The sequence below is a fragment of the Limnobacter sp. genome (assembly GCF_046297615.1).
In the GTDB taxonomy this organism is placed as follows: Bacteria; Pseudomonadota; Gammaproteobacteria; order Burkholderiales; family Burkholderiaceae_B; genus Limnobacter.
This window is the reverse complement of record NZ_JBKBHM010000006.1, coordinates 113,634-228,976: the sequence shown is the minus strand read 5'-3', so window position 1 is coordinate 228,976 and position 115,343 is coordinate 113,634. Positions and strand designations below refer to the sequence as shown.

General features: G+C 57.5%; 93 protein-coding genes and 1 tRNA gene (2 of these 94 cut by a window edge). 29 read left to right on the top strand and 65 right to left on the bottom strand.

Translation table 11 applies throughout. The features are described from left to right. The 4 genes in view from hscB to iscX are tightly spaced (at most 17 nt apart) and all read left to right on the top strand, a layout consistent with a single transcriptional unit that may run on beyond the window. On the top strand, positions 1-476 hold the 3' portion of the coding sequence (hscB, locus tag ACK4FF_RS13095; RefSeq protein WP_409710079.1) for a Fe-S protein assembly co-chaperone HscB. Its footprint begins 46 nt before the window's first position; the window shows 476 of its 522 coding nt (coding positions 47-522); the start codon falls outside the window, past its left edge; it ends in the stop codon at positions 474-476. Next, a complete protein-coding gene (gene hscA / locus ACK4FF_RS13090) occupies positions 476-2,353 on the top strand; it encodes a Fe-S protein assembly chaperone HscA (RefSeq protein ID WP_409710076.1) in 1,878 nt (625 codons plus the stop codon). The genes hscB and hscA overlap by 1 nt, the downstream gene beginning before the upstream one ends. Positions 2,354-2,370: 17 nt before the next feature. Further along, positions 2,371-2,709, top strand: coding sequence for an ISC system 2Fe-2S type ferredoxin (fdx, locus tag ACK4FF_RS13085; RefSeq protein ID WP_409710073.1), 339 nt, complete (start codon positions 2,371-2,373; stop codon positions 2,707-2,709). 14 nt (positions 2,710-2,723) lie between these two features. Continuing rightward, on the top strand, positions 2,724-2,918 hold the full coding sequence (iscX, locus tag ACK4FF_RS13080; RefSeq protein ID WP_409710069.1) for a Fe-S cluster assembly protein IscX: 195 nt from the start codon (positions 2,724-2,726) through the stop codon (positions 2,916-2,918). A gap of 16 nt (positions 2,919-2,934) precedes the next feature. Here the strand turns inward: iscX and ACK4FF_RS13075 are convergent, their stop codons facing one another. From ACK4FF_RS13075 to ACK4FF_RS13065, 3 genes are all read right to left on the bottom strand, one after another. Continuing rightward, positions 2,935-3,555: a hypothetical protein gene (locus ACK4FF_RS13075; protein ID WP_409710067.1), complete on the bottom strand. Its 621-nt coding sequence runs from the start codon at positions 3,553-3,555 to the stop codon at positions 2,935-2,937. 83 nt (positions 3,556-3,638) lie between these two features. Then, positions 3,639-4,580: an alpha/beta hydrolase family esterase gene (locus ACK4FF_RS13070; protein ID WP_409710064.1), complete on the bottom strand. Its 942-nt coding sequence runs from the start codon at positions 4,578-4,580 to the stop codon at positions 3,639-3,641. Positions 4,581-4,634: 54 nt separating this feature from the next. After that, a complete protein-coding gene (locus tag ACK4FF_RS13065; protein ID WP_409710061.1) occupies positions 4,635-5,183 on the bottom strand; it encodes a pyridoxamine 5'-phosphate oxidase family protein in 549 nt (182 codons plus the stop codon). Between the two features lie 61 nt (positions 5,184-5,244). Between ACK4FF_RS13065 and ACK4FF_RS13060 the strand changes: the two genes are divergently transcribed. From ACK4FF_RS13060 to ACK4FF_RS13050, 3 genes are read left to right on the top strand one after another with little or no spacing between them, the layout of a single operon-like run. Beyond that, complete coding sequence (locus ACK4FF_RS13060) at positions 5,245-8,634, top strand: DUF2126 domain-containing protein (RefSeq protein ID WP_409710058.1); 3,390 nt, start codon at positions 5,245-5,247, stop codon at positions 8,632-8,634. Between the two features lie 44 nt (positions 8,635-8,678). Further along, complete coding sequence (locus ACK4FF_RS13055; RefSeq protein WP_409710055.1) at positions 8,679-11,243, top strand: circularly permuted type 2 ATP-grasp protein; 2,565 nt, start codon at positions 8,679-8,681, stop codon at positions 11,241-11,243. Positions 11,244-11,245: 2 nt separating this feature from the next. Then, entirely contained in the window at positions 11,246-12,160 is a 915-nt protein-coding gene (locus tag ACK4FF_RS13050; RefSeq protein WP_409710052.1) for a transglutaminase domain-containing protein, read from the top strand. 48 nt (positions 12,161-12,208) lie between these two features. Here ACK4FF_RS13050 and ACK4FF_RS13045 read toward each other — a convergent pair whose 3' ends face one another. The 24 genes from ACK4FF_RS13045 to ACK4FF_RS12930 form a co-directional block, all read right to left on the bottom strand. Then, on the bottom strand, positions 12,209-12,514 hold the full coding sequence (locus ACK4FF_RS13045) for a DUF2818 family protein (RefSeq protein WP_409710050.1): 306 nt from the start codon (positions 12,512-12,514) through the stop codon (positions 12,209-12,211). 14 nt (positions 12,515-12,528) lie between these two features. Then, positions 12,529-13,992 carry an NADH-quinone oxidoreductase subunit NuoN gene (nuoN, locus tag ACK4FF_RS13040; protein WP_409710202.1) on the bottom strand — a complete coding sequence of 488 codons (1,464 nt, stop codon included), beginning with the start codon at positions 13,990-13,992 and terminating at the stop codon, positions 12,529-12,531. Positions 13,993-14,015: 23 nt separating this feature from the next. Next, positions 14,016-15,497, bottom strand: coding sequence for an NADH-quinone oxidoreductase subunit M (locus tag ACK4FF_RS13035; protein WP_409710047.1), 1,482 nt, complete (start codon positions 15,495-15,497; stop codon positions 14,016-14,018). Positions 15,498-15,536: 39 nt separating this feature from the next. Further along, the gene (nuoL, locus tag ACK4FF_RS13030) at positions 15,537-17,522 is read right to left on the bottom strand and encodes an NADH-quinone oxidoreductase subunit L (protein ID WP_409710043.1); all 1,986 of its coding nucleotides are present in this window, start codon (positions 17,520-17,522) and stop codon (positions 15,537-15,539) included. Between the two features lie 6 nt (positions 17,523-17,528). Beyond that, complete coding sequence (nuoK, locus tag ACK4FF_RS13025) at positions 17,529-17,834, bottom strand: NADH-quinone oxidoreductase subunit NuoK (RefSeq protein ID WP_409710040.1); 306 nt, start codon at positions 17,832-17,834, stop codon at positions 17,529-17,531. A gap of 13 nt (positions 17,835-17,847) precedes the next feature. Beyond that, positions 17,848-18,462: an NADH-quinone oxidoreductase subunit J gene (locus ACK4FF_RS13020; protein ID WP_409710037.1), complete on the bottom strand. Its 615-nt coding sequence runs from the start codon at positions 18,460-18,462 to the stop codon at positions 17,848-17,850. Positions 18,463-18,488: 26 nt separating this feature from the next. Continuing rightward, entirely contained in the window at positions 18,489-18,980 is a 492-nt protein-coding gene (gene nuoI / locus ACK4FF_RS13015; RefSeq protein WP_409710034.1) for an NADH-quinone oxidoreductase subunit NuoI, read from the bottom strand. A 12-nt stretch (positions 18,981-18,992) separates the two neighbouring features. Beyond that, positions 18,993-20,048, bottom strand: a complete 1,056-nt coding sequence (gene nuoH, locus ACK4FF_RS13010; RefSeq protein ID WP_409710199.1) for an NADH-quinone oxidoreductase subunit NuoH — start codon at positions 20,046-20,048, stop codon at positions 18,993-18,995. A gap of 14 nt (positions 20,049-20,062) precedes the next feature. Continuing rightward, positions 20,063-22,324 (bottom strand): NADH-quinone oxidoreductase subunit NuoG, encoded by a 2,262-nt coding sequence (gene nuoG / locus ACK4FF_RS13005; protein ID WP_409710031.1) that lies wholly within the window; start codon positions 22,322-22,324, stop codon positions 20,063-20,065. A 20-nt stretch (positions 22,325-22,344) separates the two neighbouring features. Next, a complete protein-coding gene (gene nuoF / locus ACK4FF_RS13000) occupies positions 22,345-23,640 on the bottom strand; it encodes an NADH-quinone oxidoreductase subunit NuoF (protein WP_409710028.1) in 1,296 nt (431 codons plus the stop codon). Then, the gene (gene nuoE / locus ACK4FF_RS12995) at positions 23,637-24,116 is read right to left on the bottom strand and encodes an NADH-quinone oxidoreductase subunit NuoE (RefSeq protein ID WP_409710025.1); all 480 of its coding nucleotides are present in this window, start codon (positions 24,114-24,116) and stop codon (positions 23,637-23,639) included. Before nuoE ends, nuoF begins: the two co-directional genes overlap by 4 nt. A 33-nt stretch (positions 24,117-24,149) precedes the next feature. Beyond that, entirely contained in the window at positions 24,150-25,403 is a 1,254-nt protein-coding gene (locus tag ACK4FF_RS12990; RefSeq protein ID WP_409710022.1) for an NADH-quinone oxidoreductase subunit D, read from the bottom strand. Between the two features lie 2 nt (positions 25,404-25,405). Next, on the bottom strand, positions 25,406-26,005 hold the full coding sequence (locus ACK4FF_RS12985) for an NADH-quinone oxidoreductase subunit C (protein ID WP_409710020.1): 600 nt from the start codon (positions 26,003-26,005) through the stop codon (positions 25,406-25,408). A gap of 10 nt (positions 26,006-26,015) precedes the next feature. Continuing rightward, complete coding sequence (locus tag ACK4FF_RS12980; RefSeq protein ID WP_256765029.1) at positions 26,016-26,492, bottom strand: NuoB/complex I 20 kDa subunit family protein; 477 nt, start codon at positions 26,490-26,492, stop codon at positions 26,016-26,018. Between the two features lie 31 nt (positions 26,493-26,523). Beyond that, positions 26,524-26,883 carry an NADH-quinone oxidoreductase subunit A gene (locus ACK4FF_RS12975; RefSeq protein ID WP_409710017.1) on the bottom strand — a complete coding sequence of 120 codons (360 nt, stop codon included), beginning with the start codon at positions 26,881-26,883 and terminating at the stop codon, positions 26,524-26,526. Between the two features lie 87 nt (positions 26,884-26,970). Then, positions 26,971-27,056 (bottom strand) — tRNA-Leu (locus ACK4FF_RS12970). A 16-nt stretch (positions 27,057-27,072) separates the two neighbouring features. Beyond that, the gene (gene secG, locus ACK4FF_RS12965; protein ID WP_409710014.1) at positions 27,073-27,438 is read right to left on the bottom strand and encodes a preprotein translocase subunit SecG; all 366 of its coding nucleotides are present in this window, start codon (positions 27,436-27,438) and stop codon (positions 27,073-27,075) included. Positions 27,439-27,448: 10 nt separating this feature from the next. Further along, the gene (tpiA, locus tag ACK4FF_RS12960; protein ID WP_409710011.1) at positions 27,449-28,216 is read right to left on the bottom strand and encodes a triose-phosphate isomerase; all 768 of its coding nucleotides are present in this window, start codon (positions 28,214-28,216) and stop codon (positions 27,449-27,451) included. Positions 28,217-28,243: 27 nt separating this feature from the next. Then, positions 28,244-29,221, bottom strand: a complete 978-nt coding sequence (locus ACK4FF_RS12955) for an NAD(P)H-quinone oxidoreductase (RefSeq protein ID WP_409710008.1) — start codon at positions 29,219-29,221, stop codon at positions 28,244-28,246. Positions 29,222-29,240: 19 nt separating this feature from the next. Then, on the bottom strand, positions 29,241-31,379 hold the full coding sequence (pnp, locus tag ACK4FF_RS12950) for a polyribonucleotide nucleotidyltransferase (RefSeq protein WP_409710005.1): 2,139 nt from the start codon (positions 31,377-31,379) through the stop codon (positions 29,241-29,243). 133 nt (positions 31,380-31,512) lie between these two features. Continuing rightward, a complete protein-coding gene (gene rpsO, locus ACK4FF_RS12945; protein WP_409710002.1) occupies positions 31,513-31,782 on the bottom strand; it encodes a 30S ribosomal protein S15 in 270 nt (89 codons plus the stop codon). Positions 31,783-31,930: 148 nt separating this feature from the next. Then, positions 31,931-33,472: a 2-isopropylmalate synthase gene (locus tag ACK4FF_RS12940; RefSeq protein ID WP_409709999.1), complete on the bottom strand. Its 1,542-nt coding sequence runs from the start codon at positions 33,470-33,472 to the stop codon at positions 31,931-31,933. Positions 33,473-33,558: 86 nt separating this feature from the next. Next, positions 33,559-34,377, bottom strand: coding sequence for a CDP-diacylglycerol--serine O-phosphatidyltransferase (gene pssA / locus ACK4FF_RS12935; RefSeq protein WP_409710196.1), 819 nt, complete (start codon positions 34,375-34,377; stop codon positions 33,559-33,561). Between the two features lie 7 nt (positions 34,378-34,384). Beyond that, positions 34,385-35,029 carry a phosphatidylserine decarboxylase gene (locus tag ACK4FF_RS12930; protein ID WP_409709996.1) on the bottom strand — a complete coding sequence of 215 codons (645 nt, stop codon included), beginning with the start codon at positions 35,027-35,029 and terminating at the stop codon, positions 34,385-34,387. 249 nt (positions 35,030-35,278) lie between these two features. On the opposite strand from ACK4FF_RS12930, the gene ACK4FF_RS12925 reads away from it, so the two are divergent. After that, a complete protein-coding gene (locus tag ACK4FF_RS12925) occupies positions 35,279-37,228 on the top strand; it encodes an inositol phosphate phosphatase SopB (protein ID WP_409709993.1) in 1,950 nt (649 codons plus the stop codon). Positions 37,229-37,294: 66 nt separating this feature from the next. Here the strand turns inward: ACK4FF_RS12925 and ilvC are convergent, their stop codons facing one another. The 3 genes from ilvC to ACK4FF_RS12910 are packed head-to-tail and all read right to left on the bottom strand — an operon-like array spanning position 37,295 to position 40,587. Then, positions 37,295-38,311 carry a ketol-acid reductoisomerase gene (gene ilvC, locus ACK4FF_RS12920; protein ID WP_409709990.1) on the bottom strand — a complete coding sequence of 339 codons (1,017 nt, stop codon included), beginning with the start codon at positions 38,309-38,311 and terminating at the stop codon, positions 37,295-37,297. 59 nt (positions 38,312-38,370) lie between these two features. Continuing rightward, complete coding sequence (gene ilvN, locus ACK4FF_RS12915) at positions 38,371-38,862, bottom strand: acetolactate synthase small subunit (protein WP_409709987.1); 492 nt, start codon at positions 38,860-38,862, stop codon at positions 38,371-38,373. A 12-nt stretch (positions 38,863-38,874) separates the two neighbouring features. After that, on the bottom strand, positions 38,875-40,587 hold the full coding sequence (locus ACK4FF_RS12910; RefSeq protein WP_409709984.1) for an acetolactate synthase 3 catalytic subunit: 1,713 nt from the start codon (positions 40,585-40,587) through the stop codon (positions 38,875-38,877). A gap of 39 nt (positions 40,588-40,626) precedes the next feature. Between ACK4FF_RS12910 and ACK4FF_RS12905 the strand changes: the two genes are divergently transcribed. The 5 genes from ACK4FF_RS12905 to ACK4FF_RS12885 all read left to right on the top strand — a co-directional run bounded on the left by ACK4FF_RS12905 (position 40,627) and on the right by ACK4FF_RS12885 (position 42,945). Then, positions 40,627-40,758 (top strand): hypothetical protein, encoded by a 132-nt coding sequence (locus ACK4FF_RS12905; protein WP_409709981.1) that lies wholly within the window; start codon positions 40,627-40,629, stop codon positions 40,756-40,758. A 223-nt stretch (positions 40,759-40,981) separates the two neighbouring features. Next, a complete protein-coding gene (locus ACK4FF_RS12900) occupies positions 40,982-41,542 on the top strand; it encodes an RNA polymerase sigma factor (protein ID WP_409709978.1) in 561 nt (186 codons plus the stop codon). Next, positions 41,539-42,051 carry a DUF3619 family protein gene (locus tag ACK4FF_RS12895; protein WP_409709975.1) on the top strand — a complete coding sequence of 171 codons (513 nt, stop codon included), beginning with the start codon at positions 41,539-41,541 and terminating at the stop codon, positions 42,049-42,051. The genes ACK4FF_RS12900 and ACK4FF_RS12895 overlap by 4 nt, the downstream gene beginning before the upstream one ends. Further along, positions 42,032-42,484: a DUF3106 domain-containing protein gene (locus ACK4FF_RS12890; protein WP_409709972.1), complete on the top strand. Its 453-nt coding sequence runs from the start codon at positions 42,032-42,034 to the stop codon at positions 42,482-42,484. The genes ACK4FF_RS12895 and ACK4FF_RS12890 overlap by 20 nt, the downstream gene beginning before the upstream one ends. Beyond that, positions 42,481-42,945, top strand: a complete 465-nt coding sequence (locus ACK4FF_RS12885; protein ID WP_409709969.1) for an RDD family protein — start codon at positions 42,481-42,483, stop codon at positions 42,943-42,945. Before ACK4FF_RS12890 ends, ACK4FF_RS12885 begins: the two co-directional genes overlap by 4 nt. A gap of 1 nt (position 42,946) precedes the next feature. Here ACK4FF_RS12885 and ACK4FF_RS12880 read toward each other — a convergent pair whose 3' ends face one another. The 6 genes from ACK4FF_RS12880 to ACK4FF_RS12855 form a co-directional block, all read right to left on the bottom strand. After that, entirely contained in the window at positions 42,947-43,930 is a 984-nt protein-coding gene (locus tag ACK4FF_RS12880) for an aminotransferase class I/II-fold pyridoxal phosphate-dependent enzyme (protein WP_409709966.1), read from the bottom strand. Next, positions 43,920-45,386, bottom strand: coding sequence for a SpoVR family protein (locus ACK4FF_RS12875; protein ID WP_409709963.1), 1,467 nt, complete (start codon positions 45,384-45,386; stop codon positions 43,920-43,922). Before ACK4FF_RS12875 ends, ACK4FF_RS12880 begins: the two co-directional genes overlap by 11 nt. A 30-nt stretch (positions 45,387-45,416) precedes the next feature. Next, positions 45,417-46,688 (bottom strand): YeaH/YhbH family protein, encoded by a 1,272-nt coding sequence (locus tag ACK4FF_RS12870; RefSeq protein WP_409709960.1) that lies wholly within the window; start codon positions 46,686-46,688, stop codon positions 45,417-45,419. An 11-nt stretch (positions 46,689-46,699) separates the two neighbouring features. After that, positions 46,700-48,664, bottom strand: a complete 1,965-nt coding sequence (locus tag ACK4FF_RS12865) for a PrkA family serine protein kinase (protein WP_409709957.1) — start codon at positions 48,662-48,664, stop codon at positions 46,700-46,702. A gap of 214 nt (positions 48,665-48,878) precedes the next feature. Continuing rightward, entirely contained in the window at positions 48,879-50,681 is a 1,803-nt protein-coding gene (locus ACK4FF_RS12860; protein WP_409709954.1) for an MFS transporter, read from the bottom strand. Positions 50,682-50,797: 116 nt separating this feature from the next. Beyond that, a complete protein-coding gene (locus tag ACK4FF_RS12855; RefSeq protein ID WP_409709951.1) occupies positions 50,798-53,293 on the bottom strand; it encodes an acyl-CoA dehydrogenase in 2,496 nt (831 codons plus the stop codon). Positions 53,294-53,693: 400 nt separating this feature from the next. On the opposite strand from ACK4FF_RS12855, the gene ACK4FF_RS12850 reads away from it, so the two are divergent. Both ACK4FF_RS12850 and ACK4FF_RS12845 read left to right on the top strand, forming a co-directional pair. Further along, positions 53,694-54,158, top strand: coding sequence for an SRPBCC family protein (locus ACK4FF_RS12850; RefSeq protein ID WP_409709948.1), 465 nt, complete (start codon positions 53,694-53,696; stop codon positions 54,156-54,158). 68 nt (positions 54,159-54,226) lie between these two features. Further along, positions 54,227-55,282 (top strand): saccharopine dehydrogenase family protein, encoded by a 1,056-nt coding sequence (locus ACK4FF_RS12845; RefSeq protein ID WP_409709945.1) that lies wholly within the window; start codon positions 54,227-54,229, stop codon positions 55,280-55,282. A 95-nt stretch (positions 55,283-55,377) separates the two neighbouring features. Here the strand turns inward: ACK4FF_RS12845 and bamE are convergent, their stop codons facing one another. Then, positions 55,378-56,187, bottom strand: a complete 810-nt coding sequence (gene bamE / locus ACK4FF_RS12840) for an outer membrane protein assembly factor BamE (protein ID WP_409709942.1) — start codon at positions 56,185-56,187, stop codon at positions 55,378-55,380. A gap of 176 nt (positions 56,188-56,363) precedes the next feature. Here bamE and ACK4FF_RS12835 point away from each other — a divergent pair, with 176 nt between their 5' ends. After that, positions 56,364-57,506, top strand: coding sequence for an NAD(P)/FAD-dependent oxidoreductase (locus ACK4FF_RS12835; protein WP_409709939.1), 1,143 nt, complete (start codon positions 56,364-56,366; stop codon positions 57,504-57,506). Positions 57,507-57,539: 33 nt separating this feature from the next. Next, the gene (gene ettA, locus ACK4FF_RS12830; protein ID WP_409709936.1) at positions 57,540-59,201 is read left to right on the top strand and encodes an energy-dependent translational throttle protein EttA; all 1,662 of its coding nucleotides are present in this window, start codon (positions 57,540-57,542) and stop codon (positions 59,199-59,201) included. A 66-nt stretch (positions 59,202-59,267) separates the two neighbouring features. Here ettA and yghU read toward each other — a convergent pair whose 3' ends face one another. From yghU to ACK4FF_RS12785, 9 genes are all read right to left on the bottom strand, one after another. After that, entirely contained in the window at positions 59,268-60,119 is an 852-nt protein-coding gene (gene yghU, locus ACK4FF_RS12825; protein ID WP_409709933.1) for a glutathione-dependent disulfide-bond oxidoreductase, read from the bottom strand. A 2-nt stretch (positions 60,120-60,121) separates the two neighbouring features. Beyond that, the gene (locus ACK4FF_RS12820) at positions 60,122-60,547 is read right to left on the bottom strand and encodes a cytochrome c-type biogenesis protein CcmH (RefSeq protein ID WP_409709930.1); all 426 of its coding nucleotides are present in this window, start codon (positions 60,545-60,547) and stop codon (positions 60,122-60,124) included. Next, complete coding sequence (locus ACK4FF_RS12815; protein ID WP_409709927.1) at positions 60,544-61,137, bottom strand: DsbE family thiol:disulfide interchange protein; 594 nt, start codon at positions 61,135-61,137, stop codon at positions 60,544-60,546. The genes ACK4FF_RS12820 and ACK4FF_RS12815 overlap by 4 nt, the downstream gene beginning before the upstream one ends. Further along, positions 61,134-63,146: a heme lyase CcmF/NrfE family subunit gene (locus ACK4FF_RS12810; protein ID WP_409709924.1), complete on the bottom strand. Its 2,013-nt coding sequence runs from the start codon at positions 63,144-63,146 to the stop codon at positions 61,134-61,136. Before ACK4FF_RS12810 ends, ACK4FF_RS12815 begins: the two co-directional genes overlap by 4 nt. After that, positions 63,143-63,550, bottom strand: a complete 408-nt coding sequence (gene ccmE / locus ACK4FF_RS12805) for a cytochrome c maturation protein CcmE (RefSeq protein WP_409709921.1) — start codon at positions 63,548-63,550, stop codon at positions 63,143-63,145. The genes ACK4FF_RS12810 and ccmE overlap by 4 nt, the downstream gene beginning before the upstream one ends. Positions 63,551-63,559: 9 nt before the next feature. Next, positions 63,560-63,748: a hypothetical protein gene (locus ACK4FF_RS12800; RefSeq protein WP_409709919.1), complete on the bottom strand. Its 189-nt coding sequence runs from the start codon at positions 63,746-63,748 to the stop codon at positions 63,560-63,562. After that, complete coding sequence (gene ccmC / locus ACK4FF_RS12795; RefSeq protein ID WP_409709916.1) at positions 63,745-64,461, bottom strand: heme ABC transporter permease CcmC; 717 nt, start codon at positions 64,459-64,461, stop codon at positions 63,745-63,747. The genes ACK4FF_RS12800 and ccmC overlap by 4 nt, the downstream gene beginning before the upstream one ends. Before the next feature lie 5 nt (positions 64,462-64,466). Beyond that, the gene (locus ACK4FF_RS12790; protein WP_409709913.1) at positions 64,467-65,732 is read right to left on the bottom strand and encodes an ATP-binding cassette domain-containing protein; all 1,266 of its coding nucleotides are present in this window, start codon (positions 65,730-65,732) and stop codon (positions 64,467-64,469) included. A gap of 77 nt (positions 65,733-65,809) precedes the next feature. Further along, positions 65,810-67,087, bottom strand: coding sequence for a tetratricopeptide repeat protein (locus tag ACK4FF_RS12785; protein ID WP_409709910.1), 1,278 nt, complete (start codon positions 67,085-67,087; stop codon positions 65,810-65,812). Between the two features lie 134 nt (positions 67,088-67,221). Between ACK4FF_RS12785 and ACK4FF_RS12780 the strand changes: the two genes are divergently transcribed. The 7 genes from ACK4FF_RS12780 to ACK4FF_RS12750 all read left to right on the top strand — a co-directional run bounded on the left by ACK4FF_RS12780 (position 67,222) and on the right by ACK4FF_RS12750 (position 81,613). Then, the gene (locus ACK4FF_RS12780) at positions 67,222-68,037 is read left to right on the top strand and encodes a hypothetical protein (RefSeq protein WP_409709907.1); all 816 of its coding nucleotides are present in this window, start codon (positions 67,222-67,224) and stop codon (positions 68,035-68,037) included. A 3-nt stretch (positions 68,038-68,040) separates the two neighbouring features. Continuing rightward, positions 68,041-69,540 (top strand): hypothetical protein, encoded by a 1,500-nt coding sequence (locus ACK4FF_RS12775; protein ID WP_409709904.1) that lies wholly within the window; start codon positions 68,041-68,043, stop codon positions 69,538-69,540. Between the two features lie 68 nt (positions 69,541-69,608). After that, positions 69,609-71,558 (top strand): heme-binding protein, encoded by a 1,950-nt coding sequence (locus ACK4FF_RS12770; protein WP_409709901.1) that lies wholly within the window; start codon positions 69,609-69,611, stop codon positions 71,556-71,558. A gap of 11 nt (positions 71,559-71,569) precedes the next feature. Then, positions 71,570-73,831: a hypothetical protein gene (locus ACK4FF_RS12765; RefSeq protein ID WP_409709898.1), complete on the top strand. Its 2,262-nt coding sequence runs from the start codon at positions 71,570-71,572 to the stop codon at positions 73,829-73,831. Between the two features lie 88 nt (positions 73,832-73,919). Further along, on the top strand, positions 73,920-77,798 hold the full coding sequence (locus tag ACK4FF_RS12760; protein WP_409709895.1) for a hypothetical protein: 3,879 nt from the start codon (positions 73,920-73,922) through the stop codon (positions 77,796-77,798). A gap of 3 nt (positions 77,799-77,801) precedes the next feature. Then, complete coding sequence (locus tag ACK4FF_RS12755) at positions 77,802-79,139, top strand: multiheme c-type cytochrome (protein WP_409709892.1); 1,338 nt, start codon at positions 77,802-77,804, stop codon at positions 79,137-79,139. Next, complete coding sequence (locus ACK4FF_RS12750) at positions 79,136-81,613, top strand: cyclic nucleotide-binding domain-containing protein (protein ID WP_409709889.1); 2,478 nt, start codon at positions 79,136-79,138, stop codon at positions 81,611-81,613. Before ACK4FF_RS12755 ends, ACK4FF_RS12750 begins: the two co-directional genes overlap by 4 nt. A gap of 27 nt (positions 81,614-81,640) precedes the next feature. Here the strand turns inward: ACK4FF_RS12750 and ACK4FF_RS12745 are convergent, their stop codons facing one another. The 8 genes from ACK4FF_RS12745 to ACK4FF_RS12710 form a co-directional block, all read right to left on the bottom strand. After that, positions 81,641-83,893, bottom strand: coding sequence for a CHASE2 domain-containing protein (locus ACK4FF_RS12745; protein WP_409709886.1), 2,253 nt, complete (start codon positions 83,891-83,893; stop codon positions 81,641-81,643). A gap of 29 nt (positions 83,894-83,922) precedes the next feature. After that, positions 83,923-85,353: a FecR domain-containing protein gene (locus tag ACK4FF_RS12740; protein ID WP_409709883.1), complete on the bottom strand. Its 1,431-nt coding sequence runs from the start codon at positions 85,351-85,353 to the stop codon at positions 83,923-83,925. A 10-nt stretch (positions 85,354-85,363) separates the two neighbouring features. Continuing rightward, complete coding sequence (locus ACK4FF_RS12735; RefSeq protein ID WP_409709880.1) at positions 85,364-90,469, bottom strand: filamentous hemagglutinin N-terminal domain-containing protein; 5,106 nt, start codon at positions 90,467-90,469, stop codon at positions 85,364-85,366. An 11-nt stretch (positions 90,470-90,480) separates the two neighbouring features. Then, positions 90,481-92,103 (bottom strand): ShlB/FhaC/HecB family hemolysin secretion/activation protein, encoded by a 1,623-nt coding sequence (locus ACK4FF_RS12730; protein ID WP_409709877.1) that lies wholly within the window; start codon positions 92,101-92,103, stop codon positions 90,481-90,483. A gap of 15 nt (positions 92,104-92,118) precedes the next feature. Then, positions 92,119-92,898, bottom strand: a complete 780-nt coding sequence (locus tag ACK4FF_RS12725) for a 3',5'-cyclic-nucleotide phosphodiesterase (RefSeq protein ID WP_409709874.1) — start codon at positions 92,896-92,898, stop codon at positions 92,119-92,121. 252 nt (positions 92,899-93,150) lie between these two features. Next, the gene (dnaQ, locus tag ACK4FF_RS12720) at positions 93,151-93,864 is read right to left on the bottom strand and encodes a DNA polymerase III subunit epsilon (RefSeq protein ID WP_409709871.1); all 714 of its coding nucleotides are present in this window, start codon (positions 93,862-93,864) and stop codon (positions 93,151-93,153) included. Positions 93,865-93,887: 23 nt separating this feature from the next. After that, complete coding sequence (rnhA, locus tag ACK4FF_RS12715; protein ID WP_409709868.1) at positions 93,888-94,373, bottom strand: ribonuclease HI; 486 nt, start codon at positions 94,371-94,373, stop codon at positions 93,888-93,890. 10 nt (positions 94,374-94,383) lie between these two features. After that, positions 94,384-95,211 carry a class I SAM-dependent methyltransferase gene (locus ACK4FF_RS12710; protein ID WP_409709865.1) on the bottom strand — a complete coding sequence of 276 codons (828 nt, stop codon included), beginning with the start codon at positions 95,209-95,211 and terminating at the stop codon, positions 94,384-94,386. Between ACK4FF_RS12710 and gloB the strand changes: the two genes are divergently transcribed. Together gloB and ACK4FF_RS12700 are read left to right on the top strand one after the other, a co-directional pair. Continuing rightward, positions 95,202-95,972 carry a hydroxyacylglutathione hydrolase gene (gloB, locus tag ACK4FF_RS12705; RefSeq protein ID WP_409709862.1) on the top strand — a complete coding sequence of 257 codons (771 nt, stop codon included), beginning with the start codon at positions 95,202-95,204 and terminating at the stop codon, positions 95,970-95,972. The genes ACK4FF_RS12710 and gloB overlap by 10 nt on opposite strands. 158 nt (positions 95,973-96,130) lie before the next feature. Continuing rightward, a complete protein-coding gene (locus ACK4FF_RS12700; RefSeq protein ID WP_409709860.1) occupies positions 96,131-97,579 on the top strand; it encodes a transglycosylase SLT domain-containing protein in 1,449 nt (482 codons plus the stop codon). Between the two features lie 14 nt (positions 97,580-97,593). On the opposite strand, the gene ACK4FF_RS12695 is transcribed toward ACK4FF_RS12700, so the two are convergent. The 5 genes from ACK4FF_RS12695 to ACK4FF_RS12675 form a co-directional block, all read right to left on the bottom strand. Further along, entirely contained in the window at positions 97,594-99,423 is a 1,830-nt protein-coding gene (locus tag ACK4FF_RS12695; RefSeq protein WP_409709857.1) for a dipeptide ABC transporter ATP-binding protein, read from the bottom strand. A gap of 3 nt (positions 99,424-99,426) precedes the next feature. After that, a complete protein-coding gene (locus ACK4FF_RS12690; protein WP_409709854.1) occupies positions 99,427-100,824 on the bottom strand; it encodes an ABC transporter permease in 1,398 nt (465 codons plus the stop codon). A gap of 12 nt (positions 100,825-100,836) precedes the next feature. Next, positions 100,837-101,814 (bottom strand): ABC transporter permease, encoded by a 978-nt coding sequence (locus ACK4FF_RS12685; protein WP_409709851.1) that lies wholly within the window; start codon positions 101,812-101,814, stop codon positions 100,837-100,839. After that, on the bottom strand, positions 101,811-104,096 hold the full coding sequence (locus ACK4FF_RS12680; RefSeq protein ID WP_409709847.1) for an ABC transporter substrate-binding protein: 2,286 nt from the start codon (positions 104,094-104,096) through the stop codon (positions 101,811-101,813). The genes ACK4FF_RS12685 and ACK4FF_RS12680 overlap by 4 nt, the downstream gene beginning before the upstream one ends. Positions 104,097-104,174: 78 nt before the next feature. Further along, positions 104,175-104,828, bottom strand: coding sequence for a YcbK family protein (locus tag ACK4FF_RS12675; RefSeq protein ID WP_409709844.1), 654 nt, complete (start codon positions 104,826-104,828; stop codon positions 104,175-104,177). 71 nt (positions 104,829-104,899) lie between these two features. On the opposite strand from ACK4FF_RS12675, the gene gltX reads away from it, so the two are divergent. The 3 genes from gltX to ACK4FF_RS12660 all read left to right on the top strand — a co-directional run bounded on the left by gltX (position 104,900) and on the right by ACK4FF_RS12660 (position 109,725). After that, positions 104,900-106,318 carry a glutamate--tRNA ligase gene (gene gltX / locus ACK4FF_RS12670; protein ID WP_409709841.1) on the top strand — a complete coding sequence of 473 codons (1,419 nt, stop codon included), beginning with the start codon at positions 104,900-104,902 and terminating at the stop codon, positions 106,316-106,318. A 50-nt stretch (positions 106,319-106,368) separates the two neighbouring features. Continuing rightward, positions 106,369-107,583: an O-succinylhomoserine sulfhydrylase gene (locus tag ACK4FF_RS12665; protein WP_409709839.1), complete on the top strand. Its 1,215-nt coding sequence runs from the start codon at positions 106,369-106,371 to the stop codon at positions 107,581-107,583. Positions 107,584-107,724: 141 nt separating this feature from the next. Next, complete coding sequence (locus tag ACK4FF_RS12660; protein WP_409709836.1) at positions 107,725-109,725, top strand: methyl-accepting chemotaxis protein; 2,001 nt, start codon at positions 107,725-107,727, stop codon at positions 109,723-109,725. Positions 109,726-109,732: 7 nt separating this feature from the next. On the opposite strand, the gene ACK4FF_RS12655 is transcribed toward ACK4FF_RS12660, so the two are convergent. From ACK4FF_RS12655 to ACK4FF_RS12630, 6 genes are all read right to left on the bottom strand, one after another. Next, positions 109,733-110,785, bottom strand: a complete 1,053-nt coding sequence (locus ACK4FF_RS12655) for an NAD(P)H-dependent flavin oxidoreductase (RefSeq protein ID WP_409709833.1) — start codon at positions 110,783-110,785, stop codon at positions 109,733-109,735. Between the two features lie 93 nt (positions 110,786-110,878). Next, entirely contained in the window at positions 110,879-111,868 is a 990-nt protein-coding gene (locus ACK4FF_RS12650; RefSeq protein WP_409709830.1) for a TerC family protein, read from the bottom strand. Positions 111,869-111,953: 85 nt separating this feature from the next. Beyond that, on the bottom strand, positions 111,954-112,898 hold the full coding sequence (locus tag ACK4FF_RS12645) for a hypothetical protein (protein ID WP_409709827.1): 945 nt from the start codon (positions 112,896-112,898) through the stop codon (positions 111,954-111,956). Beyond that, positions 112,891-113,628, bottom strand: coding sequence for a phosphonate ABC transporter ATP-binding protein (locus ACK4FF_RS12640; protein ID WP_409709824.1), 738 nt, complete (start codon positions 113,626-113,628; stop codon positions 112,891-112,893). The genes ACK4FF_RS12645 and ACK4FF_RS12640 overlap by 8 nt, the downstream gene beginning before the upstream one ends. Continuing rightward, entirely contained in the window at positions 113,625-114,509 is an 885-nt protein-coding gene (phnE, locus tag ACK4FF_RS12635; RefSeq protein ID WP_409709821.1) for a phosphonate ABC transporter, permease protein PhnE, read from the bottom strand. Before phnE ends, ACK4FF_RS12640 begins: the two co-directional genes overlap by 4 nt. Before the next feature lie 12 nt (positions 114,510-114,521). Then, positions 114,522-115,343, bottom strand: the 3' portion of a protein-coding gene (locus ACK4FF_RS12630; RefSeq protein WP_409709818.1) for a phosphate/phosphite/phosphonate ABC transporter substrate-binding protein. It continues 45 nt past the right edge of the window; 822 of the gene's 867 nt are visible here — the last part of the coding sequence; its start codon lies beyond the right edge, outside the window; its stop codon occupies positions 114,522-114,524.

Genomic DNA, 115,343 nt, shown 5'->3' with positions numbered 1-115,343 from the left:
GTTTTGAGCTGGACAAGGCTGAACTGAGCCAGGCTTATCTGCGGCTGCAAAGCCAAACCCACCCCGACCGCCACGCCAACGGCACTGCCCAGGAAAAACGCCTGGCGGTGCAGTGGGCCACTCGCATCAACGAGGCCTATCGCAGACTGGGCAACCCACTGGAACGTGCTGTCTACTGGTGCGAGCTTCAAGGGCTGGACCCGCGTGGCCAGCAAAGCCGCCTGCCTGCCGCATTGCTGATGCAACAAATGGAATGGCGCGAAGCAGCCGAAGACAGCCACAGCGTTGATGCCTTGGATGCCTTGATGAGCGATGTTCGTGCTGAGCGCCGCAGGCAACTGGCAGCCCTGGCTGTGCACATTGATCAAGAACCCAACCCCCAGAATGCCATGGCCTGCACGCAGGCCCTGATGTTCATCGACAAGTTTTTGCTGGAGCTGGACCGTCGGCTTGAGCAGTTGGAGGATGCCAGCTGATGGCCCTGTTGCAGATTGCCGAACCCGGCATGTCCACCGCCCCACACGAACACCGGCTTGCCGTGGGCATCGACTTGGGCACCACCCACTCGTTGGTGGCCAGCGTGCGCAGCGGCAGTGCCGAATGCCTGCCCGATGCCTCCGGCCGAGCCATACTGCCCTCCGTGGTTCGCTACGGCGAACAGGGCGTTAAAAACATCGGCGAAGATGCCTTGGCCTGTGCAGCGACAGACCCTTTCAACACCGTGTTTTCAGCCAAGCGCCTCATGGGCCGAGGCTACACGGATGTGGCCCACCTGAATTTGCCTTACCGGGTTCAAGCCGCACCCGGAATGGTGAACATCGAAACTGACTTTGGCATCAAAAGCCCGGTTGAGGTGTCTGCGGACATTCTCAGGGCACTGCGCAAACGGGCTGAATCCACCCTGGGTGGCGAACTTGTCGGCGCTGTCATTACCGTGCCGGCCTATTTCGACGAAGCCCAACGCCAAGCCACCAAAGACGCGGCCCAACTGGCTGGCCTGAATGTACTTCGGCTCATCAACGAACCGACTGCCGCTGCGGTGGCCTATGGGCTTGACCAACGCGCGCAAGGCCAGTTTGTAGTGTTCGACCTCGGTGGCGGCACCTTCGATGTGTCCATACTGCGCTTGCAAGCTGGCGTGTTTGAAGTGCTCGCCACGGGCGGTGATTCCGCTTTGGGTGGAGACGACTTTGACCGCGCTTTGGCCGACCACTTCATTGCCACACATGGCTTAAGCTCGCTGACCCCACAACAACGCGGCCGCCTGGTGATGGCCTGCCGGCGGGTGAAAGAGCAGATTTCCAGTGAGCACACCGCGTTTCTCAGTGTCGATTTCAAAAGCGGTGAAACCATCGCTGAAACCGTCACGGCGGAACAATTCGCGCTGATCGCCGAGCCTTTGGTCAAACGAACCATCACCGCCACCCGAAAAACTCTGCGTGATGCAGGCCTGTCCATCGACGACATCGACGGTGTTGTACTGGTTGGCGGCTCTACCCGCATGCCCATCATCCGCAAGGCCGTGGCGGCTTTCTTCGGCAAAGACCCACTCGTCAACCTCAACCCAGACGAAGTGGTGGCCATTGGTGCCGCCATTCAGGCTGACACACTGGCGGGCAACCGCTCGGGCGACGAACTGCTGTTGCTGGATGTCATTCCTTTGTCCTTGGGCCTTGAAACCATGGGTGGGCTGACTGAGCGGGTGATTCAGCGCAACAGCACCATCCCCGTGGCGCGCGCCCAGGAATTCACCACCTTCAAAGACGGACAAACCGCCATGGCCATTCACGTGGTTCAAGGCGAACGTGAACTGGTGAGCGAAAACCGTTCATTGGCCCGCTTTGAATTGCGAGGCATTCCGCCGATGGTGGCTGGTGCTGCACGCATTCGAGTCACCTTCCAGGTGGACGCTGATGGCCTTTTGTCCGTGCATGCCTTGGAAACCACCTCCGGCGTTGCCGCTGAAATCACGGTGAAACCCTCCTATGGTCTGTCCGACGACCAAATCGCCGACATGCTGAAAGCCGGTTTTGACTACGCTGAAAAGGACATGCATGCCCGCCAGTTGCGCGAGCAACAGGTCGAAGCCCTTCGCTTGGTGGAGTCTGTGGAAGCGGCACTGAGCAAAGACTCAGCGTTGCTGAATGCGGACGAACTGCAGGCCATTAAAGCTGCGCTTTTGCAACTGCGGGAATTGGCCAACACCGACCGCCTGCGCGACATTGAGCAGGGCATCAGCGGCTTGTCGCATGCCACCGAAGACTTCGCCGCACGGCGCATGGATGCCGGTATTCGGCAAGCCCTCACCGGAAAAACCATCGACGCGGTCAGCGACACCTTCAACCGCAATTGAACACTCAGGACATCACCATGCCCATCATCAAGGTCCTGCCTCACGAGACTCTTTGTCCGTCTGGCAAAACATTCGAAGTGGCCGAAGGCACACAATTGTGCGAAAGCCTGCTGCAAAACGACATCGCCATTGAGCACGCCTGCGAAATGAGCTGCGCCTGTACCACCTGCCATGTGATTGTGCGTGAAGGCTTCAACAGCCTTGAGGCCAGCGACGATGATGAAGACGACCTGCTGGACATGGCCTGGGGCTTGACCCCTCAAAGCCGCCTGTCCTGCCAGGTCAAAGTGGCCCAGCAGGATTTGCTGGTTGAACTGCCCAAGTACACCATCAACCACGCCCGCGAGAATCACTGAACAGGACACCTGCCATGAAATGGACTGACACGCTGGACATCGCGCTGGCCCTAATCGACCAGCACCCCGACGTCGACCCGCAATACATCCGGTTCACCGACTTGCATGCGTGGGTGATGGCACTGCCCGGCTTCTCGGACGACCCCAGCAAATCGAACGAGAAAATTCTGGAAGCCATCCAGATGACCTGGATCGACGAACAGGATTAACCCCTTCAAAGCCGGTTCAAGCGTCCCACTTGATGGAGGGCAGTTTGCCCGAGTCTGTCCCACGCTGCACGAACGAACCTATGAAAGCGCCCAGCGTCAGCTTGGCGAACTCAATGAATTCGGGTTTGATGAACGACAGGCCGCAGAAAAACAGCGTCAGGGAAACCGTTGCCAAGGGCAGACCGGAAAACCCGATTTTCTGAAAAGTCCCGGTGAACCCGGTCAGGCTGCTGAGAATCACGTATTGCTTGATGGCATCCTGATTGGCATCTCGCACCAGCGGCTCCAGCAATTCACGGTCCTCTGGCGGAATGGCTTTGGCCGTGGCCTTGCCGGCTGCACCCAAAAGCTTCAAGCCCACCAAGGCCATGAACAGCACTGAGAACACCGAGAAGGTTTCCCAAGCGTAATACTGCATGAACCACACGAAGATGCCACCATCACTGGGCGAGGGTGGAATCAAGCGTTCCATGCTGTAACCGCGCCAGAGCAGCGCGAAGGTAATCAGCGGGCTGAGCGCCAGCATGGAATACCCCATCAACGCCATGAAGCGCCGGGCGTTGGACGCGTCATTGGTGCCGGTCTCGTGGGTGCGGGTCAGTTTGTCGTTGTTGTCGGGGTCGATGTTCACAGCCATGTCTCCTGTCACAAGGGGGGTCAACCCGACAGGGTCCACTGCACTGGGCAAAGCAGCAAGTCAAGGCTTAGTTCTGCAACGGGTCAGCGGGTGGGTTGGCGCGCAAAAAAGCGCCAAATTTCCTCAGGGCCATCCACATCGTGGTTTTGCGGCCCCAACACGGTGTCGACCAATCGGCTGAACCGCGCATCCCGATCAAAACTCGGCACGCGGTGCCCACCGCCATTGATGCGAAACAGGCTGACTTCAGCGCCCGGTGGGCAGTTTGACTCAATGAGTGACACAGTGCTGCCGTCAGCGCCATCCCTGTCGGGCTGATGACTCAGCCGTGCATCGCCCAGCCGGCAACCATTTCGGGTGCGCCAAAACTCCACGGCCATGGGCGTGGGTATTACACCCGACACAGCAATCCTTGCCGTTCCGCGGCCCCCGCCATAAGGCACCAAAGGGTCAGCCGTGCCATTCATGAACAACACCGGCACCGGGCGCCCCCAAGCTGGGCAACGCTCCACCATGCCTTGAGTCATGGACATGATCACGCTGGCCACCCCAGCAAAACGCTCCGGATTGGTGCATGCCAGGCTCAACGCCATTGCACCACCATTGGACACGCCTGCGAGGTAAATCCGGCGGGGGTCCGCCACGCCACGTTGAATCAAAAAATCGACGAGAGCCAGCAAAAACCCGCGGTCATCCGTGCCTTGGGGTGGGCCCTGCCCCGCCCGCTCGGCGTCATCGCGCAAGTCAGCCCAAGCCTTGTTCAAGCCGTCGGGAAACACCAGGCCAAACCCTTCGCGTGCAGCAAGCTCGGGCCAGCGGCTTCTGGCCTCCACGTCTTCACCCTGCTGCCGGTTGCCATGAAGCACCACCACCAGCGGAGCTGCCTGCCCCGGCCTCAAATTAACGGTGTTGTAGGTGCGCTTTTGGCCATTCACCGTCAACGACTCCGCCGCAGCAACGTGGCTCAAACCCACCAACAGCAGTAGGCCAGATACTCGAACCACAGCACGCAATACAGGGTTCATCGCCAGTCCTTATTCAATGAATTCGCAATACAAAGGCTACACGCAGCAACGCCCTTAGGGCACCACTGCACCGCTTTGCCAGGCTTGAGTCTCCTCATGCCAAAGCAACCGGGTTCGGGTGTGCCCCTCGCGCCCAAGCTCAAGGCAATCGAGGGTGTGCACGGTCACTTTCAGCACCACGAAGTGCGCACGCGCAATGTTCAAGTCCGTGGCGACAGGTCCATCATGCAAGGCTGTTCCGGGGGCTGACAGGGTGGCATAGTCTTGCCGGGCATACTCGGGAACATTCGCCCAATAGCCATTCAAGACACTGTCATCGGTTTCAAGGTAGGCTGTACCCACAGCCCTCAGTTGAAGTTGGTGGCTGGGGTTCCAAAACAGCAGCGCAACACGGTTGTCATGGGCCAACTCCCGCACCTTGCCACTGCGGGAATCCGTGAAAAACAACAGTTGCCGTTGCTCGGGAAACACCTTGCGCAGAATCACCTGTCGGGACATCGGTCCATCAGCCCCCGTGGTGGACAGGCCAACCACACGCCAAGGGTGTTTTCGGTCCACGCTGGCACGAACCAGCGTGGGCCACAATTCAACGGCATGATTCATGCTTTGCCCTGTGTGAAACGAAGTTTTTGTGTCCACCCTGCTCTGAAATCGGGAAGCGAAAGTGTCCATCCACGTTGCCTTGCGCCATATTACACGGTACGACTACGACCGACTCATCAACCTGGGCCCCCAAGTGGTGCGCCTGCGCCCTGCACCGCATTGCCGAACGCGCATTCTCAGCTACAGCCTGAAGGTGCTGCCGGGCGAGCATTTCATCAACTGGCAACAGGACCCTCAGAGCAATTATCTGGCCCGTTTGGTGTTCCCGGAAAAAACACGCCAATTTGAAGTCGCTGTTGACCTCGTGGCCGAAATGTCCGTGCTGAACCCGTTCGACTTCTTTTTGGAGAAAGAAGCGGAAGAGTTTCCGTTCAGCTACGACTCCGGGCTGGACCAAGAACTGGCGCCCTACCTTGTGCCCTGCGAACTGGGCAAGGCTTTTGACGCGTTCGTCAAGACACTGAAAAAGCCAAAAATGCGCACCATTGATTACTTGGTGTGGCTGAACCAAACCCTGTATGAACGCATCAAATACCTGATCCGACTGGAGCCGGGTGTTCAAACCCCCGATGAAACCCTGATCAAAGGCAGTGGGTCTTGCCGGGACAGCGCATGGCTGATGGTGCAAACCTTGCGGCGCTTGGGCTTGGCGGCCCGGTTTGCCTCCGGTTACCTGATCCAGCTCAAAAGCGATGTCAAAGCCATCGACGGCCCTGACGGCCCCGAGGCCGATTTCACTGACCTGCACGCGTGGTGTGAAGTGTACCTGCCGGGCGCAGGATGGATTGGTCTGGACCCAACCTCAGGCCTCTTGGCCGGGGAAGGCCACATTCCACTGGCCTGTTCACCCGAACCCTCCAGCGCGGCGCCCATCAGCGGTAGCCTCGACGAATGCGAGGTGGAGTTTGGGCACGAGATGAGCGTGCAGCGCATTTACGAATCGCCGCGCACCAGTAAACCTTACAGCCAGGAGCAGTGGCAAGCCATCGAGGCCATGGGCTACGAGGTGGACAAAGCCCTGAACGCACTGGATGTGCGCCTGACCATGGGCGGAGAGCCCACCTTTGTAGCGAACACAGACCGGGGCGCCGCAGAGTGGAATACAGAAGCCCTAGGCCCCACCAAAAGGGCCTATGGCGCTGAGCTTCTGAACCGCATGAGCAAGCATTATGGCGCTGGCGGCTTCTTCCATTTTGGCCAAGGCAAATGGTACCCGGGAGAACAACTGCCACGCTGGGCGCTCAGCCTGTACTGGATGAAGGACGGCACCCCACTGTGGAACGACCTCTCCCTGTTTTCCGATGAAAAAGCACCGGGTGCAACCCCTGAGTCGGCCGCCGCCGTTTTCGCCCAAACGCTGTGCAAAGAGTTGTCGCTGTCCGACGAATTCATTGAGGCTGGCTTTGAGGACACGTGGTATTACCTGTGGCGTGAACGCCGACTCCCGGTGAACGTTGATCCGTTCGACTCGCGTCTGGACGATCCACTGGAACGCAAACGCCTGCGCAAAGTGTTCACTGACGGCTTGAACAAAGTGATTGGCCATTGCCTGCCGCTGGCTCATGATGGGTTGTCGTGGAGAACGGGTCCCTGGTTCCTGCGTGACGAGCGCATGTACCTGATGCCTGGCGACTCGCCCATGGGCTATCGCCTGCCCTTGGACTCACAACCGTGGGTGTCCAAAGAAGACTACCCGTACCTGATTGAAGCTGACCCCTTCGACCCGCGACAAAGCCAGAAGCTGGTGCATCAAGGGCCGAAAACCTCAGGCTCATTGCGTGAGCCTTTGGATGACGGCTTCATGCCCGACTACGAACACCAAGGCAGCCGTGGTCGAGTATTGCCTTTGTCGTCCCGCAAAGGCGATGACAAAGCCAACACATCACTGGTTGACACCACTCGGTCACCCCAGGACAAAGAAAGCGCCCACTGGATTGTGCGCACCGCATTGTGCACCCAGGTTCGCAATGGTCATCTGTATGTATTCATGCCACCACTGGCCCAGCTTGAACAGTATGTGGATTTGTTGTCGGCCATTGAGCGCACTGCCTCGGGGCTGAAACAACCAGTGATTCTGGAAGGTTACGGCCCACCCCGCGACAACCGCCTGACCGTGCTCCAGATGACGCCCGACCCTGGCGTGCTGGAAGTGAACGTGCAGCCCAGCAACAACTGGAGTGAACTGGTCCAGTTGACCACCACCTTGTATGAAGAGGCCCGGCTATCAGGGCTTTCCACCGAAAAATTCATGCTGGATGGACGGCACACAGGCACCGGGGGCGGCAACCATTTTGTGATGGGGGGTGACGGGCCCGCGAACAGCCCCTTCCTGAGGCGACCCGACGTACTGGCCAGCCTGCTGCGTTACTGGCACAACCACCCCGGCCTGAGCTACCTGTTTTCAGGCCTGTTCATCGGCCCAACCAGCCAGGCCCCACGCATTGACGAAGCCCGAACCGACCAAACTCATGAACTTGAGCTGGCACTGACCGAACTGGACAAGCAGATTGCACGCACCGAAGGCAGAACACCGCCTTGGCTCATCGACCGCTTGCTGCGCAACATCCTGATTGATGCCACCGGCAACACACACCGCAGCGAATTCTGCATCGACAAACTCTACAGCCCCGACTCATCCACTGGCCGCCTTGGGCTGCTGGAACTGCGGGCCTTCGAGATGCCGCCCAATGCGCAGATGAGCCTGGCCCAACAACTGCTGCTGCGCACGCTGATCGCCCGGTTCTGGAAAACACCCTACACGGCCAAACTGGTCAAATGGGGCACGCGCCTGCACGACAAATTCATGCTGCCCACCTTCGTGCAGCAAGACCTTACGGACGTGATTGATGACATTCGGGCTGCCGGTTTCGACTTCCAAGCCGACTGGTTTGCACCGCACATGGCCTTCCGATTCCCCAAATTCGGCGACTTTGTCAGCCGTGGCATTGAAGTGGAACTTCATGGGGCACTGGAGCCCTGGCACGTCTTGGGTGAAGAAGGTGCAGCAGGCGGCACAGTCCGGTATGTGGACTCATCCCTTGAACGGCTAGAAATCAAGGTCAACAACTATGTGGACGAGCGCTACATCCTCACCTGCAACGGTGTGAAGGTGCCCCTGCACCCCACCGGCAAAATGGGCGAGTATGTGGCAGGTGTCCGCTACCGCGCCTGGCAGCCACCGAATGCCTTGCACCCCACCATCGGAGTAAATGCGCCACTGGTGTTCGACCTGATCGACTCTTGGAACGGACGAAGCCTGGGCGGTTGCCAGTATCATGTCGCCCACCCCGGCGGCAGGAATTACGACCTATTCCCGGTGAATGCCTTTGAAGCGGAGAGCCGTCGCTTGGCTCGCTTCTTCAGAATGGGGCACAGTCACGGGCCGGTTCGGGTGGCGCATGAATCCGGCAGGGCGGAGTTCCCGCTTACGCTGGATTTGCGCTGGTGTTAAGCCGGTAGAATACGGGGTTACTTCAGTTTTATCCCGTGCAGGACGTGAGCGCCAATCCAGACCAACTCAAGAAGGCCAGCCAGGAACCCTGGCAGGTCGCGATCTTGCAAGGCACCAGCGAGTATTACAGCGAGTTGGCCGGGCAGGGTTTGGTGCGTCCGCTCTGGGACGAATTCGTCTCCAAACTGCCCAAAGGCGAAGCACCAGACCACCTCAACGCCAAATTCTCGGCGCTGGCCAAGCAGATTCGCGACAACGGCATTACTTACAACGTGTATGCCGACCAAGGGCGCGGCTCATCCCGCCCCTGGGCACTCGACCTGCTGCCGCTGATCCTCGACAAAAGCGACTGGGCCACCCTTGAGGCAGGCATCTCACAACGGGCCAAATTGCTGAACCACATGATGGTGGATGTCTACGGTCAGCAAACCCTGTTGGACAAAGGCCTGCTGCCAGCGGACTTGGTGTACGGCCATTCGGGCTACCTGCCGCAAATGCATGGTGTTCGCCCTGCGCAGGATGTTTGGCTGCACATGGTCGCCTTTGACTTGGGCCGAGGCCCTGACGGCCAGTGGTGGGTCATCACCCACCGCATGATGGCCCCCTCCGGCCTGGGCTATGTGCTGGAAAACCGGCTCGGCATCTCGCGCAGCTTTAACCGCGCCTTCCGCGAAATGCAGGTAATGCACCTGGCCGGCTTTTACCGCACCTACATCGACACCCTGCGCAAGCGCTCACCGAAAGGTGAAAACGCACGCATAGCCCTGCTTACACCGGGCCCGTACAACGAAACCTATTTTGAACACACTTACCTCGCGCGCTACCTCGGGATCACCTTGGTTGAAGGCAGCGACTTGGTGGTCAGAAACAATTTGCTGTTCCTGAAAACCGTCAACGGTCTGGAACAGATTGATGGCTTGATTCGGCGAACCGATGACCAATGGCTGGACCCTCTGGAGCTGAGGGAAGACTCCCAACTCGGGGTGCCCGGCTTGCTACAGGCCATTCGCACCGGCGGTGTCATCATGGCCAACATGCCCGGTGCAGGCTGGCTTGAAAGCCCGGCCATTCATGGCTTCGTACCCGGCCTTTGCGAACACTACCTTCAGGAACCTCTGGCCCTGCCCAGCGTGCCCAGTTGGTGGTGTGGCGAAGGCCCTGCGTGGGCGCAAGCCAGCGAACGGCTTGAAAACCTCGTGATCAAATCCACCGGGCCGAACCGGCGTGGTCGCATCATGGATTCGGTGATGGGTTCATCGCTGGACGAAGTCGACAAACGCAACTGGTTGTCCAGAATCAGCCAACGCCCCTCCGAGTACACCCTGCAAGAGCTTATTCCACTGTCGCGTGCGCCCATCTGGACTGCCGACGGGCACCTGGACGAACGCGCCATGATGTTGCGCCTCTTTGCAGTCAGCGACGGCCAAGGCGGTTACACCGTGATGCCCGGAGGCTTGACGCGCATTGCCGGAGACCAAAACGGCATCGTCTCCATGCAAAAAGGAGGCAGCAGCCTGGACACCTGGATCTGCAGCGACAATGCCGTAGACCGCAGCAGCAACCTCAAAGAAAAACTGCAGGCCAAAGACCTTCAGGCCTTGCGCCGCCCGGTGTCCAGCCGCGCCGCCGAACACCTGTTCTGGCTGGGCCGCTACACCGAGCGCGCCAGCTACTCGCTGCGCCTCCTGTTTCATGCCAACAAGCTGCTGAGCGAAGAAGAAATACTGGACCCAACCACCCTTGGCTTCCTTCATGAGTTGTGTGGCAAACAAGGCCTGAGCAGTGAATTTGACCCAGCCCAGCCCTTGAATGCCGAACGCTTCGAAGCCGAACTGCTCAGCGCATTGTGGTCCGGCAACCAAGGCAGTTTCGGCCAGATGAAAGGTTTGCCCCAGCAATTGAACAACCTGGCCATGGTGGCTGGGCATCTGCGCGACAGGCTCTCGAGCACTCACTGGCGCATGCTCAACGACTGCGCCAAAGTGCTCACCCAACTGGACACCAACCGGTCCGTCCGCTACATGCCCACCGAGGCTTTGGAAAAAATTCGCCTCTACCTCACGGCCATGCATGGTGAACAAAGTGACCACATGACACGCGACCACGGCTGGCGCTTCCTGCAGTTCGGGCGGCAGATTGAACGCCTGTGTGGCGCATGCGATTGCCTGCTCTCGATGACCAGTGTCCCTGGCCGAGCGGGCGAGCACGGGCTGGACTTGGCCATTGCCTTGGCCGACAGCACCATCACCTACCGCAGCCGTTACCAGCACCGCTTCGAATGGTTGCCCACGCTGGACCTGTTGATTTTCGACGATGCTGCCCCCTACGCCTTGAACCGCATTCTGTACAAATTGGATATCGTCATTGGCCAGTTGCCGGGCGATGTCAAACCCCTGCATCAAATCTTCGACCGCGTGTTCAATGACGGAACCATGCCCGAAGGGTTGACGCTGGAAAGCCTTCAGCCCCCCTTCCCCGCGGAAACCGGTCGACAACTGCGCACCTGGCTTCAGGAATTGCTGGACACCGCGTACATGCTGTCTGACCTGGTCGGCGCACAGTACTTCCGCTTGGCCGACCAAGCCGATCAAATCATTCAGGGGCGTTGAACATGGCGAACGAAATACGCAAGGTTCTGCACGTCACCGAGTACGACTACGACCTGCCAGCCGAATGTTCTCAGCAGATCTGCATTCTGCAGCCGCAGGAAGGCCCCGCCATGGACGCGGGCCTGCTGCGCAAAGGGCAAAAAGTCATCAAACATGCGTTGAAAATTCGTCCTAACCCCTCCAAGGTGCAAACCAGCACCGATGCCTTTGGCAATGCGGTGCATCACTTCGAGATGAACTACCCGCATGACCATCTTGAAGTGACCAGCGACATGGAAATGGCCATGACGCCCGCCTTGCATCAAGGGCCCTTGGAAGACGTTAAATCACCGGCGTGGGACACCTTGGTGGACAGCCTGCGCTACCGCGCCGGGCAACCCATCACCCGCGAGTTTCAATTCCGTTTTGAAAGCAAACATGTCCCCATTCTGGACAGCCTGCGGGACTACGGCACCTTGGACTTTTGGCCTGGTCGCCCCGTGGTGTTGGCCAGCCACGCCCTGATGCAACGCATCTTCCGGGAATTCAGTTACAAAAGCGGATCAACCACCATTGAAACCACCGTGCAGGAAGTCATGCAAAAACGCCAAGGTGTTTGCCAGGACTTCGCCCACGTCATGCTCGGGGTGTTGAGGTCTTTGGGCTTGGCTGCAAGGTACGTCAGTGGCTATATGCTGACTGAACCACCGCCCGGCCAGCCCAAACTGCTTGGTGCCGATGCAAGCCACGCGTGGGTGTCTGTGTGGTGCGGGCCAGAAGTGGGTTGGGTCGACTATGATCCGACCAACAACCAACTCCCCGACGTGCGTTATGTGACCGTTGCGGTGGGCAGAGACTATGCCGATGTGCCGCCGATACGCGGTGTGGTGCATGGGGGTGGGGAACACCACTTGAAGGTGGGTGTCACCGTATTCTGAATGCCAGAAGGCTGGCGTATTGGACCTGTCGTGGGCCCCTAGGGCTGACTAGGCCGCTTTCGGGCTGCGCCACAAAAAACGGTACACAAACCCGGGAAAGCCCAACACCAGAAACAGGCAAAAGGTCAGCGCGTAAAACTCCCAGCGCTGGGGGTTGATCTGCCCCAGTGTGGCCTCAAGCCCCGTACCCACAAGGCCGGTGAGCAAATACCCAACAAGTACTTCAAGCACACGCACCCAGCCTGATTTCTGAGCGGTCTTGAAGACCCCCATGATTCGGTTGCTGACGAACGGCAAATTCGCCATCGTCAGCATCACCAGAAACAGGATCCAATGCGCGAGAGTTTGTGACACGTCGACCCCGACAATCAGCCCGAGATGGACTGCTTGATAAGCTCAACGCAGTACGCCATCAAGGGTGCGGGCAACAGGCCAAGGCCAATCACCAACAGACCGTTCAAGCCCAAGGCAGCACGCGCAGAACCGGCCATCGCCACTTCAGCCTCGTCAGCCGGTGCTTCAAAGTACATGGCTTTCACAATGCGGATGTAATAAAACGCACCCACCAAGCTGAACATGACGGCATACACTGTCAGCCAAACCTGACCGGTGGCCAGCAAGGCCTTCAGCACAGCCAGCTTGGCTGCAAAGCCCACCATCGGAGGAATACCCGCCAAGGAGAACATCAACAGCAGCATCACCAAAGCCAGCCAGGGGGAACGCTTGTTCAACCCTTTCAAGTCAGCAATCTCTTCGACCTCAATGCCTTTGCGCGACAGCACCATAATCACCCCGAAGGTGCCCAAGGTGGTCAGCACATAAGTCACTGAATAGAACATGGCTGAGGAATAGGCAGCGGTCGCATTGGCATGGTCACCGGCAATCACATCCGACATCATGCCCAAAAGCATGAAGCCCATCTGGGAAATGGTCGAGTACGCCAGCATCCGCTTGAAGTTGGTTTGTGCAATGGCAGTCAGATTGCCGATGGCCAGGGAAGCCACCGCCAACACCATCAACATTTGCTGCCAATCGAACGCTTTGGGGTACAAGCCATCCACCAACAGGCGAATCATCATTGCAAACGCAGCCAGCTTTGGGGCACCACTGATCAGCAATGTCGCGATGGAGGGCGAGCCGTGATACACGTCAGGCACCCACATGTGGAACGGCACCACGCCCAGTTTGAAGGCCAGACCCGCAACAATGAACACCAGACCGAACACAAAAATAATGGACTTCGCACCTGCACCAGCTGCCGCGAAAGCAATGTCGGCATGGTTCAGCGAACCTGTTGCACCGTAGATCATCGACATGCCGTACAGCAGGAAACCTGAAGCCAAAGCGCCCAGCACGAAATACTTCATGGCAGCTTCTGTGGCCCGCACACTGTCACGCTGCATGGCCACCAGGGCGTACAGGCTCAATGACAGCAGCTCAACACCCAGATAAATCAGCAACAGGTTGTTGGCCGAAATCATGATGAACTGCCCAAGCAGGCTGAACATCACCAAAGCGTGCAATTCGCCCTTGAACATGTCGCGGTCACGGGCGTAATCGGCGCCCACCACCAGGGTGAAGGCAATGGCCAATGCCGCAAACCCTTTCAGGGCCAAAGCCATGCCATCAGACACGTACATGTTGTTGAAAGTGGCTTCATTGGCCGCACCCGGCACTTGGGCCAGGCAGTATGCGCCCAAGGCCACACAGAACAACACCACCACGTTGTGCAAGAGGCCCAGAATACGGCCTTTGGTCACGCTGTCCGCGATCAGGAATGCCGAGGCAAACACCGCCAAAGCAATCTCGGGAAGAGCCAGACAAAAATTCATCGATTCCACGGAGGATTCCTCAATTAAAGCTTGGACTGGGCAACATGCTGCAACAAGGCGTCAACCGACACCTGCAACACATCCGTGAATGGCTTGGGGAACAGGCCCATCGCCAGCACAAGAACAGCCATGGCCGCCAACATGCCAAACTCACGGGCATTGACGTCCTGCAGTTCCTTCACATCTTCATTGGCCACATCGCCAAACACCACGCGCTTGTACATCCACAGGGAATACGCAGCGCCAAAAATCAGGGTGGTGGCTGCCAACAGTCCAATCCAGAAATTGAACTTCACAGCCCCCAGAATCACCATGAATTCACCCACGAAACCGCTGGTGGCCGGCAAACCAGAATTCGCCATTGCAAACAGCAAAAACAGCGCAGCAAACTTGGGCATGGTGTTGGCCACACCGCCGTAGGCCGCGATGTCACGGCTGTGTACGCGGTCGTACAGCACGCCAATACACAGGAACATGGCACCCGACACGAAACCGTGAGAAATCATCTGAATGATTGCGCCTTGAATGGCCAGGTCCTGGAACATGAAAAAGCCCAGGGTCACGAAACCCATGTGCGCGATGGATGAATACGCCACCAGTTTCTTCATGTCCTTCTGCACCAAAGCCACCACACCGATGTACACCACAGCAACCAGCGACAGTGTGATCATGAAGCCTGCCAATTCATGGCTTGCATCGGGGGCAATCGGCAATGAGAAACGCAGGAAACCATAAGCACCCAGTTTCAACATAATGGCGGCCAGCACCACAGAACCACCGGTGGGCGCTTCCACGTGGGCATCAGGCAGCCAGGTGTGAACAGGCCACATTGGCACTTTCACCGCGAAGGCCATCAGGAATGCCAGGAAAATCAGCACCTGCTCAGTCATGCTCAGGGGCAGCTTGTGCCAAGCGGCAATTTCAAAGGTGCCCGACTTGGACTGCAGGTAAATCAGGGCCACCAGGGTGAGCAAGGAGCCCAACAGCGTGTACAGGAAAAACTTGAATGCCGCGTAAATGCGATTGGGGCCACCCCACACACCCACGATGATGTACATCGGAATCAGTGTGGCTTCAAAGAACACATAGAACAGCAAGCCGTCGGTGGCGGAGAACACGCCAATCATCAAGCCGGAAAGAATCAGGAATGCGGCCATGTACTGAGCCACTTTTTCTTCAATCACTTCCCAGGCAGCAACCACCACGAACACGGTGATCAACGCGGTCAGGATGACAAACCACATGGACAAGCCATCCACGCCCAGGCCATAACTGGCGCCGAAAGCAGGAATCCAGTCCAGCTTCTCGACGAACTGCAGGTTTGCAGTGCTGGTGTCGAAGCGGAAGTACAGTGGCAGGGTCACCAGAAAACTGACCAAGGCACCGATCAATGAAAACGCACGGACTGTGCCCGGGTTTTTGTCATTGCCGGTGGCCATGATCAGCACACCAAAGGCAATCGGCAACCAGATTGCCAGACTCAGTAGAGGAATGTTGTTAGCCATGGAATTGTTCCAGTCGTCAGAGCCAGCGCCCTACCCTATTTATGATTTCAGAGAAATGAACGCGATGATCATGGCCAATACGCCCAGAATCATTGCAAACGCATAGTGGTAGATGAATCCACTTTGGGCGAATCGCACCACGCCGGACACCAAGCCCACCAAGCGGGCGCTACCGTTCACCACCAAACCGTCGATCAGCGTGCGGTCGCCCACCTTCCAGAAGAACTGGCCCAGGCCACGCGCACCGGAGGCAAACACCACCTCGTTGATCTTGTCCATGTAGTACTTGTTTTCAAGCAGGGTGTGCACCGGCTTAAGCGCCTTGTAGAAGAACGCGGGAATCGCAGGCACCCAGAGGTAACACACCGCCGCGGTTGCAACACCAGCCAGTGCCAGCCAGAAGGCCATGGTGTGCACCGAATGCAGGCCCATGGCTGCAGCGCCGTGGAATTCCTCGGCCAAAGTGGCCATGGCTTCGTGATTGGGCAGAATGGTGATCACGTCTTTGAAGTACCCACCGTACAACATGGGTTCAATGGCGATGTAACCAATCAGCACGGACGGAATTGCCAGCAGCACCAACGGCAGGGTAACCACCCAAGGCGACTCGTGCGGCTGCACTGGGCCATGATGGCCGTGGTCATCGTCATGGCCGTGGTCGTCATGTTGAATGTCGTGGAAACGCTCTTTACCGTGGAACACCAGGAAGTACATGCGGAAGCTGTAGAACGCGGTGATGAACACACCGGCAGTCACCGCAAAAGTGGCAAACCCGGCCGCAGGCAGATTGCTGAAATGCACCGCCTCAATGATGCTGTCCTTGGAATAGAAGCCGGCAAAGAATGGCGTACCAATCAAGGCCAAGGAGCCCAGCAACGAGGTAATCCACGTAATGGGCATGTGTTTCCACAGGCCACCCATGTGGCGGATGTCTTGGTCATGATGCATGCCAATGATCACCGAACCGGCACCAAGGAACAACAGCGCTTTGAAGAAGGCGTGAGTCATCAGGTGGAAGATGGCAACGGGGTAAGCAGACACACCCAAGGCCACTGTCATGTATCCCAATTGAGACAACGTGGAGTACGCCACCACACGCTTGATGTCGTTCTGGATAATGCCCAGGAAACCCATGAACAGCGCAGTGATGGAGCCAATCACCAAAATGAAGTTCAAGGCGATGTCGGACAGTTCGAACAATGGCGACATCCGGCTGACCATGAAAATACCTGCCGTCACCATGGTCGCCGCGTGAATCAGTGCGGAAATGGGTGTAGGGCCTTCCATGGAATCGGGCAGCCACACATGCAGCGGGAACTGGGCCGATTTACCCATGGCACCCACAAACAGACAGATACAGGCCACGGCCAACAAAGGCCAGTCCGTGCCGGGGAAGGTCATCGGGGCCAAGTCGTTGGCCTTGGCAAACACTTCCGTGTAGTTCATGGAACCCGCGTTGGCCATGATCAAACCAATGCCGAGAATGAAACCAAAGTCGCCCACACGGTTCACCAGGAACGCTTTCAGGTTGGCGTAAACCGCTGTGGGCTTTTTGAACCAAAAGCCGATCAGCAGATAGGACACCAAACCCACCGCTTCCCAACCAAAGAACAGTTGCAGGAAGTTGTTGCTCATCACGAGCATCAGCATGGAGAAGGTGAACAGGGAAATATAGGAGAAGAAGCGCTGATAGCCTGGGTCTTCTTCCATGTAACCAATGGTGTAAATGTGCACCATCAGCGACACACTGGTCACCACCAGCAACATGGTGGCCGTCAGGGTATCAATCAGGAAACCCACTTCGAAAACCAGCTTGCCCACCACAGCCCACTGATACAGCGTGCCATTGAAGGTGTTGCCGGCCATTACATCCTGAAACACCAGAATGGAGGCCACCAGAGACACTGCCACACCCAGAATGGTCACGGTGTGCGCACCACGGCGCCCAATTTGCTTGCCAAACAGGCCAGCCAGGATAGAACCCAGCAACGGAGCAAACGGAATGATCAAATACAATGGATTCATTCGTGCTTACCCCTTGAGCTGGTCGAGGTCTTCGACGTTGATCGAGTTCATGTTGCGGAAGAGCACCACCAGAATCGCCAGACCGATGGCAGATTCAGCAGCAGCCACTGTGAGAATGAAGAAAACAAACAACTGACCGGACAAGTCGCCCAGGTAGTGGGAGAACGCCACAAAGTTCATGTTCACGGCCAGCAACATCAGTTCGATGGCCATCAACAGAACAATCAGGTTCTTGCGGTTCAGGAAAATACCAATCACGCTGATCGAGAAAAGGATCGCGCCAAGGACCAGAAAATGAGCCAGAGAAATCATGGTGGATCCTTTCTTATTGGGCAGACTTGGTCTGCTTGCGGTCAACGTCTGCAGGCATGCTGACCAGCTTCACGCGGTCGGCGGCCTTCACACGAACCTGTTCGGACGGGTTCTGGGCTTTGGTGTCCTTGCGCTTGCGCAGGGTCAGTGCAATGGCAGCCACCATGGCCACCAGCAAAATCAAAGCCGCCACTTCGAACGGATACAAGTATTCGGTGTACAGCAGCTTGCCCAGGGCGGCAGAGTTGTTTTCAGCCTGCTTGGGTGCTTCCGCGTTGGGGTCCCAGAAGCCACGCATCAGGATGACGGACATCTGAAACGCAATGAGCGAGCCCACGATGGTGGCCACCGGCAGGTTTTTCCAGAAACCGGCACGCAGCTTGTCCAGGTTCAAGTCCACCATCATCACGACAAAGAGGAACAACACCATCACCGCGCCGACGTACACCAGCACCAATGAAATGGCCAGGAACTCAGCTTCCAGCAGCATCCAGACCGCCGAGGCAGAGAAGAATGCCAGCACCAGATACAGTGCAGCGTGGACAGGGTTGCGGGCTGTGATCACGCGCAATCCCGCAAACACGAGAATGGCTGAAAACACATAAAAGAAACCAGAGATAGCGTTCATAACGAGTCTAGATCGTTGAATTCGATTTATCGGTAAGCAGCATCTGCGTCGCGGTTGGCTGCAATTTCAGCCTCATACCGATCACCCACAGCCAGCAGCATTTCCTTGGTGAAATACAGGTCGCCCCGCTTTTCGCCGTGGTACTCGTGAATGTGAGTCTCTACGATGGAGTCCACAGGACAAGACTCTTCACAAAACCCGCAAAAAATGCATTTGGTCAGGTCGATGTCGTAACGCTTGGTGCGGCGGGTGCCATCTTCACGCTGTTCCGATTCAATGGTGATGGCCATGGCAGGGCAAACGGCTTCGCAGAGTTTGCAAGCGATGCAACGCTCTTCCCCATTGGGGTAGCGGCGCAAGGCGTGCAAGCCACGGAACCGGGGTGACATTGGCGTTTTTTCCACCGGGTACATCAGCGTGATGGGCGTGGTGAAGAAATAGCTCAGGGTCAAGGCCATACCTTTGAGCATTTCACGCAGCAACAAGCTGTTCAGAAAATCTTTGATCATTAGAAACATGGCAGCTCTCGATTATTTCCAGATTGTCCATGGCGTCTGCATCCAGGCAGCCACCACAACCAGCCAAACCAGCGTGAGGGGAATGAATACTTTCCAACCCAGGCGCATGATCTGGTCATAGCGGTAACGCGGGAATGACGCACGGAACCAGATGAACATGGACACGATCAGGAAAGTTTTGATACCCAACCACAACCAGCCTGGAACCCAAGTCAACGGTGCCACTTCCACTGGGGCTGCCCAACCGCCGAAGAACATGATGGCTGCCAAAGCAGAAATCAGGATCATGTTGGCGTATTCAGCCAGGAAGAAGATGGCGAAACTCATGCCGGAATATTCCACCATGTGTCCGGCCACAATCTCGGACTCACCTTCCACCACGTCGAAGGGGTGACGGTTGGTTTCAGCCACACCAGAGATCAGGTAAATCACGAACAGGGGCAGCAGCGGCAACCAGTTCCAGGACAGGAAATTCAGGCCCGCATCGGCAAATTGGCCCCGGGTCTGGCTGAGCACGATGTCGGTCATGTTCAGGCTGCCGGTTACCAACAACACAGTCACCAGCACAAAACCGATGGCCAGCTCATAAGACACCATCTGGGCAGAAGCGCGCATGGCTGCCAGGAAGGCATACTTGGAGTTGGATGCCCAACCCGCCACGATCACGCCGTACACTTCCAACGAGGTGATGGCCATCAGGTACAACAAGCCAGCGTTCACATTGGCCAGCACCACATCGGGGCCGAATGGCATCACAGCCCATGCAGCAAGGGCTGGCATGATGGTCATGATGGGGGCCACCACAAACAGGCCTTTGTTGGCGTTGGTGGGTACGATGAGTTCCTTGAACATCATCTTGACCGCGTCGGCGATGGGTTGCAGCAAACCCATGGGGCCAACATGCGTTGGGCCCATGCGGATGTGCATGCGACCAATCATCTTGCGTTCCCAATACGTCAGGTAAGCCACCAGGCCCAGCAGAGGCAAAGTAATGCACAGAATCTTGGCCAGTGTCCACACGGGCAACCACGCGGGGCCCAACAGTTCTGCGCCCACCGTGGTGATCATTTCAATCGGGGAGCTCATGCCTGCACCTCGCTGACTGCGTTCAACTCAAGAGACACCGCACCGGACACTGCACGCAGGCCCAAGGTGTCTGCACGGCCAACAGGCACCAACACCACGTTGTCCGCCACCAGTTTGCTCACACGCACTGCCGCCACCAGCGAACCGCCTTGGGCGTCGGAGAGCTTGACCGTGACGCCGTTGTGGACACCCAAACGGGCTGCCGTGGCTTCGCTGATCTGGGCCAAAGCGGGTTTGGCCGCTTTGGTTTGGCGCAGCGACTCAGCGCGGCGCACCAATGCATCAGTGTCATAAATTGGTGCATAAGGGGCCAACTCCAGGCCATCAATGCCCGCTGCTGCAGCGGTGATCGACAAGGCATTGGACAGGCCCAGTTGCGCGGGCAGGCAGGCCTTCAACACTTCTTCAGAACTGTTGAATTCAAAGCCTTCAAAGCCCAACAGGTTGCCCAGAACGCGCAGTACCTTCCAGCCGGGGCGTGTTTCACCCATCGGCTTGACGGTGGCCTTCACGCTTTGGGCGGTGCCTTCAATGTTCAGATAAGTGCCCGATGTTTCGGTGAACGGTGCGATGGGCAACAACACGTCGGCGTACAGCTTGGCGTTGCCAACAAAAGCACTGGCCTGCACAACAAACTCAGCATTCTTCAGACCGGACAATACTTTCTGGCCTTCAAGGCTGTCCAACTCGGGTTCGTTGCCCCACACCACCACAGCCTTGGCCTTCGCAGCCAGGGTTGCAGAAATGGATGCTGTGCCGTTCGCGGCGGCTTGAACGCCAGCCACAAAAGAGCCCACCCAGTTGGCACCGTCGCCCAGGAAGCCCAGCGTTGCGCCGGTGGACTGGGCCACGGCCGCCGCCTTGGCCAAAATGGCGTTGGCATTCGCACTCATCAGCACTTGCTGGCCGATCAACAGGAACTTTTTGCCTTCAACGGCCAAAGCGCTGGCCACGGTGCTGTCATCCAAACTGGATACCCAGCGCGATGGCGCGGCCTTGACCCACTTGGCCTTGGGCATCAGAGGGTCGAGACCACCTGCATTCACGATCACGACCTGAGCGCCTTCCTTGGCGGCCTGACGAACGCGTTGCGTGAACAGGGGTTGGTCATTGCGCAAGTCGGTACCAATCACGACCAAAGCGTCGGCAGCAGCCACATCAGCAATAGACGCACCCAACCATGGCTTTGCGCCCTGCAGGTTCAAGCCGTCAACATGACGCAAACCCGCGTCGATGCTGCTTGTACCCAGGCTTTGAGCCAAGGCTTTGGCCAGCGACAACTCCTCGAAAGAGCTGTTGGGCGACACCACAAAACCAATCTTGTTCATGTCAGTGGATTCACGACGGGCTTTTTTCAAGCCCTCGGCCACCGCGTTCAATGCGGTCTGCCAGTCGGTGGTGACCCACTGACCATTTTTGCGAATCATCGGCTCGGTCAAACGGTCAGTGGCTTTCAGGCCTTCGTAGCTGAAGCGGTCACGGTCGGAAATCCAGCATTCGTTGATGGCGTCGTTTTCATTGGGCACCACCCGCAGAACATCGTCACCCTTGACTTGAACGACCAGGTTGGAACCCAGGCTGTCGTGTGGAGACACCGATTTGCGGCGGGCCATTTCCCAAGTGCGGGCGCTGTAGCGGAATGGCTTGGAGGTCAGTGCACCCACAGGGCACAGGTCGATCATGTTGCCGGACAGTTCGGAATCCACCGAATTGCCCACGAAGCTCATGATTTCAGAATGCTCGCCACGGTTGGCCATGCCCAGCTCCATCACGCCGGCAATTTCTTGACCAAAGCGCACACAGCGGGTGCAGTGGATACAACGGCTCATTTCCTGAGCCGACACCAGCGGACCGATGTCCTTGTAGAACACCACACGCTTCTCTTCTTTGTACCGGGAGGTCACGCCGCCGTAACCTACGGCGATGTCCTGCAACTGGCACTCACCGCCTTGGTCACAAATCGGACAGTCCAGCGGGTGATTGATCAGCAGGAATTCCATCACGCTCTTTTGAGCCTGAACTGCTTTCTCGGACTGGGTACGGACGATCATGCCGGGGGCCACAGGCGTGGCGCAGGCTGGCAAGGGCTTTGGGGCCTTCTCCACATCAACCAGGCACATGCGGCAGTTGGCCGCGATCGACAGTTTTTTGTGATAGCAGAAGTGAGGCACATATTTGCCTGCCTTCGTGGCGGCATCCATCAGCATGCTGCCTTCAGGCACTTCGACTTTCACGCCATCAATTTCAAGTTCAACCATTTGTAATGTCCCGCAGGGGTTTACACGTAAGCCGGCACGATGCACGACTTGTGGGTAATGTGGTGCTCAAATTCTTCACGGAAGTGCTTCAGGAAAGCCCGGACGGGCATCGCTGCTGCGTCACCCAGCGCACAAATGGTGCGGCCCTGAATGTTGTCAGCAATCGAATTCAGCATGTCCAAGTCTTCCGGACGGCCTTCACCGTGCTCAATACGGTTGACGATCCGGTACAGCCAACCCGTGCCTTCGCGGCAGGGTGTGCACTGTCCGCAGCTTTCTTCGTAATAGAAGTAGGACAAACGGAGCAGGCTCTTGACCATGCAGCGTGTTTCGTCCATCACGATGACCGCGCCGGAACCCAGCATTGACCCCGCTTTGGCAATGGAGTCGTAATCCATGTCCGTGGCCAACATCACATCGCCAGGCAACACAGGCATGGACGAGCCGCCGGGGATCACAGCCTTGCACTTGCGGCCGCCTTTCATGCCACCAGCCAGTTCAAGCAGTTTGGCAAACGGGGTGCCCAATGGAATTTCGTAGTTGCCAGGCTTTTCAACGTCACCGGAAATCGAGAAAATTTTCGTGCCGCCGTTGTTGGGCTTGCCCAGTTCAAGGAACCAGTCCCCACCGTTTTGCAGGATGAACGGCACCGCTGCAAAAGTTTCAGTGTTGTTGATCGTGGTGGGCTTGCCGTAAATGCCATAGGACGCGGGGAAAGGCGGCTTGAAGCGTGGCTGCCCCTTTTTGCCCTCGATGGATTCAATCAAGGCTGTTTCTTCACCGCAGATGTATGCGCCGTAACCATGGTGCGCGTGCAACTGGAAGCTGAAGTTGGAACCCAGAATGTTGTCACCGAGATAACCGGCAGCACGAGCCTGTTCAAGCGCCTCTTCGAAACGCTCGTAGGTTTCCCAGATTTCGCCGTGGATGTAGTTGTAACCCACAGAAATACCCATGGCATACGCGGCGATTGCCATGCCTTCGATCACGGAATGTGGGTTGTAACGCAGAATGTCTCGGTCTTTGAATGTACCGGGCTCGCCTTCGTCCGAGTTACAGGCCAGGTACTTTTGGCCGGGGAACTGACGGGGCATGAAACTCCACTTCAAACCGGTGGGGAAGCCGGCACCTCCACGGCCACGCAAGGCTGATTTTTTCACCTCGGCGATCACGTCTTCCTGCGAGATACCTTCCGTGAGAATTTTGCGCAAGGCCTTGTAACCACCACGGGCTTCATAGCCTTTGAGGTCCCAATTGTTGCCATCCAGACCAGCCAGAATGACTGGGTTGATGTGACGTCCGTGCAAACAGGTCATGACTTCAACTCCTCTACAAGCGCGTCGAGCTTTTGATTGCTCATGAAACTGCACATGCGGTGGTTGTTCACCAGCAACACAGGTGCATCACCACAGGCACCCATGCACTCCCCTTCCTTGAGGGTGAACAGGCCATCTGCGGTGGTTTCATTGAAATCGATACCGAGTTTCTTTTTCAGATACTCGGCAGCATCAGTCCCGCCTGACAAGGCACAAGGCAGGTTGGTGCACACGGTGATCTTGGATTTGCCGAGCTTTTTCAGGTCGTACATGTTGTAGAAGGTGGCCACCTCGTAGGCCGCAATCGGCGCAATCTCGAGGTACTGCGCCACGGCCTCAATGGCCTCGGGTGGCAGCCAACCCAGTTCGGTCTGAACGATGCGCAGGCCCGACATCACCGCAGAAATCTTTTGGTCTGCGGGGTATTTGGCCAGCTCTTTGTCGATCAAGCGACACGCGTTTTCACTCAACTTCATCTTGCGTTGTTCCTCAGTGGTCTTGATTGACCATCAACGGTCGATTTCACCGAACACGATGTCCTGGGTACCAATGATGGTCACCACGTCGGCCAGCATGTGGCCGCGGGACATCTCGTCCAATCCTTGAAGGTGCGCATAACCGGGCGCACGAATTTTCAGGCGGTAAGGCTTGTTGGCACCGTCGGCCATCATGTAGATACCGAATTCGCCCTTGGGGTGCTCCACCGCGGCATAGGCTTCACCTTCTGGCACGTGCATGCCTTCGGTAAACAGCTTGAAGTGGTGAATCAACTCTTCCATGTTGGACTTCATGTCCAGACGCTTGGGCGGGGCCACTTTGTGGTTGTCGCTCATCACGGGGCCTGGGTTCTCACGCAGCCACTTCACGCATTGTTGAATGATGCGGTTGGACTGGCGCATTTCTTCCACGCGCACCAGGTAACGGTCGTAGCAGTCGCCGTTCTTGCCCACAGGAATGTCGAAATCCAGACGGTCGTACACCTCGTAGGGCTGCTTCTTGCGCAAATCCCAAGCGATGCCAGAACCACGCAGCATTGGGCCTGTGAAGCCCATGGAGAGTGCGCGCTCTGGTGTAACCACACCGATGCCGACCAAGCGCTGTTTCCAAATGCGGTTGTCGGTCAACAGGGTTTCATATTCGTCCACATAGGCCGGGAAGCGCTGTGTGAAGTCATCAATAAAGTCCAGCAGCGAACCTTGACGGTTGCGGTTCATCTCAGCCAGTTTTTTGGCCGAACGCACCTTGGAAGGCTTGTGCTGGGGCATGGTGTCAGGCAGGTCGCGATACACACCACCAGGGCGATAGTACGCGGCATGCAGACGCGCGCCGGACACCGCCTCATAGCAGTCCATCAGATCTTCCCGTTCGCGGAAGGCGTACAGGAACACCGCCATTGCCCCCACGTCCAGACCATGCGCACCGATCCACAGCAGGTGGTTCAAGATGCGGGTAATCTCGTCAAACATCACACGGATGTATTGCGCGCGAACCGGCACCTCGATGCCCAGCAGTTTTTCGACGGCCATGCAGTAAGCGTGTTCATTCGCCATCATGGACACATAGTCCAGACGATCCATGTAGGGCAAGGACTGAATGAAGGTTTTGTGCTCGGCCAGCTTTTCTGTACCCCGATGCAACAGGCCAATGTGTGGATCGGCGCGTTGCACAACCTCACCGTCCAGTTCCAGCACCAAGCGCAACACGCCGTGTGCTGCCGGGTGTTGAGGACCGAAGTTCAGGGTGTAATTCTTGATTTCTGCCATGATTATTTCGCTCCACCGTATTGAGGTTCGCGAATGATGCGGGGGGTAATTTCACGCGGCTCGATGGTCACAGGCTGGTACACCACACGGCCGAGCTCAGGGTCGTAACGCATTTCCACATGACCGGACAAGGGGAAGTCCTTGCGGAAGGGGTGCCCCACAAAGCCGTAGTCAGTCAAAATACGGCGAAGGTCATCGTGGCCTTCGTAAACAATGCCGTACAGGTCGAATGACTCCCGCTCGTACCAGCCTGCGGAGGACCACACCGCGTTGACGGAAGCCACGGTGGGCAAATCGTCGTCCGGGCAGGCCACTTTGACGCGCACTCGCTGATTGTTGGAGACTGAGAGCAGTTGAAGCACTGTCCAGAAACGAGGGCCTTCATTGACCTCGTTTTTGTAGGACTGCATGTCCAGGCCACACAAGTCGATCAGTTGCTCGAAGGCCAGTGCATCATGGTCGCGCAGCAGCGTGCAGGACTCCAGATAAGTCGACGCTTTGACCACGATGTTCAACTCGCCGCAGCCAATGGAGGACGACACGAGGCGCTCACCCAGCACTTCCTGAACCGAGGCTTGCAGACGCAGAAGGTTTTCAGACATGGCTTAGACCTCAGCGCGCAATGGTTGATGTTTGCTTGATCTTGTTCTGCAACTGGAGCAGACCGTACATCAAGGCTTCTGCGGTGGGAGGACAACCTGGCACGTAGACATCCACGGGCACGATGCGGTCACAGCCCCGAACCACTGAATAGCTGTAGTGGTAATAACCACCGCCGTTGGCACAGGACCCCATGGACAGCACCCAACGGGGCTCAGCCATTTGGTCGTAAACCTTGCGCAAGGCAGGCGCCATTTTGTTGCAGAGGGTACCGGCCACAATCATGAGGTCAGACTGACGCGGGCTGGGGCGGAAGATGATGCCGAAGCGGTCCAAGTCGTAACGACTGGCGCCCGCGTGCATCATTTCAACCGCGCAACATGCCAAGCCAAATGTCATGGGCCACAACGAGCCCGTACGACCCCAGTTGATCAGCTTGTCGGCCGTGGTCGTAATAAACCCTTCGTTCAATACGCCATCAATTCCCATGGTGTAATTCCTTCACGCAAAACAGTGTGTGTTATTCCCAGTCCAGAGCGCCGCGGGTCCATTCGTAAATGAAACCGACCACCAGGACACCAAGGAAAATCATCATTGACCAAAAGCCGACGACGCCAATTTCACGATAGGCCAAGGCCCATGGAAAAAGAAACGCGATTTCCAGGTCAAACAGAATGAAGAGAATGGCCACGAGGTAGTAGCGCACGTCAAATTGCATGCGGGCATCTTCGAAAGCCTCGAATCCACACTCGTAGGGGGACAGTTTTTGGCTGTCGGGGCGGTGCGGGGCCAACAGGCGCCCTACCAACATGGCGCCACCACCGACACCAATACCCACCAAGATAAACAGCAATACTGGAAAATAGGACTCTAGATTCACGCTGGCTCCCGTGTAAACCCTAACTGCATTTTCGTTAACCAAAAAAAAGCCGGCCATAGCGTTTGGACCGGCTTTTTTACCTGAATATGGTGCCGACGGCGAGACTCGAACTCGCACAGCCTGTGGCCACTACCCCCTCAAGATAGCGTGTCTACCAATTCCACCACGTCGGCGCAATATTGTGCTGAATTACTTTGGAATTTCCTGCACTGGTTTGGCAGGCTCAGAAGGCACTACAGGCGCAGGGGTTGCCGTTCCCTCGGCCGCAGGAGCAGTCTGAATTGATTCCATCACACCACTGGATTCACGACCGATTTCGCTACGCGAAAAAAATGACAAACCCAATGTGCACAGCAAAAAGATTGTAGCACAAACCGCCGTGCTGCGACTCAGAAAATTCGCAGAACCCGTAGCACCAAACAGGCTTCCAGACGAGCCGCTACCGAAGGCTGCGCCCATGTCGGCGCCTTTGCCGTGCTGCAACAAAACAAGGATGATGACCGCCACTGCAGACAGAACCTGCACGACAGTAATGATGGAGTGAAAGAGATTCATAATCGTCAGTTTAACCTTTCGCGGCGCGTATTATTCCAGAGAAATCGTCGGATGACAAAGCAGCACCGCCAATCAGGCCACCGTCGATGTCTTGTTTACTAAAAAGTTCTTGGGCATTACCGGGTTTGACACTGCCGCCATAAAGAATGCGAGTGGACTGGGCCAGAGACTCACCCAGCATGGCCTGCAGCCGGGCACGGATCATCGCATGAACCTCCTGCGCCTGCTCAGGGCTGGCGGTGACTCCGGTGCCGATGGCCCAAACGGGTTCGTAGGCGATCACCAGCGGCCACTGGCCGTTTTGTACAAAACGCGCACATTGGGCAATCACTGGATCAAGCTGGGATGCAATCACTGACTCGACCTGCCCTGCTTCGCGCTCCGCCAGGGTTTCACCCACGCACACCAGGGGCACCAACCCGGCCTCAAGGGCTGCCACCGCTTTCAAAGCCACGGTTTCGCTGCTTTCTGCATGGTAGCTGCGGCGCTCGGAATGGCCCACAATCACTTGGCGAACCCCAAACTCTTTGAGCATCGACACAGACACCTCACCGGTGTAAGCGCCACTGGCCTTCGCGGACACATCCTGCGAACCAAAAGCCACAGCCGTGCCTTCGAGCAATCCTTGCAATTGGGCCAGATAAGGAAATGGTGCAAATACAGACACCTCGACATCAGCGGTGACCGCAGGCAAGAAACCGCGCACCAGCTCGGCGTTAGCCGCCAAGCCGCCATTCATTTTCCAGTTACCAGCCACCAATTTTTTTCTTGTCGTCATGCAGGTCTCCCGAACCTTTCAACAATGTCATACGGTCAATACAATTTTGCCCATCAACTCGCCAGATTCCATCAGGCGATGGGCACTGGCCGCATCGGCCAACTCAAACTCAGCACTCACCACGGCCCGGTAGTGGCCGGCCGCAAATCCACTGTACAACTCAGCCCCAAGCTCAGCGGCCAAGCGGGCCTTGAACTCGGCCGATTGCGGCCTTAGGGTAGAGCCCGTCAAGGTGGCTTGCTTCATGAGCAGCTTGCCCGCGTCCAGCGACGCCTGGCGACCACCCAAGAGCGCAATCACAATCACCTGCCCACCAACCGCCAGACAGGCCAAGTCACGTTCAAGGTAGCTGCCCGCCACCATGTCGAGCACTATGTTCACACCCCGACCGGAGGTCCACTCAAGGGCCAGCGCAGACCAATCCTGATCTCGGTGATTGAAGACCGCAGTCGCGCCCAAGGCCCGACAGAATTCAGCCTTGTCCTGGTGCCCTACTGTGACCAGTACTTGGGCCTGAAGACGCCTGGCCACCTGAATGGCCGCCGTTCCAATGCCACTGCTGCCGCCATGAACCAACACCACTTGGTTGGCCGACAAACGCCCTTTCCAAACCAGGTTTTGCCACACGGTGAGGTACACCTCAGGCAGCGTGGCTGCCTGCGCATAGCTAAGGCCTTCGGGGATGGGCATGCACTGCCCGGCAGGCACACAGACATACTCTGCATAGCCACCGCCATTGCACAGGGCCATGAACGAGCGCCCGATCAGGCTTGGGTCAACGCCTTCGCCTGTACCCACCACAATTCCAGCCACTTCCAACCCCAAATGCGGGCTGGCACCAGGTGGCGGTGGATACAGGCCAAGGCGCTGCAACACATCGGGCCGATTGACACCGGCCGCTTTGACTTGCAGCAACACCTCAGAAGGACCGGGCTTGGGCACCGGCAACTCAGCCAGAACTAACTGACTGGCGTCGCCGGGCGCCTTGACCACGATGCCTTTCATGAGGCGTTCCATGCGGGATTTACTCGCCAGCAGACCCTTCGGGCGCTGCGTCAGCAGCAGGCTGCTCCAGCAGGGCCTTCATGGACAGGCGCAGACGGCCTTTGTCGTCCGCTTCGAGGATTTTGACGCGAACTTGCTGCCCTTCTTTCAGGTAATCGGCCACGGCGTTGACACGCTCGTGAGCGATCTGGGAGATGTGCAGCAAACCGTCTTTGCCCGGCAATACACTGACGATGGCACCGAAGTCCAGCAACTTCAGCACGGTACCTTCGTACACGCCACCCACTTCAACTTCGGCGGTGATGTCTTCAATGCGCTTTTTGGCTTTCTCGCCGGCTTCACCGTCTACGGAGGCGATGGTGATGGAGCCATCGTCCTTGATGTCAATGGTTGCACCGGTTTCCTCGGTGATTGAGCGGATGGTTGCACCACCTTTACCAATCACGTCACGAATCTTCTCGGGGTTGATCTTCATGCTGATCATGCGGGGCGCAAAATCAGACAACTCACCCACGCCAGAAGAGGCTTCTTTCATGATGCCGAGGATGTGAATGCGGGCGTCGCGGGCCTGGGCCAGTGCCACCTGCATGATCTCCTTGGTAATGCCCTGGATTTTGATGTCCATCTGCAGGGCAGTCACACCGTTTTCGGTACCGGCCACTTTGAAGTCCATGTCACCGAGGTGGTCTTCGTCACCCAAAATGTCGGTCAGCACGGCGAACTTGTTGTCTTCTTTGATCAGACCCATGGCGATACCCGCCACGAAATCTTTCACGGGAACACCAGCGTCCATCAGGGACAGGCAGCCGCCACAGACGGAGGCCATGGAGCTTGAGCCGTTGGATTCAGTAATTTCAGAAACCACACGCATGCTGTACTGGAAGTCTTCGGCAGCAGGCAACAGGTTTTCAATGGCGCGGCGGGCCAGACGACCGTGGCCGATCTCGCGGCGCTTGGGCGCACCCATGCGACCACATTCGCCAGTGGCGTATGGGGGCATGTTGTAGTGGAACATGAAGCGGTCACGGTATTCGCCGTTGATCGCATCGATGATCTGCTCGTCGCGGCCTGTACCCAGGGTCGTCACCACCAGGGCTTGTGTTTCACCACGCGTAAACAGGGCCGAACCATGGGCACGGGGCAAAACGCCGGTGCGAATGGTGATGGGACGTACGGTGCGTGTGTCACGACCGTCAATGCGGGGCTCGCCGTTCAGAATCTGGCTGCGAACCACTTTGGCTTCCAGATTGAACAGCACTTCGCCAATGTCGGCACCGGTCACACCGGCCATGCCTTCTTCACCCAGCTTGGCGGGCAACTCGGCTTGAACCTCGGCAGAAATTTCCTTCAGACGCTTGCTGCGGGCCTGCTTCTGGGTAATTTTGTACGCTTCGGCAATTTTTTGGCCAGCCAGTTCGGTGATGGCGGCAATCAGCGGCTCATTTTTGGCCGCAGGCTGCCAATCCCACTCGGGTTTGCCAGCTTTGGCGGTCAGGGCATGGATGGCATTAATGACGGTCTGCATTTGCTCGTGGCCATACACCACAGCGCCCAGCATGACTTCTTCGCTCAATTCATAGGCATCGGATTCCACCATCAGCACGGCGGATTCAGTACCGGCTACTACCAAGTCCAGCTTGCTGTCTTTCAGTTGGCTGGTGGTGGGGTTGATGATGTATTCGCCATTCAGGTAACCCACGCGGGCCGCGCCAATCGGGCCGTTGAAGGGAATGCCGGCGATGGACAGCGCGGCGGAGGCACCGATCAACGCGGGAATGTCGGCGTTGACTTCGGGGTTGGAAGACATCACGGTCAGTGCAACCTGAACTTCGTTGTAGAAGCCTTCAGGGAACAAGGGGCGCAGAGGGCGATCAACCAAACGGGCGGTCAGGGTTTCTTTTTCAGTGGCCTTGCCTTCACGCTTGAAGAAGCCGCCGGGAATACGACCGGCGGCGTAGAATTTTTCAACATAGTCAACGGTCAGGGGGAAGAAATCCTGGCCTGGCTTGGCGGTTTTGGCTGCAACAACAGTGGCCAGAACCACGGTGTCATCAACAGTCACAAGGACTGCACCATCGGCCTGACGGGCGACTTCGCCGGTCTCCAGCGTCACTGTGTGCTGGCCGTACTGGAATGTTTCACGATGAATTTCAAACACTTTTCTCTTTCCTTATCGTTATCCCGGTGGGTCACATTCCCATGCGAGAGCCCGTGAGTTACAAAACACAAATGCCCACAACGTCAGTTGCAGGCATTTGAGTTCAATCAACGGATTGTGTGGCGCGGACCAATTACTTACGCAAGCCGAGTTGTCCGATCAGAGTACGGTACTTGTCAGCGTCGGTGCGCTTGAGGTAGTCCAGCAGTTTACGGCGGCGGGACACCATGCGCAGCAAGCCGCGGCGTGAGTGGTGGTCTTTGGCGTTGGCCTTGAAGTGATCGGCCAGCGAGTTGATACGGGCTGTCAACAACGCCACTTGAACCTCGGGGGAACCTGTGTCGCCCTTGGCACGTTGAAATTCGGCCACGATGGCCTGTTTGTTGATGCTTTCTACAGACATGTTTTTCTCCACTTGCGAAACCCCCAGACAACCGGCTCAACAACCGAATTCCCGAGGGTTCGTGACAACAACTTGGGCTGAGTTTTACGGCGCACCCACCATGGGAACGCCAACCAAGCCCGCGATTATAGCCGAAAACCGATAAAAATCAAACCTGTGGGTTGAGCTTTTCGTTTTTGGCCTGCAACTTGTTCAGGGCAGACAAATAGGCCTTGGCTGAAGCCACCACGATGTCGGGGTCGGCACCCACGCCATTGACAATACGCCCACCCTTCTGGAGGCGCATGGTGACCTCGCCCTGGCTTTCGGTGGTGCCCGAGGTGATTCCATTCACGGAGAACAACAGCAGCTCGGCGCCGCTGGCAACCCGGGTTTCAATGGCTTTGACAGTGGCGTCCACAGGGCCGTTGCCCTCGCTTTCTGAGACAACTTCTTGCCCATCGACCGAGAACACAACGCGGGCCTGCGGGCGCTCGCCAGTCTCGGACTTCTGCGACAGGGAAACAAAACGGTAGGCGTCCTGCTCGCCGTCCATGGCATCGCCAGACACCAAGGCATGGATGTCTTCATCGAAAATCTCGGCTTTGCGGTCAGCCAAGTCTTTGAAACGCTGGAAGACCTCATTGAGCTGAGATTCCGACTCCATCTCAATGCCCAGCGCCTCAAGGCGCTGCTTGAAGGCATTGCGACCTGACAACTTGCCCAGCACAATTTTGTTGGCGGTCCAACCCACATCCTCGGCGGTCATGATTTCGTAGGTTTGACGCGCCTTGAGCACGCCATCCTGGTGAATACCTGAGGCATGGGCAAACGCGTTGGCCCCAACGATGGCTTTGTTGGGCTGCACCACGAAACCGGTGATGTTGGACACCAGCTTGGAGGCTGACACAATCTGCGACGTGTCAATTGCGGTGTCGAGATTGAAAAAGTCGCGGCGGGTTTTCACCGCCATCACGACCTCTTCCAAGGAGCAATTGCCCGCGCGCTCACCCAGGCCATTGATGGTGCATTCCACTTGACGGGCACCGCCAATGGACACACCCGCCAAGGAGTTGGCCACCGCCATGCCCAAGTCGTTGTGGCAGTGGACTGACCACACAGCCTGATCGCTGTTGGGGGTCATCTCGCGCAGGCTTTTCATGAATTCGCCGTACAGGGAGGGCACCGCATAACCGACCGTGTCAGGAATGTTGATGGTGCGCGCACCGGCTTTGATCACGGCCTCACACACCTTGGCCAGAAATGGCAGCTCCGAGCGGTAGCCGTCTTCAGCCGAAAATTCCACATCATCGGTGTATTGAAGGGCCAGCTTGACCGCTTTGACCGCTTGCTCAAGCACTTGCTCCGGGGTCATGCGCAGCTTGACTTCCATGTGCAAGGGCGAAGTGGCGATGAAGGTGTGAATTCGACGACGCTCGGCTGGAGCCAGGGCTTCGCCTGCACGGCTGATGTCCCGCTCATTGGCCCGCGCCAGCGAACACACGGTGGACTCGCGCACCACTGAGGCAATGTTCTTGATGGCCTCGAAGTCGCCATTGCTGGACGCCGCAAAACCGGCCTCAATCACATCCACCTTCAACTTCTCGAGCTGTTTGGCGATGCGGATTTTTTCTTCACGCGTCATCGACGCGCCGGGGCTCTGTTCGCCGTCGCGCAGGGTGGTGTCGAAAATGATGAGGCGGTCTGACATGGTGTTCTCCTGAATATCCCGTAAGGATACAACATGCCCAAAAACAAAGGGCCCCGAGGGGCCCTTGCTACTGAACTTCAGGAGGCTTAGAAATGCTGATCCTGCTCGATATCGAGCCCTTTCAACCCCTGCCCCCGCACACGGCGTACCAAATACACCACGTACCCAGACAGCCCGTACAAGACGAACACACCAAACAACACCTTGGGTGGGTCTTGCGAGGCCAGTGCAAACACCAGAGGAATCAGGGCCAGCACCAGAAATGGCACGCTTTTGCGGAAATGAAAATCCTTGCCGGAGAAAAACGGGACAGAAGACACCATGGTGACACCCGCATAGAACGTGATGGCCCAGGCCAACCAGTCCAGCTCAGCGCCCGCCATTTTCACATCGTCCATCACCCACACAAAGCCTGTGACCAAAGCAGCGGCAGCAGGGCTGGGCAAGCCCTGAAACCAGGCCTTGTCAACCACGGCGGCGTTGGTGTTGAAACGCGCCAAACGCAAGGCTGCGCCCGCCACATACACAAATGCAGCCACCCAGCCCAACTTGCCCATGCCATGCAAGGCCCATTCATACACGATGAGTGCAGGCGCGGCACCAAAGGACACCATGTCGGCCAAGCTGTCGTATTCAGCCCCGAAAGCGCTTTGGGTGTTGGTCATTCGTGCGACTCGACCATCCAGACTGTCCAGCACCATCGCAGCAAAGATGGCCACCGCAGCAGTGGTGAACTGGTTGCTCATGGCCTGCACAATGCCGTAAAAGCCACAAAACAACGCCGCCGTAGTAAACAGGTTGGGCAGCAAGTACACACCCTTGTGACGCTGACGGGGCGGCTGCCCCGGCGTTGGCACAGGCTTGCGGGCCAAGCCAAAGCGGTTCTTGTTGCGCTTGAATCGCATCGGCATATCAGGCCACCAGCTCGGCCAGAATGGTGCTGGACGCGGACACCTTGTCGCCAATGGCCACTTTGGGCACCGAATCCACGGGCAGATACACATCCACGCGGGAACCGAAGCGGATAAAGCCGTAGCGTTGGCCTTTCTCAACAGCCTCAGTGGGCTTGATGTAGCAAAGGATTCGTCGTGCGATCAAACCGGCCACCTGCACTGCAGTGACTGTTGCACCGGTGTCGGTCGTGATGACCACCGCATTGCGTTCGTTCTGGGTACTGGCTTTGTCCAAATCGGCATTCACAAACAAGCCGGGAAAATAGTCCACTGACTTCACTTGGCCGCCAATGGGAATGCGGTTGGAGTGCACATTGAATACGTTCATGAAGACGGAAATTTTCAAGGCCTCACGCTGGGCATAAGGGTCTTCAGTGCGCTCCACGGCCACAATGCGCCCGTCAGCAGGGGATACGACCGCATTCTTTTGGGAAGGGATGTAACGGGGTGGGTCACGGAAAAACTGCAACACAAAAACAAACAGAATCCAGGTAAGAACGGACAGGAAAGTCAGCCCGAAGGACTGCAAAGCCAAGGCCAGAATGCCCACAATGGCCAAAAACGGCCAGCCTTCGCGCGCAATCAGTGGGTGTGGATAGTTCATGGTGTGTTGGTTTAGTGGAGTAAAAGTCGATTTTATAAAGCAAAACCAAGCGCCGCGGGTTGTTTTTGTGCGATTTGAACCATAAGAATCTGAAAGGAAGCCTCTACGCACTCAAGAATGTGGATGCAAGCGGCAGCACGCGGGCTTGCGCCCACACGCCACTGAGCCGAACCAAAGACGCAGAACGACCACTTAATAATCCTTCCCGCCTTACGCGATCAGCCTGCAGCACTGACCTGCACACAAAGCATGCCCATTGATTCATACACCATGGCCCCCCGCGCTGCCAGCCAGATCAGCACCGAACGCCCAACACCCCTGTCGGCCACAGATCGCCGATGGTCCTCTGTTCGACGACTCGCCCAATCCTTGGGCGCCCTCGTACCCGAACTCACGCGCTACAGTGCCAACTGGATGATTGCACAGCCCGCAAAGGGCACGGACAAGTTGAGCGGTACAGCACGCTGTGACGCGCTTCGCTTTAAGCAACAACACCTGGCTGCTGCGATGGCTGTTCTGGACCAATTCAAAGCCCAATTGCCTGCGGATCGAATTCCCGAACCCCTGCGTGCTGCCACTGAACATTTGAATCACCTAGCCCAGATTAGCGCGGCAGAATGCAGCTTGACCGAAGACACCCCTCATCCCGCTGGCTGGCGCGGTGAACACACCCTGCGGCAGTTGATCGGCGGCAAAAAGAAAGCGTTCACCCTCAGCGCATCAGGCCTTGCGTATTTGAAAGAAAGCAAGGCCTATTTCAATGCAGGGCTAACAGGCCATGAACCCCCGACAATCAACCAGCACATTCATATCCGATTAGCCATGGCCGCCTATTTGCGTGGCGTGTTCAAAGCCAGTCAGTTGGATGTGGGCAATGGGCCGCCCAAAGCCATAGAAAAGCTGCTGATTCAAGCGTGGATCGACACCCTGAACCGCCAGGATTGGGAGCCACTTGAACACGCCAGCGAGCTTGATTTCACCGGCCAAGATGGCCAGACGCTGCGGCAACGGTTTGTCACTCAGCAAACACCCGCAGCCCACCTGTGTGATTCACTTCGCGCCCAGTACCGGGACACAGGCGTTCAAGGAATTTGCAGCTACGCCACACGTGAGCATCGCCACGCGATCAACCTGTGGCGCACCCAATTTGAAGCACAGAACACCCGCGGCAACACTCGCCTGTTCTCGGGCCTTAGACACGGGGTGCATGACGCCTATGGTTATGGGGGCCACACCACCAAACGCACCCAGGCCAACGACGCCAGGGTGAAAGAATTCGTGCAGGCCTGCCTGACGGACCGGCTGAGCCGACGCGCCCTCAGTGCCGAGGAAACAGACGCTGGGGAGATTCATTTGCCGATTGTGTCCGTCAGCTTACTGACGCCATTGGGCCAGGAATCGGAAATGATAAAACAACAGATGGATGCATTTGAGCGCATTCAAAAGACGGGGGTGAATATCCTGGTGCAAGGCCATCAAGGCCGGCAGGTCAGCATGATGGTCAAGCCCCGCTTCCTGCCGTTCAACGTACCAGTCAATCGCGTGGCGTTGCACCCAACCGGTGAGGTCCTGGGCATTTGGCAGAACGCGGACGCAATCAACTCAACCGCGTTGGAGGCACTGATTGGCTCCTTGGACCCGAACCGCGAGGTTGGCGGCCTGGCTGGTGACGAATTAGCAAGTGCCCGCCTGCAATTGAATGACCTGAAGCGCCAGGAACCCCTGCCCCCAGAACAATTGGCCACACAGGCCGAACTGGTTCGCTCGATTGAATGGATCACCACCTTGGTGGCACAGGTCAGGACGATTGTTGGAGAACAGAGCCACCACCGCGTGGGCCATGAACCTTACAAATTGGCCGTTCGACTGCTGGCACTGGCCAATGAATGCAACCTGACCCCAGCCTTCAACTGCAAAAGCGGCAAAGACCGAACTGGACAATTGCACGTGGAAATTCGGGATTTCTATGCCGATTCCTGGGCCTATGGACGCCCCCGCCCCGTGGACCAGCCACGATCCGGTTGGGCTCGGCTCAACTACGCCACGCTCTTCACGCACGGGGGAGACAGGCAGGTGCAGGCGCTGAACACAGGTGTGCCGGGCAGCAAGTCCCAACTGCTTTATTACAATGACCTGCTGGGGGTTAGCCGGCGCAAGATCGATGCCATTCAAGGCTTGTCGAAATGGGTGGGCACATAAAAAAACCCCGGGGTTGCCCACCGGGGTTTCTCAGCCTGACGAATCAGGCCAATCAAAACTGATGGATCAGTTCTTGGACTGGTCAACCAGTTTGTTCTTGGAAATCCAGGGCATCATGGCACGCAGTTGTGCGCCAACCTGCTCGATGGGGTGAGCAGCATTCAAGCGACGACGTGCAGTCATTTCTGGATAGTTGGTGCGGCCTTCCAGGATGAAACGCTTGGCGTATTCACCGTTCTGGATGTTGGTCAGGCATTCCTTCATGGCAGCGCGGGCCTGGTCAGCGATCACGCGTTGGCCTGTCACGTACTCACCATACTCCGCGTTGTTGGAGATGGAGTAGTTCATGTTGGCAATACCGCCTTCGTACATCAGGTCCACGATCAGCTTCAGCTCGTGCAGACACTCGAAGTACGCCATTTCTGGGGCGTAACCGGCTTCCACCAGGGTTTCAAAACCGGCTTTAACCAGTTCAACAGCGCCGCCGCACAGAACAGCTTGCTCACCGAACAGGTCGGTTTCAGTTTCTTCGCGGAAGTTGGTCTCGATGACGCCACCCTTGGTGCCACCGTTGGCCGCTGCGTAGGCCAGGGAAATCTCTTTGGCGTTGCCTGTTTTGTCCTGATAAATCGCGATCAGGGAGGGTACACCGCCGCCCTTCAGGTACTCGGAGCGAACAGTGTGGCCTGGGCCTTTGGGGGCAATCATGATGACATCGATGTCAGCACGGGGAATGACCTGATTGTAGTGCACGTTGAAACCGTGGGCAAATGCCAAAGCAGCGCCAGCCTTGATGTTGGGGGCCACTTCCTTGTTGTAAACCTCAGGAATGTTTTCGTCGGGCAGCAGGATCATGACCACATCGGCTTCGCGAACCGCGTCGGCCACTTCCTTGACCTTCAGGCCAGCACCTTCGGCTTTGGACCAGGATGCGCCGCCTTTGCGCAGGCCTACGGTCACGTCAACGCCAGAATCACGCAGGTTTTGGGCGTGAGCGTGGCCTTGGGAGCCGTAACCAATGATGGAGACCTTCTTCTTCTGGATCAGGGACAGGTCAGCGTCTTTGTCGTAATAGACTTTCATGTTCAGTTTCCTTGCTTTGAAATGTTGGGATCGTCAGTACTGGCTTTCAGTAGCGGGGATTACACACGGAGAATACGTTCCCCGCGACCAATGCCAGAGCTGCCTGTACGGACAGTCTCCAGAATGGCTGTGCGGTCAATCGCGTCCAGGAATGCATCCAGTTTGGATTTGTCGCCAGTCAATTCGATGGTGTAGCTTTTCTCGGTCACATCAATGATGCGGCCGCGGAAGATGTCCGATGTTCGCTTGATCTCTTCACGCTCCTTGCCCACCGCGCGCAATTTTACCAGCATCAGCTCGCGTTCGATGTGGGGACCGTCGGTCAAGTCCACCACTTTCACCACTTCAATCAAGCGGTTCAAGTGCTTGGTGATCTGTTCGATCACGTCATCGGACCCCACAGTCACGATGGTCATGCGTGACAGGGTTTCGTCTTCCGTGGGAGCCACAGTCAATGTTTCAATGTTGTAGCCACGGGCTGAAAACAGGCCCACCACGCGGGACAATGCGCCGGGTTCGTTCTCCAGGAGAACGGAAATAATGTGTCTCATCAGTCGTTCTCCTTACAGTTCTTCCGAGCCCAAAAGCATTTCGGTCAGGCCCTTGCCGGCTTTCACCATGGGCCACACGTTTTCAGTGCGGTCTGTGATGAAGTCCATGAAGACCAGGCGGTCCTTGTATTTGCCAAAGGCTTCACGAAGTGCCGGTTCTACATCGGCAGGCTTGGTGATCTGCATGCCAATGTGGCCATAAGCCTCCACCAGCTTGACGAAATCAGGCAAAGCGTCCATGTAGGATTCGGAATACCGTGAACCGTAATCCAGCTGTTGCCATTGGCGAACCATGCCCAGATAACGGTTGTTCAGGTTGCAGATTTTCGGGGTGAAGTGGTACTGGAAACAGGTGGACAGTTCCTGAATATTCATCTGAATGGACGCTTCGCCAGTGATACAGGCCACCAGGGCATCGGGGTTGGCCATCTGTACGCCCATGGCGTAAGGCAGGCCTACACCCATGGTGCCCAGGCCACCGGAGTTGATCCAGCGGCGTGGCTTGTCGAACTTGTAGTATTGGGCGGCCCACATTTGGTGCTGGCCCACGTCCGAAGTCACAAACGCGTCACCACCGGTGACTTCCCACAGTTTTTCAACCACATACTGAGGCTTGATGACTTCGTCAGAATTGGCATAGCCCAAGCATTTGCGCTCGCGCCATTTTTCAACCTGAGCCCACCAGCCTTGCAGCTTGCCTTGGTCAAGGCGACGGCCAGACTCGTCCAGCAACTGCAGCAGGTCAACCAACACATCCTTGATGTTGCCCACGATGGGTACATCCACCTTCACCCGCTTGGAGATGGAGGATGGATCAATGTCGATGTGAATGATTTTGCGGGGAATGGACGCGAAATCCTTGGGGTTGCCAATCACGCGGTCGTCGAAACGGGCGCCAATGGCAATCAACACGTCGCAGTTCTGCATGGCGAGGTTGGCCTCGTAAGTGCCGTGCATACCGGGCATGCCCACAAACTTCTTGTCGGTGGCCTTGTAGGCACCCAAACCCATCAAGGTGTTCGTGATGGGGGCACCCAACCACTCCACCAAGCGGTGCAACTCAGGGGCTGCATCGCCCAGCACCACGCCACCACCGGTGTAGACCATGGGGCGCTCGGCTTCCAGAATCATCTGGACGGCTTTTTTGATTTGACCCTGATGGCCTTTGACCACCGGGTTGTAAGAACGCATTTTCACAGGCTCGCTGTAGTCAAATGCGGCCTTGTGAATGGTGATGTCTTTGGGAATGTCCACCAGCACAGGGCCTGGACGGCCGGTGCGTGCAATGTAGAACGCTTCCTTCATGACGCGCGCCAGGTCTTTCACATCCTTCACGAGGAAGTTGTGCTTGACGCAGGGGCGTGTGATGCCCACGGTGTCACATTCCTGGAATGCATCCTGGCCGATCGCGTGCGTGGGCACCTGACCGGAGATGATCACCATGGGAATGGAGTCCATATAGGCAGTGGCAATGCCGGTGACCGCGTTGGTCAGGCCGGGGCCAGAGGTGACCAGACAGACACCTACCTTGTTGCTTGAACGGGAGTATGCGTCCGCTGCATGAACAGCAGCCTGCTCGTGACGCACGAGTATGTGCTCGAAGCCATCTTGCTTGAAGATTGCATCATAGATGTACAGCACTGCGCCACCGGGGTAGCCGAATACGTGCTTGACACCTTCTTGTTCCAGACACTTAACAACGATTTCCGCGCCGGTATATTCCATTTCTACAAATCCTGACAAAATCCACGGGACATTGGTCGGATGCCGTCCTGGATCGCATTGCCGTGGGGCACAGGCTTTGGGGAGATGAACAACCTTGTGGGTATGGACATGTCACAAAGCGCTGGCGATCTCGACCCGATTGTGTCGGGCAGGTTGGCCATGGGCTTCTGAAACACGGTTTCAGCGCCCTAGCGCGTCTTTCGCCGGAACAGCAAGGGTATGCAGGCCGACTAGAGACAGAATAAGGGTAAGTCCGCGATCTTAGCCCTTAAGTGGGTGCCGGTCAAGAATTTGTGGGCTGGCTTTGTTATCATTCCAGTCGATTTGGCCGACTTGACTGCTCAAGGGCCCTCCCCCACCCGGATTCTTCACGACACGCACGCACAGAACGATTATGGCCAGTACGCGAGAAATGGAAGAATTCCTCAGGGAGGTGTCGGGCAAGGCCTACCGACAGGCCCTGTTCAGCGTGAAAAACGAAGAAACCGCGCTGGACATGGTGCAAGACAGCATGATGAAGCTGTCTGAAAAATATGGCGACAAGCCTGCCAGCGAACTGCCGATGTTGTTTACACGCATCTTGCAGAACACGATTCTTGACTTCCACCGCCGTCAGAAAGTAAGAAACACGTGGACCACGCTGTTTTCAAGCTTCCAGAAAGACGATGACGATGATTTTGACGTGCTGGAAAACCTGTTGGCGCGGGACGATGCCCAGCATGACAGCGCCCAGGACGAGGTGGAACAGGGCCAAAACATGAAAGTGATTGAAGAAGCGATTGCCGAATTGCCGGAACGTCAACGCCAGGCCTTTATTCTGCGTTATTGGGAAGAGATGGATCTGGCGGAGACCGCGGCGGTCATGGGTTGCTCCGAAGGCAGCGTGAAAACTCACTGCTCCAGGGCCACAAAGGCATTGGCGGCTGTGCTGAAACAGCGGGGATTAGGGCGATGAACGAAGAAAGACAGACAGCATTGGCTGTGAAACGCATCTTGGACATGTCGGCGCAACAGGTGCCTGAGCACATCCAGGCCCGCCTGGATTTGGCCATTGCCCAAGCCGTGACTGCCCATGCCCAGCGCTCAGCGCGCCTGGCGCAACAGCCCATGGTGTTCAAAACACCTTCTGCACTGCTCAGTGGGTCTGGTTTGTCCGGCTGGTTGGGCCGTTTGGGCGAATGGTTTAACCGCCCCGCCCTGTCTTTGGCCGTAAGTGCCGTGTTTGTGGTGGGTACTGCGTTAGGCGTGGCCAAATACGGCACCGCCGATTACGACGCGAAACTGACTGAAACAGTGGACTTGGACGCGGCCATTTTGGCTGACGACCTGCCACCGGATGCTTATCTGGACAAAGGCTTTGTGAATTTCACCACTCAGAAGGTGCGTGAAGTACAACTGCCTGCGGATGACACCATAGACCAGTGGATTCAGGACTTGTCTAGCCATGGCCAAACCTCCATCTGACCCCATGCCCCCTGTGCACGCCCGCTTGAACCCCTGGTTGATGGCCTTGGCCTTGTGCCTGCCTGCCTCAGCCGCCTTGGCGGGCACCCCCTTTGAACAACTCAGCCCCAAGCAGCAAGAGCTGCTGGAGCCTTTGCGGGGCGACTGGAATTCCCTGAATGCCAGCCAACAGGAACGGTGGATTGGTGTGGGCCGCCGGTATGAGGATGCCGACCCCGCCCGTCAGTCCATGATGCGTGACCGAATGGGTGCCTGGCGTAACCTGAGCCCCCAGGAGCGGGCGTCTGCTCGGGAAAACTTCAAGGCGCTGAAAGAAACAGGCCAGGGTGAGCGCAATTCCAGTTGGAACAGCTACCAGTCGCTGGACCCTGACCGTCGCCGTGAATTCAACGAACGGAGCATGGAGCGAGCCCCAAGGGGCCGCCGCGAATGAACCGCCTGTTGCCCAATGGGCTGATCAGCCCAAGCCGCAAGCGCCGGCTGGCCTGTCTGTTGTATGAAAGCATGCTGCTGTTCGGTGTGGTATTCATCGCAGGCTACCTCTTTGACACCCTGACACAAAGCAAACATGCCCTGTATTTAAGGCATGAACGCCAGGCTTGGCTGGCCTTTGTGCTGGGCTTGTACTTCGTGTGGTTCTGGCGCCATGGCGGCCAAACTTTGGCAATGAAAACCTGGCACATTCGGCTGGTGCGCGAAGACGGAAGCCCCATTGGGTGGCTTCAGGGCATCATCCGGTTTGTGCTGGCCAGCCTGTTCAACTGCTCGGGCATCAGCTTTGTGTATTCATGGTTTGACCGTCACGGCCAATACCCTCAAGACCGGCTGTGCAAAACCCTGTTGATCAGCAGCAAACCCACCCCACGGGGCGCTGAAGAAGCGCTGAAAGCCTGACTCAGGCGCCCAGCACGCGCTGCATGACGCGGGTCAGCCTGCCCCAGTCGGGCTCGGTGCGGGGCAAACCACACCGCAACAACGCGTCTTCTTCCAAGGGATAGGACCTCACCAACACCCCGGCACTTTCCAATTGGTTGGCCCAATGGTCCGCCTTGGCATGGCGCAAAGTGATGAAATAGCCGCCTTTGACCAAGGGTGTGTCAATGTCAAGGTAAGGGGCCCACAGACTTTCAAGCCTGAGCATGTCTTGGTGCAAGGCCTTGATTTGTTCCTGCCGCCAAGCCTCTGCATCAAAATAGTGCAAGGCAAGCCACCACTGCGGGGCTGACACCGCCTGTGTTCCCACCTCGTTCAGAAGGGCCGTGCACACAGCCTTGGGCGCACACACAAAGGCCAGATTGGCGCCAGCCAGCCCGGAAAATGGCGCCACTGAGCGTAGAACGATGGCGGGGGAATCCTCGATGTAGCTGGCATAGCTGTCTTGCCCGGTCCAATCCAGATAGGCCTCGTCAAGAATCAACCAGCCGCCTTGGTCGCGAAGCCTGCGGGCCAGGGTTTTGACTGAGGCGATGGGCATCATCTCGCAGGTGGGGTTCACCGGGCGGCCAAGGATGACCACGTCACATTCAGGGATGTCGCCCTCAAGAATGCATTCCACTGGCCAGTCCAACACCACATGATTGGCCCGCCTGAAGCGCTTGTCCCACTGATCAAAACTGGGTTCGGCCAACACCACGCGCATGCTGCCATACCAGGTCTGAAAGAGGCGAGCCAAGCCAGAAATACCACTTTCAATGCCGGTCACGGCCAACACGGACTCACATTCGAAAAAGTGACGGGCCTGCAAATGAAAGCGCGAACGCAAGGAATCGGCCCTGGCCCAGATGTCCGAGGGCATGGCCGGGATGGGCAGCTCACGTGGTGCGACCGAGCCGGACAAATCCAGCTTGGCCTGGCTGACCACTTTGGGGTCAAGCCACATCAGCCGTTTCCAGGTGAACCGGAAACCCCCACAAACGCTCGACGTGGGCCAGAGTACGGTCAGACTCCCCCTCTTCCAAAGGCCTGCCACGACGGCTCATGTGCGTCAGCGTGAGGGATCGGTCGGTCATTCGCGCGTAGGAGGTGACTTGGATGTCAGGCACCATCGACTCGCGTGAGTACTGATTGGCCAACAAGGTGCGAATACGGCGATAACCTTCGTCGTTGTGGATGGAGTCGATGAACAGGTCCGATTCGCTGCCATGGTCAGCAATGGCAAAAAGGCGGAAATCCCGAATCACCTTCGGGGACAGGAACTGCCGGATGAACGATTCGTCTTTGAAGTTGCGCATGGCAAAATCGGTCGCTTTCACCCAGTCGCCCGTTCCTGCAAGCTCGGGGAACCAACGACGGTCCTCGTCCGTGGGTTTTTCACAGATGCGGCGGATGTCGCTGAAAATGGCAAAGCCCAGGGCATAGGGGTTCAGGGCCCGGTAGCGGCCATCGCGCGAGTCTGGTTGAAACACGACATTGGTGTGCGATGTCAGAAACTCCAGCATGAACCCATCGGACACCTGCCCGCGCTCGTAGAGGGCATTGAGCAAGGTGTAATGCCAGAAGCTGGCCCACCCCTCGTTCATGACTTTGGTCTGCCCTTGGGGGTAGAAATACTGGGACATCTTGCGGACGATGCGCACCAACTCCCGTTCCCAGTCCCGCAGCTTGGGCGCTTCTTTCTCAATGAAATACAGCAGATTCTCCACGGGCTCGGGCGGGTAGTTGTCCTGAGTGCGTTCAATGCGGGCGGCCTCGACGGGCGAGACTTTGGCCATGATTTCGTCATACTGGCGGCGCTTGTTTTCCGCCAGATCGTCCCGGCGGGTTTTCAAGGTGGCCTCGGAGACAAACCGGCGCTTGTAGCGGTCCACCCCGAACTGCTGCAAGGAATGGGCTGAGTCCAGCACCTCTTCCACAGCATCAAAGCCGTATTTCTCTTCGCACTCCATCACATACTTTTTGGCAAACACCAAGTAGTCGATAATGGCGTCGGCCTGGGTCCATTGCCGGAACAGGTAATTGCCCTTGAAAAAGGAGTTGTGGCCGTAACAGGCGTGGGCGATGACCAGGGTCTGCATGGTCATGGTGTTTTCTTCCATGAGGTAGGCAATGCAGGGGTCGGAGTTGATGACCACCTCGTAAGCAAGGTTCTGCTGACCCGTCTCGTACAGATGTTCATTGACCGAGAACGATTTGCCGAACGACCAATGCGGGTACATCACCGGCATGGCCCCGCTGGAATACGCATCCAGCATTTGCTCTGCACTGATGACTTCAATCTGATTGGCGTAGGTGTCCAGTTTGAATGTGTTGGCTGCAATGTCGTGCACTGCATGGTCGATGTCCCGCAGCAGCTCAAATGTCCACTCGTTGCCTGCGGCATCCAGTTTCTTTGCCATGGCCAGAACCTCCTTACACGCCTTGCGGCATTACCGCCCGAACGCGTTTTCTTTTTTCTCGAACAGGCCGCGAAAGACGGGGTAGATGTCTCTGCGGTTGTAGAGCTTTCGCATTGCAAAATGGCCTTCGCACTGTGATTCAACAGTCTCGAAACTTTCCCACAAATCCGACGCCCTTGCCATTCCGAACATGGGTGTGGGCATTGTTTCCACATATGCGTAGTAACGCACCTGCGGCATGATGTGTTCGGTCAGGTAGTCGGCACTGCGCTTGGCGTCTCGAGAGGTGGCGTCACCGTCTGAAGCTTGGGCGATGTACACATTCCATGCCGAACCCGGATAGCGGGTCTTGATGATCTCGTGTACCAACTGCATGGCAGGCAGAATTTCGGTGCCACCGCTTTTCTTGCCGTAGAAAAAGTCTTCCTCGGACACTTCTTCGGCCTCGTCGGTGTGGCGAATGAAGACCAGCTTGACTTCCTCATACTTGCGGGTCAAGAACAGATAAAGCAAGGTGTAGAAGCGCTTGGCCAGGTCTTTCTTGGTTTCGTCCATGGAGGCAGAAACATCCATGAGACAGAACATCACCGCATTGGTCGACGGTTCAGGGTACTGAACGCGGTGCCGGAAACGCAGGTCAACCTCGTCCAGAAATGGCACGTAAGGCCGGTTCGGGTTCTTGCCGGGCCAGTCCAGGTCAAGCTGGGTTTGGGGCTTTTCCTCGGGGTCATCGTCATCCTCATCGGCCACGGGTTCAAGGGCAACCCGCCGCATGACCGAGGCTTTCATGGTACGAATTACCGAGAGCGAGGTCGGCGCGCCCGAGCGGGTATAACCTGCATTGCGGCTTTTCATGCGCTTGACCGAGGAGATCTCGCGTTTGAGCAGCTCCGGCAGTTCCAGGTCGTCAAAGTACAGGTTGAGAAACTCTTCACGCGACAGGACGAAGGTGAAGGCGTCTTCACCACTGCCTTGGCCAGGGTCGTTACCGCCCTGCCCTTGCCCGCCGCCCTTGGGTGGACGGGGTACCCGGTCACCGGGTACGAAATCCCGGTTGCCCGGCACAACGCGCTCCGTGTCGCCACCCTCGCCAAACACAAAGGTGGGCTCCGACACCTCTCGGCTTGGAATCCGCACCTTGACCCGACCTTCGCCGCTGACGTCGGAGATGGAGGACTCACCCGCCACGTCCGACACGGCTTTTTTCAGCTGCGCTTTGTAGCGGCGGATGAACCGCTCCCGGTTGGGCAAGCTTCGATGCTTGCCATTCAGCCGGCGATCAATGATGGTTGAATCGCCCATGTGGTGTTTCCTTACGACGCTTTCTTGACCCGCAAGTGCCATTCAACCAGCAGGCGGACTTGTTTCTCGGTGTAGCCTTTGGCCACCATCCGGTCTACAAAGTTGTCGTGCTTGTCCTGGTTTTCGCGGGAGCCCTTGGCATCAAATGAAATGACGGGCAGCAGGTCTTCGGTCTTGCTGAACATGCTGCGTTCAATCACTTCGCGCAACTTCTCGTAGCTGGTCCATGAAGGCATCACGCCACCATTGCCGGCCTGCGCCCGAAGTACAAAGTTGACCACCTCGTTGCGGAAGTCTTTGGGGTTGGCAATGCCTGCGGGTTTTTCAATGCGGTTCAGTTCTTCGTTCAAGGCCTCGCGGTCGTAAATCTGGCCGGTGGAGGGGTCGCGGAACTCCTCATTCTGAATCCATTTGTCGGCAAACTGGATGTAGCGCTCGAACAGGTTTTGGCCATATTCGCTGTAGCTTTCGAGATACGCGGTTTGAATTTCCTTGGCGACAAACTCGGCGTATTTGGGCGTGAGGTAGCTTTTGACGAAGTCCAGATACTTGCGGGTTTGCTCTTCGGGCAGGTTGTCTTTAATGACTTGCTGCTCAAGCACATACAGCAGGTGAACCGGGTTGGCCGCAACTTCCTGATGGTCAAAGTTGAACACTTTGGACAGCACTTTATAAGCCCAGCGGGTGGAAGAGCCTTGCATGCCTTCATCGGGGCCGGCTGCATCCCGGTATTCCTGAATGGGCTTGGCATGGGGGTCGACGTCTTTGAGGTTTTCACCATCATAGACGCGCATCTTGCTGAACAGGTTGCTGTTGGCTGGGTCTTTCAGACGCGTCAGCACGCTGAACTGGGCCATCATGTTCAAGGTGCCCGGGGCGCAAGAGGCGTTGCGAAGCGAGGAATGCTCCAACAACTTTTCGTAGATTTTGACTTCTTCGGACACGCGCAGGCAATAAGGCACCTTGACGATGTACACACGGTCCAGGAAAGCCTCGTTGGTTTTGTTGTTGCGGAATTGCTGCCACTCAGACTCGTTGCTGTGGGCGAGAATCACCCCATCAAACGGGATGGCGCCAAAACCTTCAGTGCCCTTGAAGTTGCGCTCCTGCGTTGCGGTCAGCAACGGGTGCAGCATTTTGATGGGGGCTTTGAACATTTCCACGAATTCGAGCAAGCCCTGGTTGGCCAGGCACAGGCCACCACTGAAGCTGTAGGCGTCGGGGTCGTCCTGACTGAACTGGTTGAGCATGCGGATGTCCACCTTACCCACCAACGCAGAGATGTCTTGGTTGTTTTCGTCGCCGGGTTCGGTTTTGGCAATGGCCACCTGGTTCAGGGTGGAAGGCATCAGCCTGACGACTCGGAACTTGCGCAGGTCGCCGCCATATTCCTTCAGGCGCTTGGTGGCCCAGGGGCTGGCAATGCCTGTGAGGTAACGTTTGGGAATGCCGTATTTGTCTTCCAGCGACGAACCAAATTGCACAGGGTCAAACAAACCCAGAGGGGACTCGTTCACCGGCGAACCTTTGAGCGCATACACAGGTGCCTGTTCCATCAGGCTCTTCAATCGCTCGGCCAGTGAGGACTTGGCGCTACCGACCGGACCCAACAGGTAAAGCACCTGTTTGCGCTCTTCAAGGCCCTGCGCGGCATGTCGGAAATAGGCGACGATGTTCTCGATCACCTCTTCCATGCCATAGAACTCTTTGAAGGAGGGGTAACGGCGCAGCACGCGATTGGCAAACAAGCGGGACAGGCGGGCGTCGTTGCGGGTGTCGATGACCTCGGGCTTGCCGATGGCATGCAACATGCGCTCTGCCGCGCTGGCGTAGGCCATGGGGTCTTGTTTGCAGAGCTCGAGGTATTCCTCAAGACTCATTTCGGTTTGTTGTAAGGACGAATACCTGGACTGGAACTGACCAAAAAGGTCAGACTCGCCGGAACTCATGGTTGGTTTTTCAAGCTCAGTGTTCATGGTCGCCTCCTGCACAACTTGCTTAAACCTCACGTGCCTTCGCACACAGGGAACTGTCTGGCTTTATTTCGCGCGCAATTCCGTAAAACCTATCTGCTGATCAAGTTGCAAATTCCACGCCACCTTGAGAATTCGACGGGTGCGCCAACTTGGTGCTACTTTTTCAACAGTTATTCACTCGAATGAGTTCACTATCTCCTTCTTCGTGGTCACATCAAATCCCTGAAGCGGGTTGCCTGTCCTGCCTGCGGTCACTGAGGTTTAGACGCCAAGTCAGGCCCAAGGTTGCATCACCCTCGCCAGCCCGGGTTTCACTCACCTCCAGCACAGTCATGACGATGCCACTTTTGGCGAGCAAGGCTGGCATGTCATTCAGGCGGTACTGCTGCCGCAACAATTCGAACATGGGCCGGTCAATCGCCACGCACTGGCCCTTCTGCATGCGCTGGGCCAATTGGCGAATCACATCTTTTTGGGTTTTCTCGTCAGTGAAATGACTGACTTCCCACACGAAATCGTGTTTGCGCAACCAATTGACCCAACGACTGCCAGGCAGGCGCCCTGACAAGGTGACCGTGCATCGAACCGGCAAACTCAACAAGCGCTCGGCGTAATTCTCGTGCAGCAGAGTGGGCACAACCACCAGCCGGCCGACGGGCTCAAAAAGCGCGGGTTGTTCATCCAGTTGGGGCAATTTGCGGCCCGGCACCTTCCACAGCAGCACAGCCCTGAGGAACAGGTGCGGGGAGCGACGAACCCACAGGCCCAACACCACCGCATTGATGAGGGTCACGCCGGTGATAACCCAGACCACCTGACCGCCAGTGACCAACAGCACAGCAATGGCAAAACCAGCGGACACCACCATGAACAGGGAATTGACGATGTTATTGGCCGCAACCACCCTGGAGCGACTTTCCTTGGGCGACCATGCCTGCATGGAGGAATACAGCGGAACGCTGTACAGCCCAACCCCAACGCTCATGCACACAAACAGCCCCAAGACCCACCAATTGATTGGCGTGGCAAAGAAGGTGGGTACGTCCTGTACAGAGGACGGTGTGGCGTAGCCTGTTAAAACCGCATGCAGGCAAAGGCCCACCAACAACATGGTGAGCAGCCCCCAAAACACCAGCCCCATTTCCACACGCTTGTGGGACAGCCGCTCGCAAAGAAATGCACCGCCCCCCAAGCCGAGCGTGAACGCGAACAGCAGCACAGTGGCCACACCCGCGTTGGCATTGAACACCGACTGGGCCAGCAGCGGAAACTGAGTGAGGTAGGTTGCCCCCACAAACCAAAGCCATGAAATTCCAAGCAGGGAGGGCCAAACGGTGGTTAAGCGCCGGGCGAAGGCGACATTGCGCACACTCTCGGTGAACAGGTTCCAATTCACCTTCAAATCGGGGGCGTATGGGGGGGTCTGCGGCATCAAGTGGCTGCTGACCACGCCTGCCACAGACACCAAAAAAGCAAAACCACAGACCCAATAGACCACGGCTGGGTCTGAGCCTGCGCTCATCAGGCTGCCTGCTGCGATGGTACCCAGCAGGATGGCCATGAACGTCGCTGATTCCACCAAGGCATTGCCCATGACCAATTCCCGCGGTTGCAGGTGGTCAGGCAGATACGCGTACTTGGCGGGGCCAAAGAAAGCAGACTGGGCACCGAGCAGGAAAACACCGGCCACCAGCAACTCGACATGGTTGAGCGCAAAGCCAGCCGTGGTGATGAGTACGATGGGGGGTTCCAGCCATTTGGCCAGCCGCATGACGCGGGTTTTGTCGTGCTTGTCCGCCAATTGCCCGCTGGTGGCCGACAGCAACACAAAGGGAAGTATGAACAGCCCGGCAATCAGATTCACCAAAATGCCAGTGGACCATGAGCCACGCAGGGCTTCGTTGTAGGTTACGGCCAGAGTGACCGCAAACTTCAACAGATTGTCATTGAACGCACCCAGAAACTGCGTCCAGAAAAATGCACCAAACCGCCGGTGGCGAAGCAAGTCGATAACCATGTCTTCAGCATAGCGCAACTTGAATCGGGATACAAAAAAGGCCCGGCGTGTGCCGGGCCTTTTGCTTTTTCACTACAACAACACTGCCTGGACAGTGTTGTTCCGGGCACCGAGGGTCAGGCGGCAGCCTTGTACTCAGTCACGGGTTTGGCTTCGATGATTTCGTCGGGAATCTGACCGTTGGTGCGCAGATAGTCCTTGCTGAAGTCGTCGGTCAAGATCGCATCGAAACGGATGGGTTCGAACTCGCGGATGCCTTGGGCCAGTTCAGCAGAAATCAGCTGCTTGGCCACGGCGTCAGCCAGTTGCGCCTCAAGGCCCTCGCCAACCACTTTTCCGGAAGAAACTGCCTTCAGGAAGTTGCTGTAGCCTGGCTCAATGGAGATCAGCTTGTTGGCAGCTTCCAGAATGCGGCCGGTTGGATCGCTGGAGCCCTCGCCCACAAATACTTTGTCCAGCAGGCGCTCAGCAAATGCGTTGCGTTCCATCAGCAGGTCAGCCACTTTGGCATTGATTGCGTCGCTGGGGCCACGGGTTTTGCCCATGCCGAAGGGGAAAGCCACGAAGCTCAACAACTTGCCGATGGCAGCCACTGGGAAATTGCGATTGAACTCAATGAAGGCCTTGTCGATTTCAGCCAGAGAGTCTTCGATCGCCCATTGTGCGTGGGGCAGTTCGTCCGCATTGCGGCCGTTGGTTTCGTAGTACTTGATCACGGCTGTGGCCAGGTACAGGTGGCTCAACACATCGCCCAGGCGAGCAGACAGGCGCTCACGACGCTTCAGCTCGCCACCGAGAACACCCATGGCAACGTCAGCGGTGAAGGCCAAGGCCGCAGAGCGGCGCTCGATGGCTTTGGCATAGGCTGCCATTTCACCGGACACGGGGCTGGACGCCAGGCGATTACCGCTCAGGCCCAGAACCAGCGCACGCATGGCTCGGTTGAAAATGTGGCCCAGGTGACCGAAGAAGGCGGTGTCGAAATCGCGCAGGCCTTCGGCTTTGTTGGGGTTCTGGGCAGCTTGCATTTCTTTCAGCACCCAAGGATGGCAACGGATCGCACCTTGACCGAAGACGATCAGGTTACGTGTCATGATGTTGGCGCCTTCCACGGTGATGGCCACGGGCATGGCTTGGTAAGCCTGACCGAGGTAGTTGCGTGGGCCAAGAATAACGGTACGGCCACCGTGAACGTCCATGGAGCGCAGGATGATCTCGCGCATCATTTCAGTCATGTGGTATTTCATCATGGCTGTCACAACGGAAGGTGCGCATTCGGCACAACCGGTTGCGGTCAGAATACGGGCAGCCTCAAGCTTGTAGGTCAAACCACCAATCTTGCCGGTGGCTTCCTGAACACCCTCGAACTTGCCAATGGGCAGCTTGAACTGACGACGAATGCGGGAATAAGCACCCGTGGCCAGATACATGCCCCAACCAGATGCAGCAGACAGCGCAGGCAGGGAAATACCACGACCGGCGGACAAACATTCCACCAACATGCGCCAGCCTTTGCCGGCCATTTCACGACCACCAATGATGGAAGTCAGTGGAATGTAGACGTTGTTGCCGATGATGGGGCCGTTCATGAACACGGCGCCCGGGAAGTGACGGCGGCCGATCTGAACGCCTTCAGTGTCAGCGGGCAACAGGGCACAGGTAATGCCGTAATCAACTTTGGACTTGTCGCCCAGCAGGCCTTGAGGGTCCTTCAGTTTGAAGGCCAGACCAACAACCGTGGCCACTGGGGCCAGGGTGATGTAGCGCTTGCTGAAGTTCAGCATAATGCCCAGTTCTTCCTGGCCGTTCACCACCCGCTTAACCACCACACCGGTGTCAGGAATGGCTGAGGCGTCAGAGCCCACTTCAGGGCCAGTCAAGCCGAAACAAGGAATTTCACGGCCGTCAACCAGACGGGGCAGCCAGTAGTCTTTCTGGGCTTGGGTGCCGTAGTGCATGATCAGTTCGCCGGGGCCCAAGGAGTTGGGCACCATCACAGTCACGGAGGCAGTCAGCGAACGTGTGGCAATTTTTGCAACCACACAGGATTGCGCGTAAGGGGAGAAGCCCAAACCGCCGTGTTCTTTGGCAATCAGCATGGCGAAGAACTTGTTCTTGCCCATGTATTCCCAAACTTCCTGAGGAAGGTCCTTCAGTTCGAAGGTAATCTTCCAGTCGTCGAGCATTTTGCACAAGGCTTCAGTCTCGTTCTCCAGGAAGGACTTTTCGTCGGCAGTCAGCTCGGTGTACTTGACGTTCATCAGCTTGGACCACTCGGGCTTACCGCCGAACAGTTCAGCTTCCCACCAGGTGTCACCGGCCTCGAGCGCGTCCTTTTCGGTTTGGCTCATGGCGGGCAAGGCCTTGGAGAATGCCTTGAAAATGGGCGAAGTCAGCAGGCCACGGCGCAGCGCAGGCACATTCAGCACCACAGCCACAGGCACGTACAGTACCGCGAAAATGGTCAAACCCACAGGGCCCAAGCCGCCCAGCGCATAAAAGCCCAGAGCAGCGGCACCCACGGCGGCGGTGAAAGTCAGCAGGCTGGCGCCGCTGTAGACAAGGCCTACCAGCACCACGGCTGCAAACAGGCCAAAAAGAACATTTGACATGGTGAATCCCCTTGAACGTCATCAAAGTTACTGGTGCGTAACATGCGCTTTCGGTGCACAACTGTCAACTGCATTCCAACAAAAAAAAGGAGAATTTTCTAGAGTACCTATTCGAAAACAAATCCGATTTCTTGCCGCAATGCAACACAGTCACACTCAAAAATCGGCGATGTGTTGGCAACACTCCCAGTGGGCGGAATTTGCTCATGGCGCAGCGCACCAATCCCCCATTTGGCGGTGCTCAGACAGGCACTGAACCTTTGAAACCCGCATGGAACCATGCGAGACTCGTGATGCAAACCAATCAGCCTTCACTGAAAGCATTTACACTGTTTCATTGGGGTTGATGGGTGTGAACAGACCCTTGACAGAGTTTCAGTCGCATATAAGAGAGAACAACATGCCAGTGAATGTAGAAGTCAAAATTGAACGTTCCTTGAAAGTGGCCTGCAGCGCCAAAAAGGCCTTTGACCAACTGGTGAACGTGGCCGATACCGTGGCCCTGTTTCCCAAGCTGGACAAGATCGTGGATGCGGGTGGCGATGTTTGGCGCTGGGAGATGGAAAAGATCGGCGCGGCTGGCCTTTCCCATCAAGTGAAGTACACGGTTAAGTACACCAACAACGGCTCAACCACGATTGACTGGAACCCGGCCCCGGGCGAGGGCAATGCGCAGGTGTCTGGTGGTTGGGTCATCAAAGCCGATTCGGACAAAACATGCACCATTGCCTTTCGCTCCAAAGGCGAGTTTGAAATGCCTGTGCCACGGTTGATGAAAGGCATTGCTGAAGGAATCGTCAAATCGGAATTCGATGCCCAGGTGGGGACCTTCTTGGACCGCGTGAAAGCCAAGCTGGAATCCTGAGCCTTCTAAGAAAACGACAACAACAAAGCCCCCACACGATGGGGGCAACTTGCGCTGTAGGAGACGCAATGCCCTGGATGATTTACGGTGCCAACGGGTACACCGGTGAACTGATAGCCAAAGAAGCCGCCAAACGTGGCATGCGCCCTATCCTGGCCGGCCGGAATGCGGACAAGGTGGGGGCCCTGGCTCAAGCACTGAGCCTGCCCTCCAGAGTGTTCGGGCTCGACACCCCCGAGGATATTCAACAGGGGCTTGCTGATGTGGACCTGGTGCTGAACTGCGCTGGGCCGTTCTCACAGACTGCCGAACCCATGATGCTGGCTTGCATTCAGGCCAAAGCGCATTACCTGGACATCACCGGCGAAATTGATGTGTTCGAGCTGGCTCAGGAATTGAGCCCGAAAGCCAAAAAAGCCAAAATCGTGCTGTGCCCCGGCGTCGGCTTCGATGTCATCCCCACAGACTGTGTAGCAGCCCGACTGAAAGAACAAATGCCCGAGGCCGTCTCGTTGACGCTGGGTTTTGATTCCCGAAGCGGATTGTCCTCCGGCACCGCAAAAACCACCGTGGAGTCCCTGAAACTGGGTGGCCGCGTGCGCGAAGACGGGGTCATCAAGTCGGTGGGCCTTGCCCACAAAACCCGAGACATCAATTATGGCAACGGCACCAAGTTTTCAGTGTCCATTCCCTGGGGTGATGTATCCACGGCCTTTCACAGCACCGGGATCCGCAATGTGGAAGTGTTCATCCCCTCCTCGCCCAAAAATGCACGCATGATGCGCGCGGCCAACTTGGCTCGGCCCCTGTTGGGTATGGGCTTTGTTCAAACCATCCTGAAGGGGCAAGCGGGCAAGGTTCAAGGGCCGAACGAAGAAACCCGCGCCAAGGCACCCACCTACGTGTGGGGCGAAGCCACTGACGCCGAAGGCCGCACCTTGGTTGCCCGGGTGAAAACCGCCAATGGCTACAGCTTGACGGTCACGGGTTCCTTGGCCGTGGCCAGTTACATCCTGATGGAAAAGAACATCACGGGTGGCGCCTACACCCCCTCTAAACTGATGGGCAGCGATTTGGTTGAACGGCTGGACGGCTCGGGGAAAATTCAGTTGTCCGACGCCTGACCACTGCCCCTCACAACCCATAAAAAAGGGAGGCCCAAGGGCCTCCCTTTTTTATGTCGGCCGATCAGCCCGTTCGGGCCGACCTGCGCACGCAATCACTTGCTGAACAATTCGCGCTTGATCTTCCAGGCGCCACCGTCTTTGCTCAACAGCAGTGTTTTTGAACCTGCATCCTTGTAACGGTTGGAGGTGTATTCCTGCTTGAATTTCACTTCCGCCTCGGTGTCAGACTTCATGGTCACCTGAATGTCGGTGAGTGTGACACTGATGGTTTCAGGCGCAGACAGGCGGGTACGGCGCTCGGCTTCCCATGCGGAGCGGGATTTCTTCTCGGGCTTGAAGTTGCTGCCGTAAAAGCCCAAGTAGCCAGTCACATCTTTGGCAGACCAAGCGGCAGCCCAGTTGCTCAGCATGTCAGCGATGGCACCGGCCTCGCCCAAACCAGCGTCAACCGGCGCGGCAGCAGGTGCTTCAGGTGCAGCGGCTGGCGCTGCAGCCGCGGGGGCTGGAGCAGCAGCAACCGTGCTTGCGGGCGGTTTTTCCAGGGCAGCAACGCGCACCACCTTGTCGTCCTTGAAGTAAACACCGTAGGGCACATACTCTTCTTCGGCACCCTGACCGGTTTTAACCACGTAATCCCAGCGGGACTGATCATTGGTGTCGCTCATCATGGGCGCGCCAATGCGGTTTTTGACTTCAATCGGGGACATTCCCAGCTTCACTCGGGCCAAATCGATGCGTGTGATGAAATCACGGGGACCGACATTTTCAAACTCGGAATCGAGGTATTCAGGCACGTCTTTGAGGGCTTTGAGGGCGCCACAACCGGCCAAGCCAGTCATGGAGAAGGCCACAGCAACGACGGCCACAGCGCGAGACGCGCGAAAACGTTCAAATGTACTCAAAGTTGTCTCCCTCTGATGTGTTGTAGTTCAAGTCGTTTGATAATAGCGGATTACAAAACAGATTACTCTCGGGTCACGCCGAAAACGGCTGTGGATCACGATGCGCTGCTTCTATCTTAACCAAAGCGGCCCCGGAATCACAGTACCCCGGAACAATAGCCCCAAACGGAGACCACATGAACACGACCATCATCGGCAGCGGCGTTGCCGCTTGGACCTTGGTGCGGGAACTGCGCAAGGCCGCCCCCGAAGCCTCCATTCGCGTCATCACCGCAGACAATGGCGATTTTTATTCCAAACCCATGTTGTCCAACGCCTTGGCGAGCGGAAAAACAGCGGCCAGTCTTGTGATGACGCCCGCCGCCAAACTGGCTGAGCAGCAGAAAGTCGAATTGATGGCCGACACAACAGTGACCGCCATTGACCCCAGCAACCGAACGCTGAGCACCTCGGCCGGCGATGTGCAATACGACCAATTGGTTCTGGCCCTGGGTGCCGACACCATCCGTCTGCCCCTAGAAGGCAACGGTGCCGCCGACGTCATCAGCGTGAACGACCTGAACGACTACGCCACCTTCCGCACCCAACTGGACGGCAAAACTGAAGTCGCCGTGCTGGGTGCAGGGTTGATTGGCTGCGAATTTGCCAACGACCTGCTCAAAGCCAATGTACACACCACGGTGTTTGACCTGGCTGACCGCCCCCTGCCCCGCCTGTTGCCCGCAGAGGGCAGCGCATTCATGCAAGCCAAACTGGCCGCACAAGGCATCAGTTGGAAGCTGAACCGCAGCGTGGTCCGCATTGACCAATCCGCCGATGGCTACACCATCACCGATTCCACCGGCGAAACCACCACCGCACAATTGGTGCTGTCCGCCGTGGGCTTGGCACCACGCACGGCCCTGGCAAAGAGCGCTGGGCTGGAAGTCAAGCGCGGTGTGGTGGTTGACCGCCTGGGCAAAACCAGCAACCCCCACATTTACGCATTGGGCGATTGCGCGGAATACCTCGGCGAATTGGTGTTGCCTTACATCATGCCGGTGATGCAGGTGGCTCGGGCCATGGCCCAAACACTGGCCGGCACCCCCACTGAATACAAATTCCCGGCCATGCCCGTGGTGATCAAAACCCCGGACTGCCCCACCGTGGTCAACCCTCCGCTGCCTGGGCAGGCTGGGCAATGGGAAGTCACCGCCGATGAGAACGGCGTCAAAGCCCTCTTCAAAGGCCCCGATGGTGCCCTGCTCGGCATGGCCCTGCTGGGTGAAGCAAGCAAGGAGCGTCAAGCACTGGCACCCCAGTTGCCCGCCTTGATTTAAAATCACAATCCATCCCAATTACACGGACAGGCCATGGCCCAATATGTATTCAGCATGAACCGCGTCGGGAAGATCGTTCCCCCGAAACGGCAGATCCTCAAGGACATTTCCCTGAGCTTTTTCCCCGGCGCCAAAATTGGCGTGTTGGGGCTGAACGGCTCGGGCAAATCCACTTTGCTCAAAATCATGGCAGGCGTGGACAAAGACATTGAGGGCGAAGCCGTGCCCATGCCCAACCTCAACATCGGTTACCTCAGCCAGGAACCGGAGTTGAACCCAGAGCACACGGTGCGCCAAGCTGTGGAAGAAGGCTTGGGCGACCTTGCCTTGGCCCAACAAAAGCTGGAAGAAATTTACGCAGCCTATGCGGACCCCGAAGCCGACTTTGACAAACTGGCCGAAGAACAGGCCAAGTGGGAAGCAGTGATTGCTGCCGCAGGCAACGATGTTGAGCACCTGATGGAAATTGCGGCCGATTCGCTCCGCTTGCCCCCATGGGAAGCAACCGTGGGCAACCTGTCCGGCGGTGAAAAACGGCGAGTGGCCCTGTGCCGCCTGCTGATGAGTAAACCTGACATGCTGCTGCTGGACGAGCCCACCAACCACCTGGATGCGGAATCAGTGCACTGGCTGGAGCAATTCCTGCACAAATTCCCCGGCACTGTGGTGGCGGTGACGCACGACCGTTACTTCCTGGACAACGCTGCAGAATGGATTCTGGAACTGGACCGTGGCCACGGCATTCCCTGGAAGGGCAACTACAGCAGTTGGCTGGACCAAAAGCAGGACCGTCTGAAGCAGGAAGAAAGCTCGGAATCGGCCCGGCAGAAAGCCCTGAAAAAGGAACTGGAGTGGGTGCGCCAAAACCCCAAAGGCCGGCAGGCCAAGTCCAAGGCGCGTATTGCCCGGTTTGAAGAACTCTCCAGCCACGAATACCAAAAACGCAATGAAACCCAGGAAATTTTCATTCCAGTGGCGGAGCGTTTGGGCAACGAAGTCATTGAATTCGAGAATGTCAGCAAGGCCTTTGGTGACCGGCTGCTGATCGACAACCTCAGTTTCAAAATTCCCCCGGGTGCGATTGTGGGTGTGATCGGCCCCAACGGTGCAGGTAAGTCCACACTGTTCAAAATGATTGCCGGCAAGGAACAACCCACCAGCGGCAGCATCAAAATTGGTTCGACGGTGCGCATGGCGATGGTGGACCAAGCCCGTGATTCACTGCCCAATGACAAAACCGTGTTTGACGGTGTGGCCGACGGCGCGGACATTTTGACCGTGGGCAAATTTGAAATGCCTGCCCGTGCTTATCTGGGCCGGTTCAATTTCAAAGGTGGCGACCAGCAAAAAATCATCGGCAACTTGTCCGGTGGTGAACGTGGCCGCCTGCACTTGGCCAAAACCCTGATTTCTGGCGGCAACGTGCTGATGCTGGACGAACCGTCGAACGATCTTGACGTGGAAACCCTGCGTGCGCTTGAGGATGCCCTGCTGGAGTTTGCAGGCACCGTACTGGTGACCTCTCACGACCGCTGGTTCCTCGACCGCATTGCCACTCACATTCTGGCCTGCGAGGGTGATTCGCAGTGGGTGTTCTTCGACGGCAACTTCCAGGAATATGAAGCTGACAAGGTCAAACGACTGGGTGAAGAGGGTGCGCGGCCCAAACGCGTGCGTTACAAACCCCTGAAGTGATGTGCTGACGCATAAAAAAGCCGGTTCCAAAGAACCGGCTTTTTTGTTTCTCGACCTGCGTGAGGCTTAGATGTTTTTCCCGTCGAAGTCTGCTTCGCTGTGGCGCTCGGGCACCTGTTCATTGGTATCCCCCCACACTTTATTGACCATGCGGCCCTTGCGTACAGCGGGGCGCTGGGCGATCTGTTTGGCCCAACGCAACACGTGGGTGTAGGTGTGTGCTTCAAGAAACTCCGTGGCGTTGTACACCGCACCCGTCACCACCCCGCCGTACCAAGGCCAAGCCGCCATGTCGGCAATGGTGTATTCATTGCCTGCAATGTACTCGTGCTCGGCCAATTGCCGGTTCAACACATCCAGTTGCCGCTTGGTTTCCATGGTGTAGCGGTTAATGGGGTATTCATATTTCTGGGGCGCATACACATAGAAATGCCCGAAGCCACCACCCACAAACGGTGCACTGCCCATTTGCCAAAACAGCCAATTCAGGCATTCCGTGCGGGCGCGGGGTTCTTTGGGCAGAAAGGCATCAAACTTCTCGGCCAAGTACATCAGGATGGACCCGGACTCAAACACACGGGTCGGCGGGTTGGTGCTACAATCGACCAAGGCTGGAATTTTCGAGTTGGGGTTGGCGTCCACAAACCCGCTGGAGAACTGGTCACCATTGCTGATCATTACCAGATGGGCATCGTACTGCGCCCCCTCAATACCCAAGGCCAGTAGTTCTTCCAGCAAAATAGTGACCTTCACCCCGTTCGGTGTGGCCAGAGAATAGAGTTGCAGTGGGTGCTTGCCCACGGGCAAGGCCTTGTCGTGAGTGGGGCCTGCGACAGGGCGATTGATGTTCGCAAACTGTCCGCCGCTGGCTTGGTCCCAAGTCCAGACTTTGGGGGGAACGTACACAGGATCTGTCATGGTCACACCTTGTCTTGTTGTTTCTGTTGCCGCTGATACATCTGCTCAGCCCAATCGCCGGCCTTTGAAGGGTCTGGTTCAACAGGACCCGCCAGCTTCGCAGGCGACTGGGCGCGAATGACACGCCTGGCCAACACAATGGCCAACACCAGCACCACGAAGGGCCCCAACCACAATACGGCGTTTTCCCAAGAATAGGTGGGCTTGTAAAGCACAAACTCACCATAACGTGACTGCATGAAGGATTTAATCTCTTCGTTGGACTTGCCTTCTTGAATCTGCTGGGCAATTTTGTCTTTCAGATCGACGGCCAAAGAGGCGTGGGAATCAGCCAAGGACTGGTTTTGGCAAACCAGACAACGCAATTCACTGGCCACCGCCTTGTATTGCTCCTGCTGTGTCGGCGTCAGGTCGTTGAGCTTACTCACGGTGTTGCCCCCTGTGCCCGTGGTTCTTTTGACGCTGCATTGACAGCACTTAGTTGGGCATTCAGTTGTACCGTCAATTGCTCAGCCGTCAACGGCCCCACGTGTTTGTAAACCACAGTATTGGCTGCATCCATGAAAAATGTTTCGGGCACTCCGTAGACACCCAATTCAATGCCGTATTGCCCGCGGGGGTCCATCAACACCTCGCTATAAGGGTTGCCATGTTCGGCCAACCAGCGACGGGTGTTGTCCCCCTCATCTTTGTAGGCCAAACCAACGAGGCGGACCTGCCCTTGCTTGGCCAGGCTCAGCAGATGGGCATGTTCAACCAGACAAGCCTGACACCAAGAGGCAAATACATTCAGCACCCAAGGTTTGCCTTGAAAATCAGCCGTGTTCCGCGAAACGTTGCTCGCCAGCCCCTCGGCCATAGGCAGGCGTTCAAGCTCCGCAGCGGGCAATGTACGGCCAATGAACTGTGAGGGTAGCTTCTTCGGATCCAGCCACAACCCCTGAAACAGCACGGCCCCCAGTAAACCCAAGACAATCAGGGGCACGTACAGGCGAATTTTTTTCGCATCGGGTGTCATGCTTCGTGCTCCTGTTTACTCAACCTGGAGCGGGCCCGGTAACGACGGTCCGCGACCGTCAACAACCCACCCAGCGCCATCAAGCCACAGCCCCACCAAATCAGGTTGATCAGTGGCTTGTAGTAAAGGCGTACGCCCCAGGCGTTGCTACTGGCGCCGGAGGCATTACTCGACTGAACTTGATCGCCCAGGCTCACATACACATCCGAAAACCAGTCGGTGTGAACCGCGGCCTCGGTCATGACTTGCTGGGAATTCTGGTAACGGCGCTTCTCTGGTTCCAACAAGTGAATCAGCCTTCCTTCACCACGGGTCAACTCAAACACCCCCAAGGCCGCCACATGGTTCACACGCTGCAGCGTGTCCACACCGATAAAGGTCAATCGCCATGGGCCGATCGACACAGTTTCTCCAGGCTTGAGCACTGCATCGGTTTCAGTCTCGAATGTTTTCACCCACGACACACCCAAGACAAACACCGCCACGCCAAGATGCGCCAGTGCCATGCCCCAATACGACCATGACAACCTGCGCATGCGAAACACCAACCCACTGTGAGGCCAGGCGGTACCAGCTTGCCTCAGTGCCCGCACGGCGTGCATCAACGTCATGATGAACAACACCGCTGCACACACCACACCCAACGCCCACACTGCACTGAAATGCTGGTGCAACCATGAAGCGCCCAACACGCAGAGCAAGGCCAACAGCAAGGCCCAACCGCCCGGTTTCATGTAGTTCATCCACGGAGTTTGGCGCCACCGGCTTTCTGGGCCGAACGCCATCATCAACACAGCAGGCAACAACAAAGGGACGAACAAGGTTTCAAAATAAGGTTGACCAACCGACATTTTTCGCCCGCCCAACACCTCCACCACCAAGGGGTAAAGGGTTCCGAGCATGACGGTGACCAAGGCCGCGCTCATCAACACATTGTTGGACAGCAACAAAGCCTCACGACCCGTTGGGGTGAATGCGCCACCCTGCCCCACTTCCCGGGCACGCAAGGCGTACAGAATGTACGACGCACCGACCACCAGAAAAAGCAGCGCCAGAATGAACACACCGCGTTTCGGGTCGGTTGCGAAGGCATGCACGGAAGTCAGCACACCGGAGCGGACGAGGAAGGTGCCCAACAAGGACAAAGCAAAAGTAGTCAGCGCCAGCAACAGTGTCCAACTGCGCAATGCCCCCCGTTTCTCGCTGACAGCGAGGGAGTGAATCAAGGCCGTACCGGCCAACCAAGGCATCAGCGAGGCGTTCTCAACTGGGTCCCAAAACCACCAACCGCCCCAGCCCAATTCGCGGTACGCCCACCAACTGCCCAAGGCAATTCCGACCGTCAAGAAAGCCCATGCAGTGTTGGCCCAAGGGCGGCACCAGCGTGCCCAAGTCATGTCAAAACGCCCTTCGATCAAGGCTGCAATTGCAAAGGCAAACGTGACCGCAAAACCCACATAGCCCATGTACAACATGGGGGGGTGAATGATCATCGCAACGTCCTGCAGCAACGGGTTCAGGTCACGGCCATCCAAAGGCGCCGGGACCAGCAGTTCAAACGGGTTACTGGCCATCAAGAGGTACGCCAAAAAACCCACCAACACCAATTGAAGGGTACTCAACACCCTGATCTTGAAGGCTGGCGACACCGAAAAACGGGACAGGGCCACGGCCTGCGCCCACCCAGCAAACATCAACACCCACAACAAAAATGACCCTTCATGAGAGCCCCAAGTGGCTGCAATTTTGTAAAACGTGGGCAACGCCAAATTGGAGTTTTCGGCCACATTACGCACCGAAAAATCGCTGAGCACAAAACTGGTGGCCAAGCCCACAAAGGCGAAAAGACAACACGCGAAAACCACGGCGACGTTGCGTTCAGCCCCTTTTAATGCTGGCTCCACATTCTGGGTATGGCAGATGGAGGTCAGCCGAAACCCCGCAAACGCGCCCATCAAACACAATGCTGCAGCCAGACAAAGGGCCAGTTGAGACAAAAAGGCAATCACGGTTTGACCCCCGGGGGCATGTAGTTTTCATCATGTTTGGCCAGAACCTCTCGGGCCAGGAAACGCTCGCCATTCCACACCCCATCAACGACCACACCGGTGCCTTCTTTGAAGAGATCGGGCAAGATGCCGGCAAACTCGACAGTCACCACCTCGGACTGGTCAGTGACCACAAAACGAACAGCCAGCGACTCGGCTTGCCGCTGCACGCTGCCCTGTTGCACCATGCCGCCCAAGCGGTAGCTTTTCAGGCCCGAGGGCACCTCGCCCGATTTGATCTGCGAGGGGGTGTAGAAAAAGACCATGTTCTGATTGAACGCATTGATCAGTGCGAAGGCAAACCCGCCTGCGACCGTGGCAATCGCCAGCAGCCACAGCAGGCGTTTTCGATGGTTGAGTGTCATGGGGAAGGTTCAAATGGTGTTGGACTCAGACGGATCTTGGTGGCCGACAGCCTTCTGGCGTTCCATTCGCGCGGCCTGCTGACGCTGACGCAAGGCGTTACGCCCGGTGCGTGCCGCACACACACCATCCACCAGCAACACCAGCGCAGTCAGCCCTACACACACGGCGACACTGGTCCAGGCAGTCAGCTCGATCATGCCACCTCCACAGACCAGTGCCAGGCCGCTTTTCTCATCTGGATCAGCCGCCCGGCACGCACCAGTACAATGCCTGCACACAAGGCCCAGAACCCCAGGCTGCAGGCCATCAGAGCTTCCAGCATGTCCGCATGCATGCGGCTGCCACTGGACGACAGGCTGTACCCCTGATGCAGGGTGTTCCAATACACCACCGAAAAGTAAATGAGCGGAATATTAACCACGCCAACCAACAATCCAATGGCCAACACTCGGTCGGATTTGGACGCATCGAGTGTCAGTTGACTCAAGGCCATCAAGCCGAGGTAGATGAACAGCAGCAGCAATTCGGAGGTCATCCGTGCATCCCACACCCAATAGGTGCCCCAAGTGGGCTTGCCCCACAGTGCCCCGGTGATCAACGCCAAAGCCGTCATCCACGCGCCAGTGGGCAACAGGGCGCGCATCATCACTGCCGATACAGACCCCCGATACACCCAATGCAAGACTGCATACGCACAGGCCACCAAGTACAAAAACATCGACATCCAGGCGGCAGGCACATGCACGTACAGCACTCGATAAACCTCGCCTTGCTGGGCATCGACCGGTGCGCGAAACAGCCCGAGGTAAAGGCCAAACAACAGCAGTGTGCCCCCCAAGCCCAACAGCACCGGGCAGGCTTTGCGGGTAAAACCGTAAAAACGTGGCGGTGAGGCCCAAGGGTTAAACATGATGACTATTCCTCGACTAATGCGAGCAAGCGCTTCGCAACCACAGGCCCGGTCAACAGGCCCAGCAGCCCCAACAAGACCAGCACCATCAACGCAGGCCAAGGCGCGCGCCCCAACTCCTCGGCCTGGCTGGCTTCCAGACCGAACACCAGCACGGGAACCAACAAGGGCAAGCCCAGCAAGTACACCAGCACGGCGCCGCCGCGGGTCATCAACACCAACATGGACAACACACCCAGCAAGGGCACTGCCGCCAACACCCCACAAGCCATGGCCAGCAGCAGAGTCAGGCACTGCAGTCCATCCAAGCCCAATTGAAGTGCGGCCAACGCACACACCGGAATCAGCACAAGACACAAGCCGCCCATCCAGAGCAGACAACGCGCCAACCAGTACAGGCCTGATGTGGATGGCTGCTGATGCAGCAGAAAGCGGTGCCAACCCACCCGTTGATCTTCTGTAAACCACTGGTGGGCACCCAGCATCAGCGACAACAACAGGCTCACCCACATCAACACCCTGACCACAGACGGCTCAACCTGCTTGAGTGCAAAGCCGAAGAAACTCAACACCATCCACAGAAACAAGGCCGCCCAATACAAGCCCGGTTGATCGGCACGAAGTAACCGCCACTCCCTGTGGATGTAGTGGAACAGGCCACAGGCGGACCTGGCGTGGGCGGCAAGGGGCACCGGCGCATGGTCAAGCCCGGCATCTTCAGGGCGTTGGGCCTTCAGGCCCTGTGACGACAACTGCCAGGTACACAGGCCCAAGCCATTTGAAGTCAGTTGCAATGCACCCAAGCCTTGATGCGTGGCCAGCAAGACCCAGCCGCCCTGTGCCAAGTGCTGTGACAGCATTTCGCCCAGAAGTGCCGCACCTTGGTCATCCAGCGTGTTCTGAGGCTCGTCCAGCAACCAAACCCTGGCCCGGGAAACACTCATCACCAGAAGGACGAGCCGAGCCCGTTGGCCCGAAGACAGCGTACCAACCCGCTCATGGCGCCAACCCCACAGGTGAACCCGTTCAAGCAGCGCCTGAACATCCAACTGACTTTGCCCCATCACCGCCAGTTGAGCCTGTAATTGCTCCATCACTGTCCATTCCGTGCGCAAGGCGAAGTCGGGGGTGTAAACACTGGCCTGGCCGGGCATGCTATTGTTCAAATACAAGGCCATGACCTTCAACAAACTGGACTTGCCTGAGCCATTTCCACCTCGCAGCACATTTAAAGTGCCGGCCTTCAGGCTGAACAGGACAGGTTTGGCCAAATCCACTCCACCGACACTGAGGCAGGGCAAATTCACCTCAAGACATGGCCCCTGGAATTCAATACTGGGCTGCTGGGTCACTTCAACTCCAGCACCGCATTCAGCGCATCACCCGGCGATTTCAACTGCAACCAGTCGCTGCTGCGGTCAGCCGGGTCGGGCTGCGCCGTGCCTTGTTTGGCCAAGCGGGCCTGCAGGTACAAAGGGTAGGCGATGGCGTTGGTTTGGGCGGCTTGCAGCACATGTTGATCATTAAGCTCGACTGCGATTTCATTCTGGCCAAGCGCTGACGCAGGAATGCGCAAGGCAGCCAGCGGCATGCCGGGCCCTGGCTGTGCTTTGACGACCACGAACAGCACCTCTGCCCCGCCAAGCCCCCGTCGAAAGCTGGACGGCAACAGCACGGTGGCCTTGATGGACAAGCCCACATTCGACTCAACTGGCCCACTGACGGGCGCTGCAGCAGGCGACGACGTTCCGGTATTGCGAAGGCTTTGCTGCTGCACTTCACTGAAGCGAGACCAGTACTGCTGCGCCTTGGCTTGGTCACCGCGCTGTTCAGCAGCCGAAGCCGCCAAGGCCAGTGCTTTTTCATGGTTGGGGTCGTTTTGCAGGGCTTTTTCGATCAAAGCCTCGGGCTCGCCGAGCAGGCTTTTGTCCTGCGTCATCGCCACCATATCAGCAAGGTCGGCGAGCAACGTCGGATGTTCCGGATTCAATTGCTGTGCCCGGCGCAAAGCCTGCGCGGCCCCCTGAAAGTCGTTCATGTTGGCCAGGCTGCGTGCCAACAACACCCAACCTTGCAGGTCATCGGGGTTACTTTCCAATCGCAACTTCAACCCAGCCACACGGTCTGCAAGGCCAACACCATCGCCGGGATGGGACATGGCCGAGCCGGGCGCTGAAGCCGTCGCCGCTGGGGCTGTGCCGCCCGTTCGACCTGGCCAGTCAAACGCACCCTGGCGGAAACCACCAATCAAAGCCAGCAACATGATGGCCAAGGCGAATGCAGCCACACTGGTGACCTGTGCTGACTTCCAGAACGAGAGTCCCCAAGCGTGACGTGTAGGTGACGGCGCTGACGCAGACCCCATGAGTCGGGGTTTGAGCTCTTCGGCCATCGCCCTCCAGTCATTCACCAAATCGGCCCGAGCCGCGTCAGTGAGCAATGGGTCGTCATCAATTTCCCGACGACGGTCTTGAAGAGCCACCCATTCGGGTGAACCGAGTGAGTCGATCGTCACCGGGTTCGGCTCCAACGCATGGGTGTCCGACCAAGGGCGCCATGCGCGCCAAACCAGCGTGTACGCGACAACCGCCGCCACCAACAGTGTCAGCGCAACATCCAGACCCAATTCACACCTCAGTATTTTACTTACAGAGAAATACTAACACCTTGTCTTGTGTCGTAACATACGCGCTACTTCGGCAGCCCCTGCAGTTCTGAACCTGCCTCACCTCACTCCCACAACTCAGCGGCGCATCGCGGATGATTCAGGACACTCTGTTCAGTTACCAGCAATTCAAGTTCCTGAAATGGGCCTTGGCGCTTGCAATCATTTGTTCAATTGCGTACCTGTTCCATCAACCCGCCATCACACCCAACGGCGGAACAATACTGGGCTATACGCTGGGCACCATTGCCGCTGCACTGATTGTTTGGCTGATGTGGCTGGGCGTGCGCAAAAGGCAATACACCAACGGCAACAGCAACCTGCGCGGCTGGGTATCAGCGCACATCTACCTTGGTTTAAGCCTGGTGGTTGTGGGCACCTTGCACACCGGGTTTCAACTGGGTTGGAACCTGCATACCCTGGCCTATGTGCTGATGGTTCTGACCATCGCATCCGGGGTATGGGGCTTGTCGCTGTACCTTCGTGCCCCCAAAGACATGTCCGATGCCCTGAACCGCCAAAGCCCGCAGGAGTTGGTGCAGGAAATTCTGCAACTTGACCGGGAAACACTGAAGCTTGCAAAGCTGTGTACTGGCCGCCTGTCCAAAGGGCTTGAAAACTCGCTGAACCAAGGCATTTTCAACCGGCGCCGGCAAGTCTGCGTTGGCCGCGAACCCCAATGCAAGACCCGTGCATTCACCCACCTGATTGCGGATGAACTGTCCAACCGGCCCGAGTTGACCGAACTCTATCGACTCCAGATTCAGCGGATGCGAACGCTCACTCAGCTTCGCCGTTACTACCACCTGAAGTTTTGGATGGACATTTGGTTGTCCATCCATGTGCCCCTGTCGTTCGGTCTGCTGGCGGCCTTGACCGCGCACATCGTGGCCGTGTTTTTTTACTGGTGACCCATGGCACAACAACGCACTGGCGAAAAACACCCACTCCTGGCCGAGCAAGAAAGGCTGCACAAGCCCCTTGGCCTGAAACGACGCCTGTCATGGCTTCTGTTTGCCCCGATATTGCTGGGCTTTCTGGTCCTGCCTGTGTTGGCCATCCTTTATGGCCCAGAAGTGCTGCATTCAGGTGCGCAGGCGCAGCAGTACAGAACCGCCTCAGCAACTGGCCCGATGAACGGTCACCCCAGCGTCGTTGCTGACCAGACGGCCCTGCGAAAAAGCACGCTGCTCAGCCTGGACTCTGCATGGAACCCGGGCCCCTTGGCATCGGCCCACTCGGCCTTGGAAAGCGACTGCCAAGCCTGCCACCAAGGCGGCTTTACCCGAGTGGCCGACACCAGTTGCACCGCATGCCACAGCAACATGGGCCTGCATGTGACGGAACAAACCCAAAAAGACAGCAGCTTTACCGAGGGCCGATGCGCCAGTTGCCACCACGACCACAAAGGCCGCGAAAGCCTGGCTGAACAGAATCGACATTTTGCAGGACAGGCCTGCTCGGACTGCCACAGCCAAATCAAAGACATCGCTCCCAAGTCGCTTACCTTGCCAGTCAGCGATTTTTCTGATGATAAACACCCCAGCTTCAGGCTGACTGTGGCCAAGGGTCCGCATGGCACCGACCAAGCCCCTCAATTGACTCGAATCCGCATGGCCAAGAACACCGTGATTCAGGAGGCCAACACACTGAAGTTTCCGCACGACGTGCACTTGGATCGACGCGGGATTGAAGGCCCCACTAAAAAAGTGGTGATGGCTTGCGGGGACTGCCATCAACCGGCTGACACCCCGTCAGGCTTCAAGCCGATCACGATGGAACAACAGTGCCAAAGCTGTCACAAGCTCAATTTCGAACCCGCGCTGCCTGACCGGCAGGCGCCTCACGGGCCTGTGGATGCGGTCCTCAGCACCATCGATGAGTTTTACAGCTATTTGGCCTTGAACCCCCAAGAACGGCAACGGGTGAATGCTCAACGTGCAGTGCTGCGCAACCGCCCCGGCGAAAAAACACCCAACCGGTCAACCTTGCAAGCGATTGGCAACAGCCCTTCAGCCATGGCCGCCTTGGCCACCACCGAGTTGTTTGAAAACACGGGCTGTGCCGTTTGCCACACCGTGAAGCGTCAAACTGCGCCCTCTACGCTAAAAACCTCGGGGCGTAACCTGCCCCAGTATTCAATTGCGCCGGTGACCAACACCCACGCCTGGATGCCCATGGCGACTTTCAATCACAAGGCACATGAGTTTGAGCGTTGTGACAGTTGCCACAAGGCCCAGCACTCCAAAGAAAGCAGCGATGTGTTGATGCCAGACCTCGCCAGTTGCCAAACCTGTCATTCAGGCCGACAGGCCGAATTCAGCAAAGTGCAATCCGACTGTGGCCTGTGCCACAACTACCACCTGCACCCCAAAGGGCCCGTGGGTGGAACAAAGATTTCAACAACCCAGTAAATGATGGTGATTGCCCCTTGGGGCAACAGCCAATCCGCTTGACAACGACCAGAAGTAGTACCGGAGGAATGAACGTGAAACTGCGCCACAACCTGTTGGCCTTGGCTTTGATGAGTGTCTTTGCCCCGGCTGCCCTAATGTCCTGCGGCGGCGGTGGTGGAGGTTCGGGCAATGGCTCGGGTGCAGGTGCTGTGGTGTCGCCCTTGGGGGTGGAATTCCTGTCCGCACCGGAAGTGACCGACATTGTGCAACGCGCGGTACAAGCCTCTCTGGACCGCGGACAAGTCTCCACCATTGCCGTGGTCGACCGAGTCGGCAATGTGTTGGCGATATACAGAATGACCGGTGCAGCAGTCAATGCGCTGATTTCCAGCGGATTGAACACTGCCACTCCAGGCCCGGGCCCAGGTCTGGAAAACACCCCGGTGCCCGCTGAAGCCGCGGCCATTGCCAAAGCCGTCACTGGTGCTTACCTGTCCTCTTCAGGCAACGCCTTCAGTACACGCACGGCCAGTCAGATTGTTCAGGAGTTTTTTCAACCTGGCGAAACAGGCCAACCCAGCGGCCCGCTGTACGGCGTGCAGTTCAGTCAACTGCCCTGCTCCGACCTCAACGTGTGGGAGTCCCAACATCCATCGATTGGGCCCAAGCGCTCGCCGTTGGGCTTGTCGGCCGACCCAGGTGGATTTCCGATTTACCAAAACGGCCGGGTGGTGGGTGGCATTGGCGTGATCGCTACGCCAGCTGGGTTGGCAGTCAACGGCACCTACAGCCTTGACAGAAACCTGCAAGTCGACGAGCAAGATTTTGATGAAGAAATTGCCTTGGCTGCATTACCCGCTGCGTTGCGTGCACCCATCGACATTCGCGCCAACCGAATCACTGCCAACGGGCAATCGTTTCAGTACAGCAACTCCGAACCTGCTGTAGCAGGCACGGCGAATCTGGCTGCCAGTGGTTCATTCGTCGGGTTTGCAGGTTACAAATCGGGCGTCGCTGTCACACCCGGCGCAACCTATGGTTCGGCTGATTCAGGCATTGTGCCCACCACCAACCCGGCGTTTGCCGGGCTGTCCGCTTATAACCTGACAGTCAACGGGGGCGCCACACGCTACCCGGTCAGCGCCGGCACTGCACTGACTGCAACCGAGGTTCAGAACGTGTTAGCTGAAGCCATCAAAGTGGCAAACCGTGCAAGGGCACAGATCAGAAGGCCTGTGGGTTCTCCGGTGGAGGTCACTGTGTCGGTGATTGACACCACAGGCGCGATGTTGGGGCAAATCCGCACGTCAGATGCGCCAATCTTCGGAACCGATGTGTCCTTGCAAAAGGCCAGGTCGGCATTGGCATTCAGTTCATCCACAGCACTGACCGACTTTCTCAACAGTGGCAACGCAGCCAACGACGCTTTGGTCAATGCGATGAACAGTTTCTTCGCTGAACAGCCCGCAGTATTGGATGGCACAGTGGCCTTTTCAGCGCGGGCAATCGGGACCGTACACCGCCCATACTTTCCCGACGGTGACACATCCATGCCGCGCGGCCCATTGTCCACTGCCATCAGCGAGGCCAACAACAATTGGAGCCCTTTCAACCTGGGCTTCCAACTGAACATTGTGGCCAATCAGGTGTTTGGCACCCTCACTTCAAACGCGCGCCCCGCCAACGACTTTAACCCCTTAGCGGCAACCACGTGTGCAGACCCAGCAGTGTCCGTGGCTAACCAACAGCGGTTTGCCAACGGTCTGCAAATCTTCCCGGGTGGTTTCCCGATTTACAAGGGCGACGCTTTGGTGGGTGCCATCGGCGTGTCCGGCGATGGCGTGGATCAAGACGACATGGTGGGCTATTTGGGGGTCATCAATGGCGCAGTTGCAGCCGGGACGCCCAACCTAAGGCCCTTCCCAGCCACCTTGCGAAGGGCTGACTCACTGAGCAAAGGCGGTCAGAACCTGAAGTACATCCAATGCCCGCAAACCCCATTCAATGACAGCACGGCCACCAATGTGTGCCCATGAGGTTGACGGACATGGCTCTTCTCTTCACCGCAAAAAAAATTGTGTCCAACACTGGGCGCAGAACACCGCTGGCAACCTGCATTTCGATGGCCTTGTTGACCGGTGCCTTGGGGCACGGGCAGGCCAACGCCCAAATACAACCGGGCTTGATGGCACAACTGTCCAACACAGTGGACCGTGTGGCCCAAACGGTTGGGCAGGTGACTCGAATTGTGGCTGGCGTGCCAGACACCGAGGAACTCGCGCGCCAGGAAAAACCGATTGCGCTGTTGCAAGTCTTTGAGCGGCGTGTTGTGGTTCGCAGCCAGGCCAATATGAGCGCCAGAGCCATCGGAGAATTCTTCAAAGGTCAGTTGGTGGACACCTTCGAGGAGAAAAACGGTTGGTACCGGGTTCGTATTCAGGACAGTTTGTTGGGCAGCCGTGACGGCTGGATTCAGCAAGCCGAAGGGCAATACGGTGACCCGGTGGTCGGCGTCTTCGCGCCTCGTGCCATCGCACTGGATGCATTGAACACCGAGTCGGACTCCACAGTTCGCCCGTCCTTGAATGCCACACCCGGGCTGTTGCCCCAAGGCCCTATTGAACGCGCCATTCCGGGCCGCGCAGGCGATGGGATTCTTCCCCGCGACATTGCCCTGCCGGTGATTGACCCCAGCCAACTTCCACCACCACAACCCAACTTGCCCCGTGAAACAGTGTCGGTGCCTGACCGCTGGCGCATCATGCAGTCGCTGGGTTTCAAGTTCCCATTGGTTGACCCTTACAACCAGAACGTACTGAAAGCGGACCTGCCGGTGTTGCGAGAAACCCTGGGCCCTGACTGGTTTTTCAACCTGAATGCCATTTCGGACACGCTCTTCGAACAGCGCAACTTCCCAGTCCCTGTGCCACCGGCCACCTCCACGCAGCCGGGGCAAAACAGCATTTTCGGCAATGGGGATCAGTTCATTTTTGCGCAAAACCTGATCGTCAGCCTGTCGCTGATCAAAGGGAATACCACCTTCAGGCCGCCCGACTATGAATTCCGTTTGGTGCCGGTGTTCAACTACACCGATGTGCGGACAGAAGAAGACCGCTTGCTGAAAATCAACGCTGCCTCAGGCACTACCCGGCGTGAAGGATTTGTGGGCATTCAAGAAGCATTTGTCGATGTGCACTTGCGCGATGTGTCCACCCGCTATGACTTTGACAGTGTGCGTGTGGGCATACAACCCTTCATCAGCGATTTCCGGGGCTTCCTGTTTCAGGACTTGCCCTTGGGGGTGCGCCTGTTCGGCAACCGTGACAACAACATTTACCAGTACAACCTCGGCTATTTCAAACGGGTCGAGAAAGACACCAACAGTGGTTTGAATGACATTCGCCAACCTCTGCGCGACGACGACTTCTGGGTAGCCAACCTGTATCGGCAGGACTGGCCATTCCTGGGGTTCACCAGCCAGGTCAGTTACATTCACAACCGAAATGAAGAAAACCGAAACCTGTATTTCGATGCCAACGGTTTTCTGGCCAGGCCCTCATCGTTGGGGGACCAAAAGCCGTTTGGTTACAAGGTCAACTACTTTGGCTACAGCGGTGATGGACACTACGGCCGCACCAACATCACCACCTCGACGTACTACGCCAACGGCAAAATTGACCGCCACCCTTTGGCCCAAAGGGAGCAGGACATTGACGCGCTGTTTCATGCCACTGAGGTGTCCCGAGACTTTGACTGGGTGCGCTTGAGGGGCAGTTTCCTGTATGCCTCTGGCGACAAAGACCCCTTCGATGACAAAGCGCAGGGCTTTGACGCCATTTTCGAAAACCCGCAGTTTGCGGGCGCTGACACCAGTTTCTGGATTCGCCAAAACATCCCACTGATTGGCGGAGGTGGCGTAGCGCTGTCTGGGCGTAATGGCGTTTTGCCATCGCTGCGTTCGAGTAAAGAACAAGGCCAATCCAACTTCATCAACCCGGGGATCAAACTGCTGGGCATCGGCGCGGATCTGGATGTGCTGCCCGAATTACGGGTGGTCACCAACATCAATCACCTTCAGTTTGAAAACACCGAGGTGCTGGGTGTGTTGCGCCAGCAAAGGAAACCCGGGCGCGACATCGGGATAGACGCCTCGATTGGCGTTCAGTACCGACCGTTCTTCACGCAAAACGTGGTGATCAATGCCTCCTACGCCCGCCTCTTTCCCGGCGATGGCTACAAAGATTTGTTCGGGGCAGACATGTCCAAACGCCCTTTCTCCCTGCTGTTCAACATCCTCCTGACATTCTGAAGGCCCGGCAATGCATTGTGATGCGCACACCCAAACCACACGGCCTACCCCCCTTGGCCTCGCGGGCCCATTGAAGGGCAGAGGCTGGGTGGCCTTGGTCGGTCAACTGCGCAGGGTGACATTGCACACCCTGCTGGCTGGCGGTTTGGCGGTCGGTCTGTGGATACATGGCAACCTCAGCAGCGCCACAGCTGCGGTGGGGGCCGAACGCAACTATGTGATGGCCCCAGCAGCGCCCCAACGGCAGACTGCGGACCAAGCCTTGGCGAAATCAGAGGGTTGCATGAGCTGCCACACACAGACTGACCAACACACCATGCACGCCAACCCTGGCGTGGTGCTGGGCTGTGTGGACTGTCACGGCGGGGACGCCACGGTCAAATGGAGTTCGCCCAACGCCAAAGTCGGTAGCCTTGCATTCGACCATAGCCGCGCTGCACGTGAACAAGGCTTCAACCCTGAATACCGTCAGGCTTTGGATAAGGCGCACGTGCTGCCCCGAAACGAGAAATTCTGGAATTACCCCAGCTCCGCAAACCCCCAACGCAGTTACACCAAACTGAACAAAGAGCATCCCGCATACATCCGGTTCATCAACCCCGGCGATTTGCGCGTGGCTCGGGATGCCTGCGGCGCCTGTCACCTGCCCATCATTCAGGCCCAGGAACGCAGCCTGATGAGCACCTCCGCCATGCTGTGGGGCGGCGCGTCTTACAACAACGGGATCCTGCCATTCAAACGCTACATCCTCGGCGAAGCCTACACGGCAGATGGCCAGCCCGGTTTGTTGAAGAACCCTGTACCAGCCGACGACGACCTGTTCAAATACAAAGGCGTGCTGTCGTCATTGGCGCCTCTACCCGCTTGGGAGACCACACCACCCGGCGATATTTTTCGGGTGTTTGAACGTGGTGGCCGAGTCATCAACACCATCTTTCCGGAAGTGGGTTTGCCGAACGTGCTGGGTCAAATTCAGCGTCTGGACGAACCGGGGCGCCCGGACATCAAGCAATCCAACCGTGGCCCCGGCACTGGCCAACGCATTGCCGTGCCGCTGATCAACGTCACCAAAACCCGCCTGAATGACCCCCACCTGTGGTTTTTGGGCACCAATGAACAGCCGGGCGATTACCGCTCCTCTGGCTGCACGGGCTGCCACACCGTTTACACCAACGACCGGGACCCTTTACACGGCGGACCATACTCGAAATTCGGCCACACCGGCACCACACAAACTGCCGATCCCACCATTCCAAAAAATGAGTCGGGTCACCCCATCAAACATGAATTCACACGGGCCATTCCCAGTTCACAGTGCATGACCTGCCACATGCACCAGCCCAACGTGTTTGTGAACAGCTTTTACGGCTACATCATGTGGGACTACGAAAGTGATGCACCCCACATGTGGCCAGAAAAACAGAAGTACCCAAGCCACGATGAGATGCGGGAAATTCTGGACCGCAACCCCGAAGAGGCCTCCATCCGCGGCAAATGGAGCGACCCGGAGTTTCTGAAGGAAGTGTCCAGCCTGAACCCCAAACTGAAAGACACCCAATTTGCCGACTACCATGGCCACGGCTGGAACTTCCGTGCCGTGTTCAAACGCAACCGCAAAGGTACCCTGCTTGATGCCAGGGGCAATGTGGTGGACGACAACGACCCCGAGAAATTCAAGAAAGCCGTGCATTTGAGCTCCATTCACATGGACATCGGCATGCATTGTGTGGACTGTCATTTCTCGCAGGACATGCACAGCAATGGGCACATCTACGGCGAAGTGGCAGCGGCTGTTGAAGTCGATTGTGCGGATTGCCACGGCACTGCCACCCGCTACCCAACCTTGCGAACCAGTGGCCCGGCTGCCCCACCCGGCGGCACTGACTTGAGCAAACTGCGCACACAAGACGGACGAAAGCGGTTTGAATGGCGCGAGGGCAAGCTCTACCAACGCGCGGCACTGGACCCCGAGAAAGAATGGGAAATGTCCTTGGTGAAAGACACGGTCAACCCCCAACACCCGCACTACAACCCCAAAGCGGCGCGCTCCAAACTGATGGCTGCAGGGGAAGATGGTTACGACGGCAAATGGGGACCAGGCGTGCAACAACTGGCCCATGACAACGACAAGATGACTTGCTTTACCTGTCACCTGAGTTGGACCACCAGCTGTGCGGGTTGCCACTTGCCCATTCAAGCCAACTGGAAGACCGAACGCCTGCATTACGAGGGGGGGCCAACACGCAACTACGCCACCTACAATCCTCAGGTGGCGCGTGACGACATGTTCCAACTGGGTGTACACGGCCCAGTCAAAGGCAACCGCATTGCGCCAATCCGTTCAAGCTCTGCTTTGGTGCTGTCGTCCATGAACGCCAACCGGGAGCGAATTTACATCCAGCAGCCGCCTATTGCGGCCAGTGGTTATTCGTCACAGGCCTTTGCGCCGCACTATCCGCACACGGAGCGCAAAGAGGAAACGAAAACCTGTTCCGACTGCCACATCTCCCGCAAAGACGACAACAACGCCATCATGGCCCAGTTGCTTCTGCAGGGCACCAATTTCGTGAACTTCGTGGGCTACAACGCCTGGGTCGGTTCCGAAAGGCATATATCCGCCATCACTGTGACGGAGTGGGATGAACCGCAAGCGGTCATTGGCAGTTATCTGCATCAGTACGCCTACCCTGATTACTTCAAACGCCACTTGGACAACCAGCGAGAATTGGTGGACACCGCCGTGCCTGCACTGGTTGAGCATGACACTGGGGGCCAGGCCACCTGCCTTCAATTGCGGGGGGAGTATGTGTTTGTGGCTGAGGGCAAAGGCGGCTTCAGGGCCTACGATGCCGCCAGTGTCGCCAACAAAGGGTTTGGCCAACGTGTGGTAACTGCGCCCTTCAGCCCGCTGGGCCACGACACCCATGTACGCAGCAAGAATGCAACCTGCATGGCGTTGCCCACCAACCAAGCCATCAACCCTGACCGGAACCAGGGCGACTTGATGCGAGTCACCAACCAGGAACAGCCGTTCCACCCAATCTACAACTATGCCTTCATCACGGACAGTGAAGAAGGTTTGATCGTGGTCAACGTCAATACCCTGGCCGATGGTGAGCCACGCAACAACTTCCTCAAACGCAATGCCAACTGGAATGCCAATGGGGTGTTGAATGGAGCCAGCCACATCACGCTGGCCGGGTATTACGCCTATGTCACGACCCCACGTGGACTGGTTTTCCTGAACCTGGACGATCCGCTCAAACCCAAGTACATCACCACCCTGCCCCTGCAGGATGTGCGTTTCACCGCCGTGCAATTCCGATACCTGTTTGCCACTACAGCCAAAGGGCTTGAGGTCATCGACATCACCAACCCCCAAAAGCCTGAACACACCGGTGCGGTTGTTTCACTGGCCAATGCTCGCCGAGTCTACCTGGCACGCACCTATGCCTATGTGGCCGCGAAATCCGAAGGCTTGGTGATTGTGGACATTGAGAAACCACGCCAGCCTGTGGTGTATGCGCGGTACACCGCACAGGGTCGCCTGAATGACGCCGAAGATGTGGTGGTGGGCTCCACCAACGCCTCACTGTTTGCCTACGTGGCCGATGGTGTCAATGGCTTGAAAGTGCTTCAGTTAACCTCGCCGGACAGTCAACCCAAATTCTATGGGTTCTCACCAGAACCCAAGCCAGAATTGATCGCTTGGCGGAAAACGCCCAGCCCGGCCCTGTCCATCTCCAAAGGCCTGGACCGCGACCGCGCTGTGGACGAAACCGGCGGACAGATCGCGGTATTCGGCCGCATAGGATCAAGGCCATTCAATCGCAAGGAAATGGAGCATTTCTACCTGCGGCCGGACGGGCGTCTGTGGACCGTGACGGACGACATCGAACAAGACAAGTTTGTCCCGCGCGCAGGCAACAGACCGGCCGGACAATCCGTGGTTTTCAAAAAGGACTGACGCATGAGTATCCTGATCAGCCACCGGACCAAGGCGGGTCTGCTTCTTGCAGCCAGCTTGACCTGGCCATGGGCCCAGGCTCAAGTCATGCCCCACCAGTCGGGTTTCAAATCGGTGGGCACCGTGAACTGTGCCAGCAGCACCTGCCATGGCAGCATTGACGAACGAACAGCCACCCCGGTGATGCAGAATGAATACACCACCTGGTTGCGACAAGACCCGCACACTCAGGCCTATGCAGTCCTGAAAAACGAACAATCCAAAACAATCGCCCGCAACCTCGGTTTGCCGCAACCGGCGCATGAAAGCAAAGTCTGCCTCGACTGTCACAGCCACAATGCACCCAACAAACTCAGGGGTGAACGGTTTGACATCACCGATGGCGTGAACTGCGAGGGGTGCCACGGCCCGGCAGAAAAGTGGATCAAGACTCACCTCGAACCCAATGCCACACGCAGCCGCAACGTGGCCGATGGCATGTACCCCACCCACGACGCCTACGCCCTGGGCAAGCTGTGCACGAGCTGCCACATCGGCGACTCCAGCCGCCCGATTACCCACCAAATCATGGGGGCAGGCCATCCGAGAATGTCCATCGAAGTGGACACTTTCTTGGCACTTCAGCCGCCACACTATCGAATTGACGACGATTGGCGCAAGCGCAAGGGCTCATTCTCCAGCGCAAAAATATGGGCGATGGGCCAATTCGCCGCTGGGGCAAACCTGCTGGACCTCATCAGCAACCCACAACGCAATACGCAGGGCATCATGCCCGAGTTCATGATGTTCGACTGCCACGCCTGCCACTCACCCATGAGCCGGAAAGACTGGGAAAAACCGATGGCCAGTGCCCCTGGGCAACCACGTCTGAACGATTCAAGCCTGCTGATGGTGCAAGCCATTGTCAGAGGGGTGCTGCCCGAAGAAGCCGGTGGGCTTGAGCAACGGGTCAAGGCCTTGCATGCGGCGGCCACAGCCAGTGGCTCACGGTTGAGTAACTTGGAAAAGGCTGCACTGGACCTGCGCGAAACCATGAATGGATTGCGGCAAAAGGTGGCTGGCACTACCCTGACCGACCCCGCGTTGGACCGCACCCTCGCTGAGCTGATTCAGATGGCCAACAACCGCCAATACCCCGATTTTGCAGGTGCTGAACAGGTGTATATGGGCCTGGGTGCAGTGCTCAACGCTGCAGGAACCCGCACCGCCCTCACGCAACGAATCAATTCGCGAATGCCTGCGCTGCTTAAGCTGTTAAGCAACGATGAGGCCTATGACCGCAACGCATTCCAGCAACAGTTGAGTGCATTAAAACGTGACTTGGGGAGCCCACAACCATGACTGACGCCACCCAAACCCAGCGGGGCCAGCTTCAACCCATGTTTGCAGACACTCCCGCCGATTACGACATCGTGATTGTTGGCTCGGGGCCAGCCGGTTTGTCTGCGGCGTCCCGCGCACAGGCACTCGGTTGCCGATATGTGCTGCTGGAGGCTGAAAACCACGCTTCGGACACCATCTACAAGTACCAGAAGGGCAAACACGTGATGGCCGAGCCCGGCTTTTTGCCGTTGAGAAGCGGCATGAGCTTTGAAGCCGGAAAACGCGAAACCATTCTGGGCACTTGGGACAACGAACTGGTCAACCAGAACGTCAACATCCAGTACCGAAAAAAGGTGGAGGCCATCAGTAAACTCAGCGACGGTGCAGGCCCATTCCACATTGTCTGCGAAGACAAATCGCACATGACAGCCCGCACGGTTATCTTGGGCATCGGCTTGCAAGGCAATATCCGCAAGATCGGTACCCCGGGCGACGACCTGCCCACCGTTCAGTACACACTGAGCGACCCTGATGAGTTCAGCGACGAAACGATTGTGGTGATCGGTGCGGGCGACGCCGCGATTGAAAACGCCTTGGCCCTCATGGGCAAGAACAAGGTGTTTCTGGTGAACCGCAAGGAAGAATTCGCCCGCTGCAAGGAAGGAAACCTGAGTCTGATTCTGGCGGCAGACCGCAATGAAGACCTGAAAATTCTGTACAACACCAACACGGTGCGAATAGAAGACCTCGGCGAGGTGCCACCGGGACAGCCCAGTCTGCGCTATGTGTACAAAGGACCCGAGGGAGAAGTCGGGCTGCCGGTTCACCGCATCATCGCGCGTCTGGGCGCAACACCGCCACGGCAACTGGTTGAAAGCTTCGGCGTTGAGTTTCCCAACAAAGACCCCAACGCCGTGCCCGCCCTGAGCGAATCCTATGAGTCCAACGTTCCCGGCTTGTTCATCGTGGGTGCATTGGGTGGCTACCCCCTGATCAAACAGGCCATGAACCAGGGGCAAGAGGTGGTCGACACCATCATGGGCTTGCCGGTGGTGCCGGCCGATGAACCCTTGTTGGCCGCCAAATTCCAGGGCCTGGGCAATGTCAGCGTGTCCGAAGTGCTGGACAGAATCGCCAACAACGTTCCGTTGTTCGCGGGCATGACCAAACTTCAGTTGCGAGAGTTCATGCTGGAATCAACCCTGCACACGCCCGCCAAAGGGGCTTTAATCTTCAAAAAGGGCGATTACACCAGCACCTTCTTCTCGGTGGTTCAAGGCTCTGTCGACCTGGACCTCGTCGGCCGTGATGGCAAACCCATGGTACTGAACCTGGGGCAAGGCAACTACTTCGGTGAAATGGGACTACTCTCGGGCCGCCGACGAACTGCCACTGTGCGGGCTGGTGCCAGCTGTGTGGTGATCGAAACGCCGCGCAAGGCCATGCTCAAACTGATTGCTTCGGTCGAAAGTGTTCGGCGAACCATTGACGACACCTTTTTCCGAAGGGCTATTTCCACTTACCTTGGCCCCTCGCTGGACGCACCATCCATCGATGCTTTGTTGTCCGAAGGCATTCAGGTGCGGCAATACTCCAAGGGCGAAGTGGTGTACCGCAGTGGTGACGCTGCCGATTGCCTGCTCCTGATTCGCAGGGGCTCGGTGGCGATGTCCAACCAATCCTCGGGCAAGGAGGCCGTACTTGCCTATGTGTCCGCAGGGGGCTATGTGGGCGAAATGGAAATACTCAGCGCCAGCCCAAGAACCAGCACAGTGACGGCCACAGTCTTCACCGAAGCACTGGTGCTTCCAGCCGGGCCCGTGCAAATGATTCTTGAGGTCAACCCGACTTGGCGTGCCAGTCTTCAAGCCCAGGCCAACTTGCGGATGAAGAACAACATCTTCCGTGAGCACCCAGCCGAGCGCGACAGCGAGCTGATCAAATTCCTCATCCGCGAGGGCATGGGTGAAGCCACCAATGCCTTGGTCATTGACGAAAGCCTCTGCGTGCAATGCGACAACTGCGAAACAGCCTGCGCCGACACGCACGATGGGGTCTCACGCATGGCTCGAATCACTGGCCCAAGCTTTCAGAACATCCATCTGCCCCACACTTGCCGTCACTGCGAGATTCCGCATTGCATGAAAGATTGCCCACCGGACGCCATACGTCGCAACGAGAGTGGTGGTGTGGTCATTGCAGACACCTGCATTGGATGCGGCAACTGCCAGCGAAATTGCCCTTACGGCGCCATTCAAATGAGTGTGAAAGCGCCCCCCAAGAAAGGGGGCTTGCTGACGTGGCTGCTCTTTGGTTTGGGCGACAAGCCGGGCCAACGGGAATCCGCCTACGACCCCAATGCCATTAAAAAAGCGGTGAAGTGCGACATTTGCGTGGGCCAGGACGGCGGGCCTGCCTGTGTCAGGGCCTGCCCAACCGGGGCCGCCAGCCGTGTTTCACCAGAACACTATCTGGTTCGGCAAGACTTCTGAATGCGTGCGAGAACAGGTGCAAACAACTCACTTGGTCTCGAATTTGGTCACCCCGTCCCAGTCGGGCCCTGGTGGGTTTCGGGTCAGGTAATCCACGCGTTCACGATAAAGCGTGTACAAAGCCTTGGGGCCAGTTTGGGCTTCAAGGTCCTTCAGATTCTCCAGAACACAAGTCCAGCGTTGTGCCCTGAAGTGCTCAAGAATGGCGTGCCAAGCCGCCAATTGAGCCTCTTGCTCAGCATTCAACTCACCCGCCTTGCCCACCGGTGCATAAATCGGAACAGGCTCGTTTTTGCCTTTCACACGAACCTGATCCAGCTCTTGGTGAGTAAACTCTATGGCCTTCTCCCGAGTCAACGGGCCCACAATGACGCCAACACCGTAGGTCTTGGTGATTCCTTCCAGCCGAGAACCCAGATTCACCGCATCTCCCATCACCGTGTAAGCTCGCCTGATTTTTGAACCCATGTCACCAACGCGCATGGTGCCGGTGTTCACACCCACACCGATTTCAAGTGTGGGCCAGCCACGGGCATGAAATCGTTGATTCAACCGCCCAGCCTCTGCCTGCATATCGATGGCGGCTTGGGTGGCCAGGCTTGCATGGTCCTTGTCGGGAATGGGTGCACCCCAAAAGGCCATGATGGCGTCGCCAATGTACTTGTCCAGCGTGCCTCGGTGGCCACGAATAATCTCGGACATGGCGGTGAGGTATTCATTGATGTACTCTCGCAATTCGTTGGGCTCGAGCGATTCTGAAATGGTGGTGAATCCTCTGACATCAGAGAACAACACCGTCAATTCCCTGCTCTCGCCTTCCATCGAGTAGCGGGTGGGGTCTGCCGCCATTTCGCTGACCAATTCAGGCGCCACATACTCGCCGAATAGGCTGACCATCTGGCGTTTGCTGCGCGACTCGGCCAAATACCCGTAGGCCACGTCGAACACGAAAATCGCGAGCACCAACAACATCACCACCGCCACCGGCAGCACCAAATCTGCCAAAAAATACAGGGCAGAGTTCACTGCAACCGAGGCAATCAACACAAACAAAGCGACGCCCAAGGACCATGCCGGGGACAACAAGGGCATGAGCACGCTGAGTACGATGCCCACAGCCAATACGGTGATGAACACCAGACCTTGAGAATACTCAGGCCTTATTTTGTAATCGCCATCCAGCATGGAGCTGAGAACATTCGCATGAATTTCCACACCGGGATAGGCGGGGTTCACTGGCGTGCTTCGCAAATCCAGCAAGCCGGGTGCTGTGGTGCCCACAAGGATGATTCGGCCCTCCACCTCTTCACGGCTCACCCCGCCGGCCAGTATGGTGGCGGCGGACACATAGCGGTAAGCACCTGCTTTGGGCCCGCCACGCCCACGAAACTTGATTAAGCTGATCAAGCCCCGCTCAACCGGAATGTCCATGGCCACATCAGCAGACCGCAGCGCAATAGAGTCGACCGCACCATATTCATCTCCCACCCCCTCGGGAAAAACAGGGATGACCTGCGGGTTACCCATGGCGCGGCGTAGTGTCGCCAGCGCCAGGCTTTGGTAGAACCCGTCACCGAAGCGGGCCAACAGGGGAATGGAACGCACCGTGCCATCGTCGTCAATCATGGGATTGAAATAGCCCCCTTGGGCCCGCCGTTGCAAAGCGTGAATATTGGCCCCATAGCCTTCCCACCGAGAACTTTCCAGCAGCAAATTGCCCAACTGGCTTTGTTTGAAAAGGGCGGGTGGAAGTGCGCCCGATACGGCGCTGGAATCCTGATTGAAGTAATACCCCAACACCACAGGCCGGGAAGAAATGACCTCAGCAAACTGGGCATCCCGGTCAAAAGTGCTTTTGACCAAGCTTTGCACCTGGCCCAACTGACTGGCCAACTCGGGTTTGGCCTGTGCAATCAGGTCGAGAGTGTCCATGGAGTCGGTCGCTTGTGCCTCCGCAAACACAATGTCGAAGCTGATCACTGCAGCCCCCAGATCATCGTGCAAACGGGTGACCAGTTGAGACATCACATCGCGTGACCATGGCCAACGCCCGAGCTCGCCCAAAGAGAACTCATCAATGTCCACGATGAGAATTCGAGGATCGAGCTCGACCTCCGCAGTGGACGCTTTCAGGCGAATGTCATAAATCAGGCTGTCCAACCTGGTGACCACCTCAGAGGGTGCCAGCCCCAGCACATTGAGCAGCGCGATGGCGGTGAAGGTCAGACCGACGCCGATCCTGAAGGCCTTAACCGCCCATCGACGCCAGTGCTTTGTCATGCAGACTCCTGATCAACAAGCCCCCCAACTCACGGAGAACATTGAGGCGCGGTGAATGGCGGTGCGGCCAAGGTGTTGTCCTTGATCAACACATCCGGTGGGGCCACCAGCAAGGTTGGTGGCAAGTCCGTCAATGTTCTTACAAATGCGCCTTCTCCACGATTCACTTCGATAGGGGGTTGCGCCCCGTTGCTGATGACGATGGTTCCATCGTTTACAGACACGAACAACTGGGATTCTTCACCCTGAGCGCCACCCGCCAAAGCCTGTACCGGCGTGGATGACAAGGCCTCGAAGTTGGCGGGGGTCTGCTCGGGCAAAGGGCCTGAGTTCGGCAATGTATTGAGCAGGCCCGGCAAGGTATTCAGTATCTGAACATTGAACTGTCCCGCAGATATCTGTGCCGCTTGCCCTGCATTGACCACGGTGTTGTTCGCCCCAGCAGTGACCACAATCGACCCTTGCCGCATCTCAACCAGCAGGTTGGTGCCACCCGTACATTGGACCAGCACCTGTTGCCCCTGCCCTGTTGGGGCAGACGTACAAGCCATATCCAGCGCAGTGCCCCGGATCCCAATCGTGGCGGTGTCGGTGAAGAACTTGACATTCTTGGGCTCAGCCTTGGCAATCGCCCCAGTGACCGCCCTCACCGCCCCTTTCAACAACTTGAAAGACGCCACAGAAGTTTCCGGCGAGCTGGGCAAGTAGCGATAGGCAGCCATCTGCATCGCACTGCCACCGGGCAAAGTCAGCCGCGTGGAATCAGCCATGGCCAACACGGCAAAACCGTTGTCTGCGACCTGCACCACATCACCGGCGAATACAGCAGCGCCACGAACCAGATTGCGGGTTTGTCCTTTGGAATTGGTGGCACTGAGTTCACCGGTCAATTGAGACACCCGACCAGCCACATCCGCATTGGAGGAATTGGTGGTGGTGGCCCGCTCCGCTTCGGCAGGTACCAAGCTGTTGCAATCGCCAGACCGACAAATACGGGCCGTGAAGTCAGTACCGCGAATACCAATGGTTGCTGTTTCACTGCGCATGGCGAATGCATCGGCATTGCCGCGCTTGCCGATCAGACCGGTCAACGTCCTCAAGCCGCCCTTGACCAGCTTGAACTCTGCCTTGTCGGCAATCGGCTGATCTGGCTGATACTGGTAGTTCTCGACCACAAACGTACTGGTGGGCCTGAGCGCCACCTGCGTGGTGTCCACGAACTCCAGAACCGCTGTACTTTTGGCTTGCGTGTTGATGACATCGCCCGTGTATAGCCGAGTTCCGGCCGACGCGAACCGCTGTTTGCCATCAGCACTTTTCAAGTTCACAAGCCCAGTGACCACCTTGATGGTGCCAGCCACTGGCCGGTTGTCCAAAGGCACCGGGCTGGACGGGGAGCTCTGTGCCTGGGCCATCCATGACATGCTGGCCAATACGATTGCACAACACAACTTCAACATAATCCGCCCCTTACCGGCACACGGCCGAGGCCCGGTTGGGCGTGCTCGACAGGGCTTTGAACTCGATACCCTGCCCTTGCGGAGCCAACGGTGCCTGCATTTCAGGCGACGACTGCGCCGTGGCCTTCAACTGATCCTCATCCGCAGGGCCAGTGTTGCCGGGGCCTGCTTGCTGAGGCTGAAAAGCCAGGGTCAGGTTCTGCGACACGGCTGAATCGGTCGAACCCGTAGTTGTGCTGAGCGAGCCAGACGACCCGCTCGCACCACTGGGTGGAGGCGGCGGTGGCGGCGGTGGCGGTGGCGGTGGGGGCGGCGGTGGAGTCACATTGCCCACCACGTCCACCACAAGAAAGCTGCCCGCCTGTGAGGGTGAAACCACCACATTGCCCAAAGTGTAGTTCGGGCTAGTGGTGGAGCGATTGATGTTGTCAAACTGCCCCGAGATTGAATTGGCTTGCAGGAACGCGAATTGTGTGCCCGGAAGCAGGCCATCGCCTGAGCCGCCATTGGAAATATCCAACAAATTCAGTTGGCCCGCCAACGTAGCGTTGCCATTGACCTGAATGAAGTCATAATCCACGCCGGGCTGTCCGCCGTTGCCTTGCAGTTCAATATCAACAACGCTGCTCGGCCCGAGATTGAAATCGCCGTTGATGATCATCGCACCGGGCGAAGCACCCGGAACAAGGCGACCACCGGCCACATTGACTGGCCCGGTGAAGGTACCAAACCCACGAAGCTCACCACCATTGACATTCAATGGCCCAAAAAACTGGGTGCCCATCGCAAAGCGGGTTACACCGCTGCTTTGGTTGTACCCACCGGGGCCAACGCTGAATGTTCCACCGGAGAAATTCAAAGTCCCAGAATTATTGAATGTGCCGGAACCGGTAATTGCACCGCTGAGTGTGTAATCGCCTGCGAATTCCAAGGTGCCGTTGTTCTCGATTGCGCTGGTGATCAATTCATTGGATGAGTTGCCACCAAACCGGATTGTTGCGCCTGCGCCTGCCACAAGGCGACGCCCACCAGCAAGGTCAGAGGCCCGCAGCGTGCTAACGCCCGACAAAAAACTGAGTTCAGTCGACGAGCTGCCCAGGAACTGAAGGGCGGCAAGGTTGATGCCCGGCGCAAACACAGCCCCACTGTTGGACACCGTGAAAAAGCCCTCAGAACTTAAACTGGTCACCAAACGACCCGAATAGGCACCAGTTTGGTTGACTGCGAACTTGATACAAGCCTCAGACACCGAACAACCATAGCCTGGGGCACCATTGGCAAACAGGCTGTCTGGTACGCCATCCACAACATACGCCGCTTGATTGCCAAAGCCGCTGAGCACCGTGGTGGCAGGCCCTTGAACCTGCGTAGAGAACGGCAGGTACTCAGCGATCGCTACCGCTTCAGACGTGAGTTGCCCAACCCTGAACACGGGGCGCGTGGTCGGTGTGCTTGAATTTTGATTGCTGTAGAACAGGTCGAGCGCAGGCGAGGAAACAGACTGGTTGCCGGTCACCTCAAGCGTCACGTCCTGACCCACATTCAGGCTCATGTTGCCGGTGAAGGCCTGAGCAGACTCCGTGTTGGTGAACCGACGACCCGCCAACAAGAGGTTGCCCTGTTCCCCGGATGAAATCGTGAGATTGCCGTTCAGTGTGGCCACACCCGTTGCGTCTGTTTCCACAACCACGACAGCGTTGCCGTGCATGTCAATTCGGCTACCGCTGAGCATCTGCACTGCAGGAGTGTCCTGCCCTTGGCTGTTTTGCCGGGCCAGCAGAAGCAGACTTTCCGGAGACATGTCGACCACGGTAGACAAGGCGGTGTTTTCAAGAATCAAACTGCTTTGGTTCAATACCTTGATGCGGTTTGGCGCCCCAACACCCGCCGATTGGCTGATGTTTCCGCCAGCAATCGTGAGCGTGTCGTAGGTTTCGATGTCCCCACGGCTCAAGGCCAGGTTGGTGTCGGAGGCGGTGTTGTCCCAAACACCGCGCAGCAGTAAACGCCCGCCTGACGCACGATTCACCTCATTCACATCCGTGGTGGTGAATCGCCCATCGAAGGCCACGGCACTGGTCGGGCCATTGACTTGAATCACAGCCCCTTGCGTGGACAGCACAGCCCCCGACATATGCACGCCACCATCCACCACGTTGAGCGTTCCGCCAAAGTTCAAATTGACTGTGGGTGTTGAACTGAACACAGGGAGTATCGGTGGAATGCAGTCAGGGCAACCGAAATCGACGAGTTCAGGAAACTGGCCGATGGACAGTGCGCGACCTTGGTTACCGGCGCCACCATTGACCAGCAGGGACACACCGCTGAGGTTCATACTGCTGACGGCCTCGGTGGTGTTGCCTTGACTGATCGTGGCCGATGTACCGATGTGATTGCGGTACCCATAGGACTCAATTTGAACTGGAGTGCTGAGGTTCCCGTTCAAGCCGGTCAAGTCAATGGTTGAACCTCGCAGGTTCAAAAAACTGGCTTGAAACGGGTCATCCACCTGCACTGGGCCAATCGGGTCTTCGCCCAACCCATTCATCACAATTTTGGCGCCCTGAGTCGCAAAAAAGCCACTCGGCGCAAGCCCGGCCTCAGCAGAAATGACGCCAGGGCCTGAAAAGTCGTCGCCCAAGGCCAAGGTAGCACGATCGTTCAAGGTGATCACCGAGGACGCACCGGCTGTTGTACTGCGTAAAAAGGCGATGCCAGCATTCACGTTCAGACTGCCGTTCAGTGTGACCGTGTCTGCCACCAGCACACCGCCCGAATCTTCCCCTTGAAACCCATTGCCAAAGATGTTCAGGCCGCCGTCCAGATGAATCTCCCCGGCCACCACCGTGGAGTTGTTGACGTTGAAAGTGCCGCCCTGCCCAATGTTCATGACCCCAACCGACAACAAACCCAGATTGCTGGAGGTCGGGTTTAAACTCAAGTTGCCGGACACAAGCTCAATCTGGTCCAGAGTATTGAAACCCGTGAGGCCCGCGCTGCCACCGCGAATACGCAGGGCTCGGGCGGACATACCCGAACCGCTGAAAGGGTTTAATCCGAATTCCTCAGCTTGAAGACTCCCCCCCTCAAGCACGCGTACTTCACGGGCATTGGTGACCGCACTATAAGTCAGTTGCCCGGGTATAACCGGGTCGCTGATGCTTTGGCCTGCCGTACCACCCAGCACCTCAACATCGATCGGGACCTGCTCGTTGATGTCACTGTTGTGCAAGGTGCTGGTGGTCAAACGGCCCAGACGAACCTCGCTGCCAAAGATGCGCAAGGTCTCGGGTTTGGTGCTTTGGTCCGCCACTGGGAACGAGAGGTTACCCACTGGAAACGGCGATTGGGACATGTTGCCAAGCACCTTCAGGTTGGGCAAATTCTGAACCCCTTGACTGTTGACACCTGGCAAAAAATTCACCCCATCGGATGGCAGAAGAACACCGCCTGGGCTGCTTAAAGCCCCCAGATTAACGTCATCAAAAGGCAGCACAAAGAGACTGCCTTGGCTTCCAAGCGTTAATGGGGCGCGCACGTACACGGGGCGGTCCACATCGTGTACGACGTACAGATTGAACTCCTGTCGATTCCCCCCGCTGATTCCGATGGGCGCTTTGATGTCAATCACCCTGTTGGCCTTCAAGACCAAGTGAGGAGAACAATCCACGCCCGAGCAGTTGCCGCCCAGCAAGATCGATTCAAGTACGGTCAGGTCACCGCCGGTACCGAGCGTCGTGTTGCCGTTGGCTTCGAGAATCACGTTGCCGTTGGACACCAGGTTATTGATGACCGTACTGGCCTCGATGGTGCCACCCAGGGACAGATTGCCCACCACCACATTTTCTGGGTCCAACAACCACAAGCCAGCCTGACCTTGGGGTGCGCGGGTGTCCACTGACGCACCCACCACCAACTGATCTTTTGCAGAGGTTTCAACCCGGCCACCGTGGCCTGCCAGTGCCCCGCCTTTGGCCTGAATTTCGCCGAATACGCGCGCGTCGCCGTCGCTCCAAACGACGACTTCCCCGCCATTTCCGCTTTGCAGAGCGTTGGCACTGAGCTGTGCACCAGCCCTGACTTCGGTGTACTGCGCATTGGGCACCGAGGAATCCCGGCCCTGCCAGCCACCGCCGACCTGCACCTGCCCGCCACCGGTCTGACCGTTGGCCGATAGTGTTGTATTGCCTTCGATCACCACACGGTCACCGGTAATCACTACTCGCCCACCTTGACCCGTGGTGGAATCGGCGCGAACAGTGCCGGACACCTGTGTTCCACCAGCAGCGCCACTGAGGCGAACAACACCACCTGCGCCCACGCTGGCTGAGCGCGCCTCAATCACCCCCGTGTGCTGAACCAGACTGCCAAACACCGACACCCGCTGACCGATGAGCTGCCCTAGGTTGACGGCCTGTCCGCCTGCGGCTGCATTGATGGTGAGCCCAACGGTGGGGTTGTTCATGTCCATGACGGTGACGCTGTGCCCCGCAGACAACAGCACCTCACCGTCCGCATGAACGATTCCGGTGTTTTTAATGTCAGGGGCAAGCAACACGATGGAGCCACCATTTCTGGCGGTGAGCTGCCCCTCGTTGATGATGGCCCCGGCTTGGCGCCCTTGGCTGTCAAACCGCAAATGGCCACTGAGCAGATCGGCATTGCTGGCGGCCAGCGAACTGGCCAGAAAACCAGCGGTGTCCACCACTGCGTGCTGCCCAAAAAACACCCCGGCCGGGTTGATCAGAAAGACTTGGCCGTTGCTTTGCAAAGTACCCAGAATCTGAGAAACATCGCCACCAGTCACCCGGTTGAACACTTGGCTGGCCGCACTTTGCTGAATGAATTGAGTGGTCGAACCCACAGGAATATTGAACTGGTTCCAGTTCAGTATGGTGCCCGGCGTGTTGGTGATCTGGGTGAGAGTCCCCAACTGTTGAAGTGTGGCCTGCCCCGCAACCACCGACATGCCGGTGGGGTTGGCCACCGCCAGTGGACTGACGGCTGCCGCCACGGCGCTGACCAGAATTTTGCGGCGAAATGCGCTCGCAACCCGAGCAGGAGAATGGCGTTTCATGGGGGCGCCCTTGGATTGGGTGGAATTCACGGGAGTCATGTCAAGCCCCTTCACAGCGCAGACGCAAAAGAGAAATGCAGCATCATGTCGCCATGGGGTTGGATAGGCACGCCAGACACCACGCGCGCAAGGTCCAGCCTGATCTGCTGACGAGGTGCAAAAGCGAAGCGAAGCCCTGCACCGAATGAACTGATGTAAGGCTCGGAGCGCCCGTTGTTTGGGGCTTGCTGCAGGCGCAACTGCGCGGCTTCGGCAAACAACACAGGTTGAAGGCGCTCAAACAACGGGCTGATCCGCTTGCTGAAATCGGGCCCCAGCAGTTCCAAGGATTGCCGCAAGCCTGAATCGCCGGAAATGACCCGTTCCTCAAAACCACGAACAGAGTAAATGCCCCCGGCACCGAACTGCTCGCCAGAAATCAGAGCATCGCCGGAATACTGGCCATCCAGCTGGGCCGTGAACCGCCAATTGCCCAAGACTTGACGGGACCAATTGGCGCTGAACTTGAACAAATCAAAATCGGCCTTGGCTGCGGGGTTGGCCAGTACATACTGGGCTGTGGAGTTGTCGCCGCCCGTCACAAGGTTTTTGTAGTACGCAACCTGCAGAGAGCCGGTGGCGCCTTCGTCGGTGTCCACCAATGAGTAACTAACCCCCGTGGGGCGGCTTTCAAGGTTGGGCACCAGGCTGGCCCCGGTGCCGTTGAGTTGCACCTGACTGACAAACTGCTTGTACTCTTGCGACACAGTCACGCGTTGGTCCATGCCGGCAAGGCGGTCGAGCAGGTGTGTCCAGCGAATGGCTGCGGTGGTACCTGCCCCTTGCACAGAAACAGTCGTACCGCCCAAGCCCAGGTTTCCCGCATTCACGTTGGCGTCAGTGAACGACAATTCCAACAGGGAGTCCTGTTGGTAAAACGGAATTTTGTAGTTGAGTGCGTACACCTCGACATCGGACCAATGACCGGGGGAGGTGATGAACTGGAACGTGGCCATGTGATCACGGCCAAACACATTGTTGTGTTGCAGGGCCAGGCCAAGGCGAAAATCGCCAGTGGCATTGGTGCCTGTGTTGTCCAGCGTGATGTATTTGAGCAGTACGTCTTGGTCGGCAACGTTCACCTTGGCATCGACAAGACCGGGTTTGTCACTGGGCTCGAGATTGACCCGCACAACCCGCGATGAGTTGTCATTGATCAACCTCAGATTACGGTCCATGTCGCGGGTGTTGATGAGTGCACCAGGCTTGAGGACGGTCAAACCCCGCAGAATACTTTCAGAGGGGAAAAAATCGTTGCCGGCAACGGTCACCACATCCAGCCGGGCATCCACCACTTGCAGCACCAGGCTTTGCCCTGGCGCAACCTCTTGCTCCGGAATCAGCACCCGAACCACTTCAAACCCTTTGGCGGCATGCAAGGCCTCTACGGCCACAGTGGCCTGCCGCAATTCTTCAAAGGTGATTGGGCGGCCTTCAAAGGCTTTCAGAACGGCCTTCACCTCAGCACGGGGCACCAACTCGGGCCCTTCGATACTGAACTCAGTGACCACAAATGCGGGGGAAACCTGCTCGGTGGTTGGGGAGGACGATGTCTGGGCGTGAGCCAGAAAGGGAAGCATGAGAAACAGACCAGCTGCCGCTGCATGCAGCGGCCCGGAGGCTGAAGCACTCATCAGAGAGAACTCAAATCAAATGTTGAAAACCATGCCGGCCGACAGGATACGCAAGGGCCGACTGCCCTGGTACTGCTTCAATTCCTGTTCGATCAAGTCTGCTTCTCGGGGTTTGAGGTGGGTGATCCAGACCTCGCAATCGTCCTCGAGTTTTTCCAGCTCTTCGAACACCAGACTTGGGCAAAGGTGCTGCGCCAAATCGGCGAGCCAACGCTCTTTGTCAGGGAACGCTGCCTCGAGGAAGAAATAGTCGACCTTTTTGTTTGAGTTGAGAAGGGAGTACAACGGTTCTGTTTGGTGGGTATCCCCTGAGAAACACCAACCCCCGGTGGGTGTATGCAGGAAAACCGCGACAGCTGGGACTGTGTGAGGGACTTCTACAGTTGTCAAGCGACGCTGACCCAGCACGAGTTCATCCCCCGGCTGGATTTCAACAAACTGCATGACCGGGTTAACCTCATCGGGTATTCGAGAGAAATCGGGCCAGATGTGGCCATTGAAAATATGGGTCTTGAGCGCCTCCAAAGTGGGGGCAATGGCGTAAACCTTCAAGGGAGCGGATCGAACAACACCCACCGTGTCCACCAGAAAAGGCAGGCCACAAATGTGATCAAGGTGCGGGTGGGTGATCAGCACATGTTCGATGGGCTCCAGACGCTCAAAAGGCAGCTCGCACAGGCCAGTGCCTGCGTCGATGAGAATGTCGTGATCAATCAGGAAACTCGTGGTGCCTTGCCTTGGCACTCCGATACTGCCGCTGCACCCCAACACCTCCACTGTGGAGTGTTTGTCCATATCTGTCTCTCTCAGGCCCAAGGGGCAGTCATGGTCTGACAATCAAGGGCCATTATATCGGTGGCTCAACATCATTGAGGGCATTGATTCTTGGCCTGCCCCGCTATCGTCACATGATGTCCGATGTGACGGATTGATGTGCATGTTTTTGAACTTTGAACGACCGCGACAGGAATTGGCAAGACTCGACTGGGGTTTGGAGGTGAATTTCATCACTGCGGGTGAACACCCCCTGCGGGGATTGACGAAGGCTTAAGCGGCCTGATTGGCCTCGCACTGCCGCCACAGACAGGCTGCTTTGTTTTCGCTGTCCAACCCGGCAAGGTAATGCTCATGGGCCTGTGCATCCTCGGCAGGCAGTTCCGGTTCGGGCAGGCGTAGCCCTCCCAAGTCGGCTGAGACACCCCCTGAGCCGCGGGTTTCATTGGCCAGGTCAATCACCAGGGCATCTTGACCACGTGTCATGGCCAGGTAAACTTCGGCGAGAATTTGGGCATCCAACAGCGCCCCGTGGAACTGCCGGTGACTGTTGTTGACCCCCAAACGGTCGCACAGCGCGTCGAGGTTGTTGCGTTTGCCCGGAAACATCTCGCGCGCCATGAGCAGGCTGTCGATCACATCCTCAACATGGTCCCGCATTTTGCCCAAGCCCATCCTGCCCAGTTCTTCGTCGAGGAACCCCAAGTCGAAGGTGGCGTTGTGAATAATGAGGGTACTGCCCTGAACAAAATCCAGAAACCGCTGGGCAATCGCCGGGAACTTGGGTTTGTCCGCCAGCATGTCGTCTGAAATGCCGTGAACCTCGTAGGCACCTTGGTCGACAGCCCGTTCCGGGTTGATGTATTCGTGAAAGGTGTGATGGGTGACCTGACGGCCAGCCACTTCTGCGCAACCAATTTCGATGATTCGGTGGCCTTGCCTGACTTCAAGTCCTGTTGTTTCCGTGTCGAGTACGACGTAGCGCATCTGTATCCTCTAACTTGATTGCTTCAGGCCTGTTGCCTGGCTTTGTCCACACCTTGGTTGGCCAGCGCGTCGGCTTTCTCGTTGCCGGGGTTGCCTGCATGGCCCTTCACCCAATGCCAGCGCACAACATGCTGGGCCGCAAGCCCGTCCAGGCGCTGCCAAAGGTCCGCGTTTTTGACGGGTTTTTTGTCAGCGGTTTTCCAGCCATTGAGCTTCCAGTTGGGCATCCATTCCAGCACGCCTTTACGCACGTATTGGGAGTCGGTGTACACATCGATGCTGCAGCGCTTTTTCAGGGCCAGCAAGCCCTCGATGACGGCCGTCAATTCCATGCGATTGTTGGTGGTGTTGAGTTCACCGCCACACAATTCGCGCGCATGGGTGCCCGACTCCAAGAATACGCCCCAGCCGCCGGGGCCGGGATTGCCCTTGCATGCACCGTCGGCATACATCACCACGGCCGGCACGGCCCCACTGGCTGAACTCACTTCGTTAACCCCATCATTCATGGCTAGGGCGCTATTGTAGGGGGTTGTTGCCGGATTTATTGATGGCTTGGTGAGTGACCGGCTTCAAACTTTTGACGGCCAACTGTTTGCGGTCCTTGAATGCCGGGCCGACCAAGCGCATGCCACGAATGCGTTTGATGCCCCCGAAACAATAGACCCCACCACACACCGGCCACCACCGGTCACCGGCCTTTTCCATGAAGGGCATGCGCTGCAGGCCATGCTCACTGAAGGCCGGGAAACGGTAGCCCACGAAGCGCCCAAATTCGGGTTCTACGGACAACACCTTCAACCACTCTTTTAAACGCACCAGGTGTATGGGTTCGCACCCCTGCGGCCAGACAGGCTTCCATCGCCCGAACAGCGATTGGCGCAGCCCCCACAAAGACATGGGGTTAAAACCGGTGATCAGCACCCTGCCCTCAGGCATCAAGACACGGTCTACCTCCCGAAGAACCTGCAAAGGGTCGGCGGCGAACTCGAGTACATGGGGCAACACGACCAAATCCAGCGACTGCGAATCAAACGGCAGGTCTTCAAAGCTGGCGTAACAATCGGCAACGGCTGGGCGGGCTTGATCTGGCTCGTGAGGCCCTGCCGTTCGAATGATGTCCTGAACATAGGCCCGGTGAGGAATCCGGCTTTCCCGCAAACCATCGACTGCACGGGTGCCCAATTGCACCGCCCGAAACCCGAACAGGTCGGGCACGGTGCGGTCCAGCCAAGCCTGCTCACGCTGAACGAAGTACTGACCCGCGTGGGAGGCAAGCCAATACTCCAGTGCTACCATGTGGGCCTGTTGTTCACTCAGTTCGACCAGGGGTTCAGATGGAATCATTCAAGGCTTCTCAGTTTGGCGAATGGTCAGTCTTTGGCTTGCCCGCATTTGCCGACAATTACCTCTGGGTTCTGGTTCACGGCGCGAGCCGGTCGGCCATAGCCGTGGACCCGGGCTGCGCAGACACGGTTCAGGTGTTTTTGAACCAGCATGGTGTTCATCTTAGCGGGATTTTGGTGACACATCACCACCCGGACCATGTGGGTGGCGTGCAGTCACTGCTTGAATCCGCAACAGCCACAGTGCCGGTGTGGGCCAGTCACGCCAGCCGGGTGCCCCAGGTGACACACCGCCTCGCCGAAGGCGACCGCTTGGAATGGCCTGATCTGCGACTGAAGGTACTGGAGGTGCCCGGGCACACTCTGGACCATGTGGCCTATGTGGCGGAGGTAACGGGTTCGAATCGGCATTGGCTGTTCTGCGGAGACACGCTGTTTTCAGGCGGCTGTGGCCGGGTGTTTGAAGGCACGGCTGAGCAAATGCATGAATCCCTGCAAAAACTGGCGGCGCTGCCGGCTGAAACTTTGGTCTTTTGCGCCCACGAATACACCGAATCGAACCTGAAATTTGCGTTGGCCATGGCGCCTGAGGATGCGGACATCCGGACCCGAATGAACGAGGTACAAGAAATCAGAGGTCGTAAGGCCAGTACAATACCCGTTGAGTTGGGTACGGAAATGAGGTCAAACCTGTTTCTGAAATCAAAAAACTCGATTGAATTCAAGAATTTAAGAACAAGCAAGGACCATTTCAAAGGCTAACACCCACATCGGGGGCCTGGTTTTGAGACCTTGCGCTGAAGCCTGCTGATTGGGGTTTAGTCCTTGAGGGTGATCACATTCACCTCGGGTTGACCCTGTGCGCCCGGTGCACTTAGGATTCAGCTCCCCGAAACCGCCCTCTTCAGGACTGACAATTCGTGTTGTTCAACCCTCGGCCATCAACAGCCCAACCTTCACGCCTGTTTCGCAAGCCCATGCGAAACGTGGTGGGCATGGTTACCGTTGTGGTTTTGGGCTGGGCAGTCGGCGGGCCAGCCGGTGCCCAATCCGCCCGTGAAGAAGTCCGCCTGAATTGGCAGGGGGATGATGGCCGGGTGTTCGGCTTGGTGTCGCCCCAAATCACCCCCGATCCGCTGATCAAACCCAGTGCGCGGGGCGGCCTTGAGTTGAAGATCACCCCGGTGCCTGACTTTCCAAGCCCGGTGGTGAATGCGGAAGACCTTCCCGAGCCCACTGCCGATGTGTGGACACATCTGCGCAAGGGGTTTGCGCTGAACAATTTGAACAACTCGCGGGTGTTCGAACACGAGCGTTTTCTGCGTAAAAACACCCGCATGGTCAACCTGATGCTGGTGCGTTCCCGGCCTTACCTGTATTTCATTGCGGAAGAATGCTTCAAGCGAGGGCTGCCCACCGAGCTTGCGCTGATTCCTTTCGTGGAAAGTCAGTTCAACCCCAACGCACGCTCTCCCGCAGCGGCGGAGGGCTTGTGGCAGTTCATCCCCAGCACAGGCCGCAATTTTGATTTGAAACAAAACCGCTATGTGGATGAACGTCGGGACATTCGAGCATCGACCCGGGCGGCGCTGGACTATCTGACCTACCTGTACGACATGCACAAGGACTGGCATCTTGCCCTGGCGTCCTACAACTGGGGTGAAGGGTCGGTGCTGCGGGCCGTGAAACGGGCGCGGGACCGAGGGTTGGAACCCACCTACGAGAACCTGGACATGCCCGCGGAAACCCGCAATTACGTGCCCAAGCTGCAAGCCCTGAAAAACCTGCTGATGACACCGGAAGACTTCAATGTCACCTTGCCGGACGTACCGTACTCTCCCTATTTCACCGAGATCAGCCACCCCACCAACCTGGACCTGCGTGAGTTGGCCAGGCTGGCCGACATTGACCTTGATTCCATCAAGAAGTTGAACAGCGGGCTTAATCAGCCGGTGTTGTATGCCTCACAGGGCGCAACCTTGCTGGTGCCGGTGTACCACGAAGGCAAGCTGCGCGAAACCTTGCAAAGTTACCAGTTTGATGGGGGCCGGGCAGCCAGCCTTGGGGCCACTGACGGCTTTGGTGGCGGTCAGTCAACCCGACGGGCACCGAAGGTGGTGAAGGTTCGAAAGGGCGACACGCTGACGGAGATTGCCCAGCGCTACGGGGTGGACTTGGACGACCTGAAAGCCATGAACAAATTGGGCCGTGGCACACTGCTCAAACCCGGCAGCACACTGCGATTGCCGGGTGGCACGGAGTCCGTGCAAACGGGAACCCGGTCTGCAAGCCGCTCAGGCGCCAAAGCCAAGTCGGCGACTAAAGGGGTTGCCCGTCAAACCCGCCCCAAGGGCAAAGCCCGACGTTAAGCGAATCACGCAACTCAAAGGTGGGGGGCCGCAGCGATCAGTTCCCGGGTGTAAAGGTCAAGCGGGGACTCGAACACTTGCCGTGCAGGCCCTCGCTCCACCACGCGGCCGTGCCGCAACACCACCACTTCATCAGCCAAGTAACGAACCACCGCCAAGTTGTGGGTGATGAACAGCATCGCCACGCCCGTGCGCGCCTGTAAAGTGCGCAACAGGTTGAGGATCTGCGCTTGCACGGACACATCAAGGGCCGAGGTGGGCTCATCGCACACCAGCACCGAGGGTTCGCTGACCAGCGCCCTTGCCAAGGCGATGCGTTGACGTTGCCCGCCAGAAAACTCATGCGGGAACCGATCAGTGGCTGTGGGCGGCAAACCCACTTCCTCAAGCATTTGAAGGACGCGTTGCTGGCGGCTTGAGGCGTCAAGGTCGGGGCGAAGGTGTACCAGCGGCTCTTCGAGAATTTCCTGCACACGGTGCCTCGGGTTCAACGAGGCAAATGGGTCTTGAAACACAAACTGGACCTGGCGCCGCCAACCGTCAGGGCCACGCTCACCCCAAGCTTGTAATGGCTTGCCTTTTAAAGTCACCTCACCCTGAACCTTGGCTGAACCGGGCAACAGGCCGAGGATGGCCCGAGCGGCGGTGGTTTTACCCGAACCGGACTCACCCACCAAGGCCACCGTTCGACCGGGAATCAGCGCCACATCCAGGCCATGCAGGGTGGTGGTGTGACGGGTTTTCAGCCAGCTTCCCTGCTGGGCGTAGGCGACAGACAGCGCTTTCAAGGCCATCACAGGTTCCGATTGGCTTTGCTCGACCGAAGAACCCTGCACAGCCACGGATGGTGAATGCTGAACCAGAGTTTCATGGGCACGCACACACCGGACCTGATGTTGCTCGTTCGCAGGCCGCAAGGCTGGGCCTGCCTCAGTACACACCTCTTTTCGGTGTTCACAACGCGGCGCGAACCTGCAACCTTGCGGCAAATTCACCAGCGAGGGCACCCGGCCCTCCAAGGCAATTAAGGCATGGCCGCGGTTGGCGGCACTGGGCAAGGCCCTCATCAACGCCCGTGCGTAGGGGTGCAGGGGGTTGGCAAAAAATGCATCAATACTGGCCACTTCCACCAGTTGGCCTGCGTACATGAGCCCCACCGTGTGGGCCATTTGCTGGACGATGCCCAGGTCGTGGGTGATCAGCAGCATGGCCATCCCCTCTTCAGCCTGCAGGGTTTTCAGCAGGTCCAGCACCTGGGCTTGAATGGCCACGTCCAAGGCTGTGGTGGGCTCATCTGCGATCAGCAAGTCGGGTTGTGTGGCCAGGGCCATGGCAATCATGACCCGCTGTTTTTGTCCGCCAGACAACTGATTGGGGTAGTGATTCAAACGCGCCTTGGGCTCGGGAATGCCCACCCGGTCCAACCACTCCGCCGCTTTGGCCAAGGCGGCCACCTTGTCCAGCTTCAAATGGGTTTGCAGCACTTCTAGCAACTGTTCGCCCACGGTCATGACTGGGTTCAGGCTGGTACCGGGTTCCTGAAATATCATGGACACGCGCTTGCCACGCACCGCCCGCATTTGGCGTTCAGTCAATTGCAGCAGGTCTTGTTGTGGCGACGCCTTGCGGTCCGATAAATTGACTTGCCCGGCGATGATGGCGCCTGCGTCAGGCAACAGGCGGGCAATCGACAGGGCTGTCATGGATTTGCCACAGCCCGATTCGCCAACCAGGGCGAAGGTCTGGCCACGCTCGATGGTCAACGCCATGTCGTCCAATGCGTGAACCCAGCCAGCCTCGGAGGCCAGTCGCATGGTCAGTTGATTCACATGAAGCAGACTCATGGCCTAAACCCTCACCAAAGACTGTTTCAACTGGCGCGCTCGGGGGTCAAAGGCGTCCCGCACTGCGTCGGCAAACAGGTTGGCTGACAACACCAGCATGAGCATGAATACGAATGCGGCAGCCAAGGACCACCACACCAAGGGGTCTCGACTCAACTCGAGCCTGGCCGCATTGATCATGGTGCCGTAAGAGAAAGTACTTGGATCAACCCCCACACCCACGTAGGACAGTACGGCCTCGGCCAGCACCAAGCCTGAAAAATCCATGACCAGGGAAATCAATACCAATGGCATCAAGTTGGGCAACAAATGGGTGAAGAGAATCTGCCAATGGGGCACGCCGTTGGCGCGGGCGGCGAGCACGTAGTCTTGTTCGCGTAACTTGAGCACTTCGCCGCGCAACAGCCGGGCCAAGCCGGTCCAGCTGGTTAAGCCCAGAATGGCACACAGGAAGAACAAGCGTAGGTCCGCTTTTTCCACAGAGCTGGAGAACCAGTCAGGGTTGGCGTCCAGGGCCACCTGCAACATCAGCATGGTGGCTGCAATCAACAGCACCGAGGGAATGGCGTTCAAGGTGGTGTAAAGGTATTGGATAAGGTCATCCACCCAGCCAGAGAAATACCCAGCAGCCAAGCCCAAAGCCACGCCCAGGGGCAATGTGAGCAAGGTGGTGAGCAGGCCGATCAACATGGCTGTGCGCACGCTTTTGAGTGAAATATAAAGCACGTCCATGCCGACTTTGTCGGTGCCCAACACATGGTAGCCAGCCGACCACTGCGACAACACCCCACCGGTGACGCACACCACGAACAAGGTAATGAGCACCGCATGCAAAGCGGGTGACCCGCTCAATGCGAGCACAGCGGGTCGGTTGGCCTCGGCCGCCGTAGCACGGCGAACCAGCCAGAACACCCACACCACCAAGGCCCACACCAAGCCCCCGAGCAACAGGCCGCGCCACGCCCGTTCAGCAAGGTCGGCCCCCTTCGTTGCTTCGTCTTTCAGGTGTTTTCCGCCGAACTTCAGACGGGGATAATCCCGCACGGGCCTGCCTTCCCGCTCCATGGTTTCCTTACTGAGGGCGCGGGTGGCCAAAGGGGCGGAGTAACTTTTCTCACGCTGGGTGGCCAGCGACTCAACGGTCAAGTCCAGCGCCGATATCACCGGGCTTCCAAAGCGGCTTTGGCGCGCCGGGTCGGCCCGGAAATGCACACTGTCCAGAAGCGTGACCAACAGCGCCACCGCCAGCAGCACCGCACTGATGCAGGCAAGGCGCGATTGAAACACCAGCGACCACGATTGCTTGAGCAAGGGGCTGGACATGACTTGGCGTACATAAGCCAGCACCATGACCAACAGCAGCCAGATGAGGACGTCAGTGACAAGGAGAACGGGAGTCATCGCGCGAGGCCCTCAACTCAGGCGAACACGGGGGTCAACCAGCGTGTACGCAATGTCCGTGAGAATCAGCCCCACCAAATACAGGGCCGAGCCGATGAACACCATGGCCCGCACCACAGCAAAGTCTTGGGCTTGAATGGCTTCGATGGTGTAACTGCCCAAGCCGGGAATGCCGAAGAATGTTTCAGACAACAGGGAACCCATGAACAGCAAGGGGATGGCGGCCACTGAGCCGGTGATGATGGGAATCAGGCCGTTGCGCAACACGTGTCGGCCCAAGACGGCGGCTTCGCTCAAACCCTTGGCGCGCGCGGTGCGAACATAATCCTTGTTGATTTCTTCCAGAAACAGGATGCGATACCAGCGCACCCCGCCCCCCAAGCCACCGACCACACCGATCAACACAGGCAGGATCAGGAAGCGCCAGGCTTCCACACCCGGGTCAAACCCGGAAATCGGCACCAAAGCCAAGATTTTTGAGAACAGGAATTGACCACCGATGATGTAGAACAGGCCTGAAATCGACATGGCCACCACACAAACCACCACCCCAGTCCAATCCAGATAAGTGCCCCGAAACAGGGTGAGCACCAGCGACAAAGCGACACTCAACAGCAAACCAAGTACAAACACAGGCACAGCCAGCGCCAAGCTGGGCCCGGCCCGCTGGGCAATTTCATAGGCAATGTTGCGGCCATCATCAGAAGCGCCAAACTGACCGGTGAACATGGGCACTGACTTCTGGAAAAAGATGGTGTCGGTCAAGGTTCCCAGGCCTTCGGCTTGAGTGTTGAACAGCAAGGGCTTGTCGTAGCCCTTCTCGACTTTCCATTGCGCAATGGCCTGCTCGGTCACCCGTTTACCGCCCAAGGCCATTCGGGCCATGTCATCGGGGCTGTTCACCCCGAAGAACAAGACAAAAGTAATCAGGTTCACACCGACCAGAACCAACAAGCCGTAGAGCACACGGCGCAACAGATAGCGGCTCATGGTTGCCCCTTCGTTGGGTCTGCGTCAACAGCCAAGTCAACCCGCAAGCCTTTGGCCTGCTCGCGCCGTTTCCATGCGGCCCAGGCTGGCCATGCAAAGGCCAGCAGCGCCAGCAGTATCAACGGGACAGGCCACCACTGTGGCTGGTTCCACGCCTTGCGTTGAGCGTCTCGCAGCGCTGTGTTGATGGTTTTGTACTTCAAATCATTGCGGGCCATGTCGTTGGGTTTCATATTGCCCATCCAGCCATGAATCAAACCAAACTGTTTGGGCGTGAACGCGAACAGCCAAGGTGCATCTTCCTGAACCAGGTCGGTGATCTGGGCAATCAGGCGTGCACGTTCCGGGGTGTTGGGCATGGTTTTGACTTGCTCGAACAGCGCGTCGTAACGCGGATTGGCATAGTTCGATGCGTTTTCACCGGCAGTTTTGGCACGGCTGTTGGGCCCGTACAAAAGGAACAGAAAATTCTCCGGATCGGGGTAATCGGCATTCCAGCCCAGGAAAAACAATTGTTGATTGCCTTTGCGGATTTTTTCCTGAAACCGGTTCCAGTCGGTCGCCCTGATTTCAAGCTCGATGTTCAGCTTGGCAAACTGTTTGCGATACCAGTCAAACCGGGCTTTGTCGCCAGGGCCACCGCCCGTGGTGTCCAAAGCCAAGGTCAGGGTTTTGCGGGTTTTGGGGTCGATACCGTTGGCATAACCCGCCTGGGCCAACAGGGTTTGGGCGTCTTCAATCGGCTTTCTGACTGGTCGGCCATCCACCACGTTGTACACCTGGGTGTTGTAACCTTCCGGCCCGGGTTCGTGGCCAAAAATTCCAGGAACAACAGGCCCATGCGCAGGCAGCGCCCGGCCATTGGTGAAAATCTGGGAGAACTCTTCCCAATCCACCGCAATCGCAATGGCCTGACGCAACAGGCGCGCACGGCGGGCGTCTTCCGGGGTTTTTCCGGGGCCAACAACGGGGTCCAGCCAGTTAAAACCCAGGTAATACAGGGATGTGGCCACCGAGGTTTCCAGCCGAATGCCTTTGCTTTCCATGTCGGCACTCAAGGCCACATCACCGTCGGCGCCAGCGCGAATGGCTTGATCAAAAGTGTCTGCACTCACGCCCGAGCTGTCGTAATAGCCCTGCATGAATTTGTTCCAGTAAGGGATGCCCTCTTTCTCGCGGGTGAACACCACCTTGTCAATGAAGGGCATGGTTTTGCCCGCATCGGCCAGAAGGCCTGCAGCCTCATCACCGGGCTCGCCTTCAGAGGGGTAAGGCTCGCCCCTGAAGTTGGGGTTTCGGGCCAACACCATGCGGGCATTCGGATCGTTTTCAGTCAACATGTAGGGGCCCGTGCCCACCGGCCACCAGTCCAGCGTGAGGTTATTTTTCACGAAGCCTTGTTGGCTGTAAAACCGGTCAGCCTCCCAAGGAATGGGCGCAAAAAAAGGCATGGCCAGCCAGTACAAAAACTGCGGATACTTGCCTTTGACCCGAATCTGCAGCGTGTGGGTATCCACCACCTTGACACCACTCAACTCGAATTGACGCAAATCCAGCCAAGGCAATTCCGAAGCAGACGGTGCAAACCGGCTGCCTGTTTGGGCCTGAAGGCTTTTCTTCAACTGCTCATCGCGGGTTTTCAGGGTGTCGGCCAGGCCTTGAAGGCCTTCAATCAATTCACCCATGTGGCCCAGAATCGGCGACACAATTCGCGGGCTGGCCAGGCGTTTGATTTCGTAGGCGTAGTCGGCGGCGGTCAGCTCGCGGGTGTCGCGGTGTTCGAATTGCCAGGGTGAGCGGTATTGCAAAGCCTGTTCGGCGGGCAGGTCGTGATAACGGTATTGGCCTTGGGCATCTTGGGCAAAGGCAGGATGGGGCTGATATAAAATGCCCGGCCGAATCCTCAGGGTATACACACTGGTGGCCACATCGCTGTCGGGCGCATCGGCAGACAAGGCCTTGCCTTGGGCATTCAGGTATTGGGGTTGAGGCACTTCAAGTGCGGTCAAAGGCTCCAGCGTGTAGGGGCGTTTCAGGTAGTGGTATTGAAACAGCGGCTCGTAGGTTTGGTAGGTGAACTCGGCTTCGTCCGAGGTGTAGGACTGCGCAGGGTCCAAGTGTTTGGGCCGCGCCGTGAAGGCGGTGTAATGCGTCACCAGGCCCTTGTCAGCACCTGACTCAACGTAGGGGTTGTTGGGTGCTTGGCCACAGGCGCCCAATGCCAGAACGACCGGAAACAATGCCGCCCGGACAACGCGTTTGCCACCCCAACGAATGAACATACTGCTGAAAGCCACACCCACCCTTTGTATTGTTCCAGGTTGATTCTGGCCTTATTTAACCACGTTTGCCGGCTGTGTTCAGCCCCGCCATTCCCGTTCAGGGCCGGTGTCGGCGTGAATCCACCCGCCTTGGGTACCAATGCGGAAGTAAAAACCCACCCCACCGGCCTTAAAGCCCTGCACCAGTTCACCCAGCACACTGGGGTGTAAACCGGGCATGCGGAAATCAGCTGCTTGGCCGCGCATGTGCAGCGAGTTGCGTGCGGCTGGCAAACCCTGCTCGATGAGTCGACGGTTGGTTTTCGGGCTGCGGTAGCCCGAAGTGATTTCAATCGGGGCACTGAACCCGTAACGTTGAACGAAGGCTTGGGCGGCCCACAGGGTGTCAATCAACCGCGTGTCCATGCGATAGACCAAGTTGGCCTGCACATCGCGCAGCACGCTGCAGATTTCTTGGTAGGCCTTTGGGTTAATATGTCCGTCTTGCCAATAAGTGATCTTGAGCCGGTCCCCAGACTGCGGGCGAACCATGTTCAGGGTTCGGGGCTGAAGCCAAAACTCCATGTCGACCAGCGAGGCATCGAACAGATCGGGCGGGGGTGCCAGCTCCCGAGTCGCGGCCTGAACGCCCTGACCAATCAGGGTGTCGGAGACGCCCACCATGGCCAGTGTGCTGACCGCCTGCAGAAATGAACGTCGATTGTTGAAACGGCTATTGCAATTGTCGCTCATCACAACCCAAACACTTGAGAAATTACTTGAACTTGATGATAAAAGTTCTTTAACCAAAAGTCACGATTCGAATGTCAACTTCCAGCCAAATCCGAACAGTCCGCACCCGTTTTGCACCCAGCCCCACCGGTTACCTCCACCTCGGTGGTGCCCGCACAGCCCTGTACAGTTGGGCTTTCGCGCGCCATCACGGTGGCCAGTTCATCCTGCGCATTGAAGACACCGACGTGGAGCGTTCCACCCCGGAAGCAGTACAAGCCATCATGGACGGCATGCATTGGCTGAACCTGGACTACGATGAAGGGCCCTTTTTCCAGATGCAACGCATGGACCGTTACAAGGCCATGATCGCCAAACTGCTGGACCAAGGGGATGCCTACCTTTGTTACTGTAGCACCGCCGAACTGGAGCAAATGCGCGAACAGCAACGTCAACAGGGCCTGAGAATTCGTTATGACGGCCGTTGGAGACCCGAGGCGGGCAAAGCACTTCCCACCCCACCTGAGGGTGTGAACCCTGTGGTGCGTTTTAAAAACCCGGCCAGCGGCGCGGTGCAGTGGGACGACTTGGTCAAAGGCCCTATTTCCATCAACAATGAAGAGCTGGATGACCTGATCATTGCCCGTGCTGATGGCACCCCCACGTACAACTTCTGCGTGGTGGTGGACGATTGGGAAATGCAGATCACCCACGTGATTCGCGGCGACGACCACATCAACAACACCCCACGGCAGATCAACATTCTTCGTGCGATTGGTGGCGAACAACCGGTGTATGGCCACCTGCCGATGATTCTCGGCCCGGACGGCGAGAAACTCTCCAAACGGCATGGTGCGGTCAGTGTGATTCAGTACGACGAACTCGGCTTTCTGCCCGAAGCCATGATCAATTACCTGGCCCGCCTGGGCTGGAGCCATGGCGATGACGAACTGTTCAGCCGTGAACAACTGGTACAGTGGTTCGACTCAAGCAGCCTGTCGAAATCGGCCGCGCAGTTTGACCCGGAAAAGCTGTCGTGGGTGAATGCACACCACATGAAACAAACCGACCGGGCACTGCTGGCGAACGAAACCCAGAAGCGCCTGAACGCCATCGGGCTGGACAGCAACGCTGGGCCTGCTTTGGCTGCCGTGCTGGACTTGGTGATTGAACGGGCGGCGACCTTGGTGCAATTGCGCGACGAAGCAGCGCTGTTCTATCGCGAACCCAGTGTGAATGCTGATGAGCTGCGCGCCATGCTGGACGAGCCAACACGCCTTGCCATGAACGAGTTTGCACAAGGGCTGAACAGCCTGGACTGGACCGTGGACAACCTCAGCACCCACATGAAAACCGTGCTGAAAGCCCACAACCTGAAAATGCCCAAGCTGGCCATGCCTTTACGCCTGATGTTGACGGGCATTACCCAAACGCCATCCATTGACAAGGTGATGGCTTTGATGGGTCAATCCATAGTGATGCAACGCATTGAAGCAGGCTTGGCGCTTTAAGCCCCTTCTTCAAACAGCGGTTTTGGACCAGTATTTTCGGCGTGAGTCAAATGAGCAACGAACACGACAACCACACTTCTGAACAAGGCTGGGGGCTATCAACCCAGGCCATTCGCACAGGCAGCCAGCGCACGCCATTTGGTGAACACTCTGAGGCCATGTTCCTGACCTCCAGCTTCGTGTTCGACTCAGCCGCGCAAGCGGCCGCCCGTTTTGCAGGCACCGAAGAAGGCAATGTATACGCCCGCTTCACCAACCCCAGCGTGCAGATGTTTGAGCAACGCCTGGCCGCACTGGAGAACACCGAGTATTGCCTGGCCACCTCCAGCGGCATGGCTGCCATCACCACCGCGCTGATGGGCCTGCTCAACGCCGGTGACCACTTGATTGCCTCAAAGGCCCTGTTTGGTGCCACGGTGCAGTTGTTCGTCAATATTTTTGCGCGCTTCGGCGTGGAAACGACCTTTGTGGATGGTGTGGATTTATCCGCTTGGGAAAAAGCAATCCGCCCCAACACCAAGCTGTTTTACGTGGAAACGCCATCGAACCCCTTGACCGAAATCACTGACATTCAGGCCTTGAGCGACTTGGCGCACAAACACGGCATCCTGAATATTGTAGACAACTGCTTCTGCTCACCTGCCCTGCAAAAGCCGGTGGACTTTGGCGCAGACCTCATCATCCATTCCGCCACCAAGTACCTGGATGGCCAAGGCCGTGTGCTGGGCGGTGCCATCTGCGGCCCCAAACAACTGCTCAAGGACAAAATATTGCCAGTGCTGCGCACGGCTGGCCCAACCCTGTCCGCGTTCAACGCCTGGGTACTGCTTAAGGGCCTTGAAACCCTGAATATCCGCATGCAGGCCCAATCGGCCAACGCGCTGGAAGTGGCCACCTGGCTGGAAGCGCACCCCGCCGTGGACCGGGTGTACTACCCTGGCCTGCCCAGCCACCCGCAACATGCGCTGGCCATGAAGCAGCAGAAAACCGGCGGTGCCATTGTGGCCTTCGAATTGAAAGCGGCCACTGCCGATGAAGCACGTGCGCGGGCGTGGAATGTGATCGACCACTGCAAAACCATGTCCATCACAGCCAACTTGGGCGACACACGCACCACCATTACCCACCCGGCCACCACCACCCACGGACGCCTTAGCCCCGAGGCTCGGGAAGCAGCCGGTATTCAACAGGGCTTGATTCGCCTGGCCATTGGCCTGGAGGACACCAAAGACCTGATTGCCGACTTGGCCCGCGGCCTGGGCTGAAACCCCCTTTCAGCGCTGTTCACCCACTGTGCCAACAAGGCTGTGGGTGAACTGCACCCATGCGGGTTAGTAGCCCTGCTGGATTCGGCCCTGCAGCCACCCGGCTAATCTGTTCCGGTCAACCCTTGTAGAGACCGGATCATGAATTGGATCAATAAAACCCTTGGGCAGCTCAGCCTCCTTAAAAAGTTTGTACTGATTGTGGTGCCACTGGTTGTTGCCTTGGCGGCGATGTACTGGAATTACCTGTCTGTGGCAGGTGCATTGATTGAGGCAACCGACAGTGAGTATCAGGGCACCCAATTCACCATTCGGCAGATGAACCTGCTCAAGGACCTTCAATCGCACCGCGGCTTGTCCGGGATGATCATTGCAGGCGACCAATCGGCCAAAACCAACCGTGACAGCCTTGCGCAGAAACTGGATGAAGGACTGAACAGCCTGGCCAAAGACCTCCCCGAGCAGTGGGGTAAATCCCGGGAATCTGCCCAGGCTTTGATTGCCGACTGGTCAACCCTGAAAAACAAGCTGAGTACGCTGGATGGCCAGCAAAGCTTCGAAGAACACAGCACGCTGATCAAGTCCCTGCTCAAAACCATGCGCTGGACCGCCGATGAAAGCACGCTGACGCTGGACCCAGAAATGGGCACCTATTACCTGATGAGTACCATCAACTTCCAGATTCCCACAGTGGTGGAAAAGCTGGCCACCATCCGAGGCAGCTTGGCCGCCATGGTGGCCAGAGGTGAGGCCGATGCGACCACACTGGGCCGGGCCCATGCAACTCTGGATATCGCAACCATCATCAGCAACGAAGTTCGCGAGAATGTTCAAAAAGCGAAATCCAACGGCGTGAGTGTTCAGTCGGACACGGAATTGCAAGCCGAGCAAGTGTTGCGAACCCTGCCCAATGTGGATGCGCTCATCAAAAAACTGGCCAACGCCGACCATGGCATGACTGGCCCTGCTGTGTTCGAACAGGTGTCTGCGCCACTGAACGGCCTGTTACAAATTCAGGACCAACTGAACACCTCGCTGCAACAAGCCCTTCAGGCCCGTATTGCACGCGAACGCGGCAACATCGGCAAAACCACCGCCCAGATTGCGGTGCTGTTGCTGGCTGCGGCCTTTGTGATTGTGATGGTGGTTCGCAAAGTGAACGGCGACATTCGCACCCTGGAAAACCAGAGCAACAGCCTGGCCAAGCTGAACCTCGGCCCGACGCCTGTGCTGGAGGGCAAAGACGAAATGGCGCAGATCTCCAACCGCTTTGAAAATATCCGCCGCTCACAGTCAGACATGATTGTGCAAATCAAAGAACTGTCCGGTGGTTTGGCGTCCAACACCCATGCCCTGAGCAGTGCTGTCGAACAGGTGAATGCAGGCACCCATGAACAGTCTGACGCCTCATCGACAGTGGCCAGTTCTGTGGAAGAACTGAGTGTGTCGGTGGGCCAGGTGGCTGAGCATTCCGACACCGCACGCAACCTGGCCCGGGAAACAGGCGCAGCATCAAGCCAAGGGATTGAGCAGGTTGGCCAAATGCGCAGCACCATGTCAGGCATTGCAGAATCGTCACAGCAGTTATCCAACACCGTGATGTCGCTGGACCAGCGCTCCGAAGGCATTTCGTCCATCGTGCAAACCATTCAGGAAATCGCCGAACAAACCAACCTGTTGGCCTTGAACGCAGCGATTGAAGCCGCACGGGCGGGCGAACATGGCCGTGGATTTGCGGTGGTTGCCGATGAAGTTCGCACACTGGCTGAGCGCACCTCATCGGCCACGCACAGCATTTCCGACCTGGTGCGTGGCATTCAGGACGACAGCCGCGCAGTGGTGGACAATGTGAAAGGCTGGCGCACCGAGATTGCCGACGGCATTGAACGGTCTGCCCATGTCGAGCAGGCCATTCAACTGATCATGGACCGTGCCCAACGCACGGAGACCTCCATCAACGAGATTAACCACGCCATGAAAGAACAGAGCCAAGCCTCAGTCGTGGTGGCCAAAAACATTGAGCGAATTGCGCAAATGACCGATGAAAACCTGGCGGCCACCACGCAGGTCAAAGATGTGGCCGATGATGTGAAAGCCGCTGCCGAGCGACTTTCAGGACTCGTGGGTGGTTACAAGGTGTAACGGGCAATCAGGCCATGGCTTCTTCAGCGCGGTACTGCTGAACGTTGGCCAAGGCCTGTTCTGCCTCACGCATCACGCGGTCGGTCAGTTCCTGCACGGTGGGCACATCATGTACCAAGCCCTGCACCTGACCGATCAACTGAACCCCTTGCTGATGGTTACCCTCGATGGTGGCCTTCTTGATGGCCAGAATGGCTGAACCAAAAAAGGTCAGCTTCAAAGTCTGTACAAATCCAGTTTTCAGCACGTCTTTCACAATGCCCGTCAGTGGCCTGTCCATTTCACGGGCAGCCTTCAAGGCACGGGCCATGGCACGCCAAAGCGACAAGCGCTTGGCCATCACTTTCTTGGAATGGGGCGTGGTCATCACTCGGCAAGGCATGGTGTCGAAGTTGGCGTTGTAGATGGTCTCTTCCACTTCTTTTTGAATGATCAAATTTTTGGTGTTGGCATGCACAGGGCTTTCCTTGGAGGCCGCCCACCGCGTTCCCATCGCCACCGCATCGGCCCCCAAGCTAAGGGCTGCCACCAAACCTGCACCGGTGCCAAAACCACCGGCTGCAATGATGGGCAAGCGGGTTACTTCGCGAATGGCCGGAACCAGCACCAGGGAGGTAACGCTACCACCATGGGCTGCCGCTTCATGACCGGTCACCAACAAGGCATCCACACCGGCCTTTTCCGCGCTCAGGGCATGCTTGGCGGTCACCACCGTGGCAATCACCTTGCCGCCGTAACCGTGAACCCGTTTGCACACATCAGCGCCGTTGCCCAGTGAAAAGTTGATCACAGGCACCTTTTCTTCCAGCGCCACTTCCAGGTTTTCGCGGGCACCCGGCATCATCAAGGCACAGCCAATGCCAAAGGGCCGTTGGGTCAAGCTGCGAACCCGGCGAATTTCAGCGCGGGTCTGTTCAGGAGTCAGGTGGCCAATGGCCAGAATTCCCAAACCGCCGGCATTGGCTGTGGCCGCGACGAGGTCGGAGTTGGCCACGTAAGTCATGCCGGGGCAAATGAGGGGAACGTCGATACCAAAGAGGTCGGTGACTCGGGTTTTCATGATGGTGCTCTGCCCTGTTGCTCAGTCAATTGTTGTTGATTGTTCAACATGATACGGGCAAAGCACAACATCGTTTCGGTCATTGCCCCTAATTCAAGAGGCGTGGTGGGCCGCTTCGGATTTGGTCTTCCACAGCGAATAAAGCACACCGGCAGCAATCAGGCCCAAGGTCACGGACAAGGAGAACACAGGCGGGATTTTGCCGATGATATTCACCAAGAAGATCTTCGAGCCGATGAACACCAGGACCACAGCCAGTGCGTACTTCAGGTACTTGAAGCGGTGGATCATTTCAGCCAGCGCAAAGTACAGGGCACGCAGGCCGAGAATCGCAAAAATATTGCTGGTGTAGACAATGAATGGGTCGGTGGTGATGGCGAAGATGGCAGGCACCGAGTCAACCGCAAACACAAGGTCGACAATTTCGATCAACACCAGAGCCAACAGCAGCGGGGTTGCGAACCGCACTACGCGACCGGTTTTTGGGTCATTCTCGCGAACCATGAAGGCGTTGCCACGCAGACCTTCGGTGACACGCAGGTGGCGCTTCAGGAAACGCAACACCGGGTTGTTGGCGATGTCGGGCTCTTGGTCGGCAAGGAACCACATTTTCACACCAGTGATGATCAGGAACACACCGAACAGGTAGAGAATCCAGCTGAACTCTTTCACCAGCGTAGCGCCCAAGCCAATCATGATGGCCCGCAACACAATCACGCCCATGATGCCCCAGAACAGCACCCGGTGCTGGTACTGGCGGGGAATGGCAAAGAAAGTGAAGATCAGGGCAATGACGAATACATTGTCCATGGACAAGGATTTTTCAATCAAGAACCCGGTGAGGTACTCCATGCCACTTTGCGCACCGAGGTACCACCACACCCAGCCACCGAAGGCCAGGCCCGCGCTGATGTAGCCAGCAGACAGCAAGAGGCTTTCGCGCACACCGATTTCTCGACTGTCGCGGTGCAACACGCCCAGGTCGAGGGCCAACAGGGTGACGACCACCCCGATGAACATCAGCCAGAGCCAGACAGCTTGCCCCAGGAAATCCTGGTTCAGCCACATTGTTAAGGTTTCCATGATGACTACTCCTGTTTAAATCAATCCACAGGCGCAGGTTACTGAAAGGTCAGTTCGAGAACGAGGCGGTTTCAGCGAAGGATTGCTACGGTTTTCTCGAAACACCGTGCGTAATGCGCTCGACGTACGACACAAACGCAGGGCTGCCGGGGGGCCACCACTGGTGAAACTGGGCCAGCCAGGCAGAGTGGTCGTAATTGAGCTGCACCTGCTCCACCCACACGCCTTGCACACAGACAGAGGCGTGCACTGGCGCTTGTGTGCAGGGCGTCACCGACACCCGAGTCACCAAGCCCGCCAAAGCGCCGGGCACACTGGGCATGCCCGCAGCACCGTTGTTGCTGATCACCTTGCGCTGGCCGCTGGGCAGGGTGTCGGTGTGCAACACCGCAGTGCAGGTGTGGGTGCTGGCAAACGCATCGACAGCGGCCTGCTCAAATTGCGCTGTGCGCCATTGCGCATGGCCCGGCAAGGCGATGCAGGCAGGGTCAAACTGCCAACCCGCCAATGATTCCGAATCGCCATGAACCACGCCAAGCTGCAAGGCGCCTACCTCATAGCGTGCGAACATGGGGCGAGCCTGAAGCCGCGCCAACACGGCGGGCTGGGCCTGCGCAACCTGCTTCAACCGGGTGTGAATGCTGTTTGAGCGGGCCACCACGCCGGCATCCACATGCTCGGGGTAGGCACAGCCGCAATCGGGGGTATCGAGGGGCTCACCCAGTTCGGCCTCCACATTGCCCAGCACCACATCATGTTCAAGCACCGTGGTGTTGATGCGTTCGAAAGCGCTGGGGGAGATGTTGAACCAGTTGAAATCGCCGTTGAAACACAGACGGACACGCGCCCTGGTTTGCGCTTGTTCTTGTTGAACCAGCGCAAGTACCGCATCCAAAGCCTGTGGGTTGCCGTACAGACCGCCCACCACCCACAGGGTGTCGCAGGGCTGAGCCGCCACCGCTGCGATGGCCTTCGGGCCGTAGCGGTAACGTAAGGGGCATTGGCGCCCAGCTTCGTCGTTTTCACCCATACAAGTCCCCCAGCAGGGACGTGTTCAATGACTGGCTTGGGCAATCCAGCACCAGCTCGCCAGCCCTCAGGCCCAACACGCGGTCTGCCAACAAGGGCACCTGGTCCACTTGGTGCACCACCGTCAGCAGGGTGGTTTGCCTTGTGGCTGCCCGCAGCAATTCAATCACCTCGGAGGCAGCGGTCGGGTCCAGGGCGGCGGTCGGTTCATCAGCCAACACCACCTCAGGCGCTTGTATCAGCAAGCGGGCAATGGCCACCTTTTGTCGCTCCCCACCCGACAGGCGGTCCGCCCGCACCTGGCGCAAATGCAAAACCCCCACTGCGGCCATGGCTTGTTCGGCGGCCTGTAACTCGGCGGGGGTGAACACACGCAAGCAACTTCGAAACAGGGGCATGGCCGCCAGGCCACCCACCAACACATTGTCCTGCACACTCAACCGTGACACCAAATGCAGCCCTTGGGGCACTTGCCCAACCTTGCGGCGCAGTTGCCTCAGGCGCTGGGCAGAGGGCACAGGAAACACCGACTGGCCGCCGACCTGCACATGCCCCCTGTCCGGACTGGCAAAGCCGTTGATGAGTTTGAGCAGGGACGATTTACCCGCCCCGTTTCGCCCCAGAATCGCGACTTTTTCACCCGCATGAATGGTCAGGTCGGCGATGCGAAGGCGGCAACGGCCCGCTTGCGTCCAATCAATGCCATGGAGATGAATCAAAGGCTGGCTCACAACAGGGCCTTCCGAATGCGACGGCTTAGCGCGTCGAAGCTGGTGACCATGACGACCACCACAATCAACAGCGTGGACAGTCGGCCCCATTGGAACAAGGACACGGATTCTGAAATCAACAAACCCAAGCCACCTGCACCCACCAGGCCAAGAATGGTGGAGTCTCGAATGTTGTACTCCCACAAGTACAGGTGTGTGCTGACCCATTGGGGCAGCACATTGGGCCAGACAGACCAGAAGAAGGTTTGCAGTGGGCTGGCCCCCACACCCCGAACAGCCTCAATGGAGGCCATATCGAGCGACTCGATGGACTCGGCAAACAGCTTGCCGTAGGTGCCCATGCTGTGTAGCGCAATGGCCAGAATACCCGCTGTAGGGCCCAGCCCTACGATACCCACCAGCACCAACCCAAAGACCAGGGTATGAACTGCGCGACAGGCATCCAGGGTTCGCCGGGCGGCCCATGCAGCCCACAGCGGTGCGCGCAGGTTACGCGCACTCAGCACAGCCAAGGGCATGGCCAACACGGCAGCCAACAAGGAACCCAAGGTGGCGATCTGGAAGGTGGTCCATGCCGCGCCTGCCATCTGAGTCAGGTATTGGGCTTCCACAGCCTGTCGGTTTTCAACGCGCAGAAGGCGACCATCGTCGCTGCGGTATTCCAGTGCTGGGTTACCCAGCCACACGTCCACCACACTTGGGCGCAAAAACTCGGACACCGTTTTGACCAGGTTGGGCCACGGGTTACGGCCAAGGCTGAGGTCCCCTGCAGACCATAGGCTCCACAGACAGGCGGCAACCAGCAAACCGTAAATGGCGATCATCAAGGCAAAGCCACCTCGGCCTTGCCAGCGCGGCCAGCGGTTCAACACAGCACTCACGAACTCCTCGCTTTACTTCGGTTGCAAACGGCCCGTGGCAAGCCCTGCATCGCGAATGGGCTTGTAAAAGCTGTTGTCCTTTTTCACAAAACCAGTGTACCGAGGGGGCAACAGGTTGGGCTGCTTTTTCAGCTCAGCGCCCACACCCAGCAAGGCCTCCTGCAGTTTGGCCACGAAGGCTTTGTCTTTGAACAGGGTTTCGCTGACCGCCAACGCGTCGTTGGGCAGCGGGGCGGAGGTCCAGATGATTTTTGAATCGGACGCCTTGATCAACCCCTCGGCAATCATGGCGTCGCGGTTGCGGTTGTAGTCGGCCCCAGCGTCCAGCACACCTTGGGCCACTTGGGTCTCAATGGCCTGGTGTTTGGTGTACAGCACCTTGGAGAAGTAGGTGTCGGGGTTGATTCCCAGGTTCTGGAAATGATGGAAGGGGATGAGGTAGCCGGAGGTTGAGCCTTTGTCACCAAAGGCGAAACTTTTGCCTTTGAGGTCGGCAATCGAATTGATGCCGCTGGCCGGGTTAGTGACCATGATGGCGAAGTACTCGGGCTTGCCATCGTACTCAATGGTGGCTACAGCCTGAGCACGGGCTTCATTGTTGGCCAGCACATAGCCCCACGGGCCCATCAGCGCAATGTCGGTTTCGCCATTGGCCAGCGACTTGGCCAAGCCTTCCCAACTGTCCACGGTGCGCAGCTTCACGGGCTTTCCAAGTTTGGCCTCCAGATAGCGGGCCAACGGGGTGTAAGTGGCGTCGTTTTTGTCTTTGTCGGGCTGATACAGGCCCACACCAAACTGAATCACATCGCCCGCCTGTGCAGCGCTCATCAAGCC

Excerpts from the sequence above, each read along its gene's own strand:
- hscA (WP_409710076.1), top strand. The coding sequence starts at position 476 with ATGGCCCTGTTGCAGATTGCCGAACCCGGCATGTCCACCGCCCCACAC.
- fdx (WP_409710073.1), top strand. The coding sequence starts at position 2,371 with ATGCCCATCATCAAGGTCCTGCCTCACGAGACTCTTTGTCCGTCTGGC.
- iscX (WP_409710069.1), top strand. The coding sequence starts at position 2,724 with ATGAAATGGACTGACACGCTGGACATCGCGCTGGCCCTAATCGACCAG.
- ACK4FF_RS13075 (WP_409710067.1), bottom strand. The coding sequence starts at position 3,555 with ATGGCTGTGAACATCGACCCCGACAACAACGACAAACTGACCCGCACC.
- ACK4FF_RS13070 (WP_409710064.1), bottom strand. The coding sequence starts at position 4,580 with ATGAACCCTGTATTGCGTGCTGTGGTTCGAGTATCTGGCCTACTGCTG.
- ACK4FF_RS13065 (WP_409710061.1), bottom strand. The coding sequence starts at position 5,183 with ATGAATCATGCCGTTGAATTGTGGCCCACGCTGGTTCGTGCCAGCGTG.
- ACK4FF_RS13050 (WP_409710052.1), top strand. The coding sequence starts at position 11,246 with ATGGCGAACGAAATACGCAAGGTTCTGCACGTCACCGAGTACGACTAC.
- nuoN (WP_409710202.1), bottom strand. The coding sequence starts at position 13,992 with ATGAATTTTTGTCTGGCTCTTCCCGAGATTGCTTTGGCGGTGTTTGCC.
- ACK4FF_RS13035 (WP_409710047.1), bottom strand. The coding sequence starts at position 15,497 with ATGGCTAACAACATTCCTCTACTGAGTCTGGCAATCTGGTTGCCGATT.
- nuoL (WP_409710043.1), bottom strand. The coding sequence starts at position 17,522 with ATGAATCCATTGTATTTGATCATTCCGTTTGCTCCGTTGCTGGGTTCT.
- nuoK (WP_409710040.1), bottom strand. The coding sequence starts at position 17,834 with ATGATTTCTCTGGCTCATTTTCTGGTCCTTGGCGCGATCCTTTTCTCG.
- ACK4FF_RS13020 (WP_409710037.1), bottom strand. The coding sequence starts at position 18,462 with ATGAACGCTATCTCTGGTTTCTTTTATGTGTTTTCAGCCATTCTCGTG.
- nuoI (WP_409710034.1), bottom strand. The coding sequence starts at position 18,980 with ATGTTTCTAATGATCAAAGATTTTCTGAACAGCTTGTTGCTGCGTGAA.
- nuoH (WP_409710199.1), bottom strand. The coding sequence starts at position 20,048 with ATGATCACCACGGTGGGCGCAGAACTGTTGGGCCCCGCGTGGTTGCCC.
- nuoG (WP_409710031.1), bottom strand. The coding sequence starts at position 22,324 with ATGGTTGAACTTGAAATTGATGGCGTGAAAGTCGAAGTGCCTGAAGGC.
- nuoF (WP_409710028.1), bottom strand. The coding sequence starts at position 23,640 with ATGACCTGTTTGCACGGACGTCACATCAACCCAGTCATTCTGGCTGGT.
- nuoE (WP_409710025.1), bottom strand. The coding sequence starts at position 24,116 with ATGAAGTTGAGTGAAAACGCGTGTCGCTTGATCGACAAAGAGCTGGCC.
- ACK4FF_RS12990 (WP_409710022.1), bottom strand. The coding sequence starts at position 25,403 with ATGGCAGAAATCAAGAATTACACCCTGAACTTCGGTCCTCAACACCCG.
- ACK4FF_RS12985 (WP_409710020.1), bottom strand. The coding sequence starts at position 26,005 with ATGTCTGAAAACCTTCTGCGTCTGCAAGCCTCGGTTCAGGAAGTGCTG.
- ACK4FF_RS12980 (WP_256765029.1), bottom strand. The coding sequence starts at position 26,492 with ATGGGAATTGATGGCGTATTGAACGAAGGGTTTATTACGACCACGGCC.
- secG (WP_409710014.1), bottom strand. The coding sequence starts at position 27,438 with ATGAATCTCTTTCACTCCATCATTACTGTCGTGCAGGTTCTGTCTGCA.
- tpiA (WP_409710011.1), bottom strand. The coding sequence starts at position 28,216 with ATGACGACAAGAAAAAAATTGGTGGCTGGTAACTGGAAAATGAATGGC.
- ACK4FF_RS12955 (WP_409710008.1), bottom strand. The coding sequence starts at position 29,221 with ATGAAAGGCATCGTGGTCAAGGCGCCCGGCGACGCCAGTCAGTTAGTT.
- rpsO (WP_409710002.1), bottom strand. The coding sequence starts at position 31,782 with ATGTCTGTAGAAAGCATCAACAAACAGGCCATCGTGGCCGAATTTCAA.
- ACK4FF_RS12940 (WP_409709999.1), bottom strand. The coding sequence starts at position 33,472 with ATGTCAGACCGCCTCATCATTTTCGACACCACCCTGCGCGACGGCGAA.
- pssA (WP_409710196.1), bottom strand. The coding sequence starts at position 34,377 with ATGCGATTCAAGCGCAACAAGAACCGCTTTGGCTTGGCCCGCAAGCCT.
- ACK4FF_RS12930 (WP_409709996.1), bottom strand. The coding sequence starts at position 35,029 with ATGAACTATCCACACCCACTGATTGCGCGCGAAGGCTGGCCGTTTTTG.
- ACK4FF_RS12925 (WP_409709993.1), top strand. The coding sequence starts at position 35,279 with ATGCCCATTGATTCATACACCATGGCCCCCCGCGCTGCCAGCCAGATC.
- ilvC (WP_409709990.1), bottom strand. The coding sequence starts at position 38,311 with ATGAAAGTCTATTACGACAAAGACGCTGACCTGTCCCTGATCCAGAAG.
- ilvN (WP_409709987.1), bottom strand. The coding sequence starts at position 38,862 with ATGAGACACATTATTTCCGTTCTCCTGGAGAACGAACCCGGCGCATTG.
- ACK4FF_RS12910 (WP_409709984.1), bottom strand. The coding sequence starts at position 40,587 with ATGGAATATACCGGCGCGGAAATCGTTGTTAAGTGTCTGGAACAAGAA.
- ACK4FF_RS12905 (WP_409709981.1), top strand. The coding sequence starts at position 40,627 with ATGCCGTCCTGGATCGCATTGCCGTGGGGCACAGGCTTTGGGGAGATG.
- ACK4FF_RS12900 (WP_409709978.1), top strand. The coding sequence starts at position 40,982 with ATGGCCAGTACGCGAGAAATGGAAGAATTCCTCAGGGAGGTGTCGGGC.
- ACK4FF_RS12895 (WP_409709975.1), top strand. The coding sequence starts at position 41,539 with ATGAACGAAGAAAGACAGACAGCATTGGCTGTGAAACGCATCTTGGAC.
- ACK4FF_RS12890 (WP_409709972.1), top strand. The coding sequence starts at position 42,032 with ATGGCCAAACCTCCATCTGACCCCATGCCCCCTGTGCACGCCCGCTTG.
- ACK4FF_RS12885 (WP_409709969.1), top strand. The coding sequence starts at position 42,481 with ATGAACCGCCTGTTGCCCAATGGGCTGATCAGCCCAAGCCGCAAGCGC.
- ACK4FF_RS12880 (WP_409709966.1), bottom strand. The coding sequence starts at position 43,930 with ATGTGGCTTGACCCCAAAGTGGTCAGCCAGGCCAAGCTGGATTTGTCC.
- ACK4FF_RS12875 (WP_409709963.1), bottom strand. The coding sequence starts at position 45,386 with ATGGCAAAGAAACTGGATGCCGCAGGCAACGAGTGGACATTTGAGCTG.
- ACK4FF_RS12870 (WP_409709960.1), bottom strand. The coding sequence starts at position 46,688 with ATGGGCGATTCAACCATCATTGATCGCCGGCTGAATGGCAAGCATCGA.
- ACK4FF_RS12865 (WP_409709957.1), bottom strand. The coding sequence starts at position 48,664 with ATGAACACTGAGCTTGAAAAACCAACCATGAGTTCCGGCGAGTCTGAC.
- ACK4FF_RS12860 (WP_409709954.1), bottom strand. The coding sequence starts at position 50,681 with ATGGTTATCGACTTGCTTCGCCACCGGCGGTTTGGTGCATTTTTCTGG.
- ACK4FF_RS12855 (WP_409709951.1), bottom strand. The coding sequence starts at position 53,293 with ATGTCAAATGTTCTTTTTGGCCTGTTTGCAGCCGTGGTGCTGGTAGGC.
- ACK4FF_RS12850 (WP_409709948.1), top strand. The coding sequence starts at position 53,694 with ATGCCAGTGAATGTAGAAGTCAAAATTGAACGTTCCTTGAAAGTGGCC.
- ACK4FF_RS12845 (WP_409709945.1), top strand. The coding sequence starts at position 54,227 with ATGCCCTGGATGATTTACGGTGCCAACGGGTACACCGGTGAACTGATA.
- ACK4FF_RS12835 (WP_409709939.1), top strand. The coding sequence starts at position 56,364 with ATGAACACGACCATCATCGGCAGCGGCGTTGCCGCTTGGACCTTGGTG.
- ettA (WP_409709936.1), top strand. The coding sequence starts at position 57,540 with ATGGCCCAATATGTATTCAGCATGAACCGCGTCGGGAAGATCGTTCCC.
- yghU (WP_409709933.1), bottom strand. The coding sequence starts at position 60,119 with ATGACAGATCCTGTGTACGTTCCCCCCAAAGTCTGGACTTGGGACCAA.
- ACK4FF_RS12815 (WP_409709927.1), bottom strand. The coding sequence starts at position 61,137 with ATGACACCCGATGCGAAAAAAATTCGCCTGTACGTGCCCCTGATTGTC.
- ccmE (WP_409709921.1), bottom strand. The coding sequence starts at position 63,550 with ATGACACTCAACCATCGAAAACGCCTGCTGTGGCTGCTGGCGATTGCC.
- ACK4FF_RS12800 (WP_409709919.1), bottom strand. The coding sequence starts at position 63,748 with ATGATCGAGCTGACTGCCTGGACCAGTGTCGCCGTGTGTGTAGGGCTG.
- ccmC (WP_409709916.1), bottom strand. The coding sequence starts at position 64,461 with ATGTTTAACCCTTGGGCCTCACCGCCACGTTTTTACGGTTTTACCCGC.
- ACK4FF_RS12780 (WP_409709907.1), top strand. The coding sequence starts at position 67,222 with ATGATTCAGGACACTCTGTTCAGTTACCAGCAATTCAAGTTCCTGAAA.
- ACK4FF_RS12775 (WP_409709904.1), top strand. The coding sequence starts at position 68,041 with ATGGCACAACAACGCACTGGCGAAAAACACCCACTCCTGGCCGAGCAA.
- ACK4FF_RS12770 (WP_409709901.1), top strand. The coding sequence starts at position 69,609 with ATGAACGTGAAACTGCGCCACAACCTGTTGGCCTTGGCTTTGATGAGT.
- ACK4FF_RS12765 (WP_409709898.1), top strand. The coding sequence starts at position 71,570 with ATGGCTCTTCTCTTCACCGCAAAAAAAATTGTGTCCAACACTGGGCGC.
- ACK4FF_RS12755 (WP_409709892.1), top strand. The coding sequence starts at position 77,802 with ATGAGTATCCTGATCAGCCACCGGACCAAGGCGGGTCTGCTTCTTGCA.
- ACK4FF_RS12750 (WP_409709889.1), top strand. The coding sequence starts at position 79,136 with ATGACTGACGCCACCCAAACCCAGCGGGGCCAGCTTCAACCCATGTTT.
- ACK4FF_RS12745 (WP_409709886.1), bottom strand. The coding sequence starts at position 83,893 with ATGACAAAGCACTGGCGTCGATGGGCGGTTAAGGCCTTCAGGATCGGC.
- ACK4FF_RS12740 (WP_409709883.1), bottom strand. The coding sequence starts at position 85,353 with ATGTTGAAGTTGTGTTGTGCAATCGTATTGGCCAGCATGTCATGGATG.
- ACK4FF_RS12735 (WP_409709880.1), bottom strand. The coding sequence starts at position 90,469 with ATGACTCCCGTGAATTCCACCCAATCCAAGGGCGCCCCCATGAAACGC.
- ACK4FF_RS12730 (WP_409709877.1), bottom strand. The coding sequence starts at position 92,103 with ATGAGTGCTTCAGCCTCCGGGCCGCTGCATGCAGCGGCAGCTGGTCTG.
- ACK4FF_RS12725 (WP_409709874.1), bottom strand. The coding sequence starts at position 92,898 with ATGGACAAACACTCCACAGTGGAGGTGTTGGGGTGCAGCGGCAGTATC.
- dnaQ (WP_409709871.1), bottom strand. The coding sequence starts at position 93,864 with ATGCGCTACGTCGTACTCGACACGGAAACAACAGGACTTGAAGTCAGG.
- rnhA (WP_409709868.1), bottom strand. The coding sequence starts at position 94,373 with ATGAATGATGGGGTTAACGAAGTGAGTTCAGCCAGTGGGGCCGTGCCG.
- gloB (WP_409709862.1), top strand. The coding sequence starts at position 95,202 with ATGGAATCATTCAAGGCTTCTCAGTTTGGCGAATGGTCAGTCTTTGGC.
- ACK4FF_RS12710 (WP_409709865.1), bottom strand. The coding sequence starts at position 95,211 with ATGATTCCATCTGAACCCCTGGTCGAACTGAGTGAACAACAGGCCCAC.
- ACK4FF_RS12695 (WP_409709857.1), bottom strand. The coding sequence starts at position 99,423 with ATGAGTCTGCTTCATGTGAATCAACTGACCATGCGACTGGCCTCCGAG.
- ACK4FF_RS12690 (WP_409709854.1), bottom strand. The coding sequence starts at position 100,824 with ATGACTCCCGTTCTCCTTGTCACTGACGTCCTCATCTGGCTGCTGTTG.
- ACK4FF_RS12685 (WP_409709851.1), bottom strand. The coding sequence starts at position 101,814 with ATGAGCCGCTATCTGTTGCGCCGTGTGCTCTACGGCTTGTTGGTTCTG.
- ACK4FF_RS12680 (WP_409709847.1), bottom strand. The coding sequence starts at position 104,096 with ATGTTCATTCGTTGGGGTGGCAAACGCGTTGTCCGGGCGGCATTGTTT.
- ACK4FF_RS12675 (WP_409709844.1), bottom strand. The coding sequence starts at position 104,828 with ATGAGCGACAATTGCAATAGCCGTTTCAACAATCGACGTTCATTTCTG.
- gltX (WP_409709841.1), top strand. The coding sequence starts at position 104,900 with ATGTCAACTTCCAGCCAAATCCGAACAGTCCGCACCCGTTTTGCACCC.
- ACK4FF_RS12665 (WP_409709839.1), top strand. The coding sequence starts at position 106,369 with ATGAGCAACGAACACGACAACCACACTTCTGAACAAGGCTGGGGGCTA.
- ACK4FF_RS12660 (WP_409709836.1), top strand. The coding sequence starts at position 107,725 with ATGAATTGGATCAATAAAACCCTTGGGCAGCTCAGCCTCCTTAAAAAG.
- ACK4FF_RS12655 (WP_409709833.1), bottom strand. The coding sequence starts at position 110,785 with ATGAAAACCCGAGTCACCGACCTCTTTGGTATCGACGTTCCCCTCATT.
- ACK4FF_RS12650 (WP_409709830.1), bottom strand. The coding sequence starts at position 111,868 with ATGGAAACCTTAACAATGTGGCTGAACCAGGATTTCCTGGGGCAAGCT.
- ACK4FF_RS12645 (WP_409709827.1), bottom strand. The coding sequence starts at position 112,898 with ATGGGTGAAAACGACGAAGCTGGGCGCCAATGCCCCTTACGTTACCGC.